A 114,012-nucleotide genomic window follows, 5' to 3' on the forward strand; every position below is an offset into this window, starting at 1 on the left:
CAGTACCTGCACACCGTATTCCGCCGCGAGTTCGGCTGCACGCCGAGGGAGTATCAGCAGGGTGGGAACGAGAGGCGGGTGTCCGTCTGACATAGCGCAAGCTGAGCAGTCATGCCGTCATCTCTTATGTCAGCCAATACCACAGCAGCGACGTGCCCACCAGACCGACCACCGACACGATGGTCTGCAGCACCGACCAGACCCACAGCGTCTGTTTCAGCTGCAGGCCGAAGTATTCGCGGACCATCCAGAAGCCTGCATCGTTGACGTGGCAGAAGAACACCGAGCCTGCCCCGATCACCAGCGCCACCAAGGAGGCCTCGACGGGGGCCAGACCGGCCATCATCGGAGCCAGGATGCCTGCTGTCGTAGTCGTCGCCACGGTGGCGGAGCCGGTGGCCTGACGCAGCGCAACGGCAATCAGCCAGGCCAGCAGCAGATACGGCATGTGCGCGCCTTCGGCCACTTTGCTGATGGTCTGGCTGACACCTGCATCCAGGAGCGTTTGCTTCAGGCCTCCACCGGCACCGATGGTCAGCAGCAACACGGCAATCGGCGCCAGGCTTTTGCGCAAGGTGCCGCCGACGTGTTCACGAGAAAGACCATTGGCCCAGCCCAGGCACACGGTTGCCGCCAGCACGGCGATGCTCAGTGCAACCAGCGGTTCACCGAGAAATTTCAAGGTCAGCGCAACGCTGCTTTCGGGCTCCATCGCCACTTTGGCCAGCGTGCTGCCCAGCATCAGGATCACCGGCAACAGAATGATCAGCAGCGACATGCCAAAGCCGGGCTGGCGGCTGACGTCAGGCTTGGCGCTGAACAGCTTGCCCAGATCGGCAGGCTCTTCGATGTGCATGCGTTTTGACAGCCAGTTACCGTAAAGGGGCCCAGCAAGAATGACTGCGGGGATCGCGACGCAAAGCCCCAGCAGCATGGTCAGCCCCAGATCGGCGTGCAAGGCACTGACCGCGATCAACGGACCGGGATGGGGAGGCATCAGCGCGTGCAGCGTTGTCATGCCGGCCAGCGCCGGGATGGCGATTTTCAGCAATGGCTGACCCGACTGGCGCGCCATGACGAAGATGATCGGCACCATCATCACCAGGCCGACTTCGAAGAACAGCGGCAGGCCGATGACCATCGCCACCACCGCCATGACCCACGGCAGCATCTTGCCCTTGCCCAGGCCTAGCAGGGTAGATGCGATGCGGTCCGCAGCCCCGGACTCGGCCATCAGTGCGCCGAGCATGGCACCCAGGGCGATGATGATGCCGGCCTCGCCCAAAATACCACCCGCGCCCTTGCTGAACGCTTTGGCGACGGCTTCGGCGGGCAGCCCTGCGCCTATCCCGGCGATGAACGTACCGACCAGAATCGACAGAAAAGGCGGGAGTTTGGTGGCACTGATCAACACGATGATCGTAGCGATTGCAATCAGGCAGCAGACAATCAGACGGGTGTCGTGAAACACCCAGGCAGCAGACGACAGATCCAACGCGGACCCCCTTATCAATCGGTTTCTATTCGGGTTCTGGCCAAGGCTTGCGTGGCAGGTGTTGATACAATTTGTTGCAATTTACCAAACGATACCCGAATGCGGCGTTGTGTCGCAGTTAATTTTTCACGGGTTTTGGCCGAAGTCGCGGTTGCGCAATGGCAGGAAAAGTGAGTGTCGATACTGTCCTGATTTAATTTTCTGACTCGTCAGTTCAAGTGATGCATGGTGTATGGCGATACAAAAAGGAATTACCTGCTGACCGGGTTTCGCTTTCAGCCGATGTGATCTATACCTTGGGTTCACGTTATGTGAAGCCAGGAGCTTTCAGATGTCGGACGTCGATCAAACCCAGCAAGCGCAACCTTCTCCCAACCAGAACCACGACGATGTCGTTGCCCAGATCAAGTGGCAGGGCAAGCAGATCGATTGGCTGCTGCAGTGGCTGGTCAAATTTGTTGCCAACACTAAAGTAGAAATGGGCGTGACCCTGACGGTCGGTGGCAACCTTGTGTCAGGTAATCTTATTTCCCATGATGCCTATTTCGAACAATTGGCCGAGGACATTTCCGCTCCGTTCACCCAGTTTGCGAACGGAGCCGACGCCTCAATGAAGGAAATGATTCTTTCGTTCAAGCCTGGCGACTCGTCTGAAGACACACCCGCTTTTCACTTTATTCACCTCAAGGATTGCCAGACCTACTCAAGCGACGGAAATCCGATCTGCGAATCCGGAGTACTGTGGCGTGGCAGGATCGCTGCGGTAGATGGTTTCACTATTGGAATGATTGCCAAGAAGTAGCGCGTTCCAGTGATTCAATACAACGCACAACGCCCCGGTAACACCGGGGCCTCTGGTGATGGATCGCTCAGCGTCTGATTTTTTTCAGCATCGCTTCGAACTCGTTCAAATGCTTCACCTGACGCCGTTTGGCTTGATTCAGGGCGCTGATGAAGTGAGTGTCTGAAGTGAGTGACGTGAGTTGTTCATACACGGCTATCTGCTTTTCCTCTGTAGCAATGTTGGAGCGCAGATAGTGACCAAGCTGCGCGACGTCACGCACTTTGTCTGAGGGCTGCTGCGGATTGTCGTCCATCTGCTCTGCCGAAGCTTCAGTCGCTTCCAATGGGTTGCTGATAATTCCCTTACCTTTGAGCAAGGCACCGAAATCGGCGCTGTCAGGTGCGCCGGAAAGATTCGATGTGTGACCTTTGGCCAGTTCCAGCAGAATCGACGCAAGAACCCGTGCATTCTTGATCTTTTCCTTGGCGATCCGGATGAGCGCTGCCTTGTGGACAGGATCATCTTCAGTAATCGCCTGGCTCAGATAGGCCGTTGCCATTGGCAGCTCGCCTTCAGCACCTCTGAACTGTTCAAGCAGGAGGTCGAAGAACGCGAGATTGGACATGAATGTGTTACTCGTTGGGTCGGACATGCTTGTCTCCAATAATCAGATACCTCTCGTATTCGCTATTTCTGAGCCGATAGTGAAAACCATGGTTCAGTGTTTTCGATCAGTGAGCCGACCCGCTGCACGCTTCAGGGATTCATGAATTCAGGATGAGTTGCCCGTTCTCGACACCGACCTTCAAGCCCAGATAGTTTGGCAGGGTCCAGTCCTGTGCTTCATAAGGATGCAGATGCGCTGCGGTGATCACTACCACTGGCGCGCCCGCAGCCTTGCCCGCCGCGATACCGGCCGGCGCGTCCTCGAACACCAGGCATTGCGCGGGTTCCACGCCCAGCCGCTTTGCTGCCAGCAAAAAACCATCCGGTGCGGGTTTGCCCTGTGTTACATCCTCGGCGGTGATGACGACGTCAGGCAACGTGAGGCCGGCGGCCTTCATACGCGCTTGCGCCAGTGCGAGCGGGGCAGAGGTGACGACTGCCCAGCGGTCGGCGGGCAACGAGGCCAGGAAATCAGCCACGCCCTCTATGGCGGCCACGCCTTCCACATCTTCGATTTCGGCCTGTGAAATGGCATCCGCTTCCTGCTGCACGTCGATCCCTGGAATGTTTTGCTTGCGGACCGTGTCGATGCTTCTTACGCCGTGAATCGTCGGCAGGAAGCGGTCTACATCCAGCCCGTGTTTCTGTGCCCACTTCGCCCACACGCGCTCGGCGGCGATCACTGAGTTGAGCAGGGTGCCGTCCATGTCGAACAGAAAGGCGGCGAAGGGCTTATGGTCAGGCATGCTGGTCTCGCAATCATCGAATGAGCGGTAAAGATGCCCGGCCGCGCCGTCTCCGCGCAAGGCGCGAAAGCATGTCTGCTTGTTAAATCGGTAGCATCATCTTGCCATTCTCTACGCGACAAAATGCCGCAATCGGCCTTCAGACGAGTAAGATGTGGCCCTGACTTAAAACACCGAATCCTGTCCGGTATGGCCTGAACGAACTGGCACATAAAGAAAAAGAAGAAAAGCCAGGCTGCCCGCCCCGGTCGACGCACAGAATCAATGAGTAGACGAAAAAGGCGATCAGAAAAAATGACCAACACTTCGCGACCTTTGTATATTTCCTACGCAGGACCTTCACTGCTGGAAATGCCCCTGCTGAACAAGGGCAGTGCCTTTACCCCGCAAGAGCGGGTCGAATTCAATTTGATCGGGCTGCTGCCGCAGAACGTAGAGACGATCGAAGAGCAAGTCACCCGGGTCTTCAGTCAGTACAAGCAATGTGCGACCGATCTGGACAAACATATTTACCTGCGCTCGATTCAGGACAACAACGAAACGTTGTTCTTCCGGCTGCTGGACTCGCACCTGGACGAAATGCTGCCGATCATTTACACCCCGACGGTCGGCCAGGCGTGCCAGGAATTCTCCAAGATCTACCGCACGCACCGCGGTCTGTTCATCTCCTACCCTGAACGCGACCGCATCGACGATATCCTGCGCAGCGCCACCAAGGACCGCATCAAGATTATCGTGGTTACCGACAGCGAGCGCATTCTTGGCCTGGGCGATCAGGGCATCGGCGGCATGGGCATCCCGATCGGCAAGCTGTCGCTGTACACCGCCTGCGGTGGCATAAGCCCGGCCTACACCTTGCCGATCGTGCTCGATGTGGGCACCAACAATCGCGAACTACTCGACGACCCGATGTACATGGGCTGGCGTCACGAGCGCGTGTCGGGCAAGGAGTACGAAGACTTCATCGCCCTCTTCATCGATGCTGTCCAGCGTCGCTGGCCGGACGTGCTGTTGCAGTTCGAAGACTTTGCCCAGTCCAACGCCATGCCGTTGCTGGAGAAATACCGCGACGAGCTCTGCTGCTTCAACGACGACATCCAGGGCACCGCATCGGTCGCCGTGGGCACCTTGCTGGCGGCCTGCAAGGCCAAGGGCGAAACCCTCGGGCAGCAGAAAGTCGTGTTCGTCGGTGCAGGTTCCGCCGGTTGCGGGATCGCCGAGCACATCATTGCGGCGATGCAGATCGAAGGCCTGAGCGAAAGCGAAGCCCGTCAGCGTATCTTCATGGTCGATCGCTTTGGTTTGTTGACCGATGGCATGGACAATCTGCTGGACTTCCAGAAGCGTCTGGCGCAGAAGACGGCCGACGTGTCTGGCTGGATCTCGGGCTCCGACGCGTTCCCGACGCTGCTCGACGTGGTCACCCACGCTGGCGCCACCGTATTGATCGGTGTGTCGGGCCAGCGGGGTCTGTTCACCGAGCAGGTCATTCGCGAGGTACACAAGCACTGCGCCAAACCGCTGGTGATGCCCCTGTCGAACCCGACCTCCAAGGTCGAAGCCACGCCGGAAGAAATCCTGCGTTGGACCGACGGCAATGCACTGGTCGCCACCGGCAGTCCATTCGCTCCGGTCGAGATCAACGGACGCACCGTGCATATCGCACAGTGCAACAACTCTTACATCTTCCCTGGCATCGGTCTGGGCGTAGTGGCCTGTAAAGCCACGCGCATCACCGATCGCATGTTGATGGCAGCGTCCAACGCATTGGCCGAATGCTCGCCGATGGTGACAGGGCAGGGCGACGCGGTGCTGCCGCCGCTCAAGGAAATCCAGCAGGTCAGCCGCAAGATCGCGCTGGCAGTCGCCAAAGAGGCTCAGGCTGAAGGGCTGGCGCTGGAAACCACCGAAGAGGTGTTGCTGGCCTCTATCGAACGCAACTTCTGGCTGCCGGACTACCGGGCCTATCGCCGCCGTTCGGTCTGATTGACTGGAAAGTGTCAACTACGCCCCCGCAAGCCTGCTTGCGGGGGCGTTTTTTTATGAGGGTAATCAGCGGTTTGCCTGAATCCTGCCTGTCTCGCCGTGAAATAAACTTAATCCAACCGGGCGTTCGCACACTTTTCACATAAAATTGATAGGGCGCTGCTTACAGTCCGCCCGACCGGGGAAGTTGGCGGGCTCAGGTATCACCCGGTACATATCAATCAAATAAGCAGAGTGCGATGTCGAAAATCAGAAGTGTCAGACCAGAGGCCGTCACATTACTGGCCAGCGTTTTTTTACTGTCGTTCTTCAATCTCAATCTCTGGCAGCATCTGATTGCAATCACCAGTTCTGACACTAAAGGCATCGCAATGCGCGTGGCCTTCGTCGTCATGCTCTTCTGTGTGTTCAATATATGCCTGACGCTGGTGGCGTTCAGACGCGTCTTGAAACCTGTGCTGATTCTCATGTTCATGATCAGCGCGGGCGTCGCCTACTTCATGACTGAATACGGTGTGATGATCGACGCGGGCATGTTTCGCAACTTTGCCGAAACCAATGTCACCGAGGTACAGGGCCTGCTGTCTCTCAAGCTGATTGGCTACATCCTTTTACTGGGCATCCTGCCGTCCCTGCTGTTGTGGAAAACCCCGATCAATTACCGCCGCTGGCACCGTGAACTGTTCAGCAAACTGGTCGTGGGCGTCGTCTGCAGTCTCGCCATCGGGGGGGCTGCACTGGCCAACTACCAAGGGCTTTCTTCACTGTTTCGCAACCATCATGAGCTGCGCCTGATGGTGGTGCCCAGCAACTATATTGGCGCATCGGTGGGCTATCTGAATGAGCAGGTCATGTCTGCCCGACGGCCATTCGTGAAGCTCGGCGAGGACGCGAAGCGCTCTGCAGAAATGGCCGCGCATACCCGCAAGTCACTGACCGTACTGGTGGTCGGTGAAAGTGCCAGGGCCGAAAACTTCGGCATCCTGGGTTATGGGCGAAATACCACACCCAACCTGAGCAACGAGCGCGACCTCGTGGCGTTTACCGACGTGTATTCGTGCGGCACCGAAACGGCTGTGTCAGTGCCGTGCATGTTTTCCAATATGGGGCGCAAGGATTACGACGGCACCAAGGCCCACAATCAGGAAGGGCTGCTGGATGTGCTCCAGCGCGCCGGCATCCAGGTGGTGTGGCGCGACAATCAGGCCGGCTGCAAAGGCACCTGCGATCGTGTCGCCTTTCAGGATGTCAGCAACCTGAAGGACCCGCTGCTGTGCAATAACCACGAATGCCGCGACGAGATTCTGCTGCAGGGCCTGGAAGGCTTCATCAACAGTCTGGACAAGGATACGGTGCTGGTCCTGCACCAGATGGGTAGTCACGGGCCGGAATACTACAAGCGCTATCCGAAGGAATATGAAAAATTCACGCCGGTGTGTGAAAGCAACGCGCTGAACAACTGCAGCCGCGACAGTATCGTCAACGGCTACGACAACACGCTGCTGTACACCGACCACGTGCTGTCGAAACTGATCGATGTATTGCGCGCTCATCAGGACAAGGTCGACACAGCGATGATCTACCTGTCCGACCACGGCGAATCGCTGGGCGAGTACAACCTGTTTCTGCACGGCACGCCGTATCTGCTGGCGCCTGACCAGCAAAAACATGTGCCCATGCTCATCTGGCTGTCGGAAAGCTACCAGCGTTCTTACGCGGTCACGCCACAATGCCTGGCCAAGGAACGCGATACGCCGCTCAGCCAGGACAATCTCTTTCATTCCATGTTGGGCCTGTTGAAAGTCGACACCAAGGTCTACAACCCCGCGCTGGACCTGTTTGCCGGTTGCCGCAGCGAGGTGGCAGCCAGCGCTCAATGAGGCTGATCACTGCGCAGGCAGCCTCGGGTTTGCGGCATTACTGCAATCATTTTCATCAAGATGCGCATGACCGGGACGACAGATGCGCGATAACACCCGGCGGCGATATATACTGCGCGCCATTGTTCAAGGGAGAGCCGTGTGGCCATCGATATTCACTGGATTCGCGACGACGACAGCCTCGCCCTGCATTGCGCTCAGTGGCAGACTCTGCCGTTCGTTGCGCTCGACACCGAATTCATGCGGGTCGACACTTTTTACCCCATTGCTGCCTTGCTGCAGATCGGCGACGGTTCGCGTGCCTGGCTGATTGATCCGTTATTGATCAACGACTGGACGCCGCTGTCTGCGCTGCTTGAGAACCCTGACGTCATCAAGGTCGTTCACGCGTGCAGCGAAGACCTCGAGGTGCTGTTGCGCCTGACCGGCAGCCTGCCGGTTCCGCTGTTCGACACCCAGCTGGCAGCCGCCTACCTGAACCTCGGGTTTTCCATGGGCTACTCGCGTCTGGTCCAGGAGGTCCTCAACATCGACCTGCCCAAGGGCGAGACCCGTTCGGACTGGCTGCAGCGTCCGCTTTCCGAGACCCAGATCAGTTATGCCGCCGAAGATGCGGTGCACCTTGCCGAGCTGTTCACGATCCTGCGTCCGCGTCTTTCCGACGAGAAGTTCGCGTGGCTGCTCGAGGATGGCGCGGAGCTGGTTGCCAACCTGCGTCGTGAAATCGATCCTTATGAGGTCTATCGCGAAGCCAAGCTGGCCTGGAAGCTGTCCCGTGCCCAGTTGGCAGTATTGCGTGGCTTGTGTGCCTGGCGCGAAGTGCAGGCCCGTGCCCGCAACGTGCCGCGCAACCGCATCGTGCGTGAGCACTCGCTCTGGCCGCTGGCCAAGACCCAGCCGGATAACCTCGGCGCGCTGGCCCGCATCGAAGACATGCACCCGCGCACCGTGCGTCAGGATGGCGAATTCCTGCTCGAACTGATCAAGACCGCCGCCAGCGTGCCGCCCGAAGAGTGGCCACAGGCGTTGCCCGAGCCTCTGCCTGTCGATGCTGCCGGTTCGCTCAAGCGTCTGCGTGCCATTGGCCAGGAGTTCGCCGAACGACTGGACATGGCGCCCGAGCTGATGCTGCGCAAGAAGACCCTCGAAGCGCTGCTCAAGAGCGGTTACCCCGATGGTCCTTACCAATTGCCTGATTCGCTGCGTGGCTGGCGTCGCGAACTGATGGGCCAGGCGCTGCTCGACAGCCTGGCAACGCCGGGAGAACAGCCTTGAAGCGTATCTGCTCGATCTACCGCAGTCCGAAAAAGAATGAAATGTACCTGTATGTCCTGAAAAGCGACGTGCTCAAGCGTGTACCGCCAGAGTTGCTGGCGGCGTTCGGCACGCCGTATCACGCGTTTGATCTGGTGCTCAGCCCCGAGCGGGCGCTGGCGCGTGAGGACATCCACAAGGTGCTGGAAAACCTCGACGCTCAGGGTTATCACTTGCAGATGCCACCGGCCGAAGACGAGTACATCGAGCATCTGCCCGAAGAGCTGCTGCGTCGCAACGATCCGATGTGATCGGTCTCCACGTTTGAAGCGGCCCGCGTCTGGCGTGGGTCGTCTGTCCCGTTTTTAAGGTTTCTGAAGCATGCGCGTCCTGATTGCCGAGCACGATTACCCCCTTTACACCCAGTTGCTGCGCAAGGCTGCGCCTGATCTGGAAGTCCTGAGCAGCGGCGATTCGGCTGAGCTGTCCCGCATGGCCAGCGACTGTCCGGTCTGGCTGGGACAGCCCGATCTGATGGCCAACCTGCTGCGCCAGGGGCACAAACCCCAGTGGCTGCAATCCACTTGGGCGGGCATCACGCCGCTGCTGATCCCGGGCCTTTCCCGTGACTATCGCCTGACCCGTGCCGTTGGGATCTTCGGGCAGGTCATGGCCGAGTTTGTGCTGACGTACATGCTCGGTCACGAGCGTGAAGTGCTGGCGCGTCTGATGAGTCAGGTTGAACGCAAGTGGGACAATCGTCCGGGCCAGAGCCTGGCCGAGTTTCTGGTGCCGTTCGGTGTGCAGGTGTTCGGTGTGGCCTCCGAGGCGCGTACCCAGGCGCCTTTTGTCGAGGTGTCGGCGCTGACCGATATCGACAATCTGGTTGGCGACATGGATTACGTCATCAACCTGCTGCCCAATACGCCTGACACTCAGGACCTGTATGACGCCAAGCTGTTTGCCAGCTTCAAGCCCACCGCGTTGTTCCTCAACGTCGGACGTGGCGCAGCCGTGGTCGATGCCGATCTGGTCGAAGCCCTGAAAGAAGGGCATCTGGCGGGGGCTGTGATTGACGTCTGCCGGCAGGAGCCGTTGCCCCAGCGTCATCCGTTCTGGACGGCCTATGGCCTGCTGTTGACCGGACACAGCTCCGCACCGACATCACCGGTGGCCATGACCGACCTGTTCGTCGAAAACCTGAAAGCGTTCAACGCCGGTGAGGCGTTGCGCGGGGAAGTGGATTTTTCACGCGGGTATTGATGGACTTGAGTCTGATGTGGGAGGCGGCTTGCCGGCGATAGCGTCAGACCAGTCAATGAACGTCGACTGAAAAAATGCATCGCCGGCAAGCCGCCTCCCACGGTCCGGTGTTTGCTACGAGATAGCTTCACATCCGGACGCGTATTACAGCGAAAAATCACCTTCTGCCACCAGCTGTGCAACCGGCAGGCGTGGGCTTGGGGTTTCGCGGCCTTGCAGGTATTCCGGCAGGGTCGACTTGTCGCCCAGTTTGCCTACTGCAACGGCAGCATGCAGGGCATAACCTTCGGGGATTTTCAATTCCTTGCGGGTCAGATCCTGATCAAACCCGGCCATGCCGTGGGTGTGCCAGCCGCTCAGGCTGGCCTGCAGCGCCAGATAACCCCACGCAGAACCAGTGTCGAAGGTGTGCCACAGCGCCGGGCCTTCTTCGGTCGCGCCGGGTGCGGTAAAGGTGGTCTTGGAGATGACAATCACCAGTGCCGAAGCATGCTGTGCCCAACCGCGGTTGAACTCGTTCAGCAGGGTCAGGAAACGCTCCCAGTTCGGCGTATCGCGACGCGCGTACAGAAACCGCCACGGCTGCGAGTTGTAGGCCGAAGGTGCCCAGCGTGCGGCTTCGAAAAAGCTCAGCAGGGTTTCCTCGGGAATGCTTTCGCCGGTAAAGGCGCGGGGCGACCAGCGCTCGGTGAATTGCGGGTCGATGGCATGTTCTGCGACGCGAGAGTTTGTGCTCATGAGAGTCCTGTAGAAGAGAAGGGCAAAGGGAGCGTGACTCGATGGGCCGTTGTCGGCAGGCATCGCGTAGGCGCATTGAAAGCGCTCTAACGCTACTGTTTTGCCTTCCTGCTGACAAGGGCTTCGCTACCGGCAGTCGCAAGTGCTTGGCCCGCACTCGATGTGCCACTAGACTGGCGGCCTTTTCCACAGCCGATACCGTTGTCCGAACCATGGCCGCCAAAGTTGAACCCTTCTGGATCCGCAAGACCCTCGACCAGCTCGACAGCACCGAGTGGGAGTCGTTGTGCGATGGCTGCGGATTGTGCTGCCTGCAAAAGCTGGAAGATGAAGAAGACAATAGCGTGTATTACACGCGTATCGCCTGCAAGCTGCTGGACCTGAAGACCTGCCAGTGTTCGGACTACGAAAACCGCCGTGCTTCGGTGCCGGACTGTATTCAGCTCACGCCCGGTCAGGCAGATGAATTCAAATGGTTACCGCCGACCTGTGGCTATCGGCTGGTGAGCGAGGGCAAGGACTTGCCGCTCTGGCATCACTTGGTATGCGGTGATCGCGATGCGGTGCATCACGAGCGTATCTCCCAGTCAGGACGCATGCTCAGTGAGTTGAGCGTGGCCGAGGACGACTGGGAGGATCACCTGATCTTTCGTGCGGGCTGAGTGATCAGACGCCGGACTTGGGCTCGGTGAGTGCGTCGATGCCGTTGACGGTCGCGGTTTTCACGGCTTTCTCGGCATTGGCTTGCAGCTCGCTCAGCTCTGCGCCGGCACGTTCGATGGTGGAGCGTGCGCTTTGCAGGTCGCTGCGACCTTTTTCCATCAGGCTCTTGGCCGAACAGTGACCGGTGATGCCACGTGCCAGAACCGCGCCGCCAATGGCCAGTTGAATTAGACCCAGGAATCCGCCGCGACGCACGCCTTTACCCATCATCAGGACGCCGCCTGCCAGCGAGCCGATACGCTCCCAGCCCTGGACGTTCTGATCGGGATGCGGCTGAAACGGCTCGGGTGTGTCGATACGCTCGATAATCGGGGTGTCGCGCATGGTGGCTCTCCAGAGTGGTGTAAGTCGGTTCAGAGAAACTGACTGCCCGTCAGCGAGACTGGTTCAATGCTTTTGCTTCAACCTTCGCTGGACGGATCGACCTTCTCACGACCGAACTGCGGGCCGGAGCGGGTATTGATGCCCTTTGCCATGCGGTCATACAGCACGACATTGACCGTGGCGGCCAGATTCATGCACCCCTCGGTGGGGATGTAGACCACGTCTTCGCACCAGTCACGAATGTCCTGATCCAGCGAACCGTCCTCCGGGCCGAAGATATACAGCGCCCGGTCAGGATGCGTGTACTCCGGCAGCGCCCTTGCACCTTCGACCAGCTCGACGGCCACCGGAATGCAGCCCAGCGGCAGAATGCTCTTGAGGTCTTCGATGCCAATCAGCGGGATGTCCTGATGGATCTTCTTGGTGTCGGTGATGAAGTCCCGCGCCCGCTCGTAGCGCTTGCCGGTGTAGAACACCGAAGCCACGCCGTAGCAGCCAGCGGCGCGCATCACGGAGCCGACGTTTTCCGGGGACTTGGGGTTGTACAGACCGATGCAAGCATAACGTTTGTTGGCCACGGGAAGGGTGCTCTGGGGAAAACCGCCGATTATACAAGACTGCCCGGCGTCAGAACCACATGCGTACCCCGACCACCAGCCGCGCGTCGTTGACGTCCTCACCTTCCTCTCGGGCATAGTCGGCCGTCTTGCCGTAGGTACGATTCCAGGTCACGCCGATGTAAGGCGCAAACTCCGGACGCAGTTCGTAACGCAGCCGCAGCCCGAGTTCAGTGCTCGAAAGGCCGGAGCCGATGCCGCGCTGCGGATCGTCCTTGCCATAGGCGTTGATTTCGGAAGTGGGCTGCAGGATCAGCTGATTGGTCAGCGTCAGGTCGTAATCGCCCTCAAGCCGTGCAGCGCTCTGGCCGGCTTCACCGAGAAAGGCGGTGGCCTGAACGTCGAGATCGGAAATCGCCGAGCCTTGCACGCCAAACGCCGCCCAGCTCTGTGGAGCGCCGGGTTTGAAATCCTGGCGCGCACCGACGACCACGTCCCACGACGAGGTGATAGCGTGTCCCCAAAGCGCCTGCAGTTCCGCTTCCTCGGTCTTGCCGTTCACGCGTTCGCCCTCCGAGCGAAGCACTAGCCTGTCGATGTCGCCACCAATCCAGCCCGACAGATCCCAGGCCAGCGCACTGCCGTCGTTTGCGTTCTGCCATTCCATCTTCTCGGCCAGAAAGTAGGAATTGATGGCTGCGTCGTGTACCTGATGCCCGTCGTGGCTGGTATAGAGCGCCGCCCGGTCTGCATCGGTGATAGCCGGAATCGGCGTTCGACTCTGGTCGGGTGTGGATTGCACCGGTTGCGTTTCTGGCATGGCGTGACTGGAGTGATCCATCCCGTGGTCCATGCCCTGCATGTCAGCAGCGCTGGCCTGCGCCGTGAGAATCATGCCGAGGCCCATCAGCACCATCGGCAGGCGAGGGTGGCCCGGGACCTGGTTCAACATTTGAGTCTTCATTCTTCTACCCGCACTTCACGAAACATGCCCATTTCCATGTGATAAAGCATATGGCAGTGATACGCCCAGCGCCCGAGGGCATCGGCGGTCACGCGATAGCTGCGTTTTGAGCCCGGTGGCATGTCGATGGTGTGTTTGCGCACCTTGAACCTGCCGTGCTCGTCTTCCAGATCGCTCCACATGCCGTGCAGGTGGATCGGATGCGTCATCATCGTGTCGTTGACCAGCACCACACGAACTCGTTCGCCATATTTGAGTTTCAGGGGCGCTGCATCGGAGAACTTCACGCCGTCGAACGACCAGGCGAATTTCTCCATGTGACCGGTGAGGTGCAACTCGATCGTGCGACTCGGCTCGCGGCCATCCGGGTCGTCGAAGGCGCTGTGCAGGTCGGCGTAGGTCAGGACCTTGCGGCCGTTGTTTCTCAGGCCGATGCCTGGATCATCGAGTTTGGGTGAGGTGCTCATGGCCTGCATGTCGACCAGCGGGTTGTTGGTTTCGCTGTCCGGGTGCGATTGTGGAGTGTTGATGGGCATGGCGTTGTGATCCATGCCTTGCATGTCGTGACCCATCTGGCTGTGGTCCATGCCCTGCATGCTGTCGTGATTCATGCTGCCGTTGCTCATTGCACCATGATCCATGCCGCCCATGCCCATGTCCTCCATGCTCAACAATGGGCGCGGGTCGAGGGACGGCACGTCTGCTTTCATGCCTGGCCTGCTGGTGAGTGTGCCTCGCGCAAAACCGCTGCGGTCCATCGACTGGGCGAATAGCGTGTAGGCGCCGTCGGCAGGTTCGACGATCACGTCGAAGGTTTCGGCCACTGCGATGCGTAACTCGTCGACGCTTACCGGTTTGACGTGCTGGCCGTCGCTGGCAACGACAGTCATCTTCAGGCCGGGAATACGCACATCGAAGTAGGTCATGGACGAGCCGTTGATGAAGCGCAGACGGATTCGCTCGCCCGGTTTGAAAAGGCCCGTCCAGTTCATGTCCGGCGCCTGGCCGTTCATCAGGTAGGTGTAAGTAGCGCCGCTGACGTCAGCCAGATCGGTCGGGTCCATCTGCATCTGCGCCCACATCGCACGGTCGGCGACGGTTTTGCTCCAGCCCTTGTCGCTGACGTCGTTGATGAAGTCGCCCACGGTGCGCTTGTTCTGGTTGTAGTAGTCGGACTGCTTCTTGAGTTTCTTCATCAAGCGCGTTGGGTCTTCGTCCGTCCAGTCGGTGAGCATGACGACGTGCTCGCGCTCGTAGCTGAACGGCTCCGGGTCTTTTGCGTCGATGATCAGCGGCCCGTAGACCCCGGCCTGTTCCTGAAAGCCCGAGTGACTGTGGTACCAGTAGGTGCCGTTCTGTCTGACCTTGAAGCGGTAAACGTACAGGCCGTTCGGGGCGATGCCGTCAAAGCTCAGGCCGGGAACGCCGTCCATGTTGGCGGGCAGGATGATGCCGTGCCAGTGAATGGACGTGGTGTCCTTGAGCCGGTTCTTCACCCGCAGCGTGACGGTATCGCCTTCGCGCCAGCGCAGCAGAGGGCCGGGCAGGCCGCCGTTGACCGTCATGGCGGTGCGCGGGCTGCCGGTGAGGTTGACGGGAGTTTCACCAATGAACAGGTCGAATTCAGTGCCTGACAGTTCCAGCGATTCACCTGGACGCGGCGCGGCCCAGACCGGACTGCGCCAGAGCCCGAGCCCGAGCCCGCCCAGCAGACCCCCTGCGGTCAGTCCTTTCACGAAGGTGCGTCTTGAAGTTCCGGGAAGCATGATGGCGTATCCGTACGGTCGGTTCGGCGCAGGCCGGACAGCCTGCGGATCTGGCGAAAAGATGCCACAAGGCGGAAGGCGAGGGGATTACATTTCAGTCAGGTTGCGCCACGTCAAATCCGCCTCACCACTGATCGTGCCATCGCGTGGGAACGATCAGTGCAAGGAATAGACGATGATCGTGCCTACGCTCTGCGTGGGCATGCATCCCGGGACGCTCTGCGTCCCAAATGGGTCTGATGACGCAGATGCTTTGTGAACGACCAGGGCAGCCTTTCCCGTCACTCGTCCTTTTTCATCAACCCTGCCAGCGCAGCAAACGGGTTGTGCGTTGCCTTGGACGTTTTCGGCGAGCTGAGGGAGCTGTCGGAGAAGTACTGCTGATCGGTATAACGGGAGTGTTCGTTGTCGTGGCAGTACAGGCAGAGCAGTTCCCAGTTGGAGCCGTCCTGCGGGTTGTTGTCGTGGTTGTGGTCGCGGTGGTGAACGGTCAGTTCGCTCAGGCGCTTGCCGGCGAACTCACGGGCACAGCGCCCGCAGACATGCGGATACATGCGCAGGGCCTTGTCGCGGTAGCCCATTTCGCGGTCGCGCTGAGCGTCGGCCAGAATACGATCCAGCTTGGCAGTGTTGGAGGGCGGGTTGGCCGTGCTCATGGTGTCACCTGTTCGTGTGCGCATTGAAAGCGGAATGTCGGCAAGTTTAGCGCCGGATGAACAAACTCACACCTGTTGCGAGAGCAATTGGCCGTCGACCATGCGCAAACGTCGCGACAGCGAAATGGCCAGGGCGCGAATGATCTTGGCGGCGATCTTCGGTGCGTCATCGAGCATCTTGTCCAGCGAATCGCGACCCAGGTTCAGCAACTGGCAGCTTGTCGCCGCGATGCAACTGGCCGAACGACGTTCGCCGTCCAGCACCGCCATCTCGCCGAATGCCCGGCCACGGCGCAGGGTGGCGATTTCGACCTGCTGGCCTTCACTGTTGAGCTTCTGCACGGACACCGTGCCTTGATGGATGATGCACATGAACGTTCCGGCATCACCTTCGGCAAACACTGCTTCGCCCTTTTCGATGTCGGTGATGCTGAAGTAGCCCGCCACAGCGAGGAAATCGCTAGGCAGCAGGGTGTCGAACAGGCCGCAGTCCAGCAGCATGTCGCGTATGGCGTTGTTCAGGTTGGACAGTTGTTCTGACATGGTTCGGTCTTGTGTTCAGGCTTCAGTGAGGGGGGCAGATCCTTGCCCCCGATGCTAGTAAGACAGGCGTTGGGTGCCAAGTTCATTCGCCGGTTTGCAATACCTTGAAGATGAATCCGTATTCCAGCGCCACATCGCGCAAGCCTTGATAGCGGCCGCTCATCCCGCCGTGCCCGGCACCCAGTTCGGTTTTGAGCAGCAAGAGGTTGTCGTCTGTCTTTGTAGCACGCAACTTCGCGACCCACTTGGCCGCTTCCCAATACTGCACACGGCTGTCGTTGTAACCGGCGATCACCAGCATGGCCGGATACGCCTGGACGCTGACATTTTCATAAGGCGCGTAGGCCTTGATGCGTTCGTAGACCTCGGGCTCCTGCGGGTTGCCCCATTCGTCATATTCGGTGACGGTCAGCGGCAACTCGGGATCGAGCATGGTGTTGAGCACGTCCACGAATGGCACCTCGGCAATCGCCGCCTTGAACAGGTCCGGACGCTGATTGAGCACCGCGCCCATCAACAGACCGCCCGCGCTGCCGCCACTGATCACCAGTTGCTCGGAGCGGGTCAACCCCTCGGCAATCAAGTGCTCGGCGCAGGCAATGAAATCACCAAAAGTATTCTGTTTGTGTTCCTGCTTGCCGTTGCGATACCAGGCTTCGCCCAACTCGCCGCCGCCGCGCACATGCGCGATGGCGAACGCCACGCCCCGGTCCAGCAGGCTCAGGCGAGCGTGGGAGAACCAAGGGTCCAGACTTTCGCCATAGGCACCGTAGCCGTACAGATAAAGCGGCGTCGCCTGACCGGCTAGTTCGCGTTTGACCACCAGACTGATCGGCACCTGGGTTTCATCAGCAGCAGTCGCCCACAGGCGCTGGCTGACGTAGGCATCGGCATCGAAGGTGCCCAGCACCGGCGTTTCCTTGAGTACAATCTGCTCGCCGGTTGCCAGCTCCAGCTGCCGGACCTGCGGCGGACGGTTCAGCGACTGGTAACGCAGGCGAATCCGCGGGCTGTCGAATTCCAGCGAGTCCTGCACGTAAAGGCTGTACGCCGCGTCTGGCAGTTGCACCCGATAGGCGGGCAGATCCTGAGGGCGGATTTCGATGATCGGCAGGCCGCCTTCGCGCAAGCTCAGGCTGAGACCTCTGGCGTTGAGGCCGACGCCTTCGAGCATCACCGAATCGCTGTGCGGGATCAGCGTCTGCCAGTCATCACGGGTCGGAACGCCGGTCGCCTTCTCGGGGGCGTGGTACAGCGCGAAATTGATGCCGCTCTGGTTGCTGCGAATGAACCAGCTCCAGACGCCATCGAGCAGGCCGTGATCAGGAAAGTATTCATGGCCTTCGACGCGTGGCGCGAGGCAGACGAAAGCCTGCTCGGGATGCTCGGCGTCCAGCACCCAGGCTTCGCTCGTGGTTTTGCTGTTCAGCAGCAGCACCAGTTGACGTTCGGAGCTGGTGCGGAAGCAGTGCAGAAAGAAGCGGCCGTCCGGCTCGCTGAACACCAGGTCAGCGGTCCCGTTACCGAGTGTGTGGCGATACAGCTTGTGTGGACGATGCGTGTCGTCCAGCTCGCCAAAGAACAGCGTCTGGCTGTCGTTGGCCCAGGTCATGCTGCCGTCGCAATCCTCGAACGGCAAGCTGCTGACCTGGCCAGAGCTCAGTTCCTTGACGTAGAGCTGATAAACCTCGTCGCCACTGGTGTCCAGGCTGTAGGCGAGGCGCTGATGGTTGGGGCTGATGCTGAAAGCGCCGAGTGAAAAGAATCCGCCGTCGGCCAGCACGTTGGGGTCCAGCAGCAGTTCTTCCCGACTTTCGTCGACTGTGTTCGAGTCATCCGCCGGACGCGGGCAACGGTAGTGGCGTGCGTACTCGTCGCCCTCTGTGGTGCGCGTGTAATACAGATACGGACCCCAGGGCGAGGGCAGTGACAGGTCGGTTTCCAGAATCCGGCTTTTGATTTCCTGAAACAGCGTTTCACGCAGCTCGCGCTGGTCCGCCAGTTGCTCTTCTTGGTACTGGTTTTCAGCTTTCAGATAGTCGAGCACCTCTTCGGTGTCGCGGTTCTGCAGCCAGGCGTAGGGATCCGAGCCTTCGGCCTTGCGAGCGATCGGGGCGCGTGAGGTGGCATTCGAAAAGGACATGCGGGGCTCTCTTTTAAAGTGGCAATCAGATGAATTATGAGGACACGCTGCGCCGATTGAGCAACCCAGGCAAGCCGGGCCAGTGAAAAGCCGTTATCATAAGCGCCTCTTTACCTGCCTTGCCAACGGACGACATGACCGAGAACGACTATCTGATCGCCTGGAGCCTCTACGCCTTCGCCGCGCTGGGCTGCCTGTTGGTATGGTTTCTGATGACCGGCTGGATGTGGCGCTACCTCAAGGAGCCGCTGCGTGTCATCGCCGCCGTGTTGCTGCTCACACCGACGCTGGTTGATCCTCTCAAGGACGCCTACGCTCCGGCAGTAGCCATCACTGCGCTGGACCTGATGTTCAAGGTCGGTAGTAACGTCTGGACCGCCGTTTCCGATCTGGCGATGTACGGCATGTTCGCCTTCGGTGCTTACCTGCTGTTCGTGCTCATTCGCTGGCCGATCGAAAGAAGCCGCAAGGCGCGTCAACCGGCGCCGGTTGCAGAACCTGTCGATACAGACGCCGAAGACGATCCGTTTGCCAGTGACGAGCGTTACGCTCGCAAACCCGCTGCACCGTCTCCTGCCACGTCGGCACGCGGCGCTCGGGTCGAGCCGCGTCTGTAGCGTCCCGCTTCGTTGGCCTGCGCTGCAACGTGCAGCGCATGACTGCTGCAAAACGTCCTGAAGCGAGAACCTGAACATGTGTGAACTACTGGGCATGAGCGCCAATGTCCCGACCGACATCGTTTTCAGCTTTACCGGGCTGATGCAGCGGGGCGGCAAGACCGGCCCGCATCGTGACGGCTGGGGCATTGCTTTCTACGAAGGCCGAGGCCTGCGCCTGTTTCAGGACCCGGCCGCCAGCTGCGAGTCGGAAGTCGCGCAACTGGTGCAACGTTACCCCATCAAAAGCGAAGTCGTGATTGGCCACATTCGTCAGGCCAACGTCGGCAAGGTCTGCCTGTCCAACACGCATCCTTTCGTGCGCGAGCTGTGGGGCCGGAACTGGTGTTTCGCCCACAACGGCCAATTGGCCGAATTCAGTCCGAGTGTCACCTTCTATCGACCCGTGGGTGATACTGACAGCGAAGCGGCATTCTGCGACCTGCTCAACCGTGTGCGTGAAGCGTTTCCCGAGCCGGTCGAAGTCGAGCAACTGCTGCCGACGCTGATCCAGGCCTGCACCGAATACCGCAGCAAAGGCGTGTTCAATTGCCTGTTGAGCGACGGCGACTGGCTGTTCTGCTTCTGCAGCACCAAACTGGTCCAGATCACCCGACGCGCACCCTTCGGTCCGGCCCGATTGAAGGACGTTGACGTGATTGTCGATTTTCAGGCGGAAACCACGCCGCATGATGTGGTCACAGTCATTGCCACCGAGCCGTTGACCGCGAACGAAAACTGGAACGCTTACGAGCCGGGCCAGTGGAGTCTGTGGCGCAAGGGCGAATGTGTCTGCAAGGGTTCGGCCGAACCGGTCATGCCATAAGCGCACGGTCACACGGAATTCAACGCAAGAGGGATGTTCATGCTGCGAAGTTATCTGCGATTGGTCCTGTTCACGGCGGGTCTGCTGTTCGGCGTTCAAGTGCCCGGCTTCATCAGTGACTACAGCAAGCGTGTAGAAGCGCACCTGATCGAAGCCCAGCAAGCGATCAAGGGCTACAACAACACCGCTGCGCAGTTTTTCAAGGGTGATATCCAGGCGCTGATTCAGCACTATCGCAGCAGTGAAGATCCGGTGTTTCGCAGCGATGCCGACAACATCGAGACCTTGCTGACCCGCACCCACGTGCTGGAGCGTCAGTGGCTGGGGCTGCAGGGACCGTGGTATTCGCGGGCCTTCTATGTCGCCACGTCGTCCGATCCCGATATCCGTCGCGAGACCTTCAACGGCTACACCTGGCAAGTCCTGCTGGCCCCTGAAGTCATCGCCTGGGGCATCATCAGCGCATTGCTGCTGGCGCTGGTGATCGAAAGCCTTGTGTTGTTGCTCGGCTGGGTCGTGAACGGCGGACGTCGCAAGCCGCAGCTGGAAAGAGACTGGCGCTAAGCGTCCGTCTGGTTCTCACCCAAACAGGAGAAAGCCCATGGGCAGCCTGTTATTGAACTGTGATGTCGGCGTCCAGCGTCTCTGCGCAGCCCTTGGCGAGCCGTCGGCTGAGCAGAACCGCATCAAACTGTAAAACACATGAAACATGGGTGATGCTGCTGGGCCGATCATGGGACGGCCCTTGTTTCATTGCGTATATAAGCCAGCACTGTTTCAGGATCGTTCCACATCAAAACGTCCAGTATCGAAAGATTCTCGATAAAGTCGAAAGGTGCCACCACGTTATAACTGAGTGAAGAGGGCTCCAGGAAGCGAAGTTCGATACCGCGTTCCTGCCATTCGCCGGAAACAAATATATCGCGGCCGCCCGTGGCGTTGATGTATTGGCGAGCTTCCATCAAGGTGCTGATTTCCAGCGCCCACTGTCCTGCATGTTCGATGACAGGCAAGTCAAACTTCATCTCGGAACAGGTTTTCCAGTTGAACGGCAGACCCAGATAATCACACACCACTTTCAATGAGCGTGTGTTCAAATCGCTGATATGAGTGATGTCCGGTGAATCGAAGGTAAGGTCGATCAACTGCATCATCTGCCTGAAGTAAGGCGCCTTGCAGCGGTAGTGTTCCAGCTGGTTTCTGATGCGTGTGTGGGCGGCGCTGCAATCGGTGATCGTGGCGTCCTTGATCAGCGTCCCGTCTCTGGCGCTGACCGGGACCTTTATGTACTGCCACCCCCCGTAGCCGTCCAGTACCCGGTTGCGGTTCATCCAGCTCTTGCGTTTGTATTTGACGATGTCGAAGACCAGTCCGCGCTCCACTGCGGCAATAAGCTGGAAGTAACCAATATAGGGAAAAAAATAAGGCTGCATGATCCCGAGCGTTTCAATCATAAGTAACCCGCGAAGTCGCGACGGTTGCTCAGGCAAAACGATGGAGTAACGGCAGAACGACTTACTCAGTCAGCACATGACCGTCTGAATGGATGTCAGAAACCTGAGCGTAGTTCGAAGTTACAAAATGAAAGTGCTGTTGGTCGGGTTGAAAAAAGCCAGTCGATGACTGGCTTTTTTACACTGACATCCACTTATTTGGCCAGGTAGCGCATGCTTTCTTCCAGGCCGCGGAGGGTCAGCGGATACATGTGGTCTTCCACCAGATCGCGGACGATGTGGGTCGAGGCTGTGTAGCCCCACGTGTCTTTCGGGTAAGGATTGATCCAGACGATCTTCTTGAATTTGGCCATGAAACGCTGCATCCACACATAGCCTGCTTCTTCGTTCCAGTGCTCGACACTGCCGCCGGGCTGGGTGATTTCGTAAGGCGCCATCGAAGCGTCGCCGATGAAGATCACTTTGTAGTCCGCGCCGTACTTGTGCAGCAGGTCCTGGGTCGAGGTCCGCTCCGAGCCGCGGCGCAGGTTGTTTTTCCACACCGATTCGTACACGAAATTATGGAAGTAGAAATACTCCATGTGCTTGAACTCGGTCTTGCAGGCCGAGAACAGTTCTTCGCAGACCTTGACGTGGGCATCCATCGAGCCGCCGATGTCGAACAGCAGCAGCAACTTGATAGTGTTGCGTCTCTCAGGGCGCATCTGGATGTTCAGCAGGCCGGCATCGCGGGCGGTGTGGTCGATGGTGCCGTCGATGTCCAGTTCGTCGGCTGCGCCCTGACGAGCGAACTTGCGCAGGCGGCGCAAGGCAACCTTGATATTGCGCGTGCCCAGTTCCACCTGATCGTCCAGGTTCTTGTACTCGCGCTGATCCCAGACCTTTACCGCCTTGCCCTTGCGTTCACCTGCGTCGCCCACCCGGATGCCTTCAGGGTTGTAACCGCCCGAGCCGAACGGGCTGGTGCCTCCGGTGCCGATCCATTTATTGCCACCGGCATGGCGTTCCTTCTGTTCTTCCAGACGTTTCTTGAACTCTTCGATCAACTTGTCGAGGCCGCCCAGTGACTGGATTTGCGCCCGCTCTTCTTCGCTCAGAGAACGCTCGAACTCCTTGCGCAGCCAGTCTTCGGGGATCAGTGCCTGCAAGTGGTCGTCGAGCTTTTCCAAGCCATTGAAGTAGGCACCGAACGCCCGGTCGAACTTGTCGAAATGGCGCTCGTCCTTGACCAGAATCGTGCGCGCCAGAAAGTAGAACTCGTCAATGTCGGCAAAAATGACCCGCTGTTTCAGCGCATTGATCAGGTCCAGCAACTCGCGCAGGGACACCGGCACCTTGGCCGCACGCATTTCGTTGAACAGGTTGAGCAGCATGGCTGTCGCCCTTTTTCGTAGCAGGGTAAATGAAGAGGATCAGCGATTGCCGCGACGGCTCATGAACGCCAGCCGTTCCAGCAATTGCACGTCCTGTTCGTTCTTGACCAGGGCGCCGGCCAGCGGCGGAATGGCCTTGGTCGGATCGCGCTCGCGCAGCACCGCTTCGCCGATGTTGTCGGCCATCAGCAGCTTGAGCCAGTCCACCAATTCAGAGGTCGACGGCTTTTTCTTCAGGCCAGGCACCTTGCGCACGTCGAAGAACACGTCCAGCGCTTCGCTGACCAGGTCTTTCTTGATAGTGGGATAGTGGACGTCGACGATGCGCTGCAGCGTTGCGCGGTCTGGAAAGGCGATGTAATGGAAGAAGCAGCGACGCAGAAAGGCGTCCGGCAGCTCTTTTTCGTTGTTTGAGGTAATGATGATGATCGGGCGCTGCTTCGCCTTGATGGTCTCGTCGATTTCGTAAACGTAGAACTCCATCTTGTCGAGTTCCTGCAACAGGTCGTTGGGGAACTCGATGTCGGCCTTGTCGATTTCGTCGATCAGCAGGATCACGCGCTCTTCGGACTCGAAAGCTTCCCAGAGCTTGCCCTTCTTCAAGTAGTTGCGCACGTCGTGAACCTTGTCCACGCCCAGTTGCGAGTCACGCAAACGGCTGACGGCATCGTATTCGTAAAGCCCCTGATGGGCCTTGGTGGTCGACTTGATGTGCCAGGTGATCAGCCGGGCGCCGAATGACTCGGCCAGTTGCTCGGCAAGCATGGTCTTGCCGGTGCCGGGCTCACCCTTGACCAGCAGCGGACGCTCCAGAGTGATCGCCGCGTTGACCGCAAGCTTCAGATCGTCGGTGGCGACGTATGCCGGGGTGCCTTCAAACTTCATCGATGAATCCTCTCGCAGTCCATGCGCGGCGAAGAGCCCGCACGCTGTAGTAGTGGCGAATATGCCCCGACTATAACGTGCGTACCGGACCCCTGTGAACGCAGACGCCCCATTCAGTTCTTGAATGGGGCGTCACGGTTTGACTGCGCAAAATTGTAACGCGGGCTTCAGGTATCGCTAATTTGGCGATACCATGCGCGGCATGTCTACCAAGCACAGATTCAGGGATAAATACAGAATTCAGCTCAGGGAGAAACATCATTTGCCACCGCACGTCCATTTGACTGGAGGTGGGCTGGATGTACTGATCGGTCCGGAAAGGATAGAAGTCCTTAAAGGTCACGCCCCGGCTGCTGTTTTGAAGGAAACGCTCGAATGGATACGTATTCACCGTGAAGCACTGATGGAGGACTGGAGACGATGGCATCCATGAAACGACCCCGTCTCAAACATGTTCAGGCCTTGCCCGATTACCGTCTTGCCCTGACATTTATCAATGATCAGCAGTTGATACTCGATATGAGTCAGGACCTGCATGCCTGGCCAGGGCTTCATCTCTTGAAGGATCCCGATGCATTCGCCAGCGCGCAGGTGGGCGATGATGGCTGGACGGTCGAGTGGCCGGAGCCTGACATCCAGATAGGTGCGGATACGTTGTATCTTGACGCTCAGGCGCAGGCTGCAACTGATGAGAACACACGAATTTTCATAGGCTGGCGTGCGCGTACCGGTTTGCCTTTGTCGCAGGCCGCGCAAGCGCTGGGTGTCAGCACGCGGAGCATCACTCGTTACAGCAATGCGCGCGAAGTGACACCTCGTACACTGGCGCTCGCATGCCTTGGATGGGACGCGCTCCAGCAGCCCTCAAAGGCTGCCGAAAATACAGGCGTTTATCGTACAGACAAGAAAGACTAGGAATCCTTGCTGCTCTCATAACGCGCATTGAACGCCTGTACGAATGCGTTACGCAGAATCTGCCAGAACGCCTGAAAGCCGCTGATGTCCTGCTGGTTGACACTGCCGCTCAGGTCGACACGGGTGGCGAACTGGTTCTGGCGCTGGTTTTTCAGCACGGTTTCGCTGGTGCCGACCAGCGCTTCCCAGATCGAGCGAAACACGCCCTTGTCCTTGTCTTCGACGTCCTGATGCCAGTTGAACACGTCGACGTTGCGCAGCAGCGGTTTGATGTAACCGCTCAACTGGCCTTTGTCGGCCTGAGCCTCGATCACGAGGTCACCGTTGCCCGCATTGAAGTCGAACTTGCCGTAGGCCGATGAGAAGTCGTTGAGCCTTTTCAGCTGAATGCCGGTCGCTCTGAGACGAAAATCGAAATCCTGAAAGTTGTTGAACGGGTCGAAGCGGGCAGTGCTCTCCAGCTTGGCGTGCCCCAGCAAGCGCGCCTTGCCTTCGAAGCTGGCGTCACGATTGCCTTCGACATCCACCACATTGGTCAGGTTATAGAAACTGGCGTTGACCTGGTCAGCCTCGATTTTTACCTTGGGCGTGGAGTTGAAGTTGTTGAAGGTGATCCGTCCGTTGCCGATGCGCACCTCGTTGAGGGTTACAGGCAGGAGCTTGTTCAACTGGGTGCGCCAGTCCGTGCCCTGACCAGTCTGGGAGGCCTGTTTGTTGTTGCCGCCATCGACAAAGTTGATTTCCGGGTCGATAAATAAAACCTCGGCGACGACGGCGTGGTCGTACCAGAGTGAATGCCAGCTGACCGCCAGCTCGATGATCGGCGCTTTCACGAACGGCACGGGCACTTTGCCGTCGACCTTGACGATGTTCAGCCCTTTGATCCGGTATGCACCCCGCCAAAGGGCCAGATCCACGTCAGTGACCTGACCGCGGTAATCACCCATGTCGGCGAGTTTGTCATTCAGGTAGTCACGCACCAGATAGGGCAGGGCAATGTTGATCCCGATCAGCAGAATGACCAGAGCGGCCAGCGTCCATAGCGGCCAACTGTAGCGACGTTTCATGACACGAGTCTCCGGTTGCAGTGAAGGGTTGACTGCGTTCGGCAGCATCGGTTCGGTGATACTGGACGCCCAACCGCTGGCGGCATAGGCTTTATTTATTTAACCGATGTGCATAAGGACATCTTCATGAGCCGTATTTACGCTGATAACGCCCATTCCATCGGCAACACGCCGCTGGTGCAGATCAACCGCATCGCACCGCGCGGTGTCACGATTCTGGCCAAGATCGAAGGGCGTAATCCGGGCTACTCGGTAAAGTGCCGCATCGGCGCCAACATGATCTGGGACGCTGAAAGCAGCGGCAAACTCAAGCCGGGCATGACCATCGTCGAGCCAACCTCTGGCAATACCGGTATTGGTCTGGCGTTCGTCGCGGCGGCGCGAGGCTACAAGCTGATGCTGACCATGCCTGCCTCCATGAGCATAGAGCGTCGCAAGGTGCTCAAGGCGCTGGGTGCCGAACTGGTCCTGACCGAGCCCGCCAAGGGCATGAAAGGGGCCATCGCCAAGGCTGAGGAGTTGCTCGCTGGCAACCCTGAGCAGTACTTCATGCCCGGTCAGTTCGAGAACCCGGCCAACCCGGCGATTCACGAGAAGACCACCGGCCCTGAAATCTGGAACGACACCGACGGCGCAATCGACGTGCTGGTGGCGGGTGTGGGCACGGGCGGTACGATCACAGGCGTGTCGCGCTATATCAAGCACACCGCACGCAAGCCGATTCTGTCGGTGGCGGTCGAGCCTGACGGCTCGCCGATCATTACCCAGGCCATGGCCGGTGAAGAAATCAAGCCCAGTCCGCACAAGATTCAGGGCATCGGTGCCGGTTTCATCCCGAAAAACCTCGACCTCTCACTGGTCGACCGGGTTGAACGGGTGACCGATGACGAGTCCAAAGCCATGGCACGTCGCCTGATGCAGGAAGAAGGCATCCTGTGCGGTATTTCCTGTGGTGCGGCGATGGCTGCGGCCGTGCGTCTGGCCGAGAAACCGGAAATGCAGGGCAAGACCATCGTGGTGATCCTGCCGGATTCCGGCGAACGCTACCTGTCGAGCATGTTGTTCAGCGACCTGTTCACTGACCAGGAGCTGTCGCAGTAACACATCTTGGGCAGTGCGTGCTTCATGCGGACGGTTCAAGGGTTTATGATGGCCACCTTTTCAGCGCCAGATGATCGTTACAGGTCATCTGGCGTTTCTGGTCCTTCACATTGACCGACTGTCGGCGTTACGTTCAGCGTTGTCTGCCCGCTCCAAGGAGAGTTTCATGACCCTTTCATTTGCTGCCAAGGCATTGATCCTGATGCTTTTCCTGGGCAGCACGCTGTACGTGCATCTGCGCGGGCAGGCCCGGTTGCCGTTGCTGCGTCAGTTCGTGAACCATTCGGCGCTGTTTGCGCCCTATAACGCGCTGATGTACCTGTTTTCCCGCGTGCCGTCCAAGCCATACCTGGATCGCAGCAAGTTTCCCGAGCTCGATGTGCTCAAGGACAACTGGGAAACCATCCGTGATGAAGCGATGCACCTGTTCGACGAAGGCTATATCCGCGCCGCCGAGAAGAACAACGATGCCGGTTTCGGTTCGTTTTTCAAGAAAGGCTGGAAGCGTTTCTACCTGAAATGGTACGACAAGGCGCTGCCTTCGGCCGAAGCGCTGTGTCCGAAGACCGTTGCGCTGGTCAACAGCATTCCCAACGTCAAGGGTGCGATGTTTGCCCTGTTGCCGGGTGACAGCCACCTCAATCCACACCGCGACCCGTTTGCCGGTTCCCTGCGCTATCACCTGGGCCTTTCCACGCCCAACTCCGATGATTGCCGGATCTTTGTTGATGGCAAGGAATACTCGTGGCGTGACGGCGAAGACGTCATGTTCGACGAGACTTACGTGCACTGGGTCAAGAATGAAACGACCCAGACCCGCGTGATTCTGTTCTGCGACATCGAGCGTCCGCTGACCAACCGTCTGATGACCCGCCTGAACCGCAGCGTCAGCGCCTTTCTGGGCCGTGCCACCGCACCGCAGAACCTTGACGACGAGCGCGTCGGTGGCATCAATCAGGCGTACGCGTTCAGCAAGCGTTTCAGCGATACCTTCAGTGGCAAGGTCAAGCAGTTCAAACGCAGCAACCCCAAGGCCTACCGCGTGCTGCGCCCTGTGTTGGCGGTGCTGGTCCTGACCTTGTTGGGGTACTGGCTGTTCGGTTGAAAAAACGCCTGTCCAGTCAGAGGTCGGCTCGGGTTACAGATTGATGCTCATGTGGAGGTCCTTCCATGTCGCAGCCTCAGACCCATGCCGATCTCGCGAACGATCTGCCGCGCCTCGATGCCCAGTTGCATCGTTTCTGTTTGCCGACATGACCCTGCGCCACATTCGAGAGCGGACGCGGAGCGTCCTGGGAGGCGTTCCCACGCAGATTGGTGCGGCGCAGCGGCAGTTGATGGGTGTGATCAGTCCGCCTCTACACTGATCGTGCCCATCGCTCCGCGTGGGCATGCCGCCCGTGACGCTCCGCGTCACAAATGGCACAGATGCCGTAATCAGTGAGCCGAACACATGGCTCAAGTTATCTTTTCGATCTCAACTCAAGCTCACATGCCGACTCAACAACGCGCGCAATGCCGCAGGCTTGACCGGCTTGGGCAGGTAGTCGAGCCCGGCGGCGTGCATCTGGGCGATCAGTTCGGGGCGTCCGTCGGCGCTGATCAACACGCCCGGCACCGGCTGGCCGAGGCGGGTTCTCAGCCAGGCCATCAGCTCAGTGCCGGTTTCTCCATCGTCCAGGTGATAGTCCACCAGCGCGATCTGCGGATGGACACCATTGTTCAGCAAGACCTCACATTCCTGACGATTGCGCGCAGTCCATACCTGACAGCCCCAGCGTGACAGCAGGCTGTTCATGCCGATCAGGATGCTGTCTTCGTTATCGACGCAGAGCACCTGCGTGCCATTCAAGGCCGGACGATTTATTTCCACCAACTTGGCAGGCATCGGCGTCTGTGCCGACGCGAGCGGCACCTGCACGCTGAACACGCTACCTTTCCCGGTCCAGGAACGAACCTGCAACGGATGCTCGAGAATACGACACAGGCCATCAGCAATCGCCAGGCCCAACCCAAGGCCTTTGGCGGCGTGAGTCTGATGGCTGTCCAGACGCTTGAACTCCTCGAAAATCACCTGGCGCTTGTCTTCGGGAATACCCGGTCCGCGATCCCATACCTCAAGGCTCAGGTGTTCACCCTGACGCCTCACGCCCAGCAGGATCGGCCCGCTGGCATAACGAAATGCATTGGTCAGGAAGTTTTGCAGCACGCGGCGCAGCAGCTTGATATCGCTGTCTACCCGCACCGCACTGCCCCTGACCCGAAACGTCAGACCCTGTTCCTGCGCCAGCGCCTTGAATTCCGCGCCGAGTGTGTCGAACAGCGTGTTGAGCGGGAAGGGCTGGCGGTCCGGGGCAATCTTGCCGTTTTCGATGCGCGAAATGTCCAGCAGGTCGCTGATCAGGTCCTCGGCCGAGCGCAACGAGCTGTCCAGATGCTGGATCAGTTGCTGGGCATCACTGGAAATGCCGTCTTCCTGATGCGAGAGCGCGGCGGAGAACAGGCGGGCGGCATTCAGTGGTTGCATCAGGTCGTGGCTGACCGCTGCCAGAAAACGGGTCTTCGATTCGTTGGCCGCTTCGGCCGTGCCTTTGGCTTCGGTCAGTGCCTGGTTCAGTTGCGAGAGTTCCTGAGTACGTTCGGTCACTCGCTGCTCAAGGCTTTCATTGACGCCCTTGAGCGCCTGTTCGGCCGCGCGGAACGCGGTAATGTCGGTAAAACTCATGACAAAACCGCCGCCGGGCATCGGGTTGCCGATCAGCTCGATGACCTGTCCGTTGGGGAACAATCGCTCTGACGTGTGCGCCCGACCCTGCCGCATCCAGTGCAGACGCCGCGCTACGTGCACTTCGGCCTCACCCGGCCCGCACAAGCCGCGTTCGGCGTTGTAGCGGATGATGTCGGCAATCGGACGGCCCACGCCAATCAGGCCTTCCGGGTAATTGAACAGCTCCAGATAGCGATGATTCCAGGCCACCAGTCGCAGCGACTGATCGACCACGCTGATGCCCTGGGTAATGTTCTCGATGGCGCCTTGCAGCAGGGCACGGTTGAACTGCAGTACCTCGGAGGCTTCGTCGGCGATGCGCACCACGTCTTCGAGTTGCATGTCCCGGCCTTCGATGGCCGCCTTGACCACTGCCCGGGTCGACGAGGTGCCGAGCACACCGGCCAGCAGGCGTTCGGTGTGGGCGATCCAGTCGCCCGTGGCGTTCTGGTTGGGGTTGAAACTCTTGCCCTGACGGTAGGCAAAACGGGTGAAGCTCTGTCGGGCGCGTTCTTCCCCGACAAAGCGTGCTGACAGGCTGAGCAGGTCCTCGATCTGCACCGCCAGCAATGGCCGCATGTAGGCGCGCCCTTGGGTTTCCTGACCGATGAAGCGACCTGCCTGCCAGTGCTCGGTCACTCGCGTGCGTGACAGCATCGACACCCAGGCGAACAGCGTGCAGTTGCCGGCCATCGACAGCAGTACGCCCTGGGTCATTGGCGTGATCGGCAAATCCAGCGGGTTGCTGTGCAGCCAGGCCAGCAATGGAAAAGCGTGCAGCGACCAGCCCATGCCGTGGGCAGCGACCGGCAGGACCAGCGTGTAGAACCAGATGAAAATCCCGGCAGCCAGACCCGCGAACACACCGCGGCGGTTGGCCTGCTTCCAGTACAGCGCGCCGAACATCGCAGGCGCGAGCTGGGTGATGGCCGCAAAGGCGATCTGGCCGATGGTCGCCAGGCTCGCGGTGGAACCGAGCATTCGGTAACTGACGTAGGCGAGCAGCAGAATCATCACGATGCTGATACGGCGCACCGAGAGCATCCAGTGTCGGAACGCTTCGAACGGTCGCTCGGTGTTCTTGCGGCGCAGCAGCCATGGCAACAGCATGTCGTTGGAAATCATGGTCGAGAGGGCGACGCAGGCCACGATCACCATGCCGGTTGCAGCCGACGCGCCGCCGATGAATGCCAGCAGTGCCAGCGATGGGTGTGCATGGGCCAGCGGCAGGCTGATCACGAAGGAGTCGGGCAGCATCGAGTCAGGCAACAGCATCTGCCCGGCCAGCGCGATAGGCACCACGAACAGCGCGGCCAGCGCCAGATAGGCCGGAAACACCCACTTGGCCAGATTCAGATCCTGCGGCTCGATGTTTTCGACCACCGTGACGTGAAACTGCCGGGGCAGGCAGACAATCGCCATCATCGCCACGCCAGTCTGCACGAACATCGACGGCCAGTTGATCGTGTCCTGCCAGTATTCTTCAAGGCGCGGCGCCAGCTTGGCCTGGTTGAACAGGTCATCGAAGCCGTCGTACAGCCCGAAGGTCACGAACACCCCGACGGCCATGAACGCAAACAGCTTTACCAACGCCTCGAAGGCAATCGCCAGCACCATGCCGCGATGGTGCTCGGTCACGTCCAGATTGCGGGCACCGAACACGATGGTGAATAGCGCCAGAATCAGCGAGACCACCAGTGCCGTGTCCTGCGCGCGGGTGCCGGTGGAGTCGGCCACGGCTCCGATCAGAATATTCACCCCCAGCACAATGCCTTTGAGCTGCAGCGCAATGTACGGCAGCATGCCGATCAGGCAGATCAGCGCGACCATGACTGCCAGCGACTGGGACTTGCCGTAGCGCGCCGCAATGAAGTCGGCAATCGACGTGATGTTTTCCTGTTTGCTGATCAGCACCATCTTCTGCAGCACCCAGGGCGCCAGCACCATCAGCACGATCGGACCCAGGTAAATCGGCAGGAACGACCACAACTGTTCGGCTGCCTGACCCACGGCACCAAAAAACGTCCAGCTGGTGCAGTAGACCGCCAGCGACAGGCTGTAGACCCAGGCACGCATGGTCGGGCGCAGCGATGCGCTGTAGCGGTCGCCATAGAAGGCAATGGCAAACATGATTGCCATATAGGACAGGGCAACGGCGGCGATCAGCCCGCTGGACAGCGACATATCGGATTCCAGAATGTATCGACAGCACTCAGTCTCGCACGACGGCTGCACTTCGTCTTTCTCGACCAAGGTCGAGCGTGGCGGGGTGTCGCAGCCGAGGCAATCGCCTCGGCGCGCTTCAAAGCAGGAAATATCCTATCGACATTCTCAGGCGTTGCGTCTTCAATGTGCCTCGGATTGGCGGCGACGCCAGTGTGCCCAAGCCTCTCAGGACCACGGACGATGAGCCAGCAGTCACAATTCAGCCTTCTAGGAAAACGGCGCTTCCTGCCGTTTTTCGTTACGCAGTCCCTCGGGGCGTTCAATGACAATGTGTTCAAGCAGTCATTGATCCTCGCCATTCTTTATAAGCTGGCCATCGACGGGGATCGTTCGATCTACGTCAACCTGTGCGCCTTGCTGTTCATTCTGCCGTTCTTTCTGTTCTCGGCGCTGGCCGGGCAGTTCGGCGAAAAATACCCGAAGGATGCGCTGATCAGGATCATCAAGTTCGGTGAAATCGTGATCATGGCGGTGGGTGCCGCAGGCTTTCTGTTCAACCACCTGTGGATGATGCTGGCGGCGTTGTTCGCGATGGGCACGCATTCCGCGCTGTTCGGCCCGGTGAAGTATTCGATCCTGCCGCAGCACTTGCGCGAGTCCGAGCTGGTCGGCGGCAACGCGCTGGTCGAGATGGGCACCTTCCTGGCGATTCTCGCAGGCACGATCAGTGCCGGTGTGATGATGTCTTCCACGCACTACGCCTGGATCGTCTCGGCGGCCATCGTGCTGATCGCCTGCCTGGGCTTTCTGGCCAGTTTCGGTATCCCGAAGGCGGCGGCTGCCTCACCTGAAATGAAGCTCAACTGGAATATCTTCACCCAGTCCTGGGCCACGCTGCGCATGGGATTGGGGCAGACGCCTGCGGTGTCGCGCTCGATTGTCGGCAACTCATGGTTCTGGTTCGTCGGGGCGATCTACCTGACGCAAATCCCGGCGTATGCCCAGGAATGGATGTACGGCGATGAAACCGTGGTGACGCTGATCCTGACGGTTTTCTCGGTCGGCATCGCACTGGGTTCGTTGCTCTGCGAGCGCCTGTCCGGGCACAAGGTCGAGATCGGTCTGGTGCCGTTCGGCTCCATGGGGATCACGATTTTCGGTCTGCTGCTGTGGTGGCATTCGGGCGGCTTCCCGCAAAACGTACAGGCCAACGACTGGCTGGCTATCCTGAGTGACGGGCAAGGTTGGTGGGTGTTGTTCGACATCCTCGGCATCGGCGTTTTTGGCGGTTTCTATATCGTGCCGCTGTATGCACTGATTCAGTCGCGCACTCCGGAAAAAGAGCGTTCACGGGTCATTGCTGCCAACAATATTCTCAACGCGCTGTTCATGGTGGTGTCGGCGATTGTCTCCATTCTGTTGCTCAGCTTCGCCAAGCTGACGATTCCACACCTGTTTCTGGTGGTGTCGTTGCTGAACGTGGCGGTCAACGTCTACATCTTCAGGATCGTGCCTGAGTTCACCATGCGCTTCCTGATCTGGCTGCTGGGTCATTCGATGTATCGGGTCGAGCACCGCAACCTGAACCTGATTCCCGATGAAGGCGCGGCGCTGCTGGTCTGCAACCACGTTTCATTTGTCGATGCACTGTTGATCGCGGGTTCGGTCAGACGGCCGATCCGTTTCGTCATGTACTACAAAATCTATCAATTGCCGGTGCTCAACTTCATCTTCCGCACGGCCGGTACCATTCCGATTGCCGGTCGTAACGAAGACATGGAAATCTACGAGCAGTCCTTCAAGCGCATTGCGCAGTATCTGGCTGAAGGCGAGCTGGTATGCATCTTCCCGGAAGGCAAGCTGACCACGGATGGTGAAATCAGCGGCTTCAAGAGCGGCATGACGCGCATTCTTCAGGAAACGTCGGTGCCGGTGATTCCGATGGCGCTTCAGGGACTGTGGGGCAGCTTTTTCAGTCGCGACCCGGAGAAGGGATTGTTTCGCCGTCTGTGGTCACGCGTCGTGCTGGTGGCCGGTGCGCCTATCGCTGCAGATGCCGCCGCGCCGGTGGATGTGCGTGAGCAGGTGAAGGCATTGAGAGGGACGGTGCGGTAGGGTTTGTAGTCCGTTAACGGACTGTGGGAGGCGCCACCACGTCTTCGACGTAACGCTGTCGCGCAGCAAACACCGGACCGTGGGAGGCGGCTTGCCGGCGATGAACGATGACGCGATTTTCCTGACACACCGCGTCGACTGCATCGCCGGCAAGCCGCCTCCCACAGGGGTATGTATTCAGTCAGACACTTTCGTTTGGTCGCGATTTGCGCGCTACCACCTCGCTTTCTTCCTCCGGCATCTTCCTGAAATACGTCGAGAGCAACGCACCGGAAATGTTGTGCCAGACGCTGAACAGCGCGCTCGGCACTGCCGCCAGTGGCGAGAAGTGGGCGCTGGCCAGTGCGGCGCCGAGCCCTGAGTTCTGCATGCCGACTTCCAGCGCCAGCGACTTGCGCTGTGGCAACGGCAGCTTGAACACCTTGCCAGTGAAGTAGCCCAGCAGAAAGCCGAACGTATTGTGCAGAATCACCACAGCCATGATTAGCAGGCCTGACTCGGCGATCTTCGCCTGACTGGCGGCGACCACCGCGCAGACGATCATCACGATGCTCACCACCGACACCAGCGGCAGCACATCCACCGCGTAGCTCACCCGCGCGCCCAGCAGACGCTGCGCCAGAACACCCAGCACGATTGGCAGCATCACCAGTTGCAGGATCGACCAGAACATATCCATGAAGGACACCGGCAACCAGGTCGACGCCAGGAACCAGATCAGCGTCGGGGTCAGCAGCGGGGCGAGCAGGGTGGTGACAGCGGCAATGGCTACCGCCAGCGCCAGGTCACCCTTGGCCAGCCACGCCATGACGTTGGACGATGTGCCACTCGGGCAGCAGCCCACCAGAATCACACCGACAGCGATTTCGGGCGGCAGCTGGAACACTTTGCACAACAGCCATGCCACGCCGGGCATGATGACAAAGTGCGCGACCACACCCAGCGCCACGCGCCAGGGGTTACGCGCGACTTCTGAGAAATCCTCAAGCTTCAGGGTCAGGCCCATGCCGAACATGACCAGACCCAGCAACGGAACGATCCAGCCTTTGAGGCCGATGAATGCCTGGGGAAACACAAACGCCAGAATGGCGAACAGCAGCACCCAGTACGCAAAGGTGTTACCGACAAAACGACTCAAGGCGGCAAGAGCGCGCATGGTCTGCTCCTTCTTTTTGTAAGTGCCAAATGAATGCGCCGTCTATTTAGACGGCGCCGTGCTTCGGTTCATTCGCGGGAGGTGTCAGATACCCTGAGGTATTTCTTCGCCGCCCAGCGCTTCGAACAGCTCTGGCAGGAACTCGCCAAAGGTCAGCATCATCAGGGTGAAGCTGGCATCCAGTTGTCCCAGTGCCTCGTCGCCGCCGTCCTGTTCAGCCTGATCCTGCAACAGATCTTCGAACTTCAGACGCTTGACGACCATTTTGTCGTCCAGCACGAACGACAGTTTGTCCTGCCAGGCCAGCGACAGTTGAGTGACGACCTTGCCAGTGCTCAGGTGCAGCTGGATTTCGTCGCCAGTCAGGTCCTGACGCTTGCAGCGCACGATGCCGCCGTCTTCGTGGGTGTCGCGCAATTCGCACTCGTCCAGCACGAAGAAGTTGTCGGCCGCTTTCTGGGTTTTGACCCAGTCGGTCATGGTCGCGCTTGGCGATACCTTGACGGTCAGCGGGCGAACCGGCAGCGAGCCGATGACTTCGCGCAGGGTGGACAGCAGGTCTTCGGCGCGTTTCGGGCTGGAAGCGTTGACCAGAATCAGGCCTTGCTTGGGCGCGATGGCGGCGAAGGTAGCCGAGCGACGAATAAAGGCGCGCGGCAGGAACGCCTGGATGATTTCATCCTTGAGCTGATCACGTTCCTTCTTGTAGACCTTGCGCATCTGCTCGGCTTCGATCTCTTCGACCTTTTCCTTGAGCGCGTCACGTACGACGCTGCCCGGCAGAATGCGTTCTTCCTTGCGTGCGGCGATCAGCAGGAAGTCCTGGCTGACGTGTACCAATGGAGCCTCTTCGCCCTTGCCGAATGGCGCGACGAAACCGTAAGTGGTCAACTCCTGGCTGGCACAGGCGCGAGCCGGTTTGGTCGCCAGTGCAGTCTCCAGCGCCTCGGCGTCAAAAGGCAGATCCTGGGTCAGGCGATAGACAAGCAGGTTTTTGAACCACATGAGGTGAATCTCTCCTTCCATACAAAGGGGGGCATTATTCGCTGCTCTGCCTCCGGGGCCAAGCCTGCACGGAGCCTTTGTAAGCCTTTGGAAGGATTATAAAAATTATTTAAAAAATTACTTGCCAGACCTAGGGTCGCTCCGTAGAATGCGCGCCACACCGAGAGTGAAGGGTGATTAGCTCAGCTGGGAGAGCAGCTGCCTTACAAGCAGCGGGTCGGCGGTTCGATCCCGTCATCANAACTCTCTCTTAGTGTTACGCGCAGCGGTAGTTCAGTCGGTTAGAATACCGGCCTGTCACGCCGGGGGTCGCGGGTTCGAGTCCCGTCCGNCCGCTTCAAGGCCCTTGAACTCCTTGAAGCAAAAAGAAAGCCCGCCTAGTGCGGGCTTTTTGCTTTCTGTCTTTCTACTGTCCACGGTTTTTAAGTACCCCTTCAAGTACACCGCTGGCGCAATCATCTTAGATGATTTCTTGATTGAGCAAGCCAAGCTCACCAGCAGGTCTAACGGACCGCCAACAACATATTTGAAACGATTTTTAATCGCCAGCTTTCGTGGTGACGCTCAGGAAAAACTGAGCGCAACGGCATGCGGGTACCTGCTCCAAAACGCTGGTCTTTATAAAATCAGCCGATCAAACGCTGTGTGCTGTCCCTGATGATGATTTTTGCCGGGAAAATCATCTGCGCGGAGTCGTTGACGGATAGTCCGGTAAGCGTTTTAAGCAGAAGTTCTATCGCTGTCGTGGCCATCTCAAACAGTGGCGAGTCGACGCTTGTGAGGGTGGGGATGCTGAAGTCGTCATATTGCATATTGTCGAATCCGACCACGCAGATATCGTGGGGGACTCGCAGGCCTAAATCGTACAAGCCTTTGAGGGCCCCCAGTGCCATACGATCGCTGGCAAAAATCATTGCATCCGGACGGGTGATGCCCGCGCATAATTGTTGCGCTACGCGAAGTCCACTGGCCATGGACCAGTCACCGGCGATGTTCCAGTGTTCGTTTACCAACAGGTTATGTTTGCTCACCCCCTCCTGATAACCCAGATAGCGTTCGTCGATATCTTGATTGGTGTGACCCTCTCTTTCACCCGCGATGAAAGCGATCTTGCGACACCCAACACTGTGAAGGTGGTCAACGAGCTGCGCAGTGGCGAGCCTGTTGGCCTGCGCAACATACATAAAGTTCGGGTCTATGGTGCCAAAAAGAACAATCGGTACATTGTTGCGGCTGAGTTCTATCAGAACGGGATGATCGGGCTGCTCAACCACCGCAACGATCCCGACGATGCTGCCTGAACGGTAAAGCTCCAGTATTTCTTCGACTGCCGGTGCTTGATGTGCTGAGGGTTTACGTTGCAGAAGCGAATAACCCACCTCGTCCGCAGCCAGGCCAAGCGACTGAATGACGCTGTTCCAGTACGTGTCCTGAATCTGTGGCGAACGATTGTCATAGGCGGCACGCTCGCCAAAAAATATACATGCGACCGTTTTTATTGGAATATTTCTCAGGGAGCGAGCAGCTACGCTGGGCACGAAATTCAATTCGCGGATCACGTCCTGAACCTTCGCCAGGGTTCTCTTGGCGACTTTTTCAGGATGGTTTATAACCAGCGATACGGTCTGGAAGCTCACCCCGGCTGCTTGCGCCACGTCCTTTATGGTGATCCTTTTTACTTTGCTTTGCATTGCTGTTCCCTGGTAGACGCCGTCTTGGCAGAGGCTCTGATCTTAAACGGCCAGGCTTGACGCAAGGCGCAATTCTACCGAAGCACGCCTTGTGTGCAACCTGTACTCAGGAGCAGCGTTACAGGCGGGTACTCAACGTGACGAAGGCACTGCGCGGCGAGCCCACTTTTAAAATCTGTAGATTGCCGGCCGGGTCGGTGGCGGCGCTGGAGTCGGTATTGATCGTCGAGATATAGCGACGATCAAAGAGGTTGACGAGATTGAGTGACAGCGTTGTGTCTTTCAAGTCACCGAACCTGCCGAAGTCATACCCCATGTTGGCGTTGGTGACCCAATAGGCGTCGACGCTGGAGTCGTTGGTATAGGTGTAATAGCGCTTGTCCATGTAATTGGTTTGCACCCCTGCGTTCCAACGATCCCATTGCCAGTCAAGGCTACTTGAGAGCATCCATCGTGGGGCGTCGATCACGTCTTTGCCCTTGACTGCGACCACCGTGCCGTTGCTGCTGTAGTTATCTTCATAAAGGCTACGGTTATAGGTCATGGTGTTAGACCAGCGCCAGTTCGGGTCGGGGGTCAATGCCAGCGAGAGTTCAACACCACGGCTGCTGACGGCACCGACGTTGGCGACGCCGTTTTGGCAAATCACGATACCTGTGCAGTTGGCAATGGCCAGTAAACGGTTATCGAAGCGGGTCCCATAAAGTGCGGCGGAAGCGGCGTAGAGCGGGGTGCTACGGCGCATACCCAACTCGACGGTTTTCGAGGTTTCCGGTTTCAGGTCCTTGAAGCCATTCAGTGCATTCAACGTGGTCTGGCTGGTGTACAGCGGGCTGGATGTACCGCTGGGGAAGGCCGCCATGTTTTGCGCATAGGAGGCGAATATTTCATCTTGCTCATTAAGCTTGTAGGTGGCACCGATCTGCGGAAGAAAATTGTCCTTGGCCTGGAGCGAACCGCTGGCCGAAGTGCCCGAGCCTTTGACCGTTGAATGGGTCACAACGTGTTTGGCGCCGTATTCAAGTTTGAGGCGGTCGTCCAGTAGCGTCCAGGTGTCACGAACATAGAATTGACGGGTCAGGTCGTTATAGTCCTGGGACTGGATCGTTGCTGCGAGGGGCAGGCCCGTGACTTCCACAATACCGCTCTGCGGGGCTGCGCCGGTCGTATCGAACAAGTAACGGTCGGCTGAGTTCTTGTTGGATTGTATCCAGACCCCGGCTTGTACTACGTGTTCTCCGACGTAGTAAGACAAGGCGCTTTGAAAGCCGGTCCGGTCAATGCCATAAAAAGTGCTTCGAATCGAGTTGCTGGGAACCGTGGTCGACCCGCTGGTATAGACAAACGGGTAGTAGGAGTTACCGGCACCCGAATCGTGATGGTGGTACACGGTCGTATCCAGTATCAGGGCGTCGCTTAATGTAAACGTGCCACTGAGGATATCGAGTTCGTCATTTCGCAAGTTGCTTGAGTTGTACAAGGCATCGCTCACACTGGTGACGCCACCGCTGAATTTGCCATTGGCCGCATTGACCGCACGCTGCCAATCGGGGGCGTAGTTGGTCCAGTTGTAGCCGAGTCTGTCGATCTGACTTTTTGACAGCGACGGAATCGTGGACTCTTTATATTCCGATCGGCTGTGATAAAAACTCAAATGGTGACCGTCAACGTCGTAGGTGACTTTGGCGTTCAGTGCGTTGGAGCGTTGTGGGCTGTCACCTTTCCAGGCGTTGGCGTCATAGTTCTCGGCGGCAACGTAAGCGGCCAGGCCTTTGTACTGGCCCGTATCGGCGCGCAGAAAAGTACGCGTGGTGTCGTAGCTGCCCAAGGTTTGCGACAAGCGCAGGCCCGGCGTTTGATCAGGGTTGGCACTGGTGAATTGCAGGGTCCCGCCCAGATCGCTGTTGGAGGCCGTGCCTAACGCCCCTGTGCCTTCGGCAACTTCGGTACTTGCGATGTTTTCTGGAATGATTGCGCGGTTGATCGTCAGACCGTTGAAGTTGCCAAAGCTCATATCACCCAAGGTCACGCCATCTAGTGTGTAGCCCAGGTGATGCATGTCGAAACCGCGCAGACTGATACGTTGACTTCCCAACTCTCGACCCAGTGGGTCGCTGGATTGGAAGTTGACGCCCGGCAGGCGTTGCAGCACTTTCATTGGGTTGCTGCCCGCCGCGTAGGCTTTGGTGTCTTGCTCAGTAACGCGATGAACCTGACGGGTTTCGCCCTGGCCGATGACCGACACGGTGCCCAGGGTAGTGGCTGTTGCGCCGGGCTCTTGCGCAGTATCAACGGCGTCGGCTTTCACATGGCTAACTTGAAATATAGGCAGGATCAGGGCGATTTTCAGGCAAGCGGCGGGTAGCCGTTGCCAATTCAGCATCGGTTTAACATTCATGTTACTCGTGTCCTTTCAGGTCGCTGGACAGCGACGAAGTGCTGGCTTGGGTTTGGCGTCAGGGTGTTTCTGTTATCACCGACAACTGGGTAATACCGGCATTGCGAACGTCCGCTAATACCTGGGCAACCTTTCCATATTCAGCGCTGCGGTCCGCGCGCAAGGTGATCGCGATGTCAGGCTCCTGTTGATGCAGGTTTAGCAATGTCGCCGGTAGCTGATCCATCGACGTAATGTTTGCGTCCAGAAATACCTGGCCCGTCGCATCCACGCTAACGGCGACCGCATGTTGTTGCGTCGCCTCCCCGGTAGCGACAGTCTCTGGCAGGTTCAAGGCAATAGCGTTGGTCAGCAGGGGGGCAGTGACGATAAATGTCACCAGCAAGACCAGCATGACGTCGACCAGCGGAGTGATATTGATATCACTGATGACATCGTCAGTTTGATTGTTTGAAAACGCCATTTTATATAACCCCGCTTAATGCGCTGTTTTCTGTGCTGCGGTTTATTGAGGTTGGGCGCTGCAGTTGAAATGCATGCACCTGTGAGAGATTGAGAAACTCGACCGCAAATTTATCCAGATCAGCAACCAGCAGTTTCACGCGACGCATGAAGAAGTTGTACGCAAGTACTGCGGGTACCGCGACGGCGATACCGACCCCGGTGGCAATCAAGGCTTCGCCAATAGGCCCTGCGACGACCGCTATACTCGCGGACTTGGCCGTGCTGATAGCGCTCAGCGCATGAATAATGCCGAAGACCGTACCAAACAGGCCGATAAAAGGTGCGGTGCTGCCAATGCTTGCCAGCCAGCCGAGGCCGCTTTCCATCTCTCGTCGTTCATCGACAATCAATTGGTGCAGATTACGCTCCAACAAGTCCTGGCGATTCCAGGGGTGGCCCAGTTCGCTCATGCCTTGTCGAGTCGTCAGCACCTGTGCGCCAGTGGCTCCCAAGCGTGCGGCGGCACTACCGTTCTGCTCTAGGTTCAGTGCGTTTTCAAGGCTGCCGGCGGCTTTGAACGCTCTTATATAGTCGCGGCTCTTTCGACTTTGCTTCCATTGGTTCAGGCCCTTGAGCATCAGCAATAGCCAGGTGATCACGGAGAAGAACAGCAGGATCCCGAGGGATGTCTGGGTAATGAGGGTGGCGTAGGCGTTATTCATAAGGAACCTCAGTTTGAAAGTTTGAAGGCGAGAGGAACGTTGACCCAGCCATCCGTGGCGACTTCTCCGCGCTTGGCGGGCATGAATGTCCATTGATTGACGGCCTTGATTGCCGCCTGATCCAGGCTTTCGAATCCGCTCGATGTGAACACCTGGACTTGCTCAGGATGACCGTCGGCCCGTACATGAACTCGCAGCACCACAACACCTTGCTGGTGCAATCGAGCTGCAATGGGGGGATAAGTCGGTGGTGGGTTATTCAGGTAACCCGCGCGTCCGTAAGGCCCCACCAGCGCCTGCTCCGGCGCGGGGGCGGGAGGCTTGGCGATGGCTGTCTGTTGCGGAGCCGCCACCTCTTTGCCGGGCTGCTCTGTGTGCTGGCTTTGTGGCGGTGCTTTATTGGCTGCAGCGGGCTTTTTCGCGGCAGGCTTCGGCGTCGGTTTTGCGGGTTGCGGTGCCGGAGTCGAGACCGCCGGTGTCGCTTCGGGAGGCGGGGGGGCCGCCGCCGGTTCAGTTGGCGTTGATGCGTTTATGGGTGGCGCTATGGGTGGCGCTACTAATTGCATGACCACGGGTAGCGGTGCCGGGATGACTTCGCTGTCGGCAGGACTTTGGAACAAAAACCATCCCACTAAACCGTGGCCAGCCATCGCCAACAGCAGACACAGCAAAATCTCCCTGCGGTGGTAGTGCGTCACGACCGTCGTTGACAGTTTTGTCGGTTCGTTACTCGCCAGGACGAACGCTGCCTTGGCCACAATGGGCGCTTGATAATAATCCGGGCTGGGGCGCCGGCATGGACTGAACGATGGCATATGCATGCTCGCTGTAGAGACGTGGGTGTGCGCGTTCAAAGCGTGTCTGGGCGCTGACCGATGGCGAACTTGTCATCGAAAGCCAGCATGTCGTTGAAGGTGCAGAAGCGGGGCGCATCCAGCTCCAATACGCCTAGGGTTTTGTGCAGATAAGCCAGACAATCGTGTTGAACCTTCGCATAGTCTTGGGTTTGTCGAGCGTCCATCCACTGCACTAGATAGCCCAGTGTGATGTGGAATCCGTAGTTGTCATGATCCGGGGAGCGAATGCCCAGGCATTGCGCTAAACGATCTCGCAAATCACCAAGTTTATTGCGCTCGTGCACGTTGGCTGGAACCAGCCGCACCGTGGCACCGCTGTCTTTGTAAACATTGAAATCGTCGATCTGCATCCGGAGCTGGAAGTTCTCGTCCAGGACGAAGTCCTTCAAGCGTTCAGTGAAGTGTTGTGTGCATGTTTGCACCGATGCGTCGCGGGGAACGTCAGTGGGCCACAGCGGCGCCTTGCGTTGTTCGTCAATGACCCCTTCAAATACAGTCATGTGATAGCTGGAAGGGGGGAGCAGGCTCAGGCACCGGCTGAACCCGTGGGTCGCGAGGGTATTTCTGACTACCGTGAGCGCATCGTTGATGGGAGTGCGCAAGGGTATTTGACTGATGATGGTATTTCCGGCGAACGAACGAGCCGTCCCGTCCGGATGAAATTTACGGTCGACGTCATAGGGTTTTTCGCCCTTGGTCCGAGGCATTGTGAGCATGGTTGACGCAGGGAATGCAGCAAATGCAGCACTGGCAGTCAGAGTGCAGGCCTGCAGCAAAAAGACACGGCGAAACGTATTGACGTCCGTCATCGGGCTAATTCCATTGGTGCGTGGGGACTGACAGCTTGAGATATTTTCTAAAATTAGAACGTTCTAATTTTTAGTAAATCTACTGACCACTCGTGACAGGAACATTACAGAGGCGCGTTTCGGGTAGTCGGAACCTGTTCAGTTTTTCGGCGAAACAGGTTTTTCTACAGATGCGCATTCGGGTGCTTTTTTTGGAAAAAATAAAATGTCAGCGCCGCGAACCTCTGATGAACCCCAGAGATTTCCGAGCACTACGGTGGCGGCCATTACAAATGGAGCCACGAGTTGGCTACAAAGGCTGAAACCCTGAAAGTGTCGCTGCGCTCGATCAAGGAAGCATCCGGCGCCGGTGCGAAGATCGCGGTAGTACCCGAGTTGGTGAGCCGCAACTATGGCGTCTGGTTACCGGAAGTCTATCGGCTGTTGGCAATGCAGGGTGCGGATATCGTCTGCATGCCAACCAACTGAGTACCTATGCCGTCCAGGTTGCTTTGTGCAGTTGGAGGCACCCGGAAATGGCACCTTCAACCTGGCATTTAGAATCGGATAACCCCCTGGTCTCCCGCGATTTCGAGCGATGTTCCGTAGGCCGCAGAGAGTCGCTGCAAACGTGTCAGAATTCGCTGGGCATCAGCGCCATAAGCCAGTCGTGGAATGCCTCTATCCGCGTCTCGCTCGTCTTGCCAGTGCATTTCCACAGGGTGCAGCACCACTTCTTGCAATGTGCCGGTCGAGCTGAATCTATTTACCGCGATCACGCTCTCGTACCAGATCTGCTCCTTGAACACACCGTGTACCCGACGGTGCTCCATGAATTCGGCTTCCGTCATGGCACCGGGCTCGACACGGTCTTTTTCGTACTCATCCCGCGTAATAGGGAATTGTTGATTTTCCATGAAAAAGAAATTGCCCAACGAATAATAGATAGGCTTCCCCTTGTAGATTTCGATACCCCGGAGTTGATGCGGACCATGTCCAATCACCGCATCGGCACCGTTATCAATAGCTTGGCGAGCGATGGTCGGCATGAAGTCAGGTGGTGTTTCACAATAGTTGCCCGGCTCATGGGTGTGCAGCGAAAACACCGAGAAGTCAGACGTCTGTTTGGCCTGCCGGATGCTATGCAAGATACGGAGCCTGTCTCGTTCATCCGGCGTGAAAGAGAACTCGACCTCCTTATCCAGTTGAGTACGGGCCCGATACTTGGTGTCGAACAGCGTCACGAGCTGGTTTTTAGCATCGCTCGCCAGCACTGAGCGTCGCATCATCCCTTTAGGGAGAGAGTCACGCAGTTCGGCCAGTTGATGCAGGCGCTCTTCGGAGACCAGCACGAATCGGGTGGTACGCAGAGCGTTCAGGCCAGGCCGCCCCTGGATCTGACCCAGTGGATCGATGGCACGAGCATCGGCCTCGAAGCGGGAGGCTGCGGCTACCAGTGAGACTCTTCCCGCAGGGGTGCTCAATATCGCGGGTGCGCTGGCCTGGGCGAGTGTTTCCCCTGTCCCTGCCTGCACGACGCCGGCACGACGAAACAGTTCGTCTGTGCTGCGCATACCCTGAACGCCCCAGTCGGTGCTGTGATTGTTTGCCCGGCTGACCAGATTGAAGCCCATCGTCTTCAGATCCTCGGCCACAGCGGGTGTACTGATCAACCAAGAGCCCCCTGACAAGGCCGATGGATAGCCTGAGTACTGCTGAAGATCAATGGCGGTGCCTTCGAAATTACCGAAGGTCACGTCAGCATTTTTCAGCACATTTAGTAGATCCGGGGAGCGACGGTGCATGCGCGCATGGATGGCATCGGAAATGATCAGGTCGCCCACTGCTACCAAGGTGAAGCCATCTTCGACATTGGCCGAAGTCCAGGAGGATGAGAGTTCTCCAGGCGTTGTGGTGGCGTTTGCGCTGTTATCAAGGCGCTTATCCATGCGTCAGTGCTCCGGTTGCCGGGATGGAATCCCAACAGGTTCGTGCCAATCTTCCCAAGGTCGAGAACGCTGACGCATAGCCGGGCAATCCGTCAGGCATGACGAGCGGAACCTGATCGGTGTAGCCCGTGAAAATAAACAGCGGAGCTCCGTCACGAAAGACGATGCCGCCATCCATTCGACCACGTTTACCGGTCCCTCCCTTGTGTGCAATCTTCGTATCCGCCGGTAGTAATGAGGCCATCTTGGTACGAAGCTTCTGCCAGCTGAGAACATCCAGGGCGAAGGCGCATTGTTCAGACGAGCAACCGAGCAAGGTGGCAGTTGCAGGGTTCACACTGCCTTGGAGGATCAGGTCGTATAGCAGGCCTTGATCGAAGGCAGACGTAGTGGTGACTTCTTCAAGTTTGTGGTCGATGGCCAGGTCGGGACGAGGAATAGTATTTCGATGGGAGGTATTGCCCATATCCAATGACTGGCAAAAGTCGTTGATCCGGGCGAGGCTGATACGCTCCAACACCATGCGAGTGCATACGTTGTCGCTGACGATAATCATCTGGACCAGCGCATCCCGCAGGCTGATGCTGAACCCCGGCGTCAGGTATTTGAATGTTCCGGACATCACGCCCTCACGGAGTCGCTCCTCATACCGTATGGGTTCGTTGAGATCGAGATGTCCTCTGTGTACTTCACGAAGTACCGCCATCAAAATCGACGTCTTGCGCGTACTTCCCGCCACGAATGGAGTATGACCAAATCGGTGTGCAACTTCCCCGGTGATCAGGTTCTTGAAGTACCAGGCGGTGACATAAGGCTGTTCTTCGCAGATAGTATTGAGTTGATTTATCACGGTTCGCATGCTGACTCCGAGGCGAGTGTGAGCGCTCTTCATAGCTCGGTTAAACACGGCTTGGTTGAAGAGGAGCGTCGTTGAAAAAGTGATTGGAATCTTAAAATGCACCCAACAGTTCAGGGGTGTTATCGAAGCTGCTCAGGGCCCTCCAGAACAGTTAATATCAAGCGGGAAGGGCAGTGCCTGGACATGTGCACTGTGTTGAGTACTTTCATTTTTCGCAGGCCCTGGCCCTCAGGCTCACCGCTGTTGGGATTTACGTCAAAATGAGGGAAGTTACTGCTGGCGATATCCAGTCGCAGCCTGTGCCCCTTGGCAAATCGGTTGCAGGTCGCGAACGGTTCGATCCGAATGTTTACGCGTTCCCCTGGCGTCATCAGTGAGGGGGTCGACCAGTCGTCCCGATAACGGCAGCGCAAGATGCCATCGGTAATATTCATGGCATAACCCTGTGGATAGTCAGCAGAGGCAGGGTACACATCGACCAACTTGGCGGTGAAGTCGGTGTCCAGTCCATCGCTTTCCACCCAGAGTTCAATCGACAGCGGACCGGCCACGATGAGATCTTCTTCCAGCGGCGCGGTTTGAAAAGACAGCACGTCCGGTCTGGCGCACAGCGGAAGATTGTTGCCTTGGCTGGCGAAAAACTCGGGCGTTTCACGTTGATCAAAAGCCCCACCAAAGAACACAGGGGCGCCGGAGGTCAGGGCTCCGCCGATGGTTGGAACCGGCTGTTCCGGGTCGCATATGTAACTCTTGCTCGCGTCAGTGTCGGTTGGCGACTGCGATGTCAGGCTGAGGTTGCGGTGCAGGTAAAGCACCTTTTCCCGGCTGCCTTGCAGGGGCCACGTTTCGCCACTCAACCAATTGCCTCCGTGTTGCAGCCGCCCATCCTCACCGCGCTGACCGGTGCCGCCACCCATCAGGAACACTTGAACAGCGGCAGTGGAGTGGCGTTCATCGTTGCGTGTCAGCCACTGTTCGAACCAGCGTATACGGCAGGTCAACCAGTCAGTGTCTACCTGGCCATCAAACGCTGCAGCTGGGCCGAAATCGACGTTGCCGCTGTGAGTGATGTTGCGATCACCGTGTAGCCACGGTCCCATTATCAAGTGTTGTGGGGCGCGTTTGGATTCACTCAGTGAGGTTCGATTCTTCAGCGTGGAGCCGACATAGGCGTCATACCAACTGGACATATGCAGAATCGGGATATCCGGCACGTTGTGGTAATGGTGCTCGGCGTTGATCCCGATCTGCTCCCAATAAGGACCGAAACTTCCCTTGCCCCATTGCTCGAACAGATAGTCCTCATATTCCGGGACGTGGCGCAGCGGCGACTGGCCTCGTACCCATGGCATATGTGTAAACCAGTGCCGAATATCTTCCCCTTTGAGCGCTTTTAATACAGCGGGGTTTGCCAGCGCCGCTGGACTTTGCAGCGCTTGTTTATAAGCCCAGGTTGCCTGTTTGAGCTCGAAGGCGCCGCCTTGTCGGATACCACAGTGGTAAGCGTTGGAAAAACCACCGGAGTCCAGCACCATTGTCATGAGCCCGGGTGGATTCAGGCATGCCATTGCCAGCTGAGTATGTGCCGCATAAGAAAGTCCCATGCTGCCAATCCTGCCGTTACACCATGGCTGCTCAAGTAACCAGACCAAGGTGTCGAATCCATCCTCGCCTTCGGACAAGTATTTGACGAACTCTCCCTCTGATGCGTATCGGCCTCGGCAATCCTGGAACACGGTAATGAACCCTGCGGCGGCAAAACGGGCCGCCATTTCTTCACGCGTTAGCAAATGTCCGTCAATGTTAAGTTCCGATCGAGACGGACGGGTTTTGTCGTAGGGGGTGCGTTCGATAATGACCGGCAGTGCGCCGCTTCGATCACGAGGAAAATAGATATCCGTTGCCAGGGCAATGCCGTCGCGCACGGTTATCCGCTGATCGTGCAGAACCTGCAGCGCATCAAAACCGGATACGGAAGTAGTGTTCATCAATAGACCCTTTGAAGCGCCCTGTTCGAAGAACACGGCGGCTTAATCAATAACCAATGGAGACCGCGATGGCGAGCATGACGAGTGCGATGCAGAAGAAAGTAACGAATAGTGGAAGAATAAAACGCGCCCATTGCCCCCAACCTACTTGCGCAGTGGCGAGCAGTACTAGCAAGCCACTGGATGTCGGCGTGATCATGTTGGTCAGCCCATGTCCCAGTAAAAACGCGTAGACGCTTGTCTGAGCCGTCACACCGGTCAGTTGGCCAAGTGGACCAAAAATGGGCATCGTGACAGCAGCGCCTCCCGAAGTAGACGGAATCATTACATCGAGGAAAAGTTGGGAAAAAAACATACCGAAAGCTGAAACAACGGGGCTGTGACCGCCAATCAGGCCCGCCAGGCCATTCACTACGGAGTCCAGAATCTTCCCGGTGGAAAGAACGTCCTCTACCGCAGTGGCCAGTCCAATCAGGAGGCCCGCCATCATGACCTTCTTCATACCGCTCAGGAACGCATCTGCCGCCGCTGTTGCGCCGATACCACTGATGGCCGCGAAAACAATGCTCATCCCGATGTAGTAGGCACTGAGTTCAGTGAATTTCCATTTCCACGTATTGGAGGCATAAACGAGAAAACTTACGCCTGCCAGCAGGGCAATCAGGGTGACTACATGTCGAACGGAAAGGCGTTTGTCGTCATTGATGACATGGGCTCTGACGTCGACTCCCGTGCGGCGAATGCACATCAGGACGAACGCGGTACCCACCAGCATGAATACAACGAAGGTCGCCGCGCGCATTCCCATTCCGCTGAATACGGGGAGGCCGACAATAGGTTGAGCAATGCCTAACGCGACGGGATTGGAAATGGATGAAAGAAAGCCAATCTTGACCGAGATGACCACAATGGCCAGTCCGATAATGGTCGGTAGTCCCATTCTATGGGCCATGGCCACCATCAGAGGGACGACCATGACGTATTCTTTGGCCATCCCGAGACACGAACTGCCCAATGAAAGTATCAGCATGATGGAGGGGACCAATAGGTATATATTTCCCCTGGCAAGAGCCAACATGCGGGTCAAGCCGGAATCTATTGTCCCTGACTTGTTGAGCACACCAAACATACCGCCGATCAAGATGACCATGAAAATCAAGCCGGACTGCTTAACCAGTCCCCTTGGGATTGCCATGAGTCCCTCAATGATCGAAACGGGTTTGACATCAGTCTCCTTACGGCCATCGACGCTGAACAGGTGGAGGGGAGAACTGTTTTTTTCGAGCGACTGGAAAGTGCCAGGTAATACAAGCTCGCCTTTTCGCGTGTACTCCCCGGAATCGACGATGTACGTGAGCAGCACAGCCACGAAGACGATGGCCAATAAAATGACTGCCGGATTTATTTGCGTGCTGGATGTCGAGGGCTTGTTGTCAGAAACGTTCCCGTCGACAGGTGTGTTGTGTGGGGTGATGACGGTCATGGTAGAACACTCTTGCTCGCGCACAGGCGCTAACTTTTATAAAACAGAACACGGTTCTGGCTCATTGGCAGTGGGTGCAAAAGTACCGTTTATTTTTCTGGGTGTGGTTCAGTCGACTGTTTCTTGTTGGAGGTTATGAGGTGCTCGATGTTTACGCTCATGAGGGGGTCTCTTTTTTATTGTTCTGTTATCGATTTGATTCAAACTGACCTTATCAAGCAACTGTTTGGGTCCGCAAGATTATGACTTATCGAGATACCCTTATGCGTTTATGGCTTTTTATGTGGCGCTCCGGTCGCTTAGGTAGGCGATAAGGTGCCTGGCAAAATCGTCCACCACCGTGGAACGAGGCTGGCTGGGGTGAAAGGCTAATCCAAATGTATATTCAATCAATGGTTTCAACGGGCGATATACAATGGGAAGCTGTTCGAAATGGGACGCCAGCAGGGAGTTGATGATCGATACGCCTAACCCCTCTGCTACAAACCCGCAGGCAACGCCTGCCGAGTGGACTTCTACTCTGACCTGTGGTCTCAAATTGGCGGCGCGAAAGGCCAGGTCTAAATCGGTGCGCAGTGTGCGTTGTCGCCCCAGCAGGACGAGGGGGGTGTTTCTCAGGTCTTCGATTGAAACAAACGATTGCTTGCTCAGGGGGTGCTCGGCAGGCATTACACAAACGGCCTCCGTGGTGACGGTGTAATCGATCTCGAAGTCAGCTATCTCGCTGGGCATCCGAATAATTCCAAGGTCGACCGAGCGATCCAGAATGGCCCGCTCGATCGTTTCGTAGGAGCCCGATACGATCTCCACAACAGAGTCTTCATGCTGCTTCAGGAAACCAGACACCACACGAGGCATCATCTGCTGGGCCATGCTCGTGGGCACCCCAACTTTGATCAACGTCTTGCGCACGCCTCCTAATCGAATCTCATCCGCCAGACGTTGGACTCTCTGGATCTGATCCACGACCTTGCTTATTTCTGCCAGTAGTTCAGCAGCTTCGGGTGTCGCGATCAGGCGTCCTTTCTTCCGTGCGAACAGGATTATTCCCAGAGACTCCTCAAGCTGCCCTAGAAGCCGACTGACGGCAGATTGTGATAGGCCCATTCTGGAGCCGGCTCCCGTGGTGGAGCCTGTCGCGATGATTGCCTGAAGGGCTTCGAGTTGCTTGAAGTTCATGCTGCTACTCCTCTCTTTCATCGATTGTTGTAGCTGACTCGGCCTCGCGAAAATTCGCATAGATGTATGCGTGATACTCATACTCTTGTGGGCTTGTAATTTCCCTAATAGTGTCGTGTCTGGACGAACGTGTGTCTAGAAAAACAATAAAGGGTTTGCTTTTTTCTCGGGCTCTCCGACTGCTAAAAAAAATCCAAAAAAGCGTGGAGGATCGTATGCGTTGTGTTTATAGACGTGGTGGGTTTCTGTGTGCGTCATTAATGATTGGCCTGGTTCCGAAAAGTAATGCAGAAGGGTTTTCAGACAGCTCGCATGCAAACGTACAGTTTCGAAACTATTATTTTAATGATGACTATCATGAAGGTGCCAATGACCGCCGCGAGTGGGCGCAAGGGGTGTTATTGAATATAAAATCCGGTTTTACGCCTGGGGCGGTTGGCTTTGCATTGGAAGGTCAAGGGTTGGCGGCCCTTCGTCTGGATTCAAGTCCGGCGCACACCAATACAGGTTTGCTGCCCGTCAATTCTGACGGGCATGCGGTTTCGGAGTTCTCCAGTGTTGGCCTGACCGGTAAAGCCAGATACCGGGATGCGTTGTTCAGTCAGGGGACATCGGAGCTTAAAATTCCCGTGTTGGTAACCAATGACGGGCGTATCCTGCCGCAAACAGTCACTGGCAGTCAGATTGAGTACAGGGGGATTGAGGGACTGTATGTTCAAGCCGGCCATCTGGATCAAGAAAAACTCCGCAACTCTTCTAATAATGAAGGGTTTACACCCGTTGGTTATGGCGGTGCCAAAGATGCCGATTTTGATTTTGCGGGGGGGCGGTACAGTTTAGGTAAGCAGCTCAGTCTGTCGTATTACTACGGGACGATGGAGGATTTTTACAGCCAGACGTTTTTGGGGCTGAATCACAAGCTGAATGTGGGTTCGCTTTCATTGACGTCGGATCTGCGATATTTTTCGAGTGACAAGTCGGGTAGCGCTTGGGCCGGAAATGTCGACGCTACGATGTTCAGTGGGTTATGGACACTGGGGTATGGAAATCATGCCGTCGGCCTGGGTTATCAGAAAGTAACGGGCGAGACATCATTGCCCTATATTAATGGCGGTTCAGTCTACTCGTTCACTAATGCCAACGTCGGTAAATTTGTTCAGGCTAACGAGCATACCGCTATGCTTCGCTATGATTATGACTTTGTCGGACTAGGATTTCCGGGGCTCTCCTTTATGAGTCGGTATTACACCGCCGGTGGCGGAGAGTACAAAAAACGCGCAGCCAGTGAGTGGGAACGTGACTCTACACTGAGGTACGTGGTGCAGAGCGGAGCGTTCAAAGGGCTCGGTCTTGAATATCGTGGGGCTACATTTCGTACGGATTACTCAGCCAATCATGACGATAACCGGCTTTATTTGACCTATGATTTAGCGCTTTGGTGAGTCACTCACGGTGAACCCTGGTCTGAGCGTGGCAGGTTTATGGGGCAGGTCATCCTCCGACTCTCTAAGCCTGTACGCGCCTTCAATTATTATTTAGTTATCGTCCCGCCATTGTTTCGTAAGCGTCTGGCCCACACAGGTCGGGAGTCAATAGTTTGCCTGAAGCAATCGAGCGTTTCGGCACTGTTGTCGAGCATTTCGGCACAGTCCTTACTCTTTATTCAACCTAGAATCGGGCTTCACTTTAAGACTCGGATGGAGCCTCAATGAGCATCAGGTTAATCCTGCCTGCACTTTCCATGGCAGTAGCACTCAGTGGATACGCTGCCGACTTCTCACTGACCAGCCGGGATATTGCTGACAACCGCTCGCTGAACAATCGCGAAGTGTTCCAAGGCTTCGGTTGCGAAGGTGGAAACACTTCTCCTGAGCTTTCTTGGACAAACGCCCCCGTAGGCACTAAAAGCTACGCGATCACGGTCTACGATCCCGATGCACCGACCGGTAGCGGTTGGTGGCATTGGACGGTGGTTAACCTTCCAGCTTCTACCAATAGCTTGCCAAGAGGCGTGGGGGCGAACCTGCCTGCCGGTGCGGTACAAGGGCGAACCGATTATGGCCAGCCGGGATTTGGCGGGGTTTGCCCACCTGTAGGAGATAAACCCCATCGCTATCAATTCACCGTATGGGCATTGAAAGTAGATAAGCTACCTCTCGACGGTGAGGCCAGTGGCGCCTTGGTTGGGTTCATGCTCAATGCCAACGCCTTGGCCAAATCGACCATTACTTCAACTTACGGACGTTAAGAACGATGCGCCCTTGTGACGGCATACAGCACCGGGAAAACATTATCGATGCGTGTGTCATAAGGGCGCGACAGCCCCTTGCCCTGCCAAGGGTACCGGTGTTCGTGACCACCCTGTGTAGAGTGCGACAGGGGGAAAAACTGTTGCAATGGGATGATCGGGAGATGCGCGCAGGGCCGCAGCATCTGATTTTGATGCCGGCCGGGCGCGAGCTTGGTATCTCAAACTTCCCCGGCCTTCACGGTCACTACATCGCCGATGCGGTGCGCTTTCGCTCACACTATGGCCTGTCGCCACGTGAATTGCGGACATCAATTTAAGCATTCTGATCACCGTGCGTGGAACCTCTGCTGGCAATGCAATTCAGTGCGCTTGGGCTTCTGCTTTTTCTCGGTCGCCGCTGGCACTGTTTGCAAGGCTTGAAGTACCGCTTCAATCGTCGCGATATCGGTATCGATCAGGTCATCCTGTTCACTTTGACGGTACTGCGCGGGTGCTGGTATCTCCCGCCTTTGAATCTTCAGAACTGCAATGAATCAACGCACGGTGCTGCTGTGGATGATGCGTTCTGCTTGAGGGGGGGCGCAGTCAAAAGGCGCCGTTTCAAATCGTTTCGGGCTGCTTGCCAATGGCGAACTTGTCATCGAACGTCAGCATGTCGTTGAAGGTGCAGAATCTGGGTGCATCCAGCGCGAACACCTCGAGGGTCTCGCGCAGGAACGTCAGGCATTTCTGCTGAACGGCCGCATATTCAAGGGTTTGTGCGTCGGTCATCCACTTCACCAGATAGCCCAATGAGATGTGAAACCCGTACTGATCATGATCCGGTGCGCGGATACCCAGGCGCTGAGCCAGGCGATCACGCAGGTCACGGATTTTTTTGTTTTCCTGCACGCTGGCCGGAACAAGCCGAATCGTGGCGCCGCTGTCCTTGTGAACATTGAAGTCGTCTACCTGCATCCGCAGCTCGAATTCATCGTCGAGATCGAAGTCAATCAAGTGTTCGGTGAAGTAATCCGTGCAGGCTTGAACACTGGCGCCTTTGGCGACCTCAACGGGCCAGAACGGCGGTTTTCGCCGTTCGTCGATCACGCCTTCGAAGACCGTCATGTGGTAACTGGAGGGCGGCAGCAGGCTCAGGCACTGACTGAACTCCTGGGCGGCCAGTGTATTCCTGACAGTGGTGAGCGCGTCGCTCAGTGGTGTTCGCAACGGAATCTGACTGATGATCGTGTTCCCGGCGAACGGCCGCGCCTTGCCGTTCTCGAAGAATTTGCGATTGACGTCAGAGGGCCTGGTGCCCTTGTGTTGCGGCATTGTAAGCAGGGGCGACGCAGGCGAAGCGGCAAGTGCGACACCGGTGGTCATGGCACAGGCTTGAAGCAGGAACGCGCGGCGCAGCAGTTTTACGTTTGTCACGTAGGAGTTTCCATCAGTGCGTTCGGTAAAGGCTGGAATGGGAAGGTTCCAATTTTGCGCAGACCCTACCGGCGGTTAATGACGAGGAAATGACGGGAACCGTTATTCGCGCCGCGAAGATAGCAGGTTTGTCGATGGCAGATAGAGATGTCTTGATGAAATTCCTGATAGCAACGACCTCATCAATACGGTTTTCTTATGCGGGTTAAAGTTTATCGATCCTGTCAGTTATCGATTCTGAGTGTTGTACGAATTGTCCGGGTGTTTTGTAATTGGTTAGTTATAAGTTAAAGCGCCGGTATTGAGCTTGATTTTCGCATTTCTCTGGTATTAGCTGCATTGCGTTGGCTGGCGCTTTCAAGGGCTGGCACTGAGTATGGATCGATTGTCTTGTAGGAAATAATCGGTTCGTAAAAAATACATTTTATGTCGTTGGAAACCATAAAGGGATTTATATGAATAACTGTATCAAAGGACTAGTGGTCTCGTGCGCCATGGCGGTTTCTGCCGGTGTCATGGCCTCTCCAGCGCTGCATACGGCGACCATTGATCAACAAGGTCGCGTCGTTGCGCAATCTTCTGCATGGATCAAGGCGGTGAAGCTGACCAATCAGAAAGATTACTTCGCAACTTATGACGTTCTGTTCGCGGAAGGGCTGTTCAAACAGGCACCTGGTTTCTGCTCGGTGTCTTCGATTGATACCTCCGACTATGATCGTCTGTTATACGGTCACACCAAGTTGGGCGGCGCGGCGACAACTGAAAAGGTCAATGTGCTGGGCCTTATGGTGGGCAAGAACGAACCTGCCGGTGATTCGGCCATGAGTTTTCAACTGGCCTGCACTCAGTAAGTCAAGCGAGCAACAGGAGCCCCGCCATTGCGGGGCTTTTTGCCTGCTTTTGATCAGTGACTTTTCATTCCTTGCATTTGCGCGGATCATCCGGTGTTCTCGAACCAGAGTGGAAGCGTCATGAACTTACCTCTTCAAGGCATCAAGGTCGTAGAACTGGGGCAACTGATCGCCGGGCCGTTTGCCGCGAAAATCCTCGGCGAGTTCGGCGCGGAGGTCATCAAGGTCGAGCCGCCGCTGACGGGCGACCCGCTGCGTAAATGGCGTTTGCTGCACAACGGCACTTCGGTGTGGTGGGCGGTGCAGTCACGTAACAAGAAGTCGGTCACCCTCGATCTGCGTCAGCCGCAGGTGCAGGAAGCGGTTCGCCGTCTGATTCGCGATGCCGACGTACTCATCGAAAACTTCCGTCCTGGCACCCTCGAAAGCTGGGGGCTGAGCTGGGAAGAACTGCATGCGCTCAATCCACGGCTGATCATGTTGAGGGTTTCCGGTTACGGACAGACCGGCCCCTACCGCGACCGACCGGGATTTGGGGTGATAGGCGAGGCCATGGGCGGTCTGCGGCATCTGTCGGGCGAAGCAGGGCGTACGCCTGTTCGGGTCGGTGTGTCGATCGGCGATTCGCTGTCGGCGCTGCACGGGGTGATCGGTATTCTGCTCGCTCTGCGTCATCGCGATCAGAACGGCGGGGCAGGGCAGCAGATCGACGTTGCGCTGTACGAGTCGGTGTTCAACATGATGGAGAGCCTGATTCCCGAATACTCGGTGTTCAACGTCGTTCGCGAACCGGCTGGCAGCAGCATGCCTGGCATCGCCCCCACCAATGCCTATCGCTGCAATGACGGCAAGTACGCACTGGTGGCGGGCAATGGCGACAGCATCTATAGAAGGCTGATGGAAAAGATCGGTCGCATGGACCTTGCCAATGATCCTGATCTGGCCCACAACGACGGTCGGGTCCGGCACGTGGCGCGGATCGATGCAGCGATCTCGACATGGACCGCCGAGCGTTCGCTGGACGAAGTGCTCAATGCTTTGAATGAGGCGCGGATCCCGGCAGGCAAGATCTACGACGCCGCCGACATCGCCAGCGACCCCCACTATCTGGCGCGGGACATGCTGTTGCAAAGCACCCTGGACGACGGCACACCTGTAACGCTGCCGGGCATTCTGCCCAAACTGCAGGACACGCCGGGCCAGGTGCGCTCGGCGGCTCCTACCCTCGGCGAACACACGGATGCGGTGCTGGAAGCGCACGGCATTGACGCTGATACCCGGGCGCAGTGGCGCAAGCTCGGGATCATCTGACGGTTTCATCACCGATCTGAATCTGATCGAGATGTCCGAGCCCGTGCCGGCCGCGCAACGATCAACTCAGGCCTGACACCCGCCCTTGTCATAGCTGCCTGGTTTTGCAATGAACGCTTTCGCGGCATTCGATTTTGTGAGGATATAAGCGCGGCGCCATGGCTGATCGTCAATGAGCTTCCAGCGATGGCCAAGTCCTGTGGTGTCCTGTGCGAGCAAGACTTCGCCGGGATGCAGTACGAAGTTCTCACCGCCAGTGGTGGAAAACTCCAGCGTGCCCGACAGCGTGATCACGTACTGCTCCTGTGGCGCTGGATGCCAGTCATAGGTTGCATGCGCCGGTGTTTCCTTGAAGTTGAGTGCGCTGACATCCGCCACTGCGCTCTGATCCAGCGTTCCCTGGATAACGTGCGACAGGTTGTCGGGACCGGTGCATAACCTGAAGGCCTTGATGCCTTGCGCTGGCGGTGCGGGTGATGCGGTGGCAAATGCTCCGCTACTTATAGGCAGCAGGATCGCTGCAGCGAGAACGGCCCACTGGCATGTGGGTTTGCGAGATAAGCGAGCCGGGGCTTTGGAAGTCGAGCACTGCTGATGTTGCATAGGGCCTACCTGATGGCTGAAAACTGCATGAAGCCTCGGGCGTCGATCGATGGCCGTGGCAGTTCAGGGCAGTGATGCCCCGCGCAGAGAATCGAACCACATCGCAGTAGAGTTAAAAATTATCTTTAATTTCATGTCGTCCTTCATATGAATTGGTTGTCGTGATACCAATTGGAAGCGGCTGCGCGCTCCATCGATGAGTCCGGCGTTCCCGTGCCACACATCGAGCCCGTCGCGATCTGGATCGACCCCGGCGGGTATGCACTCATCGTTATGCACAAGTCATCTGGCTATCCAGTGAGGCAGCAGCGCTGATGCGCTTTTGTAGCGCGATGTCATGAACACCGCAGAGCGCGCCGTAAGGGCGCAAAGGTGACCTGAGCCATGCGCTCGGCTCACTGAGTCCACAGTCTGTGCCATGTGTGACGCGGAGCGTCACGGGCGGCATGCCCACGCGGAGCGATGGGCACGATCAGTGTTGAGGCTGACTTGTGTATAACGATGAGCGGGTGTGCATGAGGTTCCTGAGCTGAACTGCAACTGAACGGTCATGTGCCAGGGCGGTAAAACCTTTGGATACCTGAACTTATCGGCCTTTTGTCTCTCTGATGCCGGTAGCCATTGATCGCGGCGGCCTGATAAGCTCGCGGCTTTACTCGTTTGCCCTTTTGGCGCATGAACAAGGAATTAGCATGAAACAGCATCGGTTGGCAGCGGCGATTGCCCTGGTCGGTCTGGTACTCGCAGGTTGTGACAAGCAAGCCAGCACTGTCGAGCTGAAAACTCCGGCACAAAAAGCGTCTTATGGCATCGGTCTGAACATGGGCAAAAGCCTGGCTCAGGAAGGCATGGATGATCTGGATTCCAAGGCTGTGGCCCTGGGTATCGAAGACGCTGTCGGCAAGAAAGATCAGAAACTGAAAGACGAAGAACTGGTTGAAGCTTTCGCCGCGCTGCAGAAGCGTGCCGAAGAGCGTATGGCCAAGATGAGTGAAGAGTCGGCAGCTGCCGGCAAGAAATTCCTCGAAGAAAACGGCAAGAAAGAAGGTGTCGTCACCACCGCTTCGGGTCTGCAGTATCAGATCATCAAGAAGGGTGATGGCGCCCAGCCCAAGCCGACTGATGTCGTGACCGTTCATTACGAAGGCAAGCTGACTGACGGCAAGGTGTTCGACAGCTCCGTCGAGCGCGGCAGCCCGATTGATCTGCCGGTTGGTGGCGTAATCCCGGGTTGGGTTGAAGGCCTGCAACTGATGCACGTAGGCGAGAAGATCAAACTCTTCATTCCTAGCGACTTGGCTTACGGTGCGCAGAGCCCGAGCCCGCTGATCCCTGCCAACTCGGTTCTGGTCTTCGACCTGGAACTGCTGGGCATCAAGGATCCGGCAGCTGCTCAGGCGCCTGATGCAGATGAAGAAGAGGCGGCTCCGGCCAAACCGGCTGCTCCCGCCAAGAAGTAACGCAACACCTGGCTACTGAAAACGCCCTGTCTCGACAGGGCGTTTTTGTGTGTGGGTTATTTGCCGAACGCTTGGCGGCGCTTACAGTCCCACTATCATGATCGTGAGAGAAATATTGTCTGACAGTCCGTTTTGCCTGATGGGCTAGCCTCAACAGTGTTCCCAAGTCAACGAATTCGTGGGTTTTTTTATGTGAGTAAAAAACGCCCGATCTAACCCAAAGCCCCTGAAAACAGGGACTTCAAGGTGAAAAAGGGCGGCTGTTCACAAGGTTATCCACAACAAATGTGGATAACCTTGCGGCATCCCCACCGGCAGGTTATCGAACCGATGTGCACCGTCACCTTTTCTGAGCGGGAGTGAACATGAAAGCACCGTGGAACCTGATCCGTTACCTGCCAGGAGCGCGCCGGCTTCTCGCGGCCGGGCGATTGCCGGGGCTGTTGTTCGCGGTGGCGCGCAAGGGCAACAGTGAAGGCAGTCGTCTGGGCAAGCTCAAGGATGACCTGCGCCTTCTCCAGAGCCTGTGCCTGGCTTACTGGCGCGGTGAGTACCGTGACATCAGCCCCAAGGCCATTCTGTCCATCGTGGCGGGCCTGATGTACTTCCTCAGTCCACTGGATGCGATACCCGACTGGATTCCGGGGCTGGGGATGTTCGACGACATCGCCGTGCTGGCCTGGGTGATGAAGCACCTGACCGACGAACTCGACGCGTTCCGCGCCTGGCGTGATCAGCAGCCACCTGAAAAACTGGTGGTGGTCGAGCGGCTGCCCGAAACCCAGGCATTGCTGGAGAAAGAGAAACGCATCGAGTGAAGCGTTTGAGCAACCCGTAGCGTTCCGCTGTTAAGATGCCACCCTATGGAACAGGCCTTCCAACCTGTGGCGTTTTCCTGCAAGGGGAGTCTATGGATCTTCAAGTGATATCTCGTGATGGTGAGCCGGAGTACGCAGTCCTCCCCTGGGCTCAATATCAGGTGCTGCTCAAAGCCGCTGGCTTTGCCGAAAAGCTCCGCCCCGAGACTGCTCATCCAGCACCTGAAGTTGCTGAACATCCTGCGTTCGACCAGTTGGGTGCGTTGCGCATTGCCAAGGGCCTGGAAGTCGCCACGCTGGCACGCGCGGTCGGTATCAGCCCTTCATACCTGGAATTGATCGAAAACGGCACGCGTGAACCCGACGCGGCCATCAAGCGCAGCCTTGCATGGGAGCTGGGCGTGCCGGGCTGGCGGGGTGAGTCATGAGCGTGCGCATCAGTCGTCAGCATTGGGACGGATTGCTGAACGAGCTGAACCATGCTCGCAGTCAGCGGCATCTTGTGACTTACCGTGCCTTGCTGGAGCGTTTGCAGTTCCCGAGTCCGGCCATGCAGACACTGACCGCAGCGCTCGAGCATCTGGCCGCCATGGATGCCCGTGCTGAACAGCCACTGCGCAGTTCACTGGTGATCAGCCAGGGTGCCAGCCGCCTGCCGCGGCCCGGCTTCTTCGAATGTGTCGAACGACTGGGCCGCTTCTCCGGCCCGTCCGACGGCGTGGCTGCCGCGTCATGGCACGCCGCCGAAGTAGTGCGGGTATTCGAGTACAGCTACCCGGAAGTGGAAGTGCAGGCGGGAAGCGTTTGATTGGCAGCTTTCAAGCGCAGGGCTTATCAGGCTTCTAGCCTGTGCCAAATGTGACGACGCTCTCCGCGCGCCTCTTAATACCTCACGCATCCACCAGCAGATCCAGTCGCGACGAGTCGATGACATGAATACTGGCGCCCGCCACGTCCTTGGCGAAGTGCTTGGCCTGCGAGGCCAGGTCGGCCAGTTGGCTGGCGTTGATCTGAGCGCAGCTCTCTTCCCGCAGGTGCACCACGCCAATCGACAGTGACAGCAGCGCAAACTCCTGACGCTGTCCCTGACGGTTGAGTGCGACGAAGCAGCCGGCTTCCAGGTGTTCGGCCCGGTAGAAGCGGCGGCACTGGTTCTGGAAATCCTCGAGTAGGTTGTTCAGACGCCTTTCCCAGTCGTCGAAACCCAGCACCATCAGAAAATCATCGCCGCCGATATGGCCGACGAAGTCCCTGCTCGGGTCCACCCGGTCGTTGAGGCATTGCGCCAGACACAGCAGCACTTCATCACCGCGTGCATAGCCATAGATGTCGTTGAAGGGCTTGAAGCTGTCGATGTCCACGTAACAGATCATCGACTCGCGACCTTGCTGCAACAGGCGTGTCAGGCACTGCTGAATCGGCACGTTGCCCGGCAGCAGGGTCAGTGGGTTGGCGTAGCGCGCCTGCTGGATCTTCATCTCGGTGATCAACTTGAGCACGTCGATTACCCGGCCCAGCCCCAGATAAGCGCCGTTGAGGGTGATGATGAAATCCTCTTCGATGCGCTGCCGCGCCCGACTGGTAAGCAGGCGGCTGACCTGCTGCAGCGACTGGCTGACTTCCACGGCCAGAAAGTCATCGCTCATCAAACGGCTGATCGGCTTGCGGGCGAACAGCTCGGTGCCAAACGGCTTCAGCAGCGCTTCTGAAAGCGAATGGCGATGGACGATACCGCAAGGCCTTGCATCGTCGTCCAGCACCGCCAGTGAGTTGAGGTTGGCCTGCTTGCGAAAGGCTTCCAGCACATCAGCCGTCGGGGTGGACTGGCTCACGGAAGGCTGTGGACTGAGCAGGGCAGAGAGGTCGGCGGCGTCCTCGTTCAGTGCCGGTGGCGGTGCTTCTGCCTTGGGCAGCATGGCGCGCGTGTCGCGTGACGGGCGTTCCTGAGGACGTGCCAGCAGGTAGCCCTGCACCAGATCCACGCCCATGTCGGTCAGGGCCGCGAGTTCTTCGGGCAGCTCGATGCCTTCGGCGATCACGATGGCTCTGGACGCTCTGGCCATTTGCAGCATGGAACCGACAAACTCTCGCTTCACGGCGTCCTGGTGAATGCCGTCGATGAAGTGCCGGTCGATCTTCACGTAATCCGGGCGCAGCTCTGACCACAGTCGCAGACTGGAATAGCCTGCGCCCAGATCGTCCAGCGCAATGGAAAAACCCATGTCCCGATAGTGATGCAGTGCGTTGTAGAGCAAATCGAAATCGTCGGTCGGCATCTGCTCGGTGAGTTCGATCACCACATTCTTGGGCGCGATGTTGTAGCGACGCAGCATTTCAAGCGTGCGGCCCGGCGGGTGCGAGGCTTCGAGCAGGGATTCCGGAGACACGTTGAGAAACAGCTTGCCGGGCAACTGCTGCTGGCTGAACCGGCGACAGGCGCTTTCGCGGCAGGTCAGTTCCAGCTCACTGAGGCGGCCAGCCTGGCGGGCGACAGCGAACAGGTTCAGAGGCGAATGCAGCGGGCTGTTGGACGGGCCGCGGGTCAACGCCTCGTAACCCAGAATGCTGCGCTCCGAGAGCGAGACAATTGGCTGAAACAGGCTGTGCAAGTCGCCGCGAGCCAGAATGGAACTCAGTGCGCCCAGCTGTTCAGTTACAGTCATGATGGTCTCGATGGCAATAAAAAGGGCTGAACGCGTTAGCGTTCAGCCCGTCATTTCACGACAGATTCATGACTGTTTGATGACCATTGCTGCTAATTGGCCATCAACCGTCATCTGCGGCTTACTTCTTGGCAACCGAAGCGCTCAGACCGAGGTAATCGATCAGAATGCGACCGGTTTCAGACAAGTAAGCATCGTCTTCCGGCTTGGTCTTCTCGTCTTCCACCGGCAGCGCGTCTTCGTCTTCTTTCTTCAGTTCCTTGAGCGGCTCTTCACCCTTGGCCTTGCGGCGGGTGTTTTCCAGCGCAAGCTGCTTGCTCTCGATGGACGCGTGCTCGGCACGGCGGTCGGCTTCGTTGAGGCTGACGGTCTTCTCGCTCATGAGTTTCTTGGCCAGGGCCAGACGATCCTCGATGAACACGAACTCGGCATCCTTGGAAGAGCGCGCTTCATGCCGTGCCTGAAGTTGCGCCAGGAACGGCTTGAACGGGTCGATGGCAGGCTTGATCGCCGGTTTTATGCTGTCCCAAGGCATGGCTTCAGGCAGTGCGCTCTCGCCGATTTCCTTGGTGTCGATCAGCGACGGGTAGGTGATGTCCGGCACGACGCCCTGATGCTGGGTACTCTGCCCGGACACCCGGTAGAACTTGGCCAGGGTCAGTTTCAGCTCGCCATGGTTGAGCGGCTGAATGGTCTGCACGGTGCCCTTGCCGAAGGTCTGTCCACCAATCACCAGCGCGCGATGGTAGTCCTGCATGGCACCCGCGAAAATTTCCGACGCCGACGCAGACAGGCGGTTGACCAGCAGCGCCATCGGACCTTTGTAGAACGCGCCCTTGGCTTCGTCTTCCAGCACATCGACCTTGCCGTCCGCGTTGCGCACCAGCACGGTCGGGCCGCGGTCGATGAACAGGCTGGTCAGCTCGGTGGCTTCCTGCAGCGAACCACCGCCGTTGTTGCGCAGATCCAGCACCACGCCATCGACCTTCTCGGCCTGCAGCTCGGTCAGCAGTTTCTTCACGTCACGGGTGGTGCTCTTGTACTCCGGATCGCCGGCACGGTAGGCCTTGAAGTCCAGGTAGAAGGCTGGAATATCGATGACGCCCAGTTTGTAATCCTTGCCATCCTGCTTGATGTGCAGGATCGACTTCTTCGCCGCCTGCTCTTCAAGCTTCACCGCTTCACGGGTGATGGCCACGATCTTGGTGGTCTGGTCGTTCGGCGCATTGCTGGCCGGAATGATTTCCAGACGAACCACGGAGCCTTTCGGACCACGGATCAGCTTGACCACTTCATCCAGACGCCAGCCGATGACGTCGACCATCTCCTTGTCGCCCTGAGCGACCGAAACGATCTTGTCGGCCGGAGCCACCTGCTTGGTCTTGGCCGCAGGACCTGCCGGCACCAGACGCACGATCTTCACGTTGTCGTTGTCGCTCTGCAACACGGCGCCGATGCCTTCCAGCGACAGGCTCATGTTGATGTCGAAGTTTTCCGCGCTGTCGGGCGACAGGTAGTTGGTGTGCGGATCGTAGGACATGGCGAAGGTGTTGATATACGCCTGGAAGACATCTTCGGCGCGGGTCTGGCCCAGACGTGCCAGTTGATTCTTGTAACGCTTGGTCAGGGTTTCCTGGATTTTCGCCGGGTCCTTGCCTGCAATCTTCAGCCGCAGAACCTCATCCTTGACGCGTTTGCGCCACAGGTCGTCGAGTTCGGCGGTGTCCTTGGGCCATGCGGCGTCCTTGCGGTCGACCAGCAGGGTTTCCTTGGTGGTGAGGTCGATCTTGTCGACACCCTTGGCCAGTTCTGCAAGCGCAAAGTCCAGACGCGCCTTGATGCGGTCCAGATAGCGTTTGTAAATAGTGAACCCCGGGTTCAGGTCGCCACTCTTAAGGAAGTCGTCGAACTGGAACTGCCATTTGTCGAATTCGGCAATGTCGCTGGCCATGAAATAGCTGCGCGACGGGTCCAGTTGCTTGATGTAGCTCTGGTAGATGATCGCTGAACGTTTGTCGTCCAGTGGCGGCTTGCTGTAGTGGTGCCGCTTGAGCAGCTCGACCACGTTCAGGCTGGCAACCACTTCGTCGCGGTCCGGCTGAAGATTATCCCAGCTGTTGGCGGCGAAAGTGCTGGCTGACATCGGCAGGACGCTGAGGCCGACAAACAGGGCGAGGGCGGTGCTAGGGAATAGTTGCTTCATGCTGATTCGACGCGAGGACAATTGATAACGCATATTAGGCCGTCTTTGAGGTCGCCGGTTCCTTTGAACCCGGCCGCATAATGCAAAAGCCCGGGCAAACAGCCACGGGCTCAGTCTGGACTCACTATGGAGGCACTGTGAAGGCATTGCAAGGCGTGGAAGGACATGTGGAATGGGTCGAAGAGCCAAGTCCGGTTCTCGATGTGGGGCAGGTTCGCATCAAAGTCGCTGCGGCGGGTTTGAATCGGGCCGATCTGTTGCAGCGCGCGGGCAAATATCCGCCGCCGCCGGGTGTTACCACCGTGCTGGGGCTGGAGTGCTCCGGCGTCATTGCCGAAGTCGGTCCGGGTACGTCCTGGCTGGTTGGAGACCGCGTCTGCGCACTGTTGGCAGGCGGGGCGATGGCCGAAGAAGTGGTGGTCGATGCGCGTCATGTGTTGCCGGTGCCGGAAGGCCTGTCGCTGCACGAAGCCGCTGCGATCCCCGAGGTTTACGCCACAGCCTGGCTGAACCTGTTTCAGCTCGCGGGTCTCAAACCTGGCGAAAAGGTGTTGCTGCACGCGGGCGCAAGTGGCGTTGGTTCAGCCGGTATTCAGCTTTGCAAAGCGTTCGGCAGCCCGGTCTGGGTCAGTGTCGGATCGGCTGAGCGGCTGGCGTACTGCGTCGAATTGGGTGCGCAGGGCGGCGTGGTGCGCAGCGAAAGTCTGGAGGCTTTGAGCGATTTCGCACCGTTCGATGTCATCCTCGATCCGGTCGGCGGCAACTACGCCGAGCTGAACGTCAAGCTGCTGGGGCTGGACAGCCGCTGGGTGCTGATCGGCACGATGGGCGGGCGCGAAGCACAGGTGGATCTGGCGCATGTGCTGGGCAAGCGTATCCACTTGATGGGTTCGACCCTGCGCAGCCGTGATGAAACGTTCAAGGCCGATCTGCTGCGTGATCTGGGGCAGTTCGTCTGGCCGCTGTTCACGGAAGGCCGCCTGAAGCCGCAACTGGCCAAAACCTTTTCGATCAACGACTCAGAAGCCGCGTTCGAAGAGCTGGCGTCCAATCAGGTCTCCGGCAAGATCGTGGTGGTGATTGACGAAAGTCTGAAGTGATTATCGCGGCCTTTACGGGCCGCGAGTGGGTAAACATCTGACTGTGGGAGGCGGCTTGCCGGCGATGCATTCGACGCGGTGTGTCAGGAAAATCGCGTCATCGTTCATCGCCGGCAAGCCGCCTCCCACGGTCCGGTGTTTNNNGGCGCAACAGCGCTACGTCGAAGACGTGGTGGCGCCTCTCACAATGGGTAGTGTTTCTTCAGCGGGCTGAGTCCTGGCTGAAATGCTTCAGGTCCAGCTGTGCACTGGCCATCCGGCCTTCTGCGCATGCTCGAGCAGCACCGGATCCGGATTGACCACATTCGGATGGTCAACCTTGAGCAACAACGGCAAATCGTTGCGCGAATCCGAATAGAAACTCGCCCCCTCCAGGTTTTCCCCTTCGGCATCCAGCCAGTCCATCAGGCGGGTAATCTTGCCTTCGCGATAGGTCATCACACCGACCGTGCCACCGCTGTAAACGCCGTGTTGCACGTCCAGGTCGATACCCAGCACTTCGTCGATGCCAAGACGTTCGGCAATCGGCTTGACCAGATGCACGCCCGAGGCAGAGATCACCAGAATTCGGTCACCCCTGGCGCGATGCTGGGCGATGCATTTGCAGGCGTCGCTGTAGATGATCGGCTCGATCACGTCTTCCACCCACGGGCCTACGAGGTGATCGATTTCTTCCGGCGTGCGACCTGCCATCGGTTCAAGGCTGAACGCCATGTAGTCTTCCATCGCCAGCTCACCGGCGCTGTAAGCGGCCATCAGCTCGTCGTTGCGCTGCATGAACGAAACCGGATCGACCCAGCCGAGGCGGCCCATCTGTTCGCTCCACAGGGTGGCGCAGTCACCGCCGATCAGGGTTTCGTCCAGGTCGAAAATTGCTAAAGCCATTGCATGCATCCTTAAATCATTTGTCGGTCAAGCCACCGGGCACAGGGCCGAGGGCTCGATATTCAACGTCACCCGGCGGCCGTCAGGATGCAGATCATCCGCGCTGCGGTTGAGTACGTCGACCACCAATTCCACGCCGCGCGCCTGCACGCGGTAGCGAATGACGTTGCCCAGCAGGCTGTGACTGCGCACTTCGCCTTCCAGTTCGCCGGTGAGGCTCAGTTGAATGGATTCAGGCCGAATCGCGATGCGGCTGTTGATCGGGCGCTGCATCAGGCGGCTGGCGTCGTCGGCTTCCAGCAGGTTGTAGTTGCCGATGAAGCCTGCCGCGAACACGTCCACTGGCGCGGTGTAGAGGGTTTCCGCATCGCCGCTCTGCACGATGCGGCCCTGGTTCATCAGGAAGATGCGGTCCGACATGGTCAGCGCCTCTTCCTGATCGTGAGTCACGAAAATGGTTGTCAGGCCCAGCTCGCGCTGGATCGCCCGGATCTGTTCACGCAGGTGTTTGCGGATCCGTGCATCCAGGGCCGACAGCGGTTCATCCAGCAGCAGCAGGCGCGGACGTGTCACCAGCGAGCGGGCCAGCGCCACGCGCTGGCACTGACCGCCGGACATCTGGTGCGGATAGCGCTTGGCGTAGTCCTGCAGTTCGACCAGCTTGAGAATCTCGGCGACCCGTTTGCGGCTGTCGTCAGGGCTGACCTTCTGCATGCGCAGGCCGAAGGCGACGTTCTGCTCGACCGTCATGTTGGGAAACAGCGCGTAACTCTGGAACACCATGCCGATGTTGCGCTTCTGCGGGGCCAGCGGTACCAGGTTCTGACCGTCAAGCAGGATGCTTCCGCTGTTCACTGACGTGAGGCCCGCGATGCAGCGCAGCAGGGTGGACTTGCCGCAGCCGGACGGGCCGAGCAGGGTGACAAACTCGCCCTTTTCGATGGCGCAGTTGATGTCGCTGAACACCGCCGTGCTGGCGTAGCTCTTCTGCAGGTTTTCAATGCTGACAAAACTCATCTCAGTCTTTGTCCTTGTTCAGTCGATTGGCGGCCCAGGTCAGCACCAGCACGAAGAGGAAGTAGGAAATCACCAGTGCGCTGTTGAAGTGGCCACTGCTGTTGCGCATGTTGTTGAGGTAGACCTGCAGAGTCTCGTAGCGCGTGCCGACCAGCAGGTTGGCGAACACGAACTCGCCGAACAGGAAGGAGAACGACAGTAGCAACGCGATCATCAGGCCCTTGCGCAGGTTCGGCAGCACCACGATGAAGGCCGCCTGCCAGGTACTGGCACCCAGCAGCTGGGCGCTGTCCATCAGGTCGGTCAGGTTGATCGCCTGCAGGTTGTTGGTGATGGCGCGGTACATGAAGGGCAGGGCAACGGTGAAGTAGCAACCGATCAGAATCCACGGTGTACCGACCATCGCCATCGGGCCTGAACCATACAACTGCAGCAGACCCACCGACGACACCACGGGCGGCACGGCGAAGGGCAGCAGGATCAGGATGTTCATCAGTCCGTCGAGGCGCGGAAAGTGGTAATGCACCACGAACAGCAGCGGCAGAATCAGCACCACTGACAGCATCAGCGCGCCGACGCAGACCAGCAGTGACTGGCTGAATGCAGCCAGAAAACGCGGGTCGCTCCAGAGCGCCACGTACCACTTGAAGGTCAGTCCGCTGGGCAGAATGGTTGCCGACCAACTGGTCGATATCGAATACAGAAAGGTGCCCGCCAGGGGCAGCAGCAGAGTGAGGAACAGCAGGTACACCACAGTCTTGTGGTAGACGCCGGCAGGCCCTTTTTCAACGCGCGACATGGTAGCTCCTTTTCAACAGCCACTGATGGATCACCGTCACCAGGGTCATGAGGCCTACCAGAATCATCGCCAGCGCACTGGCCATGTTCGGGTCGAGCGTGATGTCGCCCGCCACCATGGCGGCGATGCGGATCGGCAATACGTTGAAGTTGCCGGTGGTCAGCGCGTAGACCGTAGCGTACGCACCCAGGGCATTGGCCAGGAGAATGACAAAGGTGCCGAGCAGGGCAGGTGTCAGCACGGGCAGGCCGATATAGCGCCAGAACTGGAAGCTGCTGGCACCCAGCAGGGCGGCCGACTCGTTCCAGTCCTCGCGCACGGCATCGAACGCCGGGTACAGCAGCAGGACGCCGAGCGGAATCTGGAAGTAGGTGTAGAGGATGATCAGCCCGGTCTTGGAGTACAGGTTGAAGTCATCGATGATCCCGGCGTCCTTGAGGATCAGCGTCAGCGCGCCGTTGAAGCCCAATAGGATGATGAAGGCGAATGCCAGCGGGACACCGGCGAAGTTGCTGGTCATGTTGGCGAACGAATTGACGAAGTCCCGCAGTCGCGAATCGACCTTGCGCAACGAATAGGCGCCGAGGATCGAAATCAGAATGCCGAACAGGCTCGACCAGAAACTGATCTCCAGGCTGAACTGCATGGCCTGGCGATAGAAGCGCGAATTGAACGCCTTGCTGAAGTTCTCCAGGCCCCAGCCGCTGTCACTCTGCATGCTGTGGATCGCCACCCAGAACAGCGGGGCGATCTGGAATACGATAAAAAACAATGCAAAGGGCACCAGGCACAACAGCGCGAGCCATTTGCCTCGGGTAAAGGGGGTCAATTGAGGATCTCCCGGCACACGGGTTTGTCGTGGGGCACGCCGAGCAGTTCGCAGATCGTGCCGCACAGATCGGTCTGGCGCGGCTTGGCGTCAGGGTCCAGGCTGAACGCCTGACCCAGCACGAACAGCGGTACTTCGCGCTCTTCGGGCAGCAGGCCGTTGTGCGAGCGGTCGTTGTTCATGCCATGGTCTGCGGTGATCAGCACCTGATAGCCCGCGTCCAGCCAGCCCTGCAGGTAGTCGGCCAGAATGATGTCGGCGCTGCGCGCGCTGTTGCGGTACTGCGGGGTGTCGAGGCCGTGCTTATGCCCGGCGTCGTCGATGTTCATGGGGTGAATCAACAGAAAATTCGGCGCGTGTTTCAGGCGCAGGCTTTCTGCGTCGGCGAACAGATGTGAATCCGGATAATGGTCTGCCCAGTAGAACAGCCCGTGCTGAATCGGCAGTTCCGGTGCCTCGGTGTTTCGGTCGCGTGCCGCCTCGAACGGCGTGCGATTGTACAGCTCGCTGAACCAGTGATAGGCCGCAGCCGCCGTGCTCAGCCCGGCGTCGCGGGCATAATGGAACACGCTGCGTTCACGGGACAGGCGCGACACGTTGTTGTGCACGATGCCGCTTTCGATGGGCGCGACACCGGTCAGGATGCATTCGTAGAGCGGGCGTGACAGTGCGGGCAGTTCGCATTCCAGCTTGTACAGCGCTGCGCGTCCTGCGGCGTGCCAGGCCTGAAGATGGCCCATCGCATGCCGTGCCACTTCGTAATTGAGGCCGTCGAGCACGATGAGGATGACATTGTGTTTCATGGGCAACTCGCTTGGGTGCGGATATGGCATGACCCGGCACGGGCGAGGAGGGCTCGCCCGCGCATGAGATGCGACATCATCCTTGAGTCGCGCAGAGCATCAGTTCATCTCGATGATGACTTGCTCGTTCCACTTCTGAGGCAGGGCCTTGGAGGTCTTTTCCCAGGCTTCTGCGTCCTTGATCGGCGTGACGTTCTTGTACTGCTCGTTTGGCAGCAGCTTGGCTTTCACGTCTTCAGGCAGGGTGACATGCTCGGCACGAATCGGACGTGCGTTGCCTTTGGCCAGCTGGATCTGGCCCGCGTCGCTGAACACGTACTCACGCGCCAGTTTGGCGGCGTTCGGGTGTTTGGCGTACTTGTTGATGATGGTGGTGTAGCCGGAGATTACCGAGCCGTCCGATGGGATCAGCACTACGTAATCATCAGGTTTGGTCATCTTGGCGCGATAGTTCAGGCCGTTGAAGTCCCAGACCACGCCCACTTCGACTTCACCTTTTTCGATGGTCTGAATGGTCGGGTTGGCCAGCGACAGGCGCTTCTGTTTGGCGAGTTCCGTGAATAGTTGCAGGCCTGGTTCGATGTTGGCCTCGTTACCTTTCATGGCGAAGGCGGCGGCCAGCACGCCGTTGGACGCCTGGGCGGCAGAACTCACGTCACCGATGGAGACTTTGTATTTGCCGGTTTTCAGGTCGGCCCAGGTTTTCGGGATTTCGGATCCGTGCAGCAGGTTCTTGTTTACAATGAACGCAATGGTGCCGGTGTAGGCCAATGCCCAGTGGCCGTCCTTGTCCTTGGCCCAGTCTGGAATCTGGTTCCAGGTACTTGGTTTGTAAGGCTGGGTGACGCCCTTGGCGACGGCGATGGGGCCGAAGGCTGCGCCTACGTCACCGATATCGCCGCTGGCATTGTCTTTTTCCGCATCGAACTTGGCCACTTCCTGCGCCGAACTCATGTCGGTGTCGGTGTGCTTGAGACCGTATTTGGCTTCCAGATCGGTCCAGATGCCGCCCCAGTTCGCCCAGTCATCCGGCATGCCAAGGCTGTTGATGGCGCCTTCAGCCTTGGCTGCGGCTTCCAGGGTCTTGAGGTCTGTGTCCGCAGCCATGACTGACGCGCTCATGGCGATGGCCGAGCCGAGGAGTGATGCCAACAAAAGATGTTTCATTCGAAGCTCCTAGTGTACTTCTTTACCGGAAGTGTTCGTTGCGGATGGTTTGGTCTAGATCAGCAATACCTGAGCCAAGTTAGGCCTGTTGCATGACATTTTCGTGTCGGGCCGCGTGGTTGATTCCACATTGCCTGCATTCGGTCACTGCCTGGCGCTAAGCGTAGACCAGACTCAAGTGCTTGCTCCTCAAGGGCTTGAGGGCTGTCTGGGCGGGGGTTGGCATGGATCATGTAGCAGCGTGTCACAGGACGGTCATAGACCCGGCCTAGGCTTGCTGCAACACGGCTGATGACAACGGCAGGGGTTAAAGCGTGCCCCACGACAGGGCTGGTCTAGTCCAGACAGGTAGCTGAATGCGCGAAGATGTGCCACGAGCGGTAACCACCATTTGCCACGCCCTGCAAGAGCAGATCGAGCACGGCCTGTTGCCGCCTGGCAGCAAACTGCCGGCCGAGCGCAAGCTCAGCGAGGTGTTCGACACCACGCGTATTACCTTGCGTGAGGCGCTTGTACAACTGGAGGCCATGGGGCTGGTGTATCGCGAGGAGCGTCGTGGCTGGTTCATCTCGCCTCCGCGACTGGCCTATGACCTGATTCGTCGCAGTCACTTTCACGCGATGGTCTCGGCGCAGGGGCGAGTGGCGCAGACTCAGGTCCTGTCGGCACGTCTGCAGCCTGCCTCGGCAATGATCTGCGCCATGCTGGAGTTGCCTGCGTTGTCCAGCGTCATCCAGATCTGCCGCGCACGTCGCATTGATCAGCGGTTGGTGCTGTACGTCGAGCACTACCTGAAGCCGGAGTTCTTTCCGGGGATTCTGGATTTTGACATGGAGCAGTCGCTGACCGAATTGTATGCCCGTCAATACGACCTGCGTTACGGGCAGGTCCGTTTCGAGATGGTGCCCACCGCGTTGCACGCCGAAGCCGCAGCCGCTCTGAAAGTATCTGTCGGCAGTCCGGGTTTGCGCATTGCGCGGATCAACTATGACCAGCAGGGCCGTCTGATCGATTGCGATCTGGAGTACTGGCGTCACGATGCCATTCACGTGAGCGCTATGGTGCGGGATATCTGAGGGATGAAGCCTGTTGTCCGCGGGCCGCCGAGGCCCGCGAACATCATGCGCTGGGTTACGGCAGCTCGTGGCTGGCGTAGAAGGCGGTGAGTACCTTGACCAGATGCGCCAGGTCATGGCTGCCGGCCAGTTCGCGAATCGAGTGCATGGCGAAGGTCGGCAGACCGATGTCCACGGTGCGGATACCCAGATGGCTGGCGGTGATCGGCCCGATGGTCGAGCCGCACGCCATGTCGCTGCGCACCACAAAGCTCTGTACCGGCACTTCTTCGGCCATGCACAGATGGCGGAAGAAACCGGCGGTTTCGCTGTTGGTGGCGTAACGCTGGTTGCTGTTGACCTTGATCACCGGCCCGGCGTTGAGCTTCGGCCCGTGGTTGGCGTCGTGCTTGTCGGCATAATTGGGGTGAATGCCGTGGGCGTTGTCAGCCGAGATCAGCAACGATCTCTGGATGGTACGCACGTAGTCTTCGCTGCTCGGCAGCAGGCGCTGAACGATCTGTTCCAGCATCGCGCTGTCCGCACCGCAGGCTGACGACGAGCCGACTTCTTCATGGTCGGTGCACACCAGCAGGGCGGTTTCATCGCTGTCGCTGTTGAGCAGCGCCTGCAGCCCGGCGAAACAGGACAACAAGTTGTCCAGACGCGCACCGGCCAGGAAGTCGCCGTTCAGGCCGACCACTGCAGCGCCTTGGGTGTCGTAGAAGCTCAACTCGTAATCCAGCACCACGTCGGCGTTCAGGCCATGTTCGCGCGCCAGTTGATCGGTCAGCAGGGCGCGGAAGTCGGCACGTTCGTCACCGGCCACCTGGGCCAGGATAGGTGGCAGTTCGTTCTGCGGATTGATCGGCCAGCCTTCGTTGGCGGTCCGGTTCAGGTGGATCGCCAGATTGGGGATGATCGCGATCGGCAACTTGAAGTCGATCAGCTGGCTTTCTACCTTGCCGTCACGACGGAAAGTGACACGGCCGGCCAGCGACAGGTCGCGGTCGAACCACGGGGCCAGCAGTGCGCCGCCGTAGACTTCCACGCCCAGTTGCCAGAAACCCTGACGTTGCAGCTCGGGTTGCGGCTTGACCCGCAGGCACGGGCTGTCGGTGTGCGCGCCGACCATGCGGATACCGCCGGTCAGTGGCGACTGACGGCCCATGCGGACGGCGACGATGGAGGAGTCATTGCGCGTGACGTAGTAACGCCCGCCGGTCTCGATGGACCAGGTGTCGCGCTCGTCCAGACGCTGAAAACCGGCAGCTTCAAGGTGTTGTACGAGGGTGGCGGTGGCATGGAACGGTGTAGGAGAGGCCTTGAGGAAATCGATCAGGCCTTTATTCAACTCTTCGCGCATAACTAGCTCCAGACAGCAATGGCGCGAGTTTACCGCATTGGCCGCGAACTCTGTACGTGGGAAACGCCGCTATCGCTCGCAGCCATACGAGATTTCGGCAAGCTGCCTCCGCTCCCACCAGAGCTGCGCTTGTTCAGCGAGCTAAATGCTTTATACGCGAACGCTTGTCTGCGACTGTCGACATCAAAACGGAGCAGGGCACTCGAATGTCAGACGCTCGCCGGTCACCGGATGCGTGAAACTCAGCATGCTGGCATGCAGGCACAGACGCGGGTATGCCGCCAGCGCCTCGGGATGTGCATACAGGCCGTCGCCGAGCAGCGGGTGCCCGATGGACAGCATGTGCACCCGCAACTGGTGCGAGCGACCGGTGATCGGGGTCAGCTCGACGCGGCAGTGCGTATCGTAGCGCTCGATGATCTTCCAGAACGTCAGCGCGTGCTTGCCCGCCTCGTGGTCCACCACGTGACGCGGTTTGGTCGGCGGGTCGTAGCGCAACGGCAGATCGATGCTGCCGCTGTCCAGCGCAGGCTGGCCCCAGCACAGCGCGGTGTAGGCCTTTTCGGTTTCACGGTCATGAAACTGACGCGACAGCTCGCGATGGGTATCGGCATCGCGGGCCAGCAGAATGATGCCCGAGGTTTCCCAATCCAGACGATGGACGATGCGGGCTTCGGGGTAGCCGTTTTCCTGCAGACGGGTAATCAGGCAGTCCTTGTTGTCGTCGGCACGACCGGGAACGGACAGCAGCAGGGTAGGCTTATCGATCACCAGAACGGCGGCGTCCTGATGAATGATGCGGATGTTCGACAACGGCATGCAACGGCCTCGAAACGCGAGAAACGCCAACGGCGGTAAAGGCGCTACCTCTTGATGAGGGCACCGATACCGCCGAAGACGACTGCCTGATCAGCGATCGGGCAGAGTGATATTGAGTTCCAGAATCGAACAACTGCCCTGGTTTTCCAGAGCGACCTGTACCTGATCGGACTCGATATTGACGTATTTGCGGATCACTTCCACCAGTTCCTTCTGCAGTGCAGGAAGGTAGTCCGGTGTGCTGCGCTGGCCACGTTCGTGGGCAACGATGATCTGCAGACGCTCTTTCGCTACCGAGGCCGTGCTTTCTTTTTTGCGGTCACGAAAGAAGTCAAAAATGTTCATTAATTGCTCCCGAACAGGCGTTCAAACAATCCTTTCTTCTTCATATCCAGGAACCGGTGGTCCACCGTCTTGCCCAGCAGGCGGTCAACGGCGTCACTGTACGCCTGACCTGCGTCGCTCTGGTCGTCGAGGATAACGGGCACGCCCTGGTTGGAGGCCTTGAGTACCGCTTGCGACTCGGGAATGACGCCCAGCAGCGTGACAGCAAGGATTTCCTTGACGTCTTCAACACCGAGCATCTCGCCCTTGCTGACGCGCTCAGGGTTGTAGCGAGTCAACAGCAGGTGTTCCTTGATCGGGTCTTCGCCGTTCTCGGCGCGGCGGGATTTGCTGGCCAGCAGGCCCAGCATGCGATCGGAGTCACGGACCGACGACACTTCAGGGTTGGTCACGACGATCGCTTCGTCGGCGAAGTACATCGCCAGGTGCGCGCCGGTTTCGATACCTGCCGGAGAATCGCAGACGATGTATTCGAACGACTCCTTGAGTTCCATCAGGACTCTTTCGACGCCTTCCTTGGTCAGTGCTTCCTTGTCACGGGTCTGGCTGGCTGCAAGTACGAACAGACCTTCGATCTTCTTGTCCTTGATCAGCGCCTGCTGCAGATTGGCCTCGCCGTTGACCACGTTGACGAAGTCGTAAACGACACGACGTTCGCAACCCATGATCAGGTCGAGGTTACGCAGGCCGACGTCGAAGTCGACGATGACAGTCTTGTGGCCGCGCATTGCGAGGCCTGTACCGATAGCGGCGCTGGTGGTGGTCTTGCCCACACCACCCTTGCCGGATGTAACAACGAGAATCTTGGCCAAGGTGAATCACCCCTAGAGGAAAAGGACTTTTGGTCCCTGAAGAGCATCCCTTGCCGCAGCGTCAGTCGAAGAATCAAGGAAATCGTATGGCCTGGTCCTGGAAAGAGAGCTGGACGCTGCAACTTTCGACTCATTTACCGGCTGAAGAGCAGTGCTCCCCAGGATTTCCTACAACCTTTACTACGTTTTCGCGACGAATCAGGGATACTTTGAAAATTGCGGCAGTATCCGTTAAAGCCGAATGATGTTCAACACATCACCGGACAGGCTGACCTGGACCGGCGAGCCCCAAAGCGGGTCCCTGCGCAGGTCTTCAGACACCTTGTACTGCCCGGCGATTGAAATGAGTTCAGCGCTCAACTGCTGGCAGAAAATCCGTGCCTTGGTATCGCCCTTGATACCTGCCAGTGCTCTACCGCGCATTGGGCCGTACACATGGATGTTTCCATCGGCCAGAAGTTCCGCACCGGGACTGACCGGAGCAACCACTACCAGATCGCCACCCTGGGCATAAATCTGCTGGCCACCACGTACCGGCGCCGTGATTACGCGGGTTGGCTTGATGGTCGGTTCAGGCGGTTTTTCCGGAATCTTTTTTGGCGCTTCGGCTTCGACAGGGTCCAGCACGCGCTCACGGGCGCCGGACGGCGGCAGCACCGGCAGATCGACTGCGATGGCGGCGGCGATGTCTTCGATGCGGTTGGCGCGGATCGCCAGAGTACGCAAGCCATGCTGGCGACAGATGCGCACCAGCCCCGGCAGGTCCACCGAGCCCTCGTTGGGCGCAAGTTTGTCCAGAGCCAGGATCAGCGGCGTGTTGCTGAAGAAGTTGGGCGCCTGCGCGACCTTGGCCGCCAGTTGCCGGTCAAGCGCTTCAAGATTGGTTCGGGCCAGCTCCATCACCGTGATGGCAAGCATGCTGCCCTTGAGCTGAAATACAGGTTCCGGGTTTTGCGATTCAATCTGGCTCATGGTCGGCTTACACAACAGCTTGTCGCTAAAAGTGCCGAGACTTATAACGAGAACGCCCGCAGGCCGCAAGCCGGTCGAACCGATGTAGAATGCGCGGCCTTTGTTCTGACGGAAGCCCAAATGGATCGCCCGCGCTTTAACGCCCGTTTCCTTCACCCTCGTTTCTGGCCGCTATGGCTGGGGCTGGGGCTTCTGTGGCTGATCGTGCAGTTGCCGTTTCGTGTGCTGCTGGTCATCGGTCGGCTGCTGGGCGCGGTCATGTACCGGGTTGCCACTGATCGAAAATATATTGCCTCGCGCAATCTGGAGCTGTGTTTTCCTCAACTGTCCGCCGCTGAACGCAAGCGCCTGCTCAAGGAAAACTTTGCCTCCACCGGCATTGCCTTCTTCGAAATGGCCATGAGCTGGTGGTGGTCGAAACAGCGACTGGCCAGACTGGCCCATGTCGAAGGGCTGGAGCACTTGCAGAACGCGCAGCAGAAGGGTGAGGGTGTGATTCTGATGGCCCTGCATTTCACGACGCTGGAAGTCGGCGCGGCGCTGCTCGGTCAGCAACACACCATCGACGGCATGTACCGCGAACACCGCAACCCATTGTTCGACTTTGTCCAGCGTCGCGGACGTGAGCGCCACAATCTGGATTCGCTGGCGGTCGAGCGCGAAGACGTGCGCGGCATGCTCAAACTGCTGCGTGCCGGCCGGGCGATCTGGTACGCACCTGATCAGGACTATGGCGCCAAGCAGAGCGTGTTCGTGCCGTTGTTCGGCATCCAGGCTGCGACTGTGACGGCGACCAGCAAGTTCGCCAAGCTGGGTCGCGCCCAGGTCGTACCGTTCACTCAGCAGCGTCTGGCGGACGGCAGTGGCTATCGGCTTGTGATCCATCCGCCTATGCAGGATTTTCCCGGCGAGAGCGACGAAGCCGATTGCCTGCGCATCAATCAATGGGTAGAAAGTGCTATCACTGAATGCCCATCGCAATATCTTTGGGCCCATCGACGTTTCAAAAGTCGACCAGCCGGTGAACCGAAGCTATACAGGAAGCATAAATAAAAAGCGTCGTTGATCACCGAGGTCAGTTGTAGATGCCAGAATCTGCCGTAGCGACACCTGCTGCACACGATGTCGAGCCTGTCACCGGGCTCATTCTTTCAGGCGGCGGCTCACGTGCCGCCTATCAGGTGGGGGTACTGGCGGGCATTGCCGACCTGCTGCCTCCCGGTTCACCCAATCCCTTTCCCGTCATCGTCGGCACGTCGGCCGGTGCGATCAACGCCGTGAAACTGGCCAGCGGCGCGTTGCACTTTCGTATCGCCATCCATCAGCTGACCGAGTTCTGGCAGTCGTTTCGCAGCCATCAGGTACTGCGCAGCGACTGGCCGGGGGTGATTCGTCAGGCCGGACGATTCTTTGGGCGCAGCATGACTGGCCTGGGTCGCAACATTCCGGTTGCGCTGCTCAACAGCTCGCCTTTGCGTGATCTGTTGACCGAACGGCTGGACCTTGGCGGAATCGAGGCGGCCATCGAAGCGCATCACCTGCGTGCGGTCGCGGTCACCGCATTTGGTTACGAGTCCGGTCAGGCGGTCACGTTCTATCAGGGGCGCGGCACTATCGAGCCCTGGCTGCGTCACCGGCGGGTTGGCAAGCCCACTCGGTTGACGATCGAACACCTGCTGGCCAGCTCGGCCATTCCGCTGCTGTTCGCGCCAATCAAGCTTGAGGATGAATATTTCGGTGATGGCGCCGTGCGTCAGTCGGCACCGATCAGTCCGGCGCTTCATCTGGGCGCCAATCGCGTGCTGGTGGTCGGCGTCAGTGGCAATCCGCATGGTTTGCACGCCAAAAAGCTGGCCCCGCGCCCCACCAGTGGTGCGCAACCCAGCATGGCGCAGATCAGCGGCCACATGCTCAACAGCACCTTCATCGACAACCTGGAGAGCGATATCGAACTGCTCGAGCGGCTGAACATGGCCAGTTCGCTGATCAAGGACGAAGAGGCCCGAAGTCAGCCAGGACTGGCCCCGGTCGAGGTGCTGGTGATTTCCCCGAGCCGGCCGCTGGATGAAATCGCAGCCCGTCACCGCCGCGAGCTGCCACCTGCCCTGCGAACCTTCCTGCGCGGACCGGGAGCGACCAAGACCAGCGGTGCCAGCGTCTTGAGCTATCTGCTGTTCGAATCGGGTTATTGCAGCGAACTGATCGAACTGGGACGGCATGATGCGATTGCCCAAGGGGCGGAGTTGAAGCGGTTTCTGCGACTGTCTTGAAACCGCAGCATGTAACTCACGCCGTCAGACGGTCATCCCGGAAGTCGCGCAGTGCCTGTTCTATTTCCTCACGGGTGTTCATCACGAACGGCCCGTACTGCACGATCGGCTCACGCAGGGGTTTGCCGGCAATCAGCAGGACCCGTGCGCCGTCGGCGCTCTTGATCCGCAGCTCACCTTCATCGCCCAGCCGCACCATGCAGCTGGGGCCGATGGATTGTGCGCAGCCTTCGACCTCGATGCTGCCTTCGTACACGTACAGCAGCGCACGATGGCCTTGCGGGATACGCGGGCTGATGTGGCTGCCAGTCGGCATATGGAAGTCGAAATACAGCGGCTCGGTATCAGGACGCTGTACGGCACCGACCTGTTGAACACGGCCGTCGTCGAACTGACCGGCGATCAGTACCACCTCGACGCCTTCCTGGGTGGTCAGGCGCGGAATATTTTCCGGCTGAATGTCCTGATAGCTGGCATCGGCCAGTTTGTTCTTGCCGGGCAGGTTCAGCCACAGCTGGAAACCGCGCATCACGCCCTCTTCCTGCTCTGGCATCTCGCTGTGAATGATCCCGCGCGCTGCGGTCATCCACTGCACGCCACCGCCTTGCAGAAGGCCGACGTTACCCATGTGGTCTTCGTGGCGCATGCGGCCTTCGAGCATGTAGGTCACGGTTTCAAAGCCGCGATGCGGATGTGGCGGGAAGCCTGCGATGTAGTCATCGGGGTTGTCCGAACCAAACTCGTCGAGCATCAGAAAAGGATCGAACTGCTCCACACCCTGACCACCAAATACCCGGGTCAGGCGCACACCGGCACCATCCGACGTCGGCTGGCCTGCCTGGATCGCCAGTACTTTACGAAACTGAGTCATGAAAAAAGGCACTCTTGTAAGGTAACAATGACGGCATGGTATGCCTGTTCAATCGATGGATGGATTTGAATAGTGGGGTGTATCAATCGAATTTATCGATGTTTGGAGTGCTCCGGGTGCTACGGGTGCTGGTTTATGAGAGACACGTCTTAAACAAAAACGGCCAGCCCGATCACTCGGGCTGGCCGTTTTTCTACAGGTTTCGCTTATTCGGCGATCTGCAACTTGCGCGACTCGGTGTAGACGTAGCGCACCTTCTCGTATTCGAACGGCGAGTTCAGCTGGCCGTAACGGAAGCTGGTCACATAACGCCGGTCGATAGCTCGCAACAGCGTGATTTCCGGATGGTCATTGCTGACGTCGGCCACATTGAGAAAGTTGATCTGCATTTCGGCGGCGAAGTCGAACACAAGCCCGCCTGTGTCACGCAGATTGGAGGGGCCGAAGAGTGGCAGCACCAGGTACGGGCCTGCCGGCACGCCGTAGAAGCCCAGCGTCTGACCAAAGTCTTCGCTCTGGCGTGGCAAGCCCATCATGGTGGCCGGGTCCCACAGGCCGGCGACACCAATGGTGGTGTTGAGCAGTAGGCGTCCGGTGGTTTCCAGCGATCGCTGGCCCTTGAACTGGAACAGGCTGTTCAGCAGGTTGGGTACGTCGCCCAGGTTGCTGAAGAAGTTGCTCACACCACTGCGCACGAAGCCGGGCGTAATGTAGCGATAGCCATTCACCACCGGCAGGAACACCCACTCGTCGAAACGGTAGTTGAAGTGATAGACCCGGCGATTCCAGGACTCCAGCGGGTCATAGACTTCCAGGGCGTTGATGGAGGCGCGCTCGAACTCGCGCTGATCAAGGCCCGGGTTGAACTGCAGGGACTTGAGCGGCTGAGTGAAACCATCCGCATCTACCTGGCGCAGGACGGTCGCCGGGTGCTCGGCCTTGTTGCTGGTGACCGCGTCAGCGGCGTGAACCGTACCGGCACAGAGCAGGGCGGCAAGGAGTAAAAGACGTTTAGCCACGGAAGAACTCCAGCATGGCGTCGCTGTTGACGCGGTAATTGATGTTGCCGCAATGGCCGCCGTAAGGATAAACGGTCAGGCGATCACCGAAAGTCTTGCGCAGAAAGCCCAGATCACCCGAACCCAGGATCACATCGTCTGCGTTGTGCATGACCGAAATCTTGCTGCTGTTGTGCAGGTAATCCTTCAGTGCATACAGGCTGACCTGATCGACCAGTTGCAGCAGGCTGCCGCCGTCGGTGCGGGCACGCCACATCGGGATGACCTGTTCGGTCAGGTAGCAGTCGAAGTCGCACTGCAGCGCGCGCTTGAGAAACGGCGTCAGGCTGGTGCCCTCGGTGATCGGGAATTTCGGTGGGGTGATCAGACCGCGACGGTTGATCAGGTCGGACGTGAACGCGATGTCAGCCGAGGAGAAGCGGAACGAGGTGCCGATCAGCATCGCCATCTGTTCGTTGGTCAGGTGCTGCTTGGACTGCTGGAAGTCGAACAGTAGGGCGTCATTCAGGTCGATGTAACCCTTCTGGCGGAAGTAACGCGTCAACTTGGCCAGTACCAGTTCGTAGAACGTGGTGGTGTTGTTGATGCCCTTGACGTTGGTCTGGACCATTTTGTCGAGGTTGGTGATCGAGGTGTAAAGGTTGACCGGCGGATTGAGCAACAGCACTTTCTTGAAGTTGAAGCTGCGACGGGTTTCATCCAGTTGGCTGACGAACGCGGCGTTCAGTGCCCCGAGGCTGTAGCCGGTCAGGTAATAGTCTGTCACTGGAAGTTGCGCCTGCTGCGCACGAATGGCCTGCATCACGCGATACAGGTCTTCGGCGTCATCCTTGGAGATGCCAGGCGTTGCGAAACGAGAAGCCGAACTCATGAAGTCGTAGCTGGTGGGCGACGACAACTGAACGACGTGATAGCCCGCGCCGTAATACAGTTTCTTCAGGAATTCATTGATCGTGCTGTTGTAAGGCGCGCCGGTGCCGGCGATCAGGAAGATGAGCGGTGCAGCGTGGTCCTGTTTGGCCAGTCGATAGTGAAGCTTTTTTACGGCCCAGAAGTTGTCGGGCAGGGTGAACTCGCGCTCAGGGTGCAGGTTGAGTGTGTACACATCCTGATCGATGTCTTCGTCATCAGGCAGGTCGGGACGCAAGTCGGGAGGTGTTGTAGCAATGGTCGCTTCGAACGGATTAGTCAGCGGGTAGCCATAAGTGGCGGGGTCGACATTCGTCGCCAGAGCGGACGCACTTAAACACAGGCCACCAATAACGGTAGCGAAGCGCAGAAAACGGAGCATGACTAAATCCCTTGGGAAAGAAGTGCTGATGAGGTACGCAGGCTCTGACCACTGGTGTAGTGCCAAAGTGCCGCATTGCGGGTGCGAACCTTGTAAACCTGACGGAACAATACACGGTCTGTGGATTTAGCAATGCACATCTGTGCTTTTTTTTCGGCCAAATCGAATTTGGTTCGTATCCAGCGTGCCTGCGTCCCGTTTCAGGAGGCAGTCCTGCCTGTCAGAAGGGGTTTGAGGGCCATCGGGTGCAAAGATTCGGCGGTCCCGAAAATAAAACCCGAAAGCCAGACAGCACAAAGGAGAGCCGGGGCTCTCCTTCTAATGTGTTTCACGTGCTCTTCTTATTGTTATAGGCGGTCTGTTGTTGTTTTTGGTGACCTGACCTTTATCGCGTTTCAGTGCGACCCCCATCCGGGGTCAAGAGCAAACGTATTTTTTTGAGCGCTGACTTGCTTCAACCCTTTGTCTGCACAACATCGGGGTCCAACCGGTTCTGGAGCTACCTGAAGGTAGTTTTATTGTTCTCTGTCCGATTGCGGGGCCTCGCCAGGCGAAGTCCCTGTAAAGCTGATCCACTCCAAAAAAATCTGTTAGCTGCGTCTCTGTCCGTGTTGTTCTTGTTATGTCAGAGCCGTTACGTCTTGTTTTTATTGGTTTGCTGCACATTTCTTGTTTTTGTTGTGCCTGAGAGATAGCAGTTGCCATGCCAACTTTTTAAAGTCATTTAAAAACAATGACTTGCTGAAAATCAGTGTAAATCGAAGCCCTGTCTTTTTGCGGTAATGTTTCCGTGTTACCCGAAAAGGCTTCCGGGAGTGAGTCTTCGGTAACACATCCTGTTTCTGTGCCGGTGTGAACGTCATTGAGGCGTTTTTCGGAACGTGGTGTCGCTGATGGCTGTGTGATGTCGTTTCCCGTTGTCCCGGTGTCGCAGGCAGAGCATGCCGGATCGCGGCGCAAGCCGATGATCAGTGTGCGTTACGGTGCGTGCGTTGCGCGCAGGAGCGATCAAGACGTGCAGGTCGCAGCTCGCTCCGGATTTGGGTGGGCATGCGGCATGAAAAACAACGTTAACCCTGTCCGACAGCCGTCGGCGCAGGACTTCCGGGGAAGCGACGATGAAGATGCGAAAAATCCTGGGGGCGGGTGCCGCACTGGTACTTGCTGTCAGCTCCACGCTGGCCATTGCTGAAACCAAGACGCTGACCATTGGCTATGTAGAAGGCTGGTCCGATAGCGTAGCCACTACCTTCGTGGCGTCCGAAGTGCTCAAGCAGAAGCTCGGCTATGACGTCAAACTGCAGTCCGTTGCGGCCGGAATCATGTGGCAGGCGGTGGCCACCGACAAGCTCGACATGATCCTGTCCGCCTGGTTGCCGAGCACCCATGGTGAGTATTACGCCAAGTACAAGGATCAGGTCGTCAACTACGGCCCCAACTTCAAGGACGCCAAGATCGGCCTGATCGTGCCGGAATACGTGAAGGCCAAGAGCATTGAAGACCTCAAGACCGATGAGTCCTTCAAGAAGAAGATCACCGGTATCGATGCAGGCTCGGGCGTGATGATCAAGACCGATCAGGCCATCAAGGACTACGGGCTGGACGGTTACAAGCTGCAGGCCAGTTCCGGCGCGGGCATGATTTCCGCGTTGACCCGGGCCGAAGAGCGCAAGGAATCGATTGCCGTGACCGGCTGGGTGCCGCACTGGATGTTCGCCAAATGGAAACTGCGATTCCTGGAAGATCCGAAGGGCGTTTACGGTGCGGCTGAAACCGTCGACAACGTCGCAAGCCTGGGCCTCGAGAAAAAGGCGCCGGACGCCGTGGCCTTCCTGAAAAAATTCCAGTGGGCGTCGAAAGACGAAATCGGCGAGGTGATGCTGGCCATCCAGGACGGCGCCAAGCCTGAAGCGGCTGCCAAGGACTGGGTGTCCAAACACCCGGATCGTGTGGCTGCCTGGACAGGTAAATAACCGCAAGGCCTCTGTTTCAATGTTTCCAGGGCCGTCTGGCGTTCTCGTCAGACGGCCTTTTGTTTGCCCACGATAAAGTTTTCAAGCGCCTTGAGCGTGTTTGCCTGCGGATTGGGAGCAGCATCACGAATCTACGACTAATGTCGTTCTAATACTAAGGTCGTCTGGAGTGCGCGCCGGACCTGACTAAAGTGGAATACGTGACATCTCATCTGTGCTGCGAGGACAAAAACAATGAACGACAGCATTTACCTCTCGATTCAAAACAGCCCGCGATTCAAGGAGCTGGTTTCCAAGAGAGAGCGTTTCGCCTGGATTCTCTCGGCGATCATGCTTGGGCTCTATGCCGCATTCATCCTGATGATTGCGTACGGGCCACATATCCTGGGTGCCAAACTGAGCGCGACCTCTTCTATTACCTGGGGAATGCCGATCGGGGTTGGCCTGATTGTCTCGGCATTCGTCCTGACGGCCATCTACGTGCGCCGTGCCAACGGTGAATTCGACGACCTGAACAATGCGATTCTCAAGGAGGCTCAGCAATGATCCGTCGTCTATCCCTGGCCATCGGCCTGTCCCTCTGTGCGCCGGCCCTCATGGCGGCGGATGCCCTCACCGGGGCGGTACAGAAACAACCCCTGAACGTCTCGGCGATCGTGATGTTCCTGGCATTCGTGGGCTTTACGCTCTACATCACCTACTGGGCCTCGAAGAAAAACAAGACAGCATCGGACTACTACTCGGCAGGCGGCAAGATCACCGGTTTTCAGAACGGTCTGGCCATCGCGGGCGACTACATGTCGGCGGCGTCCTTCCTGGGTATTTCCGCACTGGTGTACACCTCCGGCTACGATGGCCTGATCTACTCGATCGGCTTTCTGGTGGGCTGGCCGATCATTCTGTTCCTGATCGCCGAGCGCCTGCGTAACCTGGGTAAATACACCTTCGCCGACGTTGCTTCCTACCGCCTCAAGCAGAAAGAGATTCGTACCCTGTCGGCCTGCGGTTCGCTGGTCGTGGTTGCGTTCTACCTGATTGCCCAGATGGTCGGTGCCGGCAAGCTGATCCAGCTGCTGTTCGGTCTGGATTACACCGTGGCCGTTGTCCTGGTCGGTATCCTGATGTGCCTGTACGTGCTGTTTGGCGGCATGCTGGCCACCACCTGGGTACAGATCATCAAAGCGGTGATGCTGCTGTCCGGTGCCTCGTTCATGGCGCTGATGGTGATGAAGCACGTCAACTTCGACTTCAACATGCTGTTCTCCGAGGCCATCAAGGTTCACCCCAAAGGTGAAGCGATCATGAGCCCCGGCGGTCTGGTGAAGGATCCGATCTCGGCGTTCTCGCTGGGTCTGGCCCTGATGTTCGGTACTGCAGGCCTGCCTCACATCCTGATGCGCTTCTTCACCGTGAGCGACGCCAAGGAAGCCCGCAAGTCGGTGCTCTACGCCACCGGTTTCATCGGCTACTTCTACATCCTGACCTTCATCATTGGTTTCGGCGCGATCCTGCTGGTCAGCACCAACCCGATGTTCAAGGACGCGGCAGGTGCTCTGTTGGGCGGTAACAACATGGCAGCGGTGCATCTGGCCGACGCAGTGGGCGGCAGTCTGTTCCTGGGCTTCATCTCGGCGGTTGCGTTCGCCACCATTCTGGCAGTAGTTGCCGGTCTGACCCTTGCCGGAGCATCGGCGGTGTCTCATGACCTGTACGCCAGTGTGATCAAGGCAGGCAAGGCCAACGAGAAGGACGAGATTCGCATCTCCAAGATCACCACCATTGCGCTGGCGGTCGTGGCCATCCTGTTGGGTATCGCCTTCGAAAGCCAGAACATCGCGTTCATGGTGGGTCTGGCGTTCTCGGTAGCGGCAAGCTGCAACTTCCCGATCCTGCTGCTTTCCATGTACTGGAAAAACCTGACCACCCGTGGCGCCATGATCGGCGGCTGGATGGGTCTGATCAGTGCGGTCGTGCTGATGGTGCTGGGTCCTACCATCTGGGTGCAGATCCTGCACAACCCGAAAGCCATCTTCCCTTACGAGTACCCGGCGCTGTTCTCTATCGCCATCGCATTCGTGGGCATCTGGTTCTTCTCCATCACCGACAAGTCGAAAGCGGTAGAGGGCGAGCGCGCCTTGTTCTTCCCGCAGTTCGTACGTTCGCAGACTGGCTTGGGTGCCAGCGGTGCGGTGTCACACTAAGCAGTACGCTTCATGAAAAAAGCAGCCCTCGGGCTGCTTTTTTTGTGCAATAAAAAGCCCCGCGGGTGAGGGCGGGGCTTTGGCAGGAACGTTATATTCTGCCGAGCAATACCAGAATCAGCAGAATGACCAGGATCGTACCGATCACGCCCGATGGACCGTAGCCCCAGCTGCGCGAGTGCGGGAAGACCGGCAGACCGCCGACCAGCAGCAGAATCAGAACGATGATAAGAATAGTGCCGATGCCCATGACGTGAGTTCCTTCTTGTAATTCCGGTTAGAGTTCCTGCAGTTAAAAGCTCTTGGCTCCAAAGCCTTGAGTTTTAGCTGCTTGAAACATCCGACTCCGGCCGTTCATGAAAGGTTCTACGGATATCGAATAAAATCTTACAATTTTTAAAAGTCTTTTATATCAATGGGTTGTAAGAAAATATTCCGCATCTAATCGTGGTAATCAGCTAGATAAAGCGCATTAAAAGATTGAACTAACGGACGGTTTAAAACTCCGCTCCGTCCATTGACTACTTCAGGGGTGTGCCGATGATCTTCCGGCTGGCTGCAGATGCAGTTGTCACGTTTCACCTGCTGTTCATCCTGTTCGTGCTGCTGGGCGGCTTGCTGGTTCTGCGTTGGCCGTGGGCAGCGCTGCTGCATCTTCCTGCCATGATTTGGGGGGCTGCAGTCGAATTTCTGCATTTGTACTGCCCGTTGACGCCGCTGGAGAATGCCTTGCGCAGCAGAGCGGGCGATCAGGGTTACGACGGCGGTTTCATCGAGCATTACCTGATCCCGCTGATCTATCCCGCAGGGCTGACCCCACAGATTCAGCTCTGGCTGGGCGGTATCGTTCTGCTGATCAATGCATCGGTATACGGGGCATTGCTCGTCCGTGGCGTGCGCAGATTCAGGCGCGGATAACACACGGGTTTGCTCCGGGTATTCAGCGTTCTGATGTTGGGGTTGTCCTGCTCCGGCAGTGATTACACTCCGTCTATTCCTGCACATCACAAGGCATTCCGCTATGCAAAACCGCATCATGATTACTGGCGCCGGCTCGGGTCTGGGCCGTGAGATCGCACTGCGCTGGGCGCGCGAAGGCTGGCGTCTGGCTCTGTCGGACGTCAATGACGCCGGTTTGCAGGAAACCCTGAGCCTGGTACGCGAAGCAGGCGGTGACGGTTTCGTTCAGCGCTGCGATGTGCGCGACTACAGCCAGTTGACCGCCTTCGCTCAGGCGTGCGAAGAGCGTTTCGGTGGTATCGACATCATCGTCAATAATGCAGGTGTCGCCTCCGGCGGTTTCTTCAACGAGTTGTCGCTGGAAGACTGGGACTGGCAGATCGCGATCAATCTCATGGGCGTGGTCAAGGGCTGCAAGGCGTTCCTGCCGATGCTGCAGGCAAGCAAGGGCAAGATCATCAACATCGCCTCGATGGCTGCGCTGATGCAGGCGCCGGCCATGAGCAACTACAACGTGGCCAAGGCGGGCGTGGTTGCCCTGTCGGAAAGTCTGCTGGTTGAACTGCGTGATCAGGAGGTCGGTGTGCATGTCGTCTGCCCGTCGTTCTTCCAGACCAACCTGCTGGATTCCTTTCGCGGACCTACACCGTCGATGAAGGCGCAGATCGGCAGGCTGCTGGAAAAATCCCCGATCACGGCCAGTGACATCGCCGATCACATCTTCGAACAGGTCGGCAAGGGCGAGTTCATGATCCTGCCTCACGATGAGGGTCGCCTGGCGTGGGAGCTCAAGCGTAAACATCCCGAGGCCATGTACGAGGAAATGACGGTCATGTGCGGCAAGATGCGCGCCAAGGCGCGGCAGACAAACTGACGGTGTCCGCCTGTTCAGCGTGAGTTTTTCAGCTCTTTTGACCCGTAGGTAGGACGTTTCCTTCAGTGCGCTCCGGCGCACGTGAAGGACGTTACTGATTTGCCATCATCGTATTGAAGCCCTCGATTCTGCCCTGCACCCTGACTCTTTTGTAACAACACGAGAGTCGAAAAATGCTGGTACTGACGCGGGAAATTGGCGAGACCTTTTCGATCGGTGATGACATCACCGTGCAGATCCTGGGTGTGAATGGCAATCAGGTCCGCCTGGGTATCGACGCACCCAAGGACATCAAGATCCACCGCGCCGAGGTGTTTCGGCGCATTGCCAACAAGCTGGCAGAGCAGCAGCCGGGATCGCCCGCTGCCTGATACTCAGTCGAAGAATTCCTTGGGCACGTCGTGCTTGAGCATCAACTGACACTGCTGGCTTTCCAGGTCGAAGAAAATCACTGCCTGTCCCTTGGTCAGCGCGTGCCGCACCCGCAGCACACGGGTCTGCAATGGCGTTTCGTCGCCATTGTCAGTGCCTTCGCGGGTGACGAAGTCTTCGATCAGGCGGGTGAGGGTATCGGGTTCAAGCTGGTCGTAGGGGATGAGCATGGCGGTTCTCGGGTCGATAGCCGACGATGATAGTGCGGTGATGGCAGGTGTCGCAATTTATAAGGCCGGAACCTGATCGTTTCCAGGCGCGACCCTGCGTGTTGTGCCCACGTCTTGCCGCAGCCAATGGAACGTGGGAGGCGGCTTGCCGGCGATGCGTTTTCCGAGGCGCCCTATCAGTGACTGATCTGACGCCATCGCCGGCAAGCCGCCTCCCACGTTAGGCATAGCATTCAGTCAGTGAATTTCCTCACTGCTGAGCGCCTTCACAGAATCAAGGTTCCTCGCGATTCTGCCCGATCAGGCTGTCTACCGGCGGCACCCGTGTATCGGATTCCATCTGCGCGTCGTGCTCGATCTGATGGCTGAACTGATCCAGTGAGGCCTGGGCCGGTTTGGCATCGCTGGCAAAGACCGGCGGGCTGAGCATGTAGGCGCCCAGCAGTTTGCTCAGGGCCGCAAGGCTGTCGATGTGCGTACGCTCGTAGCCATGGGTTGCGTCGCAGCCGAATGCCAGCAGGGCAGTGCGGATGTCGTGGCCCGAGGTGACGGCCGAGTGCGCGTCACTGTAGTAGTAACGGAACAGGTCGCGGCGCACCGGCAGTTCATTGTCCACGCCCAGGCGCAGCAGGTGGCGCGACAGGTGATAATCGTAAGGTCCGCCCGAATCCTGCATCGCCACGCTGACCGCATGCTCGCTGGAGTGCTGGCCCGGCGCGACCGGTGCGATGTCGATGCCGACAAATTCGCTCACGTCCCACGGCAACACGCCTGCGGCACCCGTACCGGTTTCTTCGGTGATGGTGAACAGCGGGTGGCAGTCGATCAACGGCTCTGCGCCACTGTCGACAATGGACTTTAGCGCGGCCAGCAACGCCGCGACACCAGCCTTGTCGTCAAGGTGACGGGCGCTGATGTGGCCGCTTTCAGTGAACTCCGGCAACGGATCGAAGGCAACGAAGTCGCCGATACCGATTCCCAGTGACTCACAGTCGGCGCGCGTGGTGCAGTAGGCGTCCAGACGCAGTTCGACGTGGTCCCAGCTGATCGGCATTTCATCGACTGCGGTATTGAATGCGTGTCCCGAAGCCATCAGCGGCAACACGCTGCCACGAATGATGCCGGTGTCGGTGAACACACTCACCCGGCTGCCTTCGGCAAAGCGGCTCGACCAGCAGCCGACGGCGGCCAGCGCTAGACGGCCGTTGTCCTTGACCTCGCGGACGCTGGCACCGATGGTGTCCAGGTGCGCGGAGACGGCACGGTCGGGTGAATTCTGTTTGCCCTTGAGCGTCGCGCGAATGGTGCCGCGGCGCGTCAGTTCGAACGGAATGCCTATTTCTTCGAGACGCTCGGCGACGTAGCGCACGATGGTATCGGTGAAGCCGGTCGGGCTTGGGATCGCGAGCATTTCCAACAGCACTTTCTGCAGGTACTTCAGATCCGGATCGGGGATATTTGCAGGGGTCATGGAAGGCTCCTATTGGGTCAATCGGAAAGCAGCGGGCCGAAGCGGCAATACAGTCGCCGCTTCGGTCCAGCGCTTGTAGCTATCTAGTTGTGCGCAGGCAGGCTGTGCGGAAACAGCAGGTCGACGAAGCGTTCGGCGGTCGGTTGAGGCTCGTGGTTAGCGAGTCCGACGCGCTCATTGGCTTCGATGAACACATACTCCGACTGGTCGGCAGCCGGAACCATCAGGTCCAGGCCGACCACCGGGATGTCCAGTGCGCGGGCAGCCCGTACAGCGGCATCGACCAGTACGGGATGCAGAATGGCCGTGACGTCTTCCAGGCAGCCGCCGGTGTGCAGGTTGGCGGTGCGGCGCACAACCAGGCGCTCGTCCATCGGCAGAACGGTGGCGTAGTCGTGGCCTGCCTCACGCACCGTGCGTTCGGTCTCTCCATCCATGGGGATGCGGCTCTCGCCATCGGTCGCAGCCTCGCGACGACGGCTCTGGGCTTCGATCAACTGCTTGATGGTATGGCGGCCATCGCCAATGATCTCGGCGGGGCGGCGTATCGCTGCGGCAACCACTTCGAAACCGATCACCACGATGCGCAGGTCCAGACCTTCGTGAAAACTTTCCAGAATCACGCGGCTGTCGAACTGCTTCGCATGCTCGATGGCGTTCTGTACATCTTCCGGCGTGCGCAGGTCAACGGCAACGCCTTGGCCCTGCTCGCCGTCCAGCGGCTTGACCACAATCTGGCCGTGCTCTTCAAGAAAAGCGCGATTCTGTTCCTCGCTCCCAGCGCATTGCTGAGCCGGGAGGCGCAGACCGGCTGCCTTCAGAGCGCGGTGCGTCAGGCTTTTGTCCTGGCACAGGGTCATGCTCACGGCACTGGTCAGATCGCTCAGCGACTCGCGGCAGCGAATGCGACGCCCGCCATAGCTGAGGGTGAAAAGTCCCGCGTCCGCGTCGTCGACCTGAACGTCGATCCCACGCCGGTGAGCTTCTTCGACGATGATCCGCGCGTAGGGATTGAACTCCGCCTGCGGGCCAGGACCGAGGAACAGCGACTCGTTAATGCCGTTCTTGCGCTTGATGGCGAAGGTCTGCAGGTTACGGAAATTCAGTTTGGCGTAAAGCGCCTTGGCCTGTTCGTTGTCATGCAACACCGACAGGTCAAGGTAGCTCAGACCACGGCTCATGAAGTGCTCGACCAGATGTCGGACCAGCACCTCACCCACACCCGGACGCGTGCACTGCGGATCGACCGCAAGGCACCACAGGCTGCTGCCTTTTTCCGGATCATTGAAGGCTTTCTGATGGTTGAGCCCCATCACACTGCCGATCACGGTGTTGGTGCTTTCATCCTCTGCGATCCAGTACACCGGACCGCCCTGATGACGCGGCGTCAGCAGCGAATGATCGATCGGCAACATGCCGCGTGCCAGATACAGGTTGTTGATGGCCTGCCAGTCCGACTCGCTCTGCGCGCGACGAATGCGATAGCCGCGAAACACTCGTTGCGCCGGGCGGTAGTCACTGAACCACAGACGCAGCGTGTCTGACGGATCAAGGAACAGTTGCTGCGGAGCCTGCGCCAGCACCTGTTGGGGCGCAGCCACGTAGAGCGCAATGTCACGCTCACCCGGTTTCTCGTTCAGCAGCTCATGAGCCAGCGCAGCCGGATCAGGATAGGTGTGGCCGATCAGCAGGCGGCCCCAGCCGCAGTGCAGCGCCAGGGGCTCGGCCTCCAGCAGACTGCCATCTTCGGCAAACCGTGCCTGCAGACGTTCGTACGAGGGCGACTGTCGGCGCAACAGGCGTTGGCTGTAAGTCGTCGCATTCTGTTTCATGGGATCACAGTCCTTGTTCGCTGAGCCACAGGTTCAGCGCTGCCAACTGCCACAGCTTCGAGCCACGCAGCGGGGTGAGTTGACCTTCCGGATTGGTCAGCAGTTTGTCGATCATGGCCGGATTGAACAGACCACGGTCCTGACTGGAATCCGTCAACAACTCGCGCACCCAATTCAGGGTATCGCCCTGCAAGTGCTTGAGACCGGGCACCGGAAAATAGCCTTTCTTGCGATCGATCACTTCGGATGGAATGACCATGCGCGCCGCTTCTTTGAGCACATGCTTGCCACCGTCCGGCAGCTTGAATTTGCCAGGAATGCGGGCGGACAGTTCGACCAGACGGTAGTCCAGGAACGGCGTACGCGCTTCCAGGCCCCAGGCCATGGTCATGTTGTCGACACGTTTGACCGGGTCATCCACCAGCATCACAGTGCTGTCCAGACGCAGGGCCTTGTCGACAGCGGCGCTCGCGCCCGGCTGGGCGAAGTGGTCGCGGACAAAGTCACCGGCTGCGTCGTTGGCGGTCAGCCACTTCGGCTGCACGGTTTCAGCATATTCTGCGTAGCTGCGGTCGACAAAGGCGTCGCGATAGGCGGCCACCGGGTCGCTCGCACCGTCAACCTGTGGATACCAGTGGTAACCGGCGAACAGCTCGTCAGCACCCTGGCCGCTCTGAACGACCTTGCAATGCTTGGCCACTTCACGCGACAGCAGGTAGAACGCGATGCAGTCGTGGCTGACCATCGGCTCGCTCATCGCACGGAAGGCAGCGGGCAATTGCTCGATGATCTCGCTTTCCTGAATGCGCAGCTGATGGTGACGGGTGCCGTAGTGCTTGGCGATGAGGTCCGAATACTGAAACTCGTCGCCGCGCTCGCCACCGGCATCCTGGAAACCGATGGAGAAGGTCGACAGGTCTTCGACGCCCACTTCGCGCAGCAGACCGACCAGCATGCTGGAATCGACACCGCCCGACAGCAGCACGCCGACATCCACCGCAGCACGTTGACGAATCGCCACGGCTTCACGGGTGCTGTCGAGCACGCGGTCGCGCCAGTCTTCCAGGGTGAGGTTTTTCTCGTCCTCATGAGGACCGTACGGCAGCGTCCACCAGACTTTCTGCTCGACCTGACCGCTGGCGTCGATGCGCATCCAGCTGGCCGGTGGCAGTTTCTCGACACCTGCCAGCAGCGTGCGTGGCGCAGGGACCACGGCGTGGAAGTTCAGGTAATGGTTGAGCGCGACCGGATCGAGCATCGGGCTGATATCGCCGCCCTTGAGCAGCGCAGGCAGCGACGAGGCGAAACGCAGGCGCTTGTCGGTCTTCGACAGGTACAGCGGCTTGACGCCCAGACGGTCGCGGGCGATGAACAGGCGCTTGCTGTCACGCTCCCAGATAGCGAACGCGAACATGCCGTTGAGCTTGGGCAGCATGTCTGCGCCCCACGCGTGGTAGCCCTTGAGCAGCACTTCGGTATCGCCACCGGAATGGAACTGATAGCCCAGCGCTTCCAGCTCGGCGCGCAGTTCCGGGAAGTTGTAGATCGCACCGTTGAAGGCCATGGACAGGCCAAGGTGGCTGTCGATCATCGGCTGCGCCGACCCATCGGACAGGTCCATGATTTTCAGGCGGCGATGACCAAGGGCAATCGGCCCCTGGCTGTGAAAACCCCACGCATCCGGGCCGCGAGGCGCCAGCTCATGGGTAATGCGTTCAACAGCGGCAAGGTCCGCTGGTTGATGGTCGAAACGTAGTTCACCTGCTAATCCGCACATAAGTCCTTACCGGGTTTCCGTTGGGGAGGTGGCTGAGAAAGTCCAGCCACCCAGAAACTGACCCGAGGCAAAGGCGGTAGTTTTAGAACAAAAAGTTATAAAGATCAGGGCTCTCTGGACGTGGTTCCGGTATCAGGCGTATGGGTTGGACTGGCCGGTGACCGGAATCAATGCCCCGTCATCTCCAGATAGCCCACACCGCTCTGGCTGCCATGGAACCTCACAGGCCCCTCCCAGTAGGGAATGCTCATGCCCATCCAGGCCTTGGGATTGAGCGCTTCGGTGGTGATGTCCAGATGCTTGCCGGGGACCTTGACCGACCATACTGTGGGCACCTGATGGTCGTCGATGGTTGTGGTCTTGAGGGGTTCAAGGCTGATTTCGTCTGCGCTCAGTAACCGGGTAGTACCATCGGCGCCAATCCAGTTGCCTGTCACATAGGGCGCACCGTTTTTGTGGCGAATTCTATAGAGCATCAACCGGTCGCCGCCCGCCAGCTGCAGGGAAAACCAATCCCAGCCGGTTTGATCGGCGGTAAGTGGTTGGCTGCTCCACTCCCGGTCCAGCCAGGCGTTGCCGGTGACCTGATAGGTTTTGCCTTCGATCTCGACGCTGCCCCTGGCATCGAAAAACGGTTGGCTGTAGTAGTACGACGCCTGTCCTGCATCGGATTTTCGGCTGTAGCCTTCCTTGCCTTGCAGCACCACTGGCTGGGCCGTCGTGAGATTCAGGTGATAGCGGAAATCCTTGCCGCTGGCCTTCAGTTGGACGCTTGCCAGCGGATCGTCAGTGTGCGAGTCGCTGCTCATCGACCAGTCGTCGATCCACGCAGAGAACGGCGCTGTGGTGACATTGGCCTGATCGACACCGCCACGGGCGTAGCGCTCTGCCACGTAATGCCGGGTCGCTGATGTGGCCGCAGCGTGCCCCAGCCAGATCGTGCCGTCGTTCCAGCCGCTGCCGGTCTGAGTGCCTGGCCGTATGGCGTTGCGAAACAGCGTCCACTGCACGCCGAACTGCTCGCCCTTGTCGTCCTTGAGGGTGGCAGTGATGTACCACCATTCGAGGCGGAAACCGGGGTGCTGTCCATGATCCTGCGGGAACGAAAACACCCGGCCCGGTGTGACCTGGCTGTACGCGTCCGCGGTGTTGCCCAGCCCGGCGAAACCGTTGTCCGGCATCGGCTTGTCGTCGCAGGCGCTCAGCAACAGAGCCAGCATGAGGAGCAGCCATCTAGCGTTCATGGGCAAACGTCCTCAACAGATCGCTTGGACGACTTCTGTACAGCTTGAACAGCGGCCAGGCCGAGGCCAGCAGGGTCGCCACCATCGCAAGCAACATCAGTTGCAGCAATTGCAGCGGGAAAACCCGAAGCGGCAATCGCCAGCCGAATGCTTGCACATTGATGACCGCATTCAGGCACCAGGCCAGCGCTATGCCCAATGGCAGAGCCAGCAGCAGAGTCAGTACCGCCAGCATCCATGTCTGCCCCAGATTGAGCAGCATCAGTTTGCGTCGTGTCACACCCATCGCCCACAGTGGCGCGAGCTGACCGAGACGACTCTGGCTTTGGGTGAGCAGGCTGATGAACAGCGCTATCCCGGCCACGCCCAGGGTCAGGCTATTGAGTGCAGCGGTGGCTGCGAACGTGCGCTCGAATACCTGACTGGACCAGCTTTTCAGCTGGCTCTGGTCGATGATGTGGCTGTCATCCAGCACAAATTGCTCCCTTAGCGCAGTGATCAACGGTGCGATGGCGGGCTGATCGATTCGCAGGTTGAAGCGCACCGGCGTCAGGTTCGGCCAGTGAGCGAGCAGGTGCCTGGCGTTGACCAGCAAGTGGCCCTTGGGGTTGCCGTAATCGGCATAGATACCCACGATACGTGCCGACCATTGGCCTGTCGGCAAGGGAATGTTCAACGTGTCGTCCAGCCCCAGCTTGAGACGACGCGCCATCTGCTCGCTGAGCATGATGGTGTCCTGACTGGCCAACTGACCCCAGGCATCGTTCGAGGCTTCAAGCAACTCCCAATGCTGGCGATAAGTTGTGTGATCAATCACGCCAAACAGATCGGAGGGCCAGCCTTGTATCTGTATCGGCACTTGCCAGTTCGGCAGCACGGCCTTGATCTCCGGCTGTTGGTTCAGCCAGTTATGCAGCGGCTCGGCTTGTTCGGGGTTCTGAGGACTGACGTACAGTTCAGCGGTCAGGCGCTGCTCCAGCCAACTGTTAAAGGTTTCACGAAAGCCCGAGGTCATGCTGCCCGCGCCGATATTGGCGGCCATCGCCAGCAGCAGTGCCATCAGCGCCAGGCTTAGTGCAGGCAACTGCTGTCTGCAATCGGCCAGGAACCACTGGCCTATGACCGAACGGCTGCGTTTGAGCAGCGTGCCAAGCACTGCATCCAGCAGTACAGGCAGACCGAGCGCAGCGCCGAGCAGTATCGAACTCACCAGCACGAATCCCAGTAACAACGAATGGCCCAGCAACAGGGCAGCCAGTGCGACGACCGCGCAGATCACTGCGACCCAGCCCTGGCGTCGCAGCCAGCGAGCGTGAGCCTGCTGCCACGCCTGTGCGTCGGCCAGTGCCAGCAAAGGCATGCGAGCGGCGCGCAGCAGGCTGTTGGCACCCGCCAGCAGCGCGCCGAGCAGGCTGACGCCGATGCCACTGAACCACCACCCTGCGCTCAGCTTCAGTTGCCCGGCGACTTCGGCGCCGTAGAGCCCTCGCAGGCTGGCAGCGACGTCCGGCAGCAGCAGGCTTGCCAGCAGGTAGCCGCTGATTACCCCGAATAACCCGCCGAGCAGCGCCAGAGCACCGAGCTCCATGCCCAGCGTTGCAATCAGCATTCGGGCGGTAACCCCGCAGGCTCTCAGGTTGCGCAGCAGGCCGCGGCGTTGCTCGAGCGCCAGGCCGATCGCCGCGTGTACGATGAACAAACCGACGATGAACGACAGCACACCCAGTGCGTTCAGGTTCAGGTGAAAGCTTTCGGTCAGGCGCTCAAGATTGTTTTCTTCGCCCGCTTTCCTGATCACCAGTTTGCCTGCCAGCGGAGCAGGCATGGGCGCTGAGAATCCCTCGGGCAATAGCAGCCGGGACAGCTGGCCGTTGGCACCGAGCAGCGGTTGTGCAAAACCGATGTCGGTGAGCAGCAGGCCGGGGGCCATGTCCGGCGTCACGCGCAGGGGCGGCAGCGATGCGCCGTTTTCCGTCAGCGGCTGCTGGCCTTCCTTGAGATTCAGTGCATGCAGGGTCTGCGGCGATATCCAGGTCGCCCCTGGCGGTGCAAGGAAGTCCACGACCTGTTCCGTATCCAGTGTCTTTCTCGCCAGCGACGAGCCTTTGGGCAAGGTCACAGGCTCGATGCCCATCAGTTGCAGCCTTCGGTCTTCGTGCCCTTTGAGCGTGATCCGGCCTTGCACCATGGGCGACACCGGCCAGCCTGAGCGACGCAATTGAATGAACAGGTCCTGTGAGAACACCTTGCCATCGGCCGCTTCGATGTAGGACTGCGGCTGGCCGCCAATCAACTGGCTGGCCTGCTGATAGCTTTCCCGTGCCTGACTGTTCAGCGCCTGCACGCCGGTCAGCAGTGCCGTCGCCAGCCACAGCCCGGTCAGCACGCTGAAGAACTGCACCGGGTGGCGTCGCCAGTGGCTGAGCAGGGCGCGCAACGTCCAGTAAAACACCCGCATGTCAGCGCTCGCCTTCGTTCGCCAGGCGGCCCAGATGCAGCACCTGTGTGCGCGCCAGTCGTGCCGCAACGCGCGGGCTGTGAGTGACCATCAGGAGGGTGGTTGCGCTGTCGTCGAGCAGGTCCAGCAACAATTGCAGTACTTCGCCACTGGTGGTTTCGTCGAGGTTTCCAGTGGGTTCGTCCGCCAATAGCAGACTCGGCCGGGAGGCAAGGGCGCGGCCAATGGCGACACGTTGCTGCTGGCCGCCGGACAATTGCTCGGGATAACGGTCCAGCAGCGCATCCAGGCGCAGGCGCTCGACCAGCCGTGCCTGCCAGACCGGGTCGTAGCGCCCGGCCAGACGCGCCTGAAATGCCAGATTATCGGCAACCTTGAGGCTGCCGATCAGGTTGAATTGCTGGAACACCAGACCGATTTCCGTACGTCGCCAGTTTGCCAGCTGGCTTTCGTTCATCAGGTCCAGACGTTGCCCGGCGATTTCGATCGTGCCTGAGTCAACCTGATCGAGCCCGGCAACCAGATGCAACAGCGTGCTCTTGCCACTGCCCGATTCGCCCATCAACGCCAGGCTTTCACCTCGCGCCATGTGCAGATCGACACCCCGCAAAACCGCCAATGGGCCTTGAGCCGTGGTGTAATTCTTGAATACGTCTCGCACTTGCAACATGAGGGGCTCGACTGGCTGTACTGACAATAAGGATAGCGGCTGAGCGAGTGTGCGTCGCTGAGTGGCTTAATACTGATTGCGCTAAGGGCATCGCGTTCCGCTTAACATTCGTGTACGGCCAGGAAAGTCACGCGGAGCGTTACGGGCTGTATCCCTATCGCTCTGCACTCATCGTTATACACAAGTCTTGCTGCAACCAACGGACTGTGGGAGGCGGCTTGCCGGCGATGCATTTTCCGAAGCAACACATCAGCGACTGAGCTGACGCCATCGCCGGCGAGCCGCCTCCCACGGGTACGCATTCAGTCAGAGACTTTATGCTCGCCCCGAATCAACCCGCGCAAGGCAAACCGGTTCGGGTGACAGGCTTCGGCGACGCTGCGAGGCAGCGGCAGCGGTTCGTTGTCGAGCCAGGCGGCGAGGAGTTCGGCGCACAGCGGGGCGGTGATCAGTCCACGTGAACCGTGGCCGCTGTTGACGTAAAAACCGTCCAGCCAGGGACAGGCGACGTCCGGCACCTGACGCGCATCCTTGCCCAGTGCAGCGAAGGCTTCCATAAACGCTTCACGGTCCGCCAGCGGACCGACGATGGGCAGGTAATCCGGGCTGGTGCAGCGAAACGCAGCGCGGCCTTGCAGGTGCTCGGGTGGCAGGTCTGCTGCTTCCAGACGCTCTACAAGATCGTGGGAAATCTCTTCCAGCATCTGCAGATTGCCCAGATGATCGGCCAGATTGGGCGTCAGATCGACGCTGTTGAAGTCAAAGCTCGCCCCCAGCGTATGCTCACCCAGCCGCGCGGGCGCGACGTAACCTTCGGCGCAGACCACCGTACTCAATGCTGTGCTGGCCGCAGTCTCCGGCAGGCGAGTGATCTGCCCGCGAATGCGTTTGAGCGGCAACTCCGCGCTTTGCGCAAACTGTTTGATGTCGGCGGCACCGGCCAGCACCACGACTGGCGCGCTGTCGATCAAGCGCTCGTTATCCCACGCCTGCCACTGCCCACCGACCTGACGCAGTTCCAGCGCCTCGTGATGAGCGATCAACCGAATGTTCGGGTGAGTGGCCTGCCTGTCGCAGAGGGCAGGCGGATGAACCCAGCCGCCTTCCGGGTAAAACAGCCCGCCGCTGGCCAGCCGGATACCGCTGCGTGCTTCGGCCGCAGACTGGTCCAGCAGATGCAGAAGCGATTCAGGAAAAGCCTCGGCCAGTTGTGCCTGACGTTTGGCTTCTTTGTCGTCGAAGGTCAGTTGCAGCACACCGCAACCGTCCCAGTCGACGCCGCGCTGCAAGCGTTCGAGCAGGCGCCGGGTATGCCCGAACCCGCTGAGAATCAATTGGGACAACGCCGTGCCGTGCGCCGACAGCTTGAGGTACAGCACGCCCTGCGGATTGCCCGAGGCTTCCTGCGCGGGCGCGGCATGACGCTCCAGCAGGCTAACCTGCCAGCCCCTGTTCGCCAGGCTCTCGGCCGTGGCGCAACCGGCCAGCCCGGCGCCGATCACCAATGCCTTGCGCTCATTGTGCAGCGCAGGCGGACGGGCGAACCAGGGTTTGGCGGCGGGCACAGGGACGGACTCTTCAGGCCACGCGATGAACGTACCGCGCAGCACTTCCCATTTATGACCGATCCCCGGCACGCGCTTCATCTTGAAACCCGCAGCATTCAGTGCGCGGCGTACCCAGCCGGTGCTGGTGAAGGTGCCGATGGTCGTCGCTGTTGTCGACAGTCGCGCCAGCTCGGCAAACAACTCCGGTGTCCACATCTCGGGATTTTTCGCGGGCGCGAAACCATCGAGAAACCAGGCATCGATCTGGCCGTCCAGTTGCGGCAGCATGTCCAGCGCATCGCCGATCAGCAGCGTCAGCGTGACCCGGCCCTGATCGAACACTATGCGCTGAAAACCCTCATGCACGGCCACATACTGATCAAGCAAAGGATCTGCGAACGCCGCCAGCTCCGGCCACAACGCCAGCGCCCTTTGCAGGTCGTCGCGGCTCAACGGGTATTTCTCGACGCTGACGAACTGCAGCCTTGCACCGGGGCGGGCGCATTCATCGAACAACTGCCAGGCGCAGAGGAAATTGAGCCCGGTGCCGAAACCGGTTTCGCCGATGATCAGCCGTCCGTCTTCCGGCAATTCCGTGAAGCGTCGGCGCAGGTCGTTCTGCACCAGAAACACATGGCGCGTCTCTTCAAGACCGGATTCGGTGGAAAAATACACATCGGAAAACGTACGCGAATGCGGATTGCCTTGTTCGTCCCAGTCGATCTGGGCGTGGCGGGTAATGGTCATGTTCGGCTCAGCGGTGGCAATGGCCGCATTTTAGCCGTGTGTGCGGATAAAAGCGGTATTGCTGTTGCACCGATTGACCCATGTGGGCATTCGGTGGTCACTATATGCATCTGGCCATCATCCCCGGCCCCGATCATGAAGGGAGCAGTGCATGTTTGAATCCGCTGAAATCGGTCACGCCATCGACGACGAAACCTACGAGGCCGCCGTGCCAGCCTTGCGCGAAGCGTTGCTCGAAGCCCAGTACGATCTGCATGAGCAGGCCGGACGTCAGGTCATCGTGCTGATCAATGGCATCGAAGGTGCGGGCAAGGGCGAGACCGTCAAGCTGCTCAACGAGTGGATGGACCCGCGTTATATCGAAGTGCGGACCTTCGATCAGCAGACTGACGAAGAACTGGCCCATCCACCGGTCTGGCGCTACTGGCGGCAACTGCCCGCGAAGGGGCGCATGGGGATTTTCTTCGGCAACTGGTACAGCCAGATGCTGCAGGGCCGGGTGCACGGTCATTTCAAGGATGCGGTGCTGGATCAGGCCATCAGCGCTGCCGAACGTCTGGAAAAGATGCTCTGCGATGAAGGCGCGGTGATCTTCAAGTTCTGGTTTCACCTGTCCAAGAAGCAGATGAAGTTGCGCCTCAAGACGCTGAAGGACGACCCGTTGCACAGCTGGCGCATCAGCCCGCTGGACTGGCAGCAGTCCCGGACCTACGACAAGTTCGTGCGCTTTGGTGAGCGTGTGTTGCGCCGTACCAGCCGCGAATATGCGCCTTGGCATGTCATTGAAGGCGTGGACGCCAATTATCGCAGCCTGACGGTCGGGCGCTTGCTGCTCGAAGGCATGCAGGCGGCACTGAACAAGGTCGAAACTGAGGTCAAGTCGCAGAGCGCAGGCCCGCAGGCGAGCCACGACGAAGAGCTGACCCTGCTGGACAGCCTCGACCTGAGCCGCAGTCTGGAAAAGGATGATTACAAGGAGGCGCTGATCACCGAGCAGGCGCGCCTGTCCGGCAACCTGCGCGACAAGCGGATGAAGCGTCATGCGCTGGTGGCGGTGTTCGAAGGCAACGATGCGGCCGGTAAGGGCGGGGCGATCCGTCGTGTTGCGGCGGCACTGGACCCGAGGCAGTACGCCATCGTGCCGATTGCCGCACCGACCCAGGACGAGCGCGCTCAGCCTTATCTGTGGCGATTCTGGCGACAGATTCCGGCACGCGGCAAGTTCACCATTTTTGATCGTTCCTGGTACGGGCGCGTGCTGGTGGAGCGGGTCGAAGGTTTCTGCAGTGAGTCCGACTGGATGCGCGCTTACTCGGAAATCAACGACTTCGAAGAACAGCTCACCGATTTCGGCATCGTGGTGGTGAAGTTCTGGCTGGCGATTGATGAACAGACCCAACTGGAGCGCTTCGAGGAGCGTGAGCAGATCCCGTTCAAGCGTTACAAGATCACCGAGGACGATTGGCGCAACCGCAAGAAGTGGCCGCAATACCGTCAGGCCGTCGGCGAAATGGTCGACCGCACCAGCACCGAAATCGCACCCTGGACGCTGGTCGAAGCCAACGACAAGCGCTGGGCCCGGGTCAAGGTACTGCGCACGCTTAACGAAGCGCTTGAGGCTGCGTTCGCCAAGGACAAGAAGAAGTAACAACAACCTGTGGGAGGCGGCTTGTCGGCGATGAACGATGACGCGATTTCCTGACAGACCGCGTCAGCTGCATCGCCGGCAAGCCGCCTCCCACAAAATCGCTTTTTTTCAGTGGCTTACAGATTTCAGCAAGCGTTGCACGACTCACCGCTCACGCAACGCTTCGGCCCGGGCCTTGAGTACCGGCTTGAGCAGGTAATCCAGCACGCTTTTCTCCCCGGTGATGATGTCCACGGTGGCGATCATGCCGGGGATGATCAGCAGCGGCCTGCTGTCGCTGCCCAGGTGATTGCTGTCGGTGCGCACCTGTATCAGATAGAAGCTGTTGTCCTTGTCGTCAGTGATGGTGTCGGCGCCGATCAATTCCAGACGCGCAGGCAGGCCGCCATAAAGGGTGTAGTCATACGCGCTGAACTTGACCATGGCCTTCTGGCCGGGGTGCAGGAAGGCGACGTCCTGCGGGCGCACTTTCGCTTCGATCAGCAGGTTGTCTTCCAGTGGCACGATTTCCAGCAGGTCGCTGCCGGGCTGAACCACGCCGCCGATGGTGTTGACCTTGAGGGTCTTGACGATGCCGCGCACCGGCGACACCACTGTCGTACGGCTCATGCGGTCGTCGATGGCGATACGGCTGGCGCTGATTCGGGCCAGGTCGTTGCGCTTTTCGTTGAGTTCGCGGGCAGCGTCAGCGCGAAACGCGAGTTCCGATTCCTGCACCCGGCTTTTGATCTCACTGATGGCCGCCTCGGCCCTCGGGATCGCCAGGGTGTTGGCGTTCATCGAGCCGCGAAGCTCCACCGCGTTACGCTTGAGGCGCAGGATTTCCACCGGTGAAACCGCGCCCGAGCTGACCAGTGGCGCCGACATGTCCAGCTCCTGCTGAACCAGCGACAGGCTGCTGCGAAACTGCTCCTGTTTGGAGCGGAACTCGGCCAGCTCCTGGGTCTTCTGACGCAGTTGCTCGTTGAGCGTGCGTTGCTCGCTGGCCAGTCGCCGCTGCCGGGATGCATACAGCGCCTGCTCGTCGGCAGCCACTTGCGGGGCGCTGGACGTCACTTCAGCAGGCAACGTCAGCGAACGACCTTCGGCCTCGGCGGCCAGCCGCTCCACTTGCGCGGTCAGGGTCAGACGGTCAACTTCGCTTTCGCTGCGGCTGGACATGAATCGCGTGTCATCGAGGCGCAGCAGGGTGTCGCCTTTGTCCACCACCTGACCTTCACGCACGAAAATATCGCTCACGATCCCGCCTTCCAGGTTCTGGATGACCTGCACCTTGCTCGACGGAATGGCCTTGCCTTCGCCGGTGGTGACTTCTTCCAGTACCGCGAATCCCGCCCAGAGCAACGCGCTCAGCAACAGTGCGGCGGCAATCCACACTGTCAGGCTCATGGCGCGTGATGAGGGATCGGCCAGCGCGGCAGACCGATAGGGCAGGAACCTGTGCTCGACGTGACGGCTGCCGGACGTGGTCATGAATATTCTCCTTCAAACCGGCGCCGGGCCGATCTGGCCCTTGCGCAGTGCTTCGATGACAGCGTCCTTCGGGCCGTCTGCAACCAGCTTGCCTTGGTCGAGCACCAGTAGGCGGTCGACCAGGGTCAGCATCGACAGACGATGGGTGATCAACAGCAGGGTCTTGCCGGGAATCAGGCGATGCAGGTGTTGGCGCAGGTGTTCTTCGCTGGCGTTGTCCATGTGGCTGGTAGGCTCGTCGAGCAACAGAATGGGCGGGTCCAGCAGCAGGGCGCGAGCCAGCAATACGCTCTGCCGCTGTCCGCCGGAGAGCAACTGGCCGCGCTCGCCGACGGGCCGGTCGAAGCCTCGCGGATGACGCAGCGCCAGCTCATCGACACCGGTGATGCGCGCTACTTCCAGCATGCGCGTGTCGCTCACCTGGCGTGCGCCCAGTAACAGGTTGTCGCGCAGGCTGCCCGCCAGCAGCGGCAAATCGTGGGCGGCGTACCCGATCTGTTGGCGCAGTTCGCTGATATCCAGCTGCTGCAGGTCCAGGTTGTCGAACAGCACCTGACCTTCGTCCGGCGTGCGAAAGCCCATCAGCAGACGCGCCAGTGTGCTTTTGCCCGAGCCGCTGCGGCCAATGATGCCGACGCGTTCCCCCGTTTCCAGACTGAAGCGAACCCCGTTCAGCGCCGTTGCACCCTTGGGTTCATAGGCAAAACGCAGGTTGCTGATGCTCACCGCGCCCTTGAGCGGAGGTGTTTGCAACGGGCGTTTTTCCGGCGCCTGCTCCTGAGGCAATGCCATCAACGCGTCGGTACTTTTCATCGTCAGTTGCGCCTGCTGGTAGCGGGTGATCAGCCCCGCGACTTGCCCGAGCGGTGCCAGCACCCGGCTTCCCAACATGTAAGTCGCCACCAGCGCACCGACGCTCAGGTGCCCGCCGATGATGCTGTAGACCCCGGCGACCAGCGTGGCCATGCCGCAGAACTGCTGCACGAACAGTGTGCCGTTGCTGGCCAGTGCGGCGAGGTGACGGGCCTGGCTGTCCAGTCGGTTCAGAGCGCCGTGGGTGCTTTCCCACTGATGCTGACGTTCATTCTGGGCGTTGCAGGCCTTGAGCGTTTCCAGGCCGCCGAGGGTTTCGATCAGCAAGGCCTGACGCGCGGCACCCAGACTCAGGCTTTTCTGCACCGTGTCACGCAGACGAATCTGAATCGCCCAGGCAAAGGCGACCGTCAGCGGAAAGGCCAGCAGTGGAATCAACACCAGCCAGCCGCCCAGCAGACCGATGACCGCCAGCATCAGGATCGCGAAGGGCAGGTCAATCAGGCTGGTCAGGGTCACGGCGGTCAGGAACTCGCGCAGTCCCTGGAAGTCATGAATGCTCTGGGCGAAGCCGCCGACCGTGGCCGGGCGCGCCTTGAGGTTCATGCCGACGATGCGCTCGAACAGCGTCGCGGAAAGGATCAGGTCAGTCTTGCTGCCCGCCTGATCCAGCAGCCGGGCGCGGATCAGGCGCAGTCCCATTTCGAACAGCGTGCCGATCAGCAGACCGATGGCCAGCACCCAAAGGGTCGCGGTGGCCTGATTGGGCACCACGCGGTCGTAGGTCTGCATGACGAACAGGGGGACCATCAGGCCGAGCACATTGATCAGCAGGCTGGCGAGAATCGCGTCGCCATACAGTCTTCGGGACAGTCTTGCGGTGTCGCGAAACCAGGAGGTCACTCTGGGCAGCAGAGGCGAGCGCAGTTGTTCCAGTTCATGGTGCGGGCTGGCGAACAGCGCCTGACCGGTGTAGCGCTGCGCCAGTTGTTCAGGCGCGACCCACTGCTCGCCGCCCTGGTTTTCCGAGGGCAGGATCAGCAATCGGCCTGATTCGTCACGACGCACCAGCACCGCGCAACGGTGGTCCTTCAGCAACAGCAGCACGGGCAAGTTGAGCGCGTCGATCTGTTCCAGATTGCGACGCAGCCAGCGCGCCTGCAGACCGGCGCGGGCAGCGGCCCTTGGCATCAGCGAGGGTTCCAGCCGCTGATTGCTCATCGGCAAACCCACACTCAGGCTGGCGCGGCTGTTGGATCGGCCATGCAACCGGCAGAGCATCATCAGGCCGTCGAGCAATGGGTCCTCGACCTCGGTGAACGATGCTTCATGCGTATCGGCGTCAGGCATTTTCAGACTGTTCAAGAGCGTGCTCCCGTTCGCGGCTTATTTGAGTTCGGGCAGACGGGCTTCGCTCTGCACCTCGTTCAGCGCCACTGCTTCGGTCGGCAGTACCACACGCTGTTTGCGCAGCAGCTCACCTTCACTGGCCAGCACCCGGTACATGGCCAGTTCCTCGGTGTAACGCACTTCGGTGTAGCGACGGCTGGCGTTGTACAGCTCGTTTTCGCTGTCCAGCAGATCCAGCAGGCTGCGCTGGCCCAGCCCGAACTGATCCTGATAAGCCGTGCGCACGCGGGTCGTCGATTCGACGTACTCACGGGCAATCGGTGTCTGCTGACGGGCGTTGCTCATGGCATTCCAGGCCAGCGACATGTTCTCGTTGAGCATGCGCAACGCGTTGTTGCGAATGTCCAATGCCTGACCGGTCTTGTGCGCATTGGAGCGCATGCGCGCCTTGTCGCGGTTGCCGTTGAACAGGTTGTAATTCATCACCACGGCGGCGCGCCATTCGTTGTCGTGGCCGCGTTCGCCCTGCAGATTGTCGTTGGCCCCGACCGCCAGCTCCGCGTCGAAGCGCGGGTAGAAAGGGGCCTTGGCGATTTCGTACTGTTTTTCGGCCGCCTGGACATCGGCCTGCGCCGACTTCAGATAAGGGTTGTTGAGCAACATGCTTTGCTGCGCATCACTCAGGCTCAGCGGCACTTCGCCCTTGATCGAAGGTGGCGATTCCAGTTCGTCCGGCAGGCGACCCACGGCGCTCTCGAAGCTGGCTTCAGCGTCCGCCAGGTCCACCTGAGCGGTGTGAAAGTTATTCTGCGCCAGCGCCCGACGTGCCAGCGACTGATCACGGTCGGCCAGGCTGCCGACGCCTCGCTCGCTGCGCAGGTTGATCTGGTCATTGATGCGCAGGTGCGCTTGCAGGTTGTTTTTCGCCAGCGTCAACAGCTCACGGCGCTTGAGTACTTCCAGGTACACCTCGACAGCACGCAACGCCAGGCTCTGCGACGTCCCTTGTACGTAGTAGGCCCGCGAGTTGACCACCGCTTGTGTGCGGCCGACTTCGTTCGGCGTGTTGAAACCGTCGAACAACAACTGGCGTAGGCGCAGTTCTGACTGGGTGTAGGTCAGGGCTTCGGTGTTATGCCCATAGAGCGCGCGTGTGCTCGGGCTGTCGTTCTTCTGCCTGCCGTAGGCGGCAATGGCATCAACCACTGGCAGATAACCGCCTTTGGCCACATTCAGCTCTTCATCTGCAGACAATCGTTCATGTTTGCCTGCCTGTATTTCAGGGTGATTGTCGAGGGTGCTCTGAATCGCTTCGGTCAGTGAAATGGCGTGCGCTTGCGCACAGGCCACTGCCAGGACAACAGCACTGTAAAGCGGAGTTAAATCGCGCATGGAGGACTTCTCCGTAGGTGGTTCCTGATCGCCAAAAAAGTGACGATTCGTGTGGTGTCAGCCGTATCAGGCGTGTAACAACACAGCTAAGAACAACTTTGAGAAAACCTCAGACGCTTTTTTCATAAGGGTTATGCCAAAAAAAACTTATGCGGTTTTTCCATTTCGAGCGATGGTTGTTCGCTAGAAAATCGATGTTTCAAGCATTTATGGGCGTCAATAGAAGGTTGTCGTCGCACTGACGAAATATTGTCAGGCGTCTATGTGGACAGTTTTCAGCCCTGAGAGCCTCAAGCGCGAGGGATGTCGATATTTTGGCGATTATTATTTTTCAGCACCGAGGCGTTACACGCGTACCGAAGTCGAACGTGTTGCCAGGCAGTGACAGCGCTGATCATTACGACAGTGGAGAAGCCTATGGCGAGCGTCATCGGAACAGTGTGGAGAGTCTTGGGCGATGTGTTTGCAGTGGCGGGCAACGGTTCGAAGAGGCTGCTGGTCGCCGGCGATCGGGTGTTCATCGGCGAACAGTTGCAGGCCGGGTCTGACGGGGCTGTCGCTATCCGGTTGGAGAACGGTCGAGAGCTGACCCTGGGGCGCGACAGTCGCGTGCTGCTTGATGCGGCCGTGCTCGAGAATCAGGCTCCGCATGTGGAGACCCTTGATCCGCTGACGCCGACACTCGGCATCGTGACGGCTGCTGATCACGGGTCTTCGAGTGAGGCTGAAGCCAATGCAGGCGGTGGAGGGCACACGGTCGTCATGCTCAGCGAAACCGGCGGCGAGGTTCTGCCCGTGGTCGGCTTCGCTACCGAGGGATTGGTGATGACGCCGATCTTTCCCGAGGGGCGTGACGTTTTCGTGCGCGACGGTGGGGAAGTCGGAATACCGCCCGCTAACGTGATTCCACCTGCGCCTGAACCGCCCTTCGTCGAGCCACCTGCCACAGAGCCACCCATCACAGAACCGCCGATCATAGAACCACCTGTCACTGAGCCACCGGTAACCGAACCGCCATTGCCCCCTACAAATCCGCCTGTAGAGCCACCAACTGAGCCACCGGTCGAACCGCCTGAGCCCCCAGTCGAGCCCCCGGTCGATCACTGCGTCAGCGTATCGGGCAGCGAACTGACGCTTCACGAAGCCAATCTGTGCGGCGGCTCGGCGCCTGATCCGGCGGCGCTGACCCAGACCGGCAGCTTCATCGTCAGGGCGCCTGACGGTCTGCAGAGTCTGGTGGTCGGCGGCGTAGAAATCGTCAGGGCGGGCGTTGTCATGGACTTCTCTCAGCCTGTGCTGACTGCGCTGGGCAACAGCCTGAGCATCACCGGCTACGACCCGGTCAGTGGCCAGGTCAGTTACAGCTATACCTTGCTCAACCCTCTGGCGCACCCGGACGGCGAGGGTGCCAATACGCTGGGTGAGACCATTGAGGTAGTGGCCGTCGATCACGATGGAGACGTGGGCACTGGACAGCTGGACATCGTCATTGTCGATGACCAGCCGCTCGCCACCGACATTGCACTGACGGTAACGCCCGTGCCGCAAGACTCGAACCTGCTGCTGATCATCGACAACTCCGACAGCATGAAGGGCGCGAGCGGCGTCGATGGCCTGTCACGGCTGGACCTGGCCAAACAGGCAATCAACCAGTTGCTCGATCAATACGCCGCCATGGGCGAGGTTCGGGTGCAGATTGTGACCTTCAACAGCCAGGCCGACCTGCCCGGTTCGGTCTGGGTCGACGTCGCCAGTGCCCGAGACATTATCAACGCACTGGAGGCCGGCAACGGGACCAACTACGACGCAGCACTGGCGGCTGCACAGCATGCGTTTCTCAGCGCTGGCAGTCTGACGGGCGCGCAGAACCTGGCGTACTTTCTGTCGGACGGCAACCCTACGCTGTCCCCCGAACATTCCGAACCCAACCACCAGCCCGACCCGAGCCAGGGCGACGGCATCGATGCCGGTGAACAGGCGATCTGGACGGCCTTTCTCGATGCTCACGGCATCAAGTCGTTCGCCATCGGTATCGGCAGCGACGTCAGCCAGACGTACCTGGACCCTATTGCACACGATGGACAGTCCGGCACCGACATGCGCTCGGTGATCGTTCTGGAGCCGCGTGAACTGAATGCAGTGCTCAGTGGCACGGTTCAGGGCAGCACAGAGGGCAGCCTGCTTGCGGGCGGCACATTCGGTGCCGACGGTGGCTTCGTCAAGGTATTGATGGTCGACGGGTTGGCCTACACCTATGACCGAAGCGGGCAGGGCAGTATGAGCGGTAGTGCGGGGCAGGCCCACTTCGACAGCGCCGTCCGCACGCTGACCCTGACCACCCAGGCGGGCGGCACCTTTGTGGTGAACATGGAGAGCGGTGCGTTCAGCTACACGCCGGGCAGTTCGCGGACGCCTGTTACGGAAAACATCGGTTACGTGCTCAGTGACCATGACGGGGATCTGGCGGGCGCAACGCTGTCGATTCATGTGCGGCCCTGCGCACCGACGCCAGCGCCCGAAGCCGTTGCCGATCACATCATCACCAACATCCTCGCCCCGAGCATCGAAGTGCCCGCCGCTGCGTTGCTGGCCAACGATCATTCGCCCAGCGGTGATCCACTGAGCGCGACTCCCACCGTGTTTCAAACGGGCTGGCGGGACGCCGCTTCAGACTTCTCTTCGCCACTGCTGGACACGATCCGGTTCTGCGGACAGGAAGATGTACTGGAAAACCGGATCAAGGACCTGCAGCACTCCGATTTTCACGTCACTCATGCAGCGACGGCCACCGTACTGCTCAGCGGCTATCTGGGTGCCTGGCAGGGTGACACCTTCAATCATCAGGACCTGTACAGCGTTGAGCTGAAGGCGGGTGAAAAGCTGACGGTCGATACCCGGCAGCTTTCCGATCAGGTCGGACTGGCGTGGCAGATGGACGATGGCGAATTCCACAGTCTGGCGGTAGACGGTTCGTTCACCGCCAGTGAGGACAGCGTCTATCGGCTGATTCTGATCCACCAGCCTGATCCGGGCGTGTCCAATGAGGGGATGGATTACCAATTGGGCATGAGCATCGACTACAGTCAGGTTAATACCACCCCAAGTTATCTAGGCAGCTATCTCATCCAGGACGCGCATGGCGGACAGGACGCTGCGGCAGTCAGTATCGATTACCAGCATGACTCTTGGTTGCTCGGCACGGATGGCGACGATGTGCTGCTTGCGGCGGGAGGTCATGATTGCCTGAACGGCGGCAACGGCAATGATGTGCTGATCGGCGGGCCGGGCGACGACGTGCTGACGGGTGGTGAAGGGCAGGACCGGTTCATGTGGCTGGCGGGTGACACGGGCCATGATCGGGTGACTGATTTCAACGTCGGTATCGATAGCCTCGATCTGTCAAAGCTCTTGCAGGGCATGGGTGCGAAGGCTGAAACGCTGGAGGATTTTCTGCATGTCCGGGTCAGCGGTGTCGGCACACAACCGGTTTCGACCCTTGAAGTGGGCGTGGATGCGGGTCATCCGAGCCAGAGCATCGAGCTTGCGGGCGTCGATCTCGCCGCGCAATTCGGCGTCACCCCGGGAGCCGGTGGCTGGATTGCCGGAGGTGCAGACACTGCAACCATCATCAATGGCATGCTGGGGGATCATTCGTTGAAGGTGGATGTGGTTTAGCAACTGCTTCTGGAAAACACCTGACTGTGGGAGACGCCACCACGTCTTCGACGTAGCGCTGTCGCGCAGCAAATATCTGACCGTGGGAGGCGGCTTGCCGGCGATGAACGATGACGCGATTTTCCTGACAGACTGCATCGCCGGCAAGCCGCCTCCCACAAAATGGTTTTTATTCAGTGGGTTACGCATTTAGGAAAGGGACTCGTCCACGGTATTGAGGTTCATCAAGGTCCAGGAACTCAATGCCTGCGCAATGTCTTCTGCCTGAGGATATAAACCGTCACCAGCACTGCACTGACCAGCATGAAGCCACGAGCCCACGGCAGGGGAACGAGGTAGCAGGACAGGCTGATACTGGCCCACATCGTGCCAATCGCGTAGACCTTGCCCTTGAGAGGAATGCCGCGGCCTTCAAGGTAGTCCTTGATCCAGGGGCCGAGCCGCTTGTGATTGACCAGCCAGTGATAGAAACGAGGGGAGCTGCGAGCGAAACACGCGGCAGCCAATAGCAGAAAAGGCGTTGTGGGCAGTACTGGAAGCACAATCCCGACAACGCCCAGCGCAACGCTCAGCCAGCCGATGGCCATCAGAACATAGCGCACCGACCGGTGACGGCTGGTGCGCGTTGACTCCTGCGCCATAGGCGCGGACTCAGTGGTGACGGGGTTTGAGAATTGCCGGTTTCTCGTCCGGAGCCTGGCACAGCAGGTACAGCGCCGTGAGGGCTTCCGGGATCTGCACGATCATGTCGTCCATCAGGTTGGCGTCCTGAGCGATATCGGAGAACTCCGGTTGCTCGTCGAACAGACCCGAACCGACCATGATCGGCAGCAGCATTTCGCTGACTTCGTCTTCGGCGCTTTCGAACCAGGCATTTTCACGCAGGAACACGCCTTCCATGAAGCCGATGCACCAGCCGCGCAGATCCGAATCATCCGGGTCGTCGCCCAGATCCAGATCGCACGGCAGTTCGAACTCTTCGTCCGACGCCAGCTGGCGGGCGATATGGGCCTGCAATGCAATCAGAGTGGCTTCGATCTCTACCTGCTGAGCGTCGCTCGCGTAGTGTGGCGGCTCGGAGAACAGGGCATCGATCCACTCGCGCTCTGGCACGGGTTCGGAACAGATCGACAGGGCGGTCAGGTAGCCATGAGCGGCCACGTAGTCCAGTGCTTCTTCGTGCAGTTCATCTGCATCGAGGAAGACTTGCAGGCGGGTTAGTTGCTCAGCGAAGGACATGGACGCACTACCTTGGAAATAAACGATGCTGAATTCTAGGCCCTGAGCGCCTGTGGCGCCAGCGCGGCGGCCCATTGCAGTTAATTTCGACCACTCATGTCCCAGTCATCCATTGCCTGTGAGCGCTCGGGTATACTCCCCCGTTTTGCAGTGCAGCAGGACAATCTGGGGTTTTTATGCTCGAACAGGCACAACGCGTACTTAAAGACATCTTCGGCTATGACAGCTTCCGTGGTCGCCAGGGTGCCATTATCGAACGTGTAGCCAACGGCGGCGATGCACTGGTGCTGATGCCGACCGGCGGCGGCAAGTCCCTGTGTTTCCAGGTTCCCGGCCTGTTGCGAGACGGCCTGTGCGTGGTGGTTTCGCCGCTTATCGCACTGATGGACGATCAGGTGGCGACCCTCGAAGAACTGGGTGTTTCTGCCGCTGCGCTTAACTCCACGCTCAGTGCCGAACAGCAGCGCGACCTGGCCAACCGGATTCGTCAGGGCGAAGTCAAAATGCTTTACCTGGCGCCGGAACGTCTCGTTCAGCCGCGCATGCTGTCCTTTCTGCAAAACCTCGACATTGCGCTGTTCGCCATCGATGAAGCGCACTGCGTTTCTCAATGGGGACATGACTTCCGCCCGGAATACCTGCAACTGGGTCAACTGGCCGAACTGTTTCCCAATGTGCCGCGCATCGCCCTGACGGCCACCGCCGACAAGCGGACACGTGAAGAAATCGTCACGCGTCTGCACCTGCAGAATGCCGAGCGGTTTCTGTCCAGTTTCGACCGTCCCAACATCTTCTATCGCATCGTGCCCAAGGAGTCGCCGCGCAAACAGTTGCTGGCGTTTCTGTCCGAGCGTCGCAGCGATGCAGGGATCGTCTATTGCCTGTCACGCAAGAAAGTCGACGAGGTCGCGGTGTTCCTCAGCGACAACGGCTACCCGGCGCTGCCGTATCACGCAGGGCTGCCTTCCGAAACCCGTGCCGCCAATCAGAAGCGCTTCCTTAATGAAGAAGGCCTGATCATGGTCGCGACCATCGCGTTCGGCATGGGAATCGACAAGCCCAACGTCCGTTTCGTCGCACACATGGACCTGCCCAAGTCGCTGGAAGCCTACTACCAGGAAACCGGCCGGGCAGGGCGTGACGGTCTGCCTGCGGATGCCTGGATGGCCTACGGTCTGCAGGACGTGCTGATGCTCAAGCAGATGCTGCAGAACTCCGAAGGTGATGAGCGACACAAGCGGCTCGAACACCACAAGCTCGATGCGATGCTGGCGCTGTGCGAAGAAACCCGCTGCCGTCGCCAGACGCTGCTGGCCTATTTCGACGAAGACATGCCCAACCCCTGCGGCCATTGCGACAACTGTGTCGATGGCGTGCAGACCTGGGATGCCACCGAGCCTGCGCGTCAGGCGCTGTCGGCCATTTATCGCACCGGCCAGCGCTATGGCGTGGGGCACCTGGTGGACGTCCTGCTCGGCAAATCCAATGACAAGGTCGAAAGCTTCGGCCATCAGCACCTGTCGGTGTTCGGTGTCGGCAAGGCACGCTCCGAGGGTGAATGGCGCTCGTTGTTCCGGCAACTGGTCGCGCGGGGTCTGGCGGACATCGATCTGGAAGGTTATGGCGGACTGCGTCTGAGTGACACCTGCCGTCCGCTGCTGCGCGGCGAAGTCACGCTGGAACTGCGTCGTGATCTCAAGCCGCAGACCACCGCCAAGAGCCATTCCGGCAGCCCGGCCAGTCAACTGGTACGAGGCGAGGAACGCGAGCAGTGGGAGGCCCTGCGCACGCTGCGCCGCAAGCTGGCCGAAGAGCACGCGGTACCGCCTTACGTCATTTTCCCGGATTCGACCCTGCTGGAAATGCTGCGCAGCAAACCCGGTTCCATGGCTGAAATGGCCAGGGTCGGTGGTGTCGGCGCGCGCAAGCTGGAGCGCTACGGCGAGGCATTTCTGGAAGTGCTCAGCGGCAAGGCCGAAGCGCCACGGGTGGTCACCGACCTGCGTCATGAACTGATCAGTCTGGCGCACGCTGGCATGACCCCGGCGCAGATTGCCGGCCAGTTGCAGTGCTCGGAAAAGAATGTCTACACCCTGCTGGCCGAAGCCATCGGCAAACAGCAATTGTCCGTCGAACAGGCACTGGATCTGCCCGAGGACCTGCTGGGCGAGATTCAGGATGCGTTTCTGGACGGGGAAGGTGAACTGCCTCCGGTTTCTTCTGTGATCGAACAATTCACTGGGCGTGTTCCCGAAGGTGTGCTGTATTGCGTGCGCGCCGCCCTGCAATCCGAATTCGAGATGTAGGAACCTGCGACGAGACGCCACGGTGGGGCGCTTGCCTGATTGCAAGGAGCATGCTTAGCTCGCTAATAGTTAGTTTTGATCACGAGTGCTCTATGCCATTGACTGATGAACATCGTTTCGGGATGCAACTCGCACAGATTTCCCGTGGCTGGCGGGCCGAACTGGATCGTCGTCTCGCCGGTCTGGGCCTTTCTCAAGCTCGCTGGCTGGTGCTTCTGCACCTTGCCCGCTTCGGTGAGGCGCCCACCCAGCGTGAGCTGGCCCAGAGTGTTGGCGTCGAAGGGCCAACCCTTGCGCGATTGCTCGACAGCCTTGAAGGCCAGGGACTGGTGCAGCGTCAGGCAGTGCTTGAGGACCGTAGGGCCAAGAAAATCGTGCTGTGCGACACGGCTCTGCCATTGATCGAACAGATCGAAACCATCGCCAATGTGT

The 114,012-nt window shown here is 58.8% G+C and carries 100 protein-coding genes, 1 tRNA gene and 1 pseudogene (2 of these 102 running past the window's edge); 41 read left to right on the forward strand and 61 right to left on the reverse strand.

What is annotated here, in order from left to right:
• On the forward strand, nt 1–90 hold the final stretch of the coding sequence (locus AO065_RS23815) for a XylR family transcriptional regulator (RefSeq protein WP_004879236.1). The gene continues 1,104 nt to the left of window position 1, outside the view; 90 of the gene's 1,194 nt are visible here — the last part of the coding sequence; its start codon lies beyond the left edge, outside the window; its stop codon occupies nt 88–90.
• A gap of 34 nt (nt 91–124) precedes the next feature.
• On the opposite strand, the gene AO065_RS23820 is transcribed toward AO065_RS23815, so the two are convergent.
• Nucleotides 125–1,495: a GntT/GntP/DsdX family permease gene (locus AO065_RS23820; RefSeq protein ID WP_004879237.1), complete on the reverse strand. Its 1,371-nt coding sequence runs from the start codon at nt 1,493–1,495 to the stop codon at nt 125–127.
• Nucleotides 1,496–1,826: 331 nt separating this feature from the next.
• Here AO065_RS23820 and gvpU point away from each other — a divergent pair, with 331 nt between their 5' ends.
• A complete protein-coding gene (gene gvpU, locus AO065_RS23825) occupies nt 1,827–2,297 on the forward strand; it encodes a gas vesicle accessory protein GvpU (protein ID WP_004879240.1) in 471 nt (156 codons plus the stop codon).
• A 67-nt stretch (nt 2,298–2,364) separates the two neighbouring features.
• On the opposite strand, the gene AO065_RS23830 is transcribed toward gvpU, so the two are convergent.
• On the reverse strand, nt 2,365–2,904 hold the full coding sequence (locus AO065_RS23830; protein WP_004879242.1) for a manganese catalase family protein: 540 nt from the start codon (nt 2,902–2,904) through the stop codon (nt 2,365–2,367).
• A 139-nt stretch (nt 2,905–3,043) separates the two neighbouring features.
• Entirely contained in the window at nt 3,044–3,691 is a 648-nt protein-coding gene (locus AO065_RS23835) for an HAD-IA family hydrolase (RefSeq protein ID WP_004879243.1), read from the reverse strand.
• Between the two features lie 294 nt (nt 3,692–3,985).
• On the opposite strand from AO065_RS23835, the gene AO065_RS23840 reads away from it, so the two are divergent.
• The 5 genes from AO065_RS23840 (at nt 3,986) to AO065_RS23860 (ending at nt 10,074) form a co-directional block, all read left to right on the forward strand.
• Nucleotides 3,986–5,677, forward strand: a complete 1,692-nt coding sequence (locus AO065_RS23840; protein WP_004879245.1) for an NAD-dependent malic enzyme — start codon at nt 3,986–3,988, stop codon at nt 5,675–5,677.
• A 239-nt stretch (nt 5,678–5,916) separates the two neighbouring features.
• Nucleotides 5,917–7,557 (forward strand): phosphoethanolamine transferase, encoded by a 1,641-nt coding sequence (locus tag AO065_RS23845; RefSeq protein ID WP_004879248.1) that lies wholly within the window; start codon nt 5,917–5,919, stop codon nt 7,555–7,557.
• Nucleotides 7,558–7,698: 141 nt separating this feature from the next.
• Nucleotides 7,699–8,832, forward strand: coding sequence for a ribonuclease D (gene rnd / locus AO065_RS23850; RefSeq protein WP_004879249.1), 1,134 nt, complete (start codon nt 7,699–7,701; stop codon nt 8,830–8,832).
• Nucleotides 8,829–9,122, forward strand: coding sequence for a YcgL domain-containing protein (locus AO065_RS23855; protein ID WP_004879251.1), 294 nt, complete (start codon nt 8,829–8,831; stop codon nt 9,120–9,122). The genes rnd and AO065_RS23855 overlap by 4 nt, the downstream gene beginning before the upstream one ends.
• A gap of 70 nt (nt 9,123–9,192) precedes the next feature.
• A complete protein-coding gene (locus tag AO065_RS23860) occupies nt 9,193–10,074 on the forward strand; it encodes a D-2-hydroxyacid dehydrogenase (protein ID WP_004879252.1) in 882 nt (293 codons plus the stop codon).
• 144 nt (nt 10,075–10,218) lie between these two features.
• On the opposite strand, the gene AO065_RS23865 is transcribed toward AO065_RS23860, so the two are convergent.
• Nucleotides 10,219–10,812, reverse strand: coding sequence for a nitroreductase family protein (locus AO065_RS23865; RefSeq protein ID WP_004879253.1), 594 nt, complete (start codon nt 10,810–10,812; stop codon nt 10,219–10,221).
• 212 nt (nt 10,813–11,024) lie between these two features.
• Between AO065_RS23865 and AO065_RS23870 the strand changes: the two genes are divergently transcribed.
• The gene (locus AO065_RS23870; protein ID WP_004879255.1) at nt 11,025–11,474 is read left to right on the forward strand and encodes a YcgN family cysteine cluster protein; all 450 of its coding nucleotides are present in this window, start codon (nt 11,025–11,027) and stop codon (nt 11,472–11,474) included.
• A gap of 4 nt (nt 11,475–11,478) precedes the next feature.
• On the opposite strand, the gene AO065_RS23875 is transcribed toward AO065_RS23870, so the two are convergent.
• The 7 genes from AO065_RS23875 to AO065_RS23905 all read right to left on the reverse strand — a co-directional run bounded on the left by AO065_RS23875 (nt 11,479) and on the right by AO065_RS23905 (nt 18,488).
• A complete protein-coding gene (locus AO065_RS23875; RefSeq protein ID WP_004879258.1) occupies nt 11,479–11,859 on the reverse strand; it encodes a YgaP family membrane protein in 381 nt (126 codons plus the stop codon).
• Between the two features lie 77 nt (nt 11,860–11,936).
• Entirely contained in the window at nt 11,937–12,437 is a 501-nt protein-coding gene (locus AO065_RS23880) for an RNA methyltransferase (RefSeq protein WP_004879260.1), read from the reverse strand.
• A 49-nt stretch (nt 12,438–12,486) separates the two neighbouring features.
• A complete protein-coding gene (locus AO065_RS23885) occupies nt 12,487–13,365 on the reverse strand; it encodes a copper resistance protein B (RefSeq protein WP_412778560.1) in 879 nt (292 codons plus the stop codon).
• Between the two features lie 11 nt (nt 13,366–13,376).
• Complete coding sequence (locus AO065_RS23890; RefSeq protein ID WP_004879265.1) at nt 13,377–15,146, reverse strand: copper resistance system multicopper oxidase; 1,770 nt, start codon at nt 15,144–15,146, stop codon at nt 13,377–13,379.
• A gap of 281 nt (nt 15,147–15,427) precedes the next feature.
• Nucleotides 15,428–15,802: a YajD family HNH nuclease gene (locus tag AO065_RS23895; protein WP_004879266.1), complete on the reverse strand. Its 375-nt coding sequence runs from the start codon at nt 15,800–15,802 to the stop codon at nt 15,428–15,430.
• A 66-nt stretch (nt 15,803–15,868) separates the two neighbouring features.
• Nucleotides 15,869–16,345: a cyclic nucleotide-binding domain-containing protein gene (locus AO065_RS23900; RefSeq protein WP_004879268.1), complete on the reverse strand. Its 477-nt coding sequence runs from the start codon at nt 16,343–16,345 to the stop codon at nt 15,869–15,871.
• 82 nt (nt 16,346–16,427) lie between these two features.
• Nucleotides 16,428–18,488: a S9 family peptidase gene (locus tag AO065_RS23905; RefSeq protein ID WP_004879270.1), complete on the reverse strand. Its 2,061-nt coding sequence runs from the start codon at nt 18,486–18,488 to the stop codon at nt 16,428–16,430.
• A gap of 134 nt (nt 18,489–18,622) precedes the next feature.
• Between AO065_RS23905 and AO065_RS23910 the strand changes: the two genes are divergently transcribed.
• The 3 genes from AO065_RS23910 (at nt 18,623) to AO065_RS23920 (ending at nt 20,534) form a co-directional block, all read left to right on the forward strand.
• Nucleotides 18,623–19,105 carry a hypothetical protein gene (locus tag AO065_RS23910; protein ID WP_004879273.1) on the forward strand — a complete coding sequence of 161 codons (483 nt, stop codon included), beginning with the start codon at nt 18,623–18,625 and terminating at the stop codon, nt 19,103–19,105.
• A gap of 76 nt (nt 19,106–19,181) precedes the next feature.
• Nucleotides 19,182–19,970, forward strand: coding sequence for a class II glutamine amidotransferase (locus AO065_RS23915; RefSeq protein WP_004879276.1), 789 nt, complete (start codon nt 19,182–19,184; stop codon nt 19,968–19,970).
• 39 nt (nt 19,971–20,009) lie between these two features.
• Nucleotides 20,010–20,534 (forward strand): DUF2937 family protein, encoded by a 525-nt coding sequence (locus tag AO065_RS23920; RefSeq protein WP_004879278.1) that lies wholly within the window; start codon nt 20,010–20,012, stop codon nt 20,532–20,534.
• A 167-nt stretch (nt 20,535–20,701) separates the two neighbouring features.
• On the opposite strand, the gene AO065_RS23925 is transcribed toward AO065_RS23920, so the two are convergent.
• From AO065_RS23925 to AO065_RS23935, 3 genes are all read right to left on the reverse strand, one after another.
• The gene (locus AO065_RS23925; RefSeq protein WP_004879280.1) at nt 20,702–21,424 is read right to left on the reverse strand and encodes a WbqC family protein; all 723 of its coding nucleotides are present in this window, start codon (nt 21,422–21,424) and stop codon (nt 20,702–20,704) included.
• 194 nt (nt 21,425–21,618) lie between these two features.
• Nucleotides 21,619–22,797 carry a vWA domain-containing protein gene (locus AO065_RS23930; RefSeq protein WP_004879282.1) on the reverse strand — a complete coding sequence of 393 codons (1,179 nt, stop codon included), beginning with the start codon at nt 22,795–22,797 and terminating at the stop codon, nt 21,619–21,621.
• Between the two features lie 39 nt (nt 22,798–22,836).
• Nucleotides 22,837–23,682 (reverse strand): AAA family ATPase, encoded by an 846-nt coding sequence (locus AO065_RS23935; protein ID WP_004879284.1) that lies wholly within the window; start codon nt 23,680–23,682, stop codon nt 22,837–22,839.
• A gap of 202 nt (nt 23,683–23,884) precedes the next feature.
• On the opposite strand from AO065_RS23935, the gene AO065_RS26845 reads away from it, so the two are divergent.
• Together AO065_RS26845 and AO065_RS23940 are read left to right on the forward strand one after the other, a co-directional pair.
• Nucleotides 23,885–24,115: a DUF4160 domain-containing protein gene (locus tag AO065_RS26845; RefSeq protein ID WP_004879298.1), complete on the forward strand. Its 231-nt coding sequence runs from the start codon at nt 23,885–23,887 to the stop codon at nt 24,113–24,115.
• Entirely contained in the window at nt 24,112–24,597 is a 486-nt protein-coding gene (locus tag AO065_RS23940) for a DUF2442 domain-containing protein (RefSeq protein WP_032650284.1), read from the forward strand. The genes AO065_RS26845 and AO065_RS23940 overlap by 4 nt, the downstream gene beginning before the upstream one ends.
• On the opposite strand, the gene AO065_RS23945 is transcribed toward AO065_RS23940, so the two are convergent.
• The gene (locus tag AO065_RS23945) at nt 24,594–25,664 is read right to left on the reverse strand and encodes an AsmA family protein (protein WP_004879303.1); all 1,071 of its coding nucleotides are present in this window, start codon (nt 25,662–25,664) and stop codon (nt 24,594–24,596) included. The two genes, AO065_RS23940 and AO065_RS23945, sit on opposite strands and share 4 nt — an antisense overlap.
• Before the next feature lie 126 nt (nt 25,665–25,790).
• Between AO065_RS23945 and cysK the strand changes: the two genes are divergently transcribed.
• A complete protein-coding gene (gene cysK, locus AO065_RS23950) occupies nt 25,791–26,765 on the forward strand; it encodes a cysteine synthase A (RefSeq protein ID WP_054540852.1) in 975 nt (324 codons plus the stop codon).
• Nucleotides 26,766–26,931: 166 nt separating this feature from the next.
• Nucleotides 26,932–27,870 carry an aspartyl/asparaginyl beta-hydroxylase domain-containing protein gene (locus tag AO065_RS23955; RefSeq protein ID WP_004879311.1) on the forward strand — a complete coding sequence of 313 codons (939 nt, stop codon included), beginning with the start codon at nt 26,932–26,934 and terminating at the stop codon, nt 27,868–27,870.
• A gap of 372 nt (nt 27,871–28,242) precedes the next feature.
• Here the strand turns inward: AO065_RS23955 and AO065_RS23960 are convergent, their stop codons facing one another.
• Entirely contained in the window at nt 28,243–31,716 is a 3,474-nt protein-coding gene (locus AO065_RS23960; RefSeq protein ID WP_004879319.1) for a hybrid sensor histidine kinase/response regulator, read from the reverse strand.
• A gap of 222 nt (nt 31,717–31,938) precedes the next feature.
• Between AO065_RS23960 and AO065_RS23965 the strand changes: the two genes are divergently transcribed.
• Entirely contained in the window at nt 31,939–33,813 is a 1,875-nt protein-coding gene (locus AO065_RS23965) for an MFS transporter (protein ID WP_004879321.1), read from the forward strand.
• 181 nt (nt 33,814–33,994) lie between these two features.
• Here the strand turns inward: AO065_RS23965 and AO065_RS23970 are convergent, their stop codons facing one another.
• Both AO065_RS23970 and rdgC read right to left on the reverse strand, forming a co-directional pair.
• Nucleotides 33,995–34,969: a bile acid:sodium symporter family protein gene (locus tag AO065_RS23970; RefSeq protein WP_004879324.1), complete on the reverse strand. Its 975-nt coding sequence runs from the start codon at nt 34,967–34,969 to the stop codon at nt 33,995–33,997.
• An 84-nt stretch (nt 34,970–35,053) separates the two neighbouring features.
• Entirely contained in the window at nt 35,054–35,974 is a 921-nt protein-coding gene (rdgC, locus tag AO065_RS23975) for a recombination-associated protein RdgC (RefSeq protein ID WP_004879325.1), read from the reverse strand.
• 260 nt (nt 35,975–36,234) lie between these two features.
• Here rdgC and AO065_RS23985 point away from each other — a divergent pair.
• Nucleotides 36,235–36,311: transfer RNA gene (locus tag AO065_RS23985), tRNA-Asp, on the forward strand.
• A 289-nt stretch (nt 36,312–36,600) separates the two neighbouring features.
• On the opposite strand, the gene AO065_RS23990 is transcribed toward AO065_RS23985, so the two are convergent.
• The 6 genes from AO065_RS23990 to AO065_RS24015 form a co-directional block, all read right to left on the reverse strand.
• Entirely contained in the window at nt 36,601–37,665 is a 1,065-nt protein-coding gene (locus tag AO065_RS23990; protein WP_004879326.1) for a LacI family DNA-binding transcriptional regulator, read from the reverse strand.
• 118 nt (nt 37,666–37,783) lie between these two features.
• Nucleotides 37,784–40,063, reverse strand: a complete 2,280-nt coding sequence (locus AO065_RS23995; protein WP_004879327.1) for a TonB-dependent receptor family protein — start codon at nt 40,061–40,063, stop codon at nt 37,784–37,786.
• A gap of 58 nt (nt 40,064–40,121) precedes the next feature.
• Complete coding sequence (locus AO065_RS24000) at nt 40,122–40,526, reverse strand: ExbD/TolR family protein (protein WP_004879328.1); 405 nt, start codon at nt 40,524–40,526, stop codon at nt 40,122–40,124.
• Nucleotide 40,527: 1 nt separating this feature from the next.
• Entirely contained in the window at nt 40,528–41,229 is a 702-nt protein-coding gene (locus tag AO065_RS24005) for a MotA/TolQ/ExbB proton channel family protein (RefSeq protein ID WP_004879329.1), read from the reverse strand.
• Nucleotides 41,230–41,237: 8 nt separating this feature from the next.
• Nucleotides 41,238–42,044, reverse strand: a complete 807-nt coding sequence (locus tag AO065_RS27615; RefSeq protein WP_157788259.1) for an energy transducer TonB — start codon at nt 42,042–42,044, stop codon at nt 41,238–41,240.
• A gap of 35 nt (nt 42,045–42,079) precedes the next feature.
• Nucleotides 42,080–42,895, reverse strand: a complete 816-nt coding sequence (locus AO065_RS24015) for a DUF1868 domain-containing protein (RefSeq protein WP_004879332.1) — start codon at nt 42,893–42,895, stop codon at nt 42,080–42,082.
• A gap of 285 nt (nt 42,896–43,180) precedes the next feature.
• Here AO065_RS24015 and AO065_RS24020 point away from each other — a divergent pair, with 285 nt between their 5' ends.
• Nucleotides 43,181–43,363 (forward strand): hypothetical protein, encoded by a 183-nt coding sequence (locus AO065_RS24020; RefSeq protein ID WP_004879335.1) that lies wholly within the window; start codon nt 43,181–43,183, stop codon nt 43,361–43,363.
• Nucleotides 43,364–43,431: 68 nt separating this feature from the next.
• Here AO065_RS24020 and AO065_RS24025 read toward each other — a convergent pair whose 3' ends face one another.
• The 5 genes from AO065_RS24025 to AO065_RS24045 all read right to left on the reverse strand — a co-directional run bounded on the left by AO065_RS24025 (nt 43,432) and on the right by AO065_RS24045 (nt 50,332).
• Nucleotides 43,432–44,823, reverse strand: a complete 1,392-nt coding sequence (locus tag AO065_RS24025; protein ID WP_004879337.1) for a CapA family protein — start codon at nt 44,821–44,823, stop codon at nt 43,432–43,434.
• On the reverse strand, nt 44,816–45,682 hold the full coding sequence (locus tag AO065_RS24030) for a serine hydrolase (protein ID WP_032650308.1): 867 nt from the start codon (nt 45,680–45,682) through the stop codon (nt 44,816–44,818). The genes AO065_RS24025 and AO065_RS24030 overlap by 8 nt, the downstream gene beginning before the upstream one ends.
• 119 nt (nt 45,683–45,801) lie before the next feature.
• On the reverse strand, nt 45,802–47,670 hold the full coding sequence (locus AO065_RS24035; RefSeq protein WP_004879344.1) for a CocE/NonD family hydrolase: 1,869 nt from the start codon (nt 47,668–47,670) through the stop codon (nt 45,802–45,804).
• A gap of 46 nt (nt 47,671–47,716) precedes the next feature.
• Nucleotides 47,717–49,153: a YfcC family protein gene (locus AO065_RS24040; protein ID WP_004879345.1), complete on the reverse strand. Its 1,437-nt coding sequence runs from the start codon at nt 49,151–49,153 to the stop codon at nt 47,717–47,719.
• A 279-nt stretch (nt 49,154–49,432) separates the two neighbouring features.
• Complete coding sequence (locus AO065_RS24045; RefSeq protein WP_004879346.1) at nt 49,433–50,332, reverse strand: LysR family transcriptional regulator; 900 nt, start codon at nt 50,330–50,332, stop codon at nt 49,433–49,435.
• A 215-nt stretch (nt 50,333–50,547) separates the two neighbouring features.
• Here AO065_RS24045 and AO065_RS24050 point away from each other — a divergent pair, with 215 nt between their 5' ends.
• From AO065_RS24050 to AO065_RS27535, 3 genes and pseudogenes are all read left to right on the forward strand, one after another.
• Nucleotides 50,548–51,774 (forward strand): OprD family outer membrane porin, encoded by a 1,227-nt coding sequence (locus AO065_RS24050; protein WP_004879348.1) that lies wholly within the window; start codon nt 50,548–50,550, stop codon nt 51,772–51,774.
• Between the two features lie 266 nt (nt 51,775–52,040).
• Entirely contained in the window at nt 52,041–52,580 is a 540-nt protein-coding gene (locus AO065_RS24055) for a YbhB/YbcL family Raf kinase inhibitor-like protein (RefSeq protein WP_004879350.1), read from the forward strand.
• A 5-nt stretch (nt 52,581–52,585) separates the two neighbouring features.
• A pseudogene (locus tag AO065_RS27535) lies at nt 52,586–52,852 on the forward strand (helix-turn-helix transcriptional regulator); the annotation flags it as partial.
• 331 nt (nt 52,853–53,183) lie between these two features.
• Here AO065_RS27535 and AO065_RS24060 read toward each other — a convergent pair.
• Nucleotides 53,184–53,999 carry a DUF1868 domain-containing protein gene (locus tag AO065_RS24060; protein WP_004879352.1) on the reverse strand — a complete coding sequence of 272 codons (816 nt, stop codon included), beginning with the start codon at nt 53,997–53,999 and terminating at the stop codon, nt 53,184–53,186.
• A gap of 494 nt (nt 54,000–54,493) precedes the next feature.
• Between AO065_RS24060 and AO065_RS24065 the strand changes: the two genes are divergently transcribed.
• Both AO065_RS24065 and AO065_RS24070 read left to right on the forward strand, forming a co-directional pair.
• The gene (locus tag AO065_RS24065) at nt 54,494–54,850 is read left to right on the forward strand and encodes a hypothetical protein (RefSeq protein WP_004879354.1); all 357 of its coding nucleotides are present in this window, start codon (nt 54,494–54,496) and stop codon (nt 54,848–54,850) included.
• A gap of 120 nt (nt 54,851–54,970) precedes the next feature.
• Nucleotides 54,971–56,161 (forward strand): CaiB/BaiF CoA transferase family protein, encoded by a 1,191-nt coding sequence (locus tag AO065_RS24070; RefSeq protein ID WP_004879356.1) that lies wholly within the window; start codon nt 54,971–54,973, stop codon nt 56,159–56,161.
• A gap of 66 nt (nt 56,162–56,227) precedes the next feature.
• On the opposite strand, the gene AO065_RS24075 is transcribed toward AO065_RS24070, so the two are convergent.
• Nucleotides 56,228–56,764: a cupin domain-containing protein gene (locus AO065_RS24075; RefSeq protein ID WP_050562135.1), complete on the reverse strand. Its 537-nt coding sequence runs from the start codon at nt 56,762–56,764 to the stop codon at nt 56,228–56,230.
• A 692-nt stretch (nt 56,765–57,456) separates the two neighbouring features.
• Here AO065_RS24075 and AO065_RS24080 point away from each other — a divergent pair.
• The 4 genes from AO065_RS24080 (at nt 57,457) to AO065_RS24095 (ending at nt 59,850) form a co-directional block, all read left to right on the forward strand.
• A complete protein-coding gene (locus AO065_RS24080; RefSeq protein WP_004879361.1) occupies nt 57,457–58,224 on the forward strand; it encodes a BamJ family beta-barrel-assembly machinery protein in 768 nt (255 codons plus the stop codon).
• Between the two features lie 365 nt (nt 58,225–58,589).
• A complete protein-coding gene (locus AO065_RS24085) occupies nt 58,590–59,042 on the forward strand; it encodes a YkvA family protein (RefSeq protein WP_004879364.1) in 453 nt (150 codons plus the stop codon).
• 92 nt (nt 59,043–59,134) lie between these two features.
• Nucleotides 59,135–59,470: a helix-turn-helix domain-containing protein gene (locus AO065_RS24090; RefSeq protein ID WP_004879366.1), complete on the forward strand. Its 336-nt coding sequence runs from the start codon at nt 59,135–59,137 to the stop codon at nt 59,468–59,470.
• Nucleotides 59,467–59,850 carry a hypothetical protein gene (locus AO065_RS24095; RefSeq protein ID WP_004879368.1) on the forward strand — a complete coding sequence of 128 codons (384 nt, stop codon included), beginning with the start codon at nt 59,467–59,469 and terminating at the stop codon, nt 59,848–59,850. The genes AO065_RS24090 and AO065_RS24095 overlap by 4 nt, the downstream gene beginning before the upstream one ends.
• Before the next feature lie 82 nt (nt 59,851–59,932).
• Here the strand turns inward: AO065_RS24095 and AO065_RS24100 are convergent, their stop codons facing one another.
• Nucleotides 59,933–61,705 (reverse strand): bifunctional diguanylate cyclase/phosphodiesterase, encoded by a 1,773-nt coding sequence (locus tag AO065_RS24100; RefSeq protein WP_004879370.1) that lies wholly within the window; start codon nt 61,703–61,705, stop codon nt 59,933–59,935.
• Nucleotides 61,706–61,826: 121 nt separating this feature from the next.
• On the reverse strand, nt 61,827–63,908 hold the full coding sequence (locus AO065_RS24105; protein ID WP_004879371.1) for a carboxy terminal-processing peptidase: 2,082 nt from the start codon (nt 63,906–63,908) through the stop codon (nt 61,827–61,829).
• Between the two features lie 137 nt (nt 63,909–64,045).
• Between AO065_RS24105 and AO065_RS24110 the strand changes: the two genes are divergently transcribed.
• Entirely contained in the window at nt 64,046–65,008 is a 963-nt protein-coding gene (locus AO065_RS24110) for an NAD(P)H-quinone oxidoreductase (RefSeq protein WP_004879372.1), read from the forward strand.
• A 231-nt stretch (nt 65,009–65,239) separates the two neighbouring features.
• On the opposite strand, the gene AO065_RS24115 is transcribed toward AO065_RS24110, so the two are convergent.
• From AO065_RS24115 to AO065_RS24140, 6 genes are all read right to left on the reverse strand, one after another.
• Nucleotides 65,240–65,893 carry an HAD family hydrolase gene (locus tag AO065_RS24115; RefSeq protein WP_004879375.1) on the reverse strand — a complete coding sequence of 218 codons (654 nt, stop codon included), beginning with the start codon at nt 65,891–65,893 and terminating at the stop codon, nt 65,240–65,242.
• A 27-nt stretch (nt 65,894–65,920) separates the two neighbouring features.
• Entirely contained in the window at nt 65,921–66,910 is a 990-nt protein-coding gene (locus tag AO065_RS24120; RefSeq protein WP_004879378.1) for an ABC transporter ATP-binding protein, read from the reverse strand.
• Nucleotide 66,911: 1 nt separating this feature from the next.
• Nucleotides 66,912–67,709: an ABC transporter permease gene (locus AO065_RS24125; RefSeq protein WP_004879380.1), complete on the reverse strand. Its 798-nt coding sequence runs from the start codon at nt 67,707–67,709 to the stop codon at nt 66,912–66,914.
• Nucleotides 67,696–68,538 (reverse strand): ABC transporter permease, encoded by an 843-nt coding sequence (locus AO065_RS24130; RefSeq protein ID WP_004879382.1) that lies wholly within the window; start codon nt 68,536–68,538, stop codon nt 67,696–67,698. The genes AO065_RS24125 and AO065_RS24130 overlap by 14 nt, the downstream gene beginning before the upstream one ends.
• A complete protein-coding gene (locus AO065_RS24135; protein ID WP_004879385.1) occupies nt 68,535–69,341 on the reverse strand; it encodes an alkaline phosphatase family protein in 807 nt (268 codons plus the stop codon). Before AO065_RS24135 ends, AO065_RS24130 begins: the two co-directional genes overlap by 4 nt.
• Before the next feature lie 99 nt (nt 69,342–69,440).
• A complete protein-coding gene (locus tag AO065_RS24140) occupies nt 69,441–70,508 on the reverse strand; it encodes an ABC transporter substrate-binding protein (RefSeq protein ID WP_004879386.1) in 1,068 nt (355 codons plus the stop codon).
• Nucleotides 70,509–70,864: 356 nt separating this feature from the next.
• Between AO065_RS24140 and AO065_RS24145 the strand changes: the two genes are divergently transcribed.
• Nucleotides 70,865–71,584, forward strand: a complete 720-nt coding sequence (locus AO065_RS24145; protein WP_004879387.1) for a UTRA domain-containing protein — start codon at nt 70,865–70,867, stop codon at nt 71,582–71,584.
• Nucleotides 71,585–71,639: 55 nt separating this feature from the next.
• On the opposite strand, the gene AO065_RS24150 is transcribed toward AO065_RS24145, so the two are convergent.
• The 5 genes from AO065_RS24150 to minC all read right to left on the reverse strand — a co-directional run bounded on the left by AO065_RS24150 (nt 71,640) and on the right by minC (nt 75,877).
• Nucleotides 71,640–72,929, reverse strand: a complete 1,290-nt coding sequence (locus tag AO065_RS24150) for a M18 family aminopeptidase (protein ID WP_004879388.1) — start codon at nt 72,927–72,929, stop codon at nt 71,640–71,642.
• A 183-nt stretch (nt 72,930–73,112) separates the two neighbouring features.
• Nucleotides 73,113–73,748 (reverse strand): RluA family pseudouridine synthase, encoded by a 636-nt coding sequence (locus AO065_RS24155; RefSeq protein WP_004879389.1) that lies wholly within the window; start codon nt 73,746–73,748, stop codon nt 73,113–73,115.
• A 90-nt stretch (nt 73,749–73,838) separates the two neighbouring features.
• Nucleotides 73,839–74,093 carry a cell division topological specificity factor MinE gene (gene minE / locus AO065_RS24160; protein WP_004879390.1) on the reverse strand — a complete coding sequence of 85 codons (255 nt, stop codon included), beginning with the start codon at nt 74,091–74,093 and terminating at the stop codon, nt 73,839–73,841.
• A complete protein-coding gene (gene minD, locus AO065_RS24165) occupies nt 74,093–74,905 on the reverse strand; it encodes a septum site-determining protein MinD (RefSeq protein ID WP_004879391.1) in 813 nt (270 codons plus the stop codon). Before minD ends, minE begins: the two co-directional genes overlap by 1 nt.
• Nucleotides 74,906–75,136: 231 nt before the next feature.
• Entirely contained in the window at nt 75,137–75,877 is a 741-nt protein-coding gene (gene minC / locus AO065_RS24170; protein WP_004879392.1) for a septum site-determining protein MinC, read from the reverse strand.
• A 120-nt stretch (nt 75,878–75,997) separates the two neighbouring features.
• Here minC and AO065_RS24175 point away from each other — a divergent pair, with 120 nt between their 5' ends.
• Nucleotides 75,998–76,930, forward strand: a complete 933-nt coding sequence (locus tag AO065_RS24175) for a lipid A biosynthesis lauroyl acyltransferase (protein ID WP_004879393.1) — start codon at nt 75,998–76,000, stop codon at nt 76,928–76,930.
• Nucleotides 76,931–76,962: 32 nt separating this feature from the next.
• Nucleotides 76,963–78,147: a patatin-like phospholipase family protein gene (locus tag AO065_RS24180; RefSeq protein WP_004879394.1), complete on the forward strand. Its 1,185-nt coding sequence runs from the start codon at nt 76,963–76,965 to the stop codon at nt 78,145–78,147.
• Nucleotides 78,148–78,163: 16 nt separating this feature from the next.
• On the opposite strand, the gene AO065_RS24185 is transcribed toward AO065_RS24180, so the two are convergent.
• The 3 genes from AO065_RS24185 to AO065_RS24195 all read right to left on the reverse strand — a co-directional run bounded on the left by AO065_RS24185 (nt 78,164) and on the right by AO065_RS24195 (nt 81,328).
• On the reverse strand, nt 78,164–79,018 hold the full coding sequence (locus tag AO065_RS24185) for a pirin family protein (RefSeq protein WP_004879395.1): 855 nt from the start codon (nt 79,016–79,018) through the stop codon (nt 78,164–78,166).
• A gap of 206 nt (nt 79,019–79,224) precedes the next feature.
• On the reverse strand, nt 79,225–80,037 hold the full coding sequence (locus AO065_RS24190; protein ID WP_004879399.1) for an MlaA family lipoprotein: 813 nt from the start codon (nt 80,035–80,037) through the stop codon (nt 79,225–79,227).
• Nucleotides 80,030–81,328: a hypothetical protein gene (locus AO065_RS24195; protein WP_004879401.1), complete on the reverse strand. Its 1,299-nt coding sequence runs from the start codon at nt 81,326–81,328 to the stop codon at nt 80,030–80,032. Before AO065_RS24195 ends, AO065_RS24190 begins: the two co-directional genes overlap by 8 nt.
• A 1,118-nt stretch (nt 81,329–82,446) precedes the next feature.
• On the opposite strand from AO065_RS24195, the gene AO065_RS24200 reads away from it, so the two are divergent.
• The 3 genes from AO065_RS24200 to AO065_RS24210 all read left to right on the forward strand — a co-directional run bounded on the left by AO065_RS24200 (nt 82,447) and on the right by AO065_RS24210 (nt 85,502).
• A complete protein-coding gene (locus AO065_RS24200) occupies nt 82,447–83,301 on the forward strand; it encodes a glycine betaine ABC transporter substrate-binding protein (protein ID WP_004879404.1) in 855 nt (284 codons plus the stop codon).
• Nucleotides 83,302–83,535: 234 nt separating this feature from the next.
• On the forward strand, nt 83,536–83,847 hold the full coding sequence (locus AO065_RS24205; protein ID WP_004879410.1) for a DUF485 domain-containing protein: 312 nt from the start codon (nt 83,536–83,538) through the stop codon (nt 83,845–83,847).
• On the forward strand, nt 83,844–85,502 hold the full coding sequence (locus AO065_RS24210) for a cation acetate symporter (protein ID WP_004879411.1): 1,659 nt from the start codon (nt 83,844–83,846) through the stop codon (nt 85,500–85,502). The genes AO065_RS24205 and AO065_RS24210 overlap by 4 nt, the downstream gene beginning before the upstream one ends.
• A 91-nt stretch (nt 85,503–85,593) precedes the next feature.
• Here the strand turns inward: AO065_RS24210 and AO065_RS24215 are convergent, their stop codons facing one another.
• Nucleotides 85,594–85,752: a DUF3309 family protein gene (locus AO065_RS24215; RefSeq protein WP_004879412.1), complete on the reverse strand. Its 159-nt coding sequence runs from the start codon at nt 85,750–85,752 to the stop codon at nt 85,594–85,596.
• 290 nt (nt 85,753–86,042) lie between these two features.
• Here AO065_RS24215 and AO065_RS24220 point away from each other — a divergent pair, with 290 nt between their 5' ends.
• From AO065_RS24220 to csrA, 3 genes are all read left to right on the forward strand, one after another.
• Nucleotides 86,043–86,420, forward strand: a complete 378-nt coding sequence (locus AO065_RS24220; RefSeq protein ID WP_004879417.1) for a DUF2784 domain-containing protein — start codon at nt 86,043–86,045, stop codon at nt 86,418–86,420.
• A 103-nt stretch (nt 86,421–86,523) separates the two neighbouring features.
• Complete coding sequence (locus AO065_RS24225) at nt 86,524–87,336, forward strand: SDR family oxidoreductase (protein WP_004879418.1); 813 nt, start codon at nt 86,524–86,526, stop codon at nt 87,334–87,336.
• 173 nt (nt 87,337–87,509) lie between these two features.
• A complete protein-coding gene (gene csrA / locus AO065_RS24230) occupies nt 87,510–87,707 on the forward strand; it encodes a carbon storage regulator CsrA (protein ID WP_004879419.1) in 198 nt (65 codons plus the stop codon).
• A gap of 3 nt (nt 87,708–87,710) precedes the next feature.
• Here csrA and AO065_RS24235 read toward each other — a convergent pair whose 3' ends face one another.
• From AO065_RS24235 to mnmC, 8 genes are all read right to left on the reverse strand, one after another.
• Nucleotides 87,711–87,938, reverse strand: coding sequence for a YheU family protein (locus AO065_RS24235; protein WP_004879420.1), 228 nt, complete (start codon nt 87,936–87,938; stop codon nt 87,711–87,713).
• A gap of 274 nt (nt 87,939–88,212) precedes the next feature.
• Nucleotides 88,213–89,409: an osmoprotectant NAGGN system M42 family peptidase gene (locus AO065_RS24240; RefSeq protein WP_004879421.1), complete on the reverse strand. Its 1,197-nt coding sequence runs from the start codon at nt 89,407–89,409 to the stop codon at nt 88,213–88,215.
• An 83-nt stretch (nt 89,410–89,492) separates the two neighbouring features.
• Entirely contained in the window at nt 89,493–91,241 is a 1,749-nt protein-coding gene (ngg, locus tag AO065_RS24245) for an N-acetylglutaminylglutamine synthetase (protein WP_004879423.1), read from the reverse strand.
• 4 nt (nt 91,242–91,245) lie between these two features.
• Entirely contained in the window at nt 91,246–93,018 is a 1,773-nt protein-coding gene (locus tag AO065_RS24250; protein ID WP_004879425.1) for an N-acetylglutaminylglutamine amidotransferase, read from the reverse strand.
• 167 nt (nt 93,019–93,185) lie between these two features.
• A complete protein-coding gene (locus AO065_RS24255; protein WP_004879430.1) occupies nt 93,186–94,262 on the reverse strand; it encodes a lipocalin-like domain-containing protein in 1,077 nt (358 codons plus the stop codon).
• Nucleotides 94,252–96,720, reverse strand: coding sequence for an ABC transporter permease (locus AO065_RS24260; RefSeq protein WP_004879432.1), 2,469 nt, complete (start codon nt 96,718–96,720; stop codon nt 94,252–94,254). The genes AO065_RS24255 and AO065_RS24260 overlap by 11 nt, the downstream gene beginning before the upstream one ends.
• Before the next feature lies 1 nt (nt 96,721).
• Nucleotides 96,722–97,390: an ABC transporter ATP-binding protein gene (locus tag AO065_RS24265; protein ID WP_004879433.1), complete on the reverse strand. Its 669-nt coding sequence runs from the start codon at nt 97,388–97,390 to the stop codon at nt 96,722–96,724.
• A 302-nt stretch (nt 97,391–97,692) separates the two neighbouring features.
• Nucleotides 97,693–99,684 (reverse strand): bifunctional tRNA (5-methylaminomethyl-2-thiouridine)(34)-methyltransferase MnmC2/FAD-dependent 5-carboxymethylaminomethyl-2-thiouridine(34) oxidoreductase MnmC1, encoded by a 1,992-nt coding sequence (mnmC, locus tag AO065_RS24270; protein ID WP_004879440.1) that lies wholly within the window; start codon nt 99,682–99,684, stop codon nt 97,693–97,695.
• Nucleotides 99,685–99,835: 151 nt separating this feature from the next.
• Here mnmC and pap point away from each other — a divergent pair, with 151 nt between their 5' ends.
• Entirely contained in the window at nt 99,836–101,332 is a 1,497-nt protein-coding gene (pap, locus tag AO065_RS24275; RefSeq protein ID WP_004879442.1) for a polyphosphate:AMP phosphotransferase, read from the forward strand.
• A 144-nt stretch (nt 101,333–101,476) separates the two neighbouring features.
• Here pap and AO065_RS24280 read toward each other — a convergent pair whose 3' ends face one another.
• From AO065_RS24280 to AO065_RS24290, 3 genes are read right to left on the reverse strand one after another with little or no spacing between them, the layout of a single operon-like run.
• A complete protein-coding gene (locus tag AO065_RS24280; RefSeq protein WP_004879444.1) occupies nt 101,477–102,805 on the reverse strand; it encodes an HlyD family type I secretion periplasmic adaptor subunit in 1,329 nt (442 codons plus the stop codon).
• A gap of 12 nt (nt 102,806–102,817) precedes the next feature.
• Nucleotides 102,818–104,968, reverse strand: a complete 2,151-nt coding sequence (locus AO065_RS24285) for a type I secretion system permease/ATPase (RefSeq protein WP_032650325.1) — start codon at nt 104,966–104,968, stop codon at nt 102,818–102,820.
• Nucleotides 104,969–105,004: 36 nt separating this feature from the next.
• A complete protein-coding gene (locus AO065_RS24290) occupies nt 105,005–106,360 on the reverse strand; it encodes a TolC family outer membrane protein (protein ID WP_004879449.1) in 1,356 nt (451 codons plus the stop codon).
• Between the two features lie 417 nt (nt 106,361–106,777).
• On the opposite strand from AO065_RS24290, the gene AO065_RS24295 reads away from it, so the two are divergent.
• Nucleotides 106,778–110,035, forward strand: coding sequence for a retention module-containing protein (locus AO065_RS24295; RefSeq protein WP_004879450.1), 3,258 nt, complete (start codon nt 106,778–106,780; stop codon nt 110,033–110,035).
• A 239-nt stretch (nt 110,036–110,274) separates the two neighbouring features.
• On the opposite strand, the gene AO065_RS24300 is transcribed toward AO065_RS24295, so the two are convergent.
• Nucleotides 110,275–110,676: a YbaN family protein gene (locus tag AO065_RS24300; protein WP_032650323.1), complete on the reverse strand. Its 402-nt coding sequence runs from the start codon at nt 110,674–110,676 to the stop codon at nt 110,275–110,277.
• Nucleotides 110,677–110,686: 10 nt separating this feature from the next.
• The gene (locus AO065_RS24305) at nt 110,687–111,274 is read right to left on the reverse strand and encodes a UPF0149 family protein (RefSeq protein ID WP_004879452.1); all 588 of its coding nucleotides are present in this window, start codon (nt 111,272–111,274) and stop codon (nt 110,687–110,689) included.
• A gap of 176 nt (nt 111,275–111,450) precedes the next feature.
• On the opposite strand from AO065_RS24305, the gene recQ reads away from it, so the two are divergent.
• Both recQ and AO065_RS24315 read left to right on the forward strand, forming a co-directional pair.
• Nucleotides 111,451–113,580: a DNA helicase RecQ gene (recQ, locus tag AO065_RS24310; protein WP_043302792.1), complete on the forward strand. Its 2,130-nt coding sequence runs from the start codon at nt 111,451–111,453 to the stop codon at nt 113,578–113,580.
• A gap of 92 nt (nt 113,581–113,672) precedes the next feature.
• Nucleotides 113,673–114,012: the 5' portion of a MarR family transcriptional regulator gene (locus AO065_RS24315; RefSeq protein WP_004879459.1), read on the forward strand. Its footprint extends 95 nt past the window's final position; the window shows 340 of its 435 coding nt (coding positions 1–340); the start codon lies at nt 113,673–113,675; its stop codon lies off the right edge, out of view.

The sequence above is a fragment of the Pseudomonas viridiflava genome (assembly GCF_001642795.1).
In the GTDB taxonomy this organism is placed as follows: domain Bacteria; phylum Pseudomonadota; class Gammaproteobacteria; order Pseudomonadales; family Pseudomonadaceae; genus Aquipseudomonas; species Aquipseudomonas viridiflava.

Excerpts from the sequence above, each read along its gene's own strand:
- AO065_RS23935 (WP_004879284.1), bottom strand. The coding sequence starts at position 23,682 with ATGAAGTTTGAAGGCACCCCGGCATACGTCGCCACCGACGATCTGAAG.
- AO065_RS24080 (WP_004879361.1), top strand. The coding sequence starts at position 57,457 with ATGAAACAGCATCGGTTGGCAGCGGCGATTGCCCTGGTCGGTCTGGTA.
- AO065_RS24235 (WP_004879420.1), bottom strand. The coding sequence starts at position 87,938 with ATGCTCATCCCCTACGACCAGCTTGAACCCGATACCCTCACCCGCCTG.
- AO065_RS23920 (WP_004879278.1), top strand. The coding sequence starts at position 20,010 with ATGCTGCGAAGTTATCTGCGATTGGTCCTGTTCACGGCGGGTCTGCTG.
- AO065_RS24185 (WP_004879395.1), bottom strand. The coding sequence starts at position 79,018 with ATGACTCAGTTTCGTAAAGTACTGGCGATCCAGGCAGGCCAGCCGACG.
- AO065_RS23875 (WP_004879258.1), bottom strand. The coding sequence starts at position 11,859 with ATGCGCGACACCCCGATTATCGAGCGTATCGACACACCCGAGCCGTTT.
- AO065_RS23915 (WP_004879276.1), top strand. The coding sequence starts at position 19,182 with ATGTGTGAACTACTGGGCATGAGCGCCAATGTCCCGACCGACATCGTT.
- AO065_RS24225 (WP_004879418.1), top strand. The coding sequence starts at position 86,524 with ATGCAAAACCGCATCATGATTACTGGCGCCGGCTCGGGTCTGGGCCGT.
- pap (WP_004879442.1), top strand. The coding sequence starts at position 99,836 with ATGTTTGAATCCGCTGAAATCGGTCACGCCATCGACGACGAAACCTAC.
- AO065_RS23995 (WP_004879327.1), bottom strand. The coding sequence starts at position 40,063 with ATGAATGTTAAACCGATGCTGAATTGGCAACGGCTACCCGCCGCTTGC.
- AO065_RS24295 (WP_004879450.1), top strand. The coding sequence starts at position 106,778 with ATGGCGAGCGTCATCGGAACAGTGTGGAGAGTCTTGGGCGATGTGTTT.
- AO065_RS24055 (WP_004879350.1), top strand. The coding sequence starts at position 52,041 with ATGAGCATCAGGTTAATCCTGCCTGCACTTTCCATGGCAGTAGCACTC.
- AO065_RS23940 (WP_032650284.1), top strand. The coding sequence starts at position 24,112 with ATGAAACGACCCCGTCTCAAACATGTTCAGGCCTTGCCCGATTACCGT.
- AO065_RS24215 (WP_004879412.1), bottom strand. The coding sequence starts at position 85,752 with ATGGGCATCGGCACTATTCTTATCATCGTTCTGATTCTGCTGCTGGTC.
- AO065_RS23895 (WP_004879266.1), bottom strand. The coding sequence starts at position 15,802 with ATGAGCACGGCCAACCCGCCCTCCAACACTGCCAAGCTGGATCGTATT.
- AO065_RS23870 (WP_004879255.1), top strand. The coding sequence starts at position 11,025 with ATGGCCGCCAAAGTTGAACCCTTCTGGATCCGCAAGACCCTCGACCAG.
- AO065_RS23845 (WP_004879248.1), top strand. The coding sequence starts at position 5,917 with ATGTCGAAAATCAGAAGTGTCAGACCAGAGGCCGTCACATTACTGGCC.
- AO065_RS24100 (WP_004879370.1), bottom strand. The coding sequence starts at position 61,705 with ATGACTGTAACTGAACAGCTGGGCGCACTGAGTTCCATTCTGGCTCGC.
- AO065_RS24035 (WP_004879344.1), bottom strand. The coding sequence starts at position 47,670 with ATGAACACTACTTCCGTATCCGGTTTTGATGCGCTGCAGGTTCTGCAC.
- AO065_RS24105 (WP_004879371.1), bottom strand. The coding sequence starts at position 63,908 with ATGAAGCAACTATTCCCTAGCACCGCCCTCGCCCTGTTTGTCGGCCTC.
- AO065_RS23890 (WP_004879265.1), bottom strand. The coding sequence starts at position 15,146 with ATGCTTCCCGGAACTTCAAGACGCACCTTCGTGAAAGGACTGACCGCA.
- AO065_RS24210 (WP_004879411.1), top strand. The coding sequence starts at position 83,844 with ATGATCCGTCGTCTATCCCTGGCCATCGGCCTGTCCCTCTGTGCGCCG.
- AO065_RS24150 (WP_004879388.1), bottom strand. The coding sequence starts at position 72,929 with ATGCGCGAAGAGTTGAATAAAGGCCTGATCGATTTCCTCAAGGCCTCT.
- ngg (WP_004879423.1), bottom strand. The coding sequence starts at position 91,241 with ATGAAACAGAATGCGACGACTTACAGCCAACGCCTGTTGCGCCGACAG.
- AO065_RS24155 (WP_004879389.1), bottom strand. The coding sequence starts at position 73,748 with ATGCCGTTGTCGAACATCCGCATCATTCATCAGGACGCCGCCGTTCTG.
- AO065_RS24045 (WP_004879346.1), bottom strand. The coding sequence starts at position 50,332 with ATGAACTTCAAGCAACTCGAAGCCCTTCAGGCAATCATCGCGACAGGC.
- AO065_RS23910 (WP_004879273.1), top strand. The coding sequence starts at position 18,623 with ATGACCGAGAACGACTATCTGATCGCCTGGAGCCTCTACGCCTTCGCC.
- AO065_RS24015 (WP_004879332.1), bottom strand. The coding sequence starts at position 42,895 with ATGACGGACGTCAATACGTTTCGCCGTGTCTTTTTGCTGCAGGCCTGC.
- AO065_RS24250 (WP_004879425.1), bottom strand. The coding sequence starts at position 93,018 with ATGTGCGGATTAGCAGGTGAACTACGTTTCGACCATCAACCAGCGGAC.
- AO065_RS24050 (WP_004879348.1), top strand. The coding sequence starts at position 50,548 with ATGCGTTGTGTTTATAGACGTGGTGGGTTTCTGTGTGCGTCATTAATG.
- minE (WP_004879390.1), bottom strand. The coding sequence starts at position 74,093 with ATGAACATTTTTGACTTCTTTCGTGACCGCAAAAAAGAAAGCACGGCC.
- mnmC (WP_004879440.1), bottom strand. The coding sequence starts at position 99,684 with ATGACCATTACCCGCCACGCCCAGATCGACTGGGACGAACAAGGCAAT.
- minC (WP_004879392.1), bottom strand. The coding sequence starts at position 75,877 with ATGAGCCAGATTGAATCGCAAAACCCGGAACCTGTATTTCAGCTCAAG.
- AO065_RS23960 (WP_004879319.1), bottom strand. The coding sequence starts at position 31,716 with ATGTCGCTGTCCAGCGGGCTGATCGCCGCCGTTGCCCTGTCCTATATG.
- AO065_RS24285 (WP_032650325.1), bottom strand. The coding sequence starts at position 104,968 with ATGCCTGACGCCGATACGCATGAAGCATCGTTCACCGAGGTCGAGGAC.
- AO065_RS24195 (WP_004879401.1), bottom strand. The coding sequence starts at position 81,328 with ATGCTCCGTTTTCTGCGCTTCGCTACCGTTATTGGTGGCCTGTGTTTA.
- AO065_RS24175 (WP_004879393.1), top strand. The coding sequence starts at position 75,998 with ATGGATCGCCCGCGCTTTAACGCCCGTTTCCTTCACCCTCGTTTCTGG.
- AO065_RS23830 (WP_004879242.1), bottom strand. The coding sequence starts at position 2,904 with ATGTCCAATCTCGCGTTCTTCGACCTCCTGCTTGAACAGTTCAGAGGT.
- AO065_RS24135 (WP_004879385.1), bottom strand. The coding sequence starts at position 69,341 with ATGAAACACAATGTCATCCTCATCGTGCTCGACGGCCTCAATTACGAA.
- cysK (WP_054540852.1), top strand. The coding sequence starts at position 25,791 with ATGAGCCGTATTTACGCTGATAACGCCCATTCCATCGGCAACACGCCG.
- AO065_RS24070 (WP_004879356.1), top strand. The coding sequence starts at position 54,971 with ATGAACTTACCTCTTCAAGGCATCAAGGTCGTAGAACTGGGGCAACTG.
- AO065_RS24300 (WP_032650323.1), bottom strand. The coding sequence starts at position 110,676 with ATGGCGCAGGAGTCAACGCGCACCAGCCGTCACCGGTCGGTGCGCTAT.
- AO065_RS24095 (WP_004879368.1), top strand. The coding sequence starts at position 59,467 with ATGAGCGTGCGCATCAGTCGTCAGCATTGGGACGGATTGCTGAACGAG.
- AO065_RS23955 (WP_004879311.1), top strand. The coding sequence starts at position 26,932 with ATGACCCTTTCATTTGCTGCCAAGGCATTGATCCTGATGCTTTTCCTG.
- AO065_RS23930 (WP_004879282.1), bottom strand. The coding sequence starts at position 22,797 with ATGCTGCTCAACCTGTTCAACGAAATGCGTGCGGCCAAGGTGCCGGTG.
- AO065_RS24305 (WP_004879452.1), bottom strand. The coding sequence starts at position 111,274 with ATGTCCTTCGCTGAGCAACTAACCCGCCTGCAAGTCTTCCTCGATGCA.
- recQ (WP_043302792.1), top strand. The coding sequence starts at position 111,451 with ATGCTCGAACAGGCACAACGCGTACTTAAAGACATCTTCGGCTATGAC.
- csrA (WP_004879419.1), top strand. The coding sequence starts at position 87,510 with ATGCTGGTACTGACGCGGGAAATTGGCGAGACCTTTTCGATCGGTGAT.
- AO065_RS23965 (WP_004879321.1), top strand. The coding sequence starts at position 31,939 with ATGAGCCAGCAGTCACAATTCAGCCTTCTAGGAAAACGGCGCTTCCTG.
- AO065_RS24030 (WP_032650308.1), bottom strand. The coding sequence starts at position 45,682 with ATGCGAACCGTGATAAATCAACTCAATACTATCTGCGAAGAACAGCCT.
- AO065_RS24260 (WP_004879432.1), bottom strand. The coding sequence starts at position 96,720 with ATGCGGGTGTTTTACTGGACGTTGCGCGCCCTGCTCAGCCACTGGCGA.
- AO065_RS24005 (WP_004879329.1), bottom strand. The coding sequence starts at position 41,229 with ATGAATAACGCCTACGCCACCCTCATTACCCAGACATCCCTCGGGATC.
- AO065_RS24115 (WP_004879375.1), bottom strand. The coding sequence starts at position 65,893 with ATGGCTTTAGCAATTTTCGACCTGGACGAAACCCTGATCGGCGGTGAC.
- AO065_RS23835 (WP_004879243.1), bottom strand. The coding sequence starts at position 3,691 with ATGCCTGACCATAAGCCCTTCGCCGCCTTTCTGTTCGACATGGACGGC.
- rdgC (WP_004879325.1), bottom strand. The coding sequence starts at position 35,974 with ATGTGGTTCAAAAACCTGCTTGTCTATCGCCTGACCCAGGATCTGCCT.
- AO065_RS26845 (WP_004879298.1), top strand. The coding sequence starts at position 23,885 with ATGTCTACCAAGCACAGATTCAGGGATAAATACAGAATTCAGCTCAGG.
- AO065_RS24200 (WP_004879404.1), top strand. The coding sequence starts at position 82,447 with ATGAAGATGCGAAAAATCCTGGGGGCGGGTGCCGCACTGGTACTTGCT.
- AO065_RS24090 (WP_004879366.1), top strand. The coding sequence starts at position 59,135 with ATGGATCTTCAAGTGATATCTCGTGATGGTGAGCCGGAGTACGCAGTC.
- AO065_RS24025 (WP_004879337.1), bottom strand. The coding sequence starts at position 44,823 with ATGGATAAGCGCCTTGATAACAGCGCAAACGCCACCACAACGCCTGGA.
- AO065_RS24180 (WP_004879394.1), top strand. The coding sequence starts at position 76,963 with ATGCCAGAATCTGCCGTAGCGACACCTGCTGCACACGATGTCGAGCCT.
- AO065_RS24075 (WP_050562135.1), bottom strand. The coding sequence starts at position 56,764 with ATGCAACATCAGCAGTGCTCGACTTCCAAAGCCCCGGCTCGCTTATCT.
- AO065_RS27615 (WP_157788259.1), bottom strand. The coding sequence starts at position 42,044 with ATGCCATCGTTCAGTCCATGCCGGCGCCCCAGCCCGGATTATTATCAA.
- gvpU (WP_004879240.1), top strand. The coding sequence starts at position 1,827 with ATGTCGGACGTCGATCAAACCCAGCAAGCGCAACCTTCTCCCAACCAG.
- AO065_RS24140 (WP_004879386.1), bottom strand. The coding sequence starts at position 70,508 with ATGAAACATCTTTTGTTGGCATCACTCCTCGGCTCGGCCATCGCCATG.
- AO065_RS24280 (WP_004879444.1), bottom strand. The coding sequence starts at position 102,805 with ATGACCACGTCCGGCAGCCGTCACGTCGAGCACAGGTTCCTGCCCTAT.
- AO065_RS24205 (WP_004879410.1), top strand. The coding sequence starts at position 83,536 with ATGAACGACAGCATTTACCTCTCGATTCAAAACAGCCCGCGATTCAAG.
- AO065_RS23970 (WP_004879324.1), bottom strand. The coding sequence starts at position 34,969 with ATGCGCGCTCTTGCCGCCTTGAGTCGTTTTGTCGGTAACACCTTTGCG.
- AO065_RS24040 (WP_004879345.1), bottom strand. The coding sequence starts at position 49,153 with ATGACCGTCATCACCCCACACAACACACCTGTCGACGGGAACGTTTCT.
- AO065_RS24125 (WP_004879380.1), bottom strand. The coding sequence starts at position 67,709 with ATGTCGCGCGTTGAAAAAGGGCCTGCCGGCGTCTACCACAAGACTGTG.
- AO065_RS24240 (WP_004879421.1), bottom strand. The coding sequence starts at position 89,409 with ATGACCCCTGCAAATATCCCCGATCCGGATCTGAAGTACCTGCAGAAA.
- AO065_RS24290 (WP_004879449.1), bottom strand. The coding sequence starts at position 106,360 with ATGCGCGATTTAACTCCGCTTTACAGTGCTGTTGTCCTGGCAGTGGCC.
- AO065_RS24000 (WP_004879328.1), bottom strand. The coding sequence starts at position 40,526 with ATGGCGTTTTCAAACAATCAAACTGACGATGTCATCAGTGATATCAAT.
- AO065_RS24145 (WP_004879387.1), top strand. The coding sequence starts at position 70,865 with ATGCGCGAAGATGTGCCACGAGCGGTAACCACCATTTGCCACGCCCTG.
- AO065_RS24255 (WP_004879430.1), bottom strand. The coding sequence starts at position 94,262 with ATGAACGCTAGATGGCTGCTCCTCATGCTGGCTCTGTTGCTGAGCGCC.
- AO065_RS23990 (WP_004879326.1), bottom strand. The coding sequence starts at position 37,665 with ATGCAAAGCAAAGTAAAAAGGATCACCATAAAGGACGTGGCGCAAGCA.
- AO065_RS23945 (WP_004879303.1), bottom strand. The coding sequence starts at position 25,664 with ATGAAACGTCGCTACAGTTGGCCGCTATGGACGCTGGCCGCTCTGGTC.
- AO065_RS23840 (WP_004879245.1), top strand. The coding sequence starts at position 3,986 with ATGACCAACACTTCGCGACCTTTGTATATTTCCTACGCAGGACCTTCA.
- AO065_RS24065 (WP_004879354.1), top strand. The coding sequence starts at position 54,494 with ATGGCGGTTTCTGCCGGTGTCATGGCCTCTCCAGCGCTGCATACGGCG.
- AO065_RS23905 (WP_004879270.1), bottom strand. The coding sequence starts at position 18,488 with ATGTCCTTTTCGAATGCCACCTCACGCGCCCCGATCGCTCGCAAGGCC.
- AO065_RS23900 (WP_004879268.1), bottom strand. The coding sequence starts at position 16,345 with ATGTCAGAACAACTGTCCAACCTGAACAACGCCATACGCGACATGCTG.
- AO065_RS24085 (WP_004879364.1), top strand. The coding sequence starts at position 58,590 with ATGAAAGCACCGTGGAACCTGATCCGTTACCTGCCAGGAGCGCGCCGG.
- AO065_RS24265 (WP_004879433.1), bottom strand. The coding sequence starts at position 97,390 with ATGTTGCAAGTGCGAGACGTATTCAAGAATTACACCACGGCTCAAGGC.
- AO065_RS23860 (WP_004879252.1), top strand. The coding sequence starts at position 9,193 with ATGCGCGTCCTGATTGCCGAGCACGATTACCCCCTTTACACCCAGTTG.
- AO065_RS23925 (WP_004879280.1), bottom strand. The coding sequence starts at position 21,424 with ATGATTGAAACGCTCGGGATCATGCAGCCTTATTTTTTTCCCTATATT.
- AO065_RS24120 (WP_004879378.1), bottom strand. The coding sequence starts at position 66,910 with ATGAGTTTTGTCAGCATTGAAAACCTGCAGAAGAGCTACGCCAGCACG.
- AO065_RS24220 (WP_004879417.1), top strand. The coding sequence starts at position 86,043 with ATGATCTTCCGGCTGGCTGCAGATGCAGTTGTCACGTTTCACCTGCTG.
- AO065_RS23865 (WP_004879253.1), bottom strand. The coding sequence starts at position 10,812 with ATGAGCACAAACTCTCGCGTCGCAGAACATGCCATCGACCCGCAATTC.